Source organism: Croceimicrobium hydrocarbonivorans, from assembly GCF_014524565.1.
Lineage (GTDB): Bacteria > Bacteroidota > Bacteroidia > Flavobacteriales > Schleiferiaceae > Croceimicrobium > Croceimicrobium hydrocarbonivorans.
The window spans coordinates 748,655-863,997 of sequence record NZ_CP060139.1 but is presented as its reverse complement, the minus strand read 5'-3'; the positions used below and the strand labels follow the sequence as shown (position 1 = coordinate 863,997).

At 43.8% G+C, this 115,343-nt stretch carries 110 protein-coding genes and 1 tRNA gene (2 of these 111 running past the window's edge); 54 read left to right on the top strand and 57 right to left on the bottom strand.

Features of this window, described 5'->3' with window-relative positions; translation table 11 throughout:
• Window positions 1-911, top strand: the 3' portion of a protein-coding gene (locus H4K34_RS03970) for a LytTR family transcriptional regulator (protein ID WP_210759537.1). The gene continues 835 nt to the left of window position 1, outside the view; the window shows 911 of its 1,746 coding nt (coding positions 836-1,746); its start codon lies beyond the left edge, outside the window; its stop codon occupies window positions 909-911.
• 186 nt (window positions 912-1,097) lie between these two features.
• On the opposite strand, the gene fbp is transcribed toward H4K34_RS03970, so the two are convergent.
• A complete protein-coding gene (gene fbp, locus H4K34_RS03965) occupies window positions 1,098-2,108 on the bottom strand; it encodes a class 1 fructose-bisphosphatase (protein ID WP_210759536.1) in 1,011 nt (336 codons plus the stop codon).
• Window positions 2,109-2,153: 45 nt separating this feature from the next.
• Window positions 2,154-2,660 carry a hypothetical protein gene (locus H4K34_RS03960; RefSeq protein WP_210759535.1) on the bottom strand — a complete coding sequence of 169 codons (507 nt, stop codon included), beginning with the start codon at window positions 2,658-2,660 and terminating at the stop codon, window positions 2,154-2,156.
• Between the two features lie 24 nt (window positions 2,661-2,684).
• On the opposite strand from H4K34_RS03960, the gene lysA reads away from it, so the two are divergent.
• The 6 genes from lysA to H4K34_RS03930 all read left to right on the top strand — a co-directional run bounded on the left by lysA (window position 2,685) and on the right by H4K34_RS03930 (window position 11,302).
• Entirely contained in the window at window positions 2,685-3,929 is a 1,245-nt protein-coding gene (lysA, locus tag H4K34_RS03955; RefSeq protein WP_210759534.1) for a diaminopimelate decarboxylase, read from the top strand.
• Window positions 3,914-4,378 carry a GNAT family N-acetyltransferase gene (locus H4K34_RS03950; protein WP_210759533.1) on the top strand — a complete coding sequence of 155 codons (465 nt, stop codon included), beginning with the start codon at window positions 3,914-3,916 and terminating at the stop codon, window positions 4,376-4,378. The genes lysA and H4K34_RS03950 overlap by 16 nt, the downstream gene beginning before the upstream one ends.
• Window positions 4,375-5,592: a BaiN/RdsA family NAD(P)/FAD-dependent oxidoreductase gene (locus tag H4K34_RS03945; RefSeq protein WP_210759532.1), complete on the top strand. Its 1,218-nt coding sequence runs from the start codon at window positions 4,375-4,377 to the stop codon at window positions 5,590-5,592. Before H4K34_RS03950 ends, H4K34_RS03945 begins: the two co-directional genes overlap by 4 nt.
• A gap of 89 nt (window positions 5,593-5,681) precedes the next feature.
• Window positions 5,682-6,938 (top strand): aspartate kinase, encoded by a 1,257-nt coding sequence (locus H4K34_RS03940; RefSeq protein ID WP_210759531.1) that lies wholly within the window; start codon window positions 5,682-5,684, stop codon window positions 6,936-6,938.
• 4 nt (window positions 6,939-6,942) lie between these two features.
• Entirely contained in the window at window positions 6,943-8,640 is a 1,698-nt protein-coding gene (locus tag H4K34_RS03935; RefSeq protein WP_210759530.1) for a lysophospholipid acyltransferase family protein, read from the top strand.
• Between the two features lie 31 nt (window positions 8,641-8,671).
• The gene (locus H4K34_RS03930) at window positions 8,672-11,302 is read left to right on the top strand and encodes a PAS domain-containing sensor histidine kinase (protein ID WP_210759529.1); all 2,631 of its coding nucleotides are present in this window, start codon (window positions 8,672-8,674) and stop codon (window positions 11,300-11,302) included.
• Here the strand turns inward: H4K34_RS03930 and H4K34_RS03925 are convergent.
• From H4K34_RS03925 to H4K34_RS03910, 4 genes are all read right to left on the bottom strand, one after another.
• Entirely contained in the window at window positions 11,299-12,201 is a 903-nt protein-coding gene (locus tag H4K34_RS03925; protein WP_210759528.1) for a histone deacetylase family protein, read from the bottom strand. The genes H4K34_RS03930 and H4K34_RS03925 overlap by 4 nt on opposite strands.
• Window positions 12,202-12,208: 7 nt before the next feature.
• The gene (gene pheT / locus H4K34_RS03920) at window positions 12,209-14,632 is read right to left on the bottom strand and encodes a phenylalanine--tRNA ligase subunit beta (RefSeq protein ID WP_210759527.1); all 2,424 of its coding nucleotides are present in this window, start codon (window positions 14,630-14,632) and stop codon (window positions 12,209-12,211) included.
• A 79-nt stretch (window positions 14,633-14,711) separates the two neighbouring features.
• Complete coding sequence (locus H4K34_RS03915; protein ID WP_210759526.1) at window positions 14,712-15,254, bottom strand: thioredoxin family protein; 543 nt, start codon at window positions 15,252-15,254, stop codon at window positions 14,712-14,714.
• Window positions 15,251-15,766: a UpxY family transcription antiterminator gene (locus H4K34_RS03910; RefSeq protein WP_210759525.1), complete on the bottom strand. Its 516-nt coding sequence runs from the start codon at window positions 15,764-15,766 to the stop codon at window positions 15,251-15,253. Before H4K34_RS03910 ends, H4K34_RS03915 begins: the two co-directional genes overlap by 4 nt.
• An 87-nt stretch (window positions 15,767-15,853) precedes the next feature.
• Between H4K34_RS03910 and H4K34_RS03905 the strand changes: the two genes are divergently transcribed.
• Window positions 15,854-16,483 (top strand): LysE family translocator, encoded by a 630-nt coding sequence (locus H4K34_RS03905; RefSeq protein WP_210759524.1) that lies wholly within the window; start codon window positions 15,854-15,856, stop codon window positions 16,481-16,483.
• Here H4K34_RS03905 and H4K34_RS03900 read toward each other — a convergent pair whose 3' ends face one another.
• Window positions 16,484-17,146, bottom strand: coding sequence for a hypothetical protein (locus tag H4K34_RS03900; protein WP_210759523.1), 663 nt, complete (start codon window positions 17,144-17,146; stop codon window positions 16,484-16,486).
• A gap of 12 nt (window positions 17,147-17,158) precedes the next feature.
• The gene (locus H4K34_RS03895) at window positions 17,159-18,037 is read right to left on the bottom strand and encodes a pirin family protein (RefSeq protein WP_210759522.1); all 879 of its coding nucleotides are present in this window, start codon (window positions 18,035-18,037) and stop codon (window positions 17,159-17,161) included.
• Window positions 18,038-18,104: 67 nt separating this feature from the next.
• On the opposite strand from H4K34_RS03895, the gene H4K34_RS03890 reads away from it, so the two are divergent.
• On the top strand, window positions 18,105-18,581 hold the full coding sequence (locus H4K34_RS03890; RefSeq protein WP_210759521.1) for a DUF6702 family protein: 477 nt from the start codon (window positions 18,105-18,107) through the stop codon (window positions 18,579-18,581).
• 1 nt (window position 18,582) lies between these two features.
• Window positions 18,583-19,158, top strand: a complete 576-nt coding sequence (locus H4K34_RS03885; RefSeq protein WP_210759520.1) for a HupE/UreJ family protein — start codon at window positions 18,583-18,585, stop codon at window positions 19,156-19,158.
• Here the strand turns inward: H4K34_RS03885 and H4K34_RS03880 are convergent.
• Window positions 19,155-20,387, bottom strand: coding sequence for a DUF1015 domain-containing protein (locus H4K34_RS03880; protein ID WP_210759519.1), 1,233 nt, complete (start codon window positions 20,385-20,387; stop codon window positions 19,155-19,157). The genes H4K34_RS03885 and H4K34_RS03880 overlap by 4 nt on opposite strands.
• Before the next feature lie 58 nt (window positions 20,388-20,445).
• On the opposite strand from H4K34_RS03880, the gene H4K34_RS03875 reads away from it, so the two are divergent.
• The 9 genes from H4K34_RS03875 (at window position 20,446) to H4K34_RS03835 (ending at window position 28,193) form a co-directional block, all read left to right on the top strand.
• Complete coding sequence (locus H4K34_RS03875; protein WP_210759518.1) at window positions 20,446-21,087, top strand: O-methyltransferase; 642 nt, start codon at window positions 20,446-20,448, stop codon at window positions 21,085-21,087.
• Entirely contained in the window at window positions 21,084-22,361 is a 1,278-nt protein-coding gene (locus H4K34_RS03870) for a sialidase family protein (RefSeq protein WP_210759517.1), read from the top strand. Before H4K34_RS03875 ends, H4K34_RS03870 begins: the two co-directional genes overlap by 4 nt.
• A gap of 50 nt (window positions 22,362-22,411) precedes the next feature.
• Window positions 22,412-23,140: a dipeptidase PepE gene (gene pepE, locus H4K34_RS03865; RefSeq protein WP_210759516.1), complete on the top strand. Its 729-nt coding sequence runs from the start codon at window positions 22,412-22,414 to the stop codon at window positions 23,138-23,140.
• Between the two features lies 1 nt (window position 23,141).
• Complete coding sequence (locus tag H4K34_RS03860) at window positions 23,142-23,837, top strand: DNA alkylation repair protein (RefSeq protein ID WP_210759515.1); 696 nt, start codon at window positions 23,142-23,144, stop codon at window positions 23,835-23,837.
• An 89-nt stretch (window positions 23,838-23,926) separates the two neighbouring features.
• On the top strand, window positions 23,927-24,607 hold the full coding sequence (gene elbB / locus H4K34_RS03855; RefSeq protein ID WP_210759514.1) for an isoprenoid biosynthesis glyoxalase ElbB: 681 nt from the start codon (window positions 23,927-23,929) through the stop codon (window positions 24,605-24,607).
• A gap of 93 nt (window positions 24,608-24,700) precedes the next feature.
• Window positions 24,701-26,218, top strand: coding sequence for a 2,3-bisphosphoglycerate-independent phosphoglycerate mutase (gene gpmI, locus H4K34_RS03850; protein ID WP_210759513.1), 1,518 nt, complete (start codon window positions 24,701-24,703; stop codon window positions 26,216-26,218).
• Window positions 26,215-26,634: a BT0820 family HAD-type phosphatase gene (locus H4K34_RS03845; protein WP_210759512.1), complete on the top strand. Its 420-nt coding sequence runs from the start codon at window positions 26,215-26,217 to the stop codon at window positions 26,632-26,634. Before gpmI ends, H4K34_RS03845 begins: the two co-directional genes overlap by 4 nt.
• A gap of 6 nt (window positions 26,635-26,640) precedes the next feature.
• Complete coding sequence (gene map / locus H4K34_RS03840) at window positions 26,641-27,426, top strand: type I methionyl aminopeptidase (RefSeq protein ID WP_210759511.1); 786 nt, start codon at window positions 26,641-26,643, stop codon at window positions 27,424-27,426.
• Window positions 27,423-28,193, top strand: coding sequence for a class I SAM-dependent methyltransferase (locus tag H4K34_RS03835; protein ID WP_210759510.1), 771 nt, complete (start codon window positions 27,423-27,425; stop codon window positions 28,191-28,193). Before map ends, H4K34_RS03835 begins: the two co-directional genes overlap by 4 nt.
• A gap of 21 nt (window positions 28,194-28,214) precedes the next feature.
• Here H4K34_RS03835 and H4K34_RS03830 read toward each other — a convergent pair whose 3' ends face one another.
• The 13 genes from H4K34_RS03830 to H4K34_RS03770 form a co-directional block, all read right to left on the bottom strand.
• On the bottom strand, window positions 28,215-28,586 hold the full coding sequence (locus H4K34_RS03830; protein ID WP_210759509.1) for a hypothetical protein: 372 nt from the start codon (window positions 28,584-28,586) through the stop codon (window positions 28,215-28,217).
• Window positions 28,587-28,645: 59 nt separating this feature from the next.
• Entirely contained in the window at window positions 28,646-29,020 is a 375-nt protein-coding gene (locus H4K34_RS03825) for a VOC family protein (protein WP_210759508.1), read from the bottom strand.
• Window positions 29,021-29,174: 154 nt separating this feature from the next.
• Window positions 29,175-30,299, bottom strand: coding sequence for a TolB family protein (locus H4K34_RS03820; RefSeq protein ID WP_210759507.1), 1,125 nt, complete (start codon window positions 30,297-30,299; stop codon window positions 29,175-29,177).
• Window positions 30,296-30,544 (bottom strand): membrane protein insertion efficiency factor YidD, encoded by a 249-nt coding sequence (gene yidD / locus H4K34_RS03815; RefSeq protein WP_407644579.1) that lies wholly within the window; start codon window positions 30,542-30,544, stop codon window positions 30,296-30,298. Before yidD ends, H4K34_RS03820 begins: the two co-directional genes overlap by 4 nt.
• Window positions 30,545-30,548: 4 nt before the next feature.
• Window positions 30,549-32,036: a cysteine--tRNA ligase gene (gene cysS / locus H4K34_RS03810; protein ID WP_210759506.1), complete on the bottom strand. Its 1,488-nt coding sequence runs from the start codon at window positions 32,034-32,036 to the stop codon at window positions 30,549-30,551.
• Between the two features lie 11 nt (window positions 32,037-32,047).
• Complete coding sequence (gene folE / locus H4K34_RS03805; protein WP_210759505.1) at window positions 32,048-32,734, bottom strand: GTP cyclohydrolase I FolE; 687 nt, start codon at window positions 32,732-32,734, stop codon at window positions 32,048-32,050.
• Between the two features lie 219 nt (window positions 32,735-32,953).
• A complete protein-coding gene (locus H4K34_RS03800; protein ID WP_210759504.1) occupies window positions 32,954-33,598 on the bottom strand; it encodes a hypothetical protein in 645 nt (214 codons plus the stop codon).
• A 15-nt stretch (window positions 33,599-33,613) separates the two neighbouring features.
• Window positions 33,614-34,834, bottom strand: coding sequence for a PQQ-like beta-propeller repeat protein (locus tag H4K34_RS03795; RefSeq protein ID WP_210759503.1), 1,221 nt, complete (start codon window positions 34,832-34,834; stop codon window positions 33,614-33,616).
• On the bottom strand, window positions 34,831-36,363 hold the full coding sequence (locus H4K34_RS03790) for a hypothetical protein (protein ID WP_210759502.1): 1,533 nt from the start codon (window positions 36,361-36,363) through the stop codon (window positions 34,831-34,833). Before H4K34_RS03790 ends, H4K34_RS03795 begins: the two co-directional genes overlap by 4 nt.
• Before the next feature lie 3 nt (window positions 36,364-36,366).
• Window positions 36,367-37,422 (bottom strand): T9SS type A sorting domain-containing protein, encoded by a 1,056-nt coding sequence (locus tag H4K34_RS03785; RefSeq protein WP_210759501.1) that lies wholly within the window; start codon window positions 37,420-37,422, stop codon window positions 36,367-36,369.
• 200 nt (window positions 37,423-37,622) lie between these two features.
• Window positions 37,623-40,838, bottom strand: a complete 3,216-nt coding sequence (locus tag H4K34_RS03780; protein WP_210759500.1) for a WD40/YVTN/BNR-like repeat-containing protein — start codon at window positions 40,836-40,838, stop codon at window positions 37,623-37,625.
• A 140-nt stretch (window positions 40,839-40,978) separates the two neighbouring features.
• The gene (locus H4K34_RS03775) at window positions 40,979-42,511 is read right to left on the bottom strand and encodes a hypothetical protein (protein ID WP_210759499.1); all 1,533 of its coding nucleotides are present in this window, start codon (window positions 42,509-42,511) and stop codon (window positions 40,979-40,981) included.
• 32 nt (window positions 42,512-42,543) lie between these two features.
• The gene (locus H4K34_RS03770; RefSeq protein ID WP_210759498.1) at window positions 42,544-43,983 is read right to left on the bottom strand and encodes a hypothetical protein; all 1,440 of its coding nucleotides are present in this window, start codon (window positions 43,981-43,983) and stop codon (window positions 42,544-42,546) included.
• An 80-nt stretch (window positions 43,984-44,063) separates the two neighbouring features.
• Between H4K34_RS03770 and proS the strand changes: the two genes are divergently transcribed.
• From proS to H4K34_RS03750, 4 genes are all read left to right on the top strand, one after another.
• Window positions 44,064-45,536, top strand: coding sequence for a proline--tRNA ligase (proS, locus tag H4K34_RS03765; RefSeq protein ID WP_210759497.1), 1,473 nt, complete (start codon window positions 44,064-44,066; stop codon window positions 45,534-45,536).
• A gap of 132 nt (window positions 45,537-45,668) precedes the next feature.
• A tRNA-Glu gene (locus H4K34_RS03760) sits at window positions 45,669-45,740 on the top strand.
• 13 nt (window positions 45,741-45,753) lie between these two features.
• A complete protein-coding gene (rpsT, locus tag H4K34_RS03755; RefSeq protein ID WP_210759496.1) occupies window positions 45,754-46,005 on the top strand; it encodes a 30S ribosomal protein S20 in 252 nt (83 codons plus the stop codon).
• 69 nt (window positions 46,006-46,074) lie between these two features.
• On the top strand, window positions 46,075-46,737 hold the full coding sequence (locus tag H4K34_RS03750; RefSeq protein WP_210759495.1) for a YggS family pyridoxal phosphate-dependent enzyme: 663 nt from the start codon (window positions 46,075-46,077) through the stop codon (window positions 46,735-46,737).
• Here the strand turns inward: H4K34_RS03750 and H4K34_RS03745 are convergent.
• Genes H4K34_RS03745 through H4K34_RS03730 form a run of 4 tightly spaced genes read right to left on the bottom strand, consistent with a single transcriptional unit; the run spans window position 46,734 to window position 50,954 of the window.
• The gene (locus tag H4K34_RS03745) at window positions 46,734-47,411 is read right to left on the bottom strand and encodes a porin family protein (RefSeq protein ID WP_210759494.1); all 678 of its coding nucleotides are present in this window, start codon (window positions 47,409-47,411) and stop codon (window positions 46,734-46,736) included. The genes H4K34_RS03750 and H4K34_RS03745 overlap by 4 nt on opposite strands.
• On the bottom strand, window positions 47,411-48,145 hold the full coding sequence (locus H4K34_RS03740; RefSeq protein WP_210759493.1) for an LVIVD repeat-containing protein: 735 nt from the start codon (window positions 48,143-48,145) through the stop codon (window positions 47,411-47,413). Before H4K34_RS03740 ends, H4K34_RS03745 begins: the two co-directional genes overlap by 1 nt.
• Window positions 48,142-48,642: an LVIVD repeat-containing protein gene (locus tag H4K34_RS03735; protein WP_210759492.1), complete on the bottom strand. Its 501-nt coding sequence runs from the start codon at window positions 48,640-48,642 to the stop codon at window positions 48,142-48,144. Before H4K34_RS03735 ends, H4K34_RS03740 begins: the two co-directional genes overlap by 4 nt.
• Window positions 48,643-48,692: 50 nt before the next feature.
• On the bottom strand, window positions 48,693-50,954 hold the full coding sequence (locus H4K34_RS03730) for a DUF5686 family protein (protein ID WP_210759491.1): 2,262 nt from the start codon (window positions 50,952-50,954) through the stop codon (window positions 48,693-48,695).
• A gap of 48 nt (window positions 50,955-51,002) precedes the next feature.
• Here H4K34_RS03730 and H4K34_RS03725 point away from each other — a divergent pair, with 48 nt between their 5' ends.
• A complete protein-coding gene (locus H4K34_RS03725) occupies window positions 51,003-52,268 on the top strand; it encodes an exonuclease domain-containing protein (RefSeq protein WP_210759490.1) in 1,266 nt (421 codons plus the stop codon).
• 2 nt (window positions 52,269-52,270) lie between these two features.
• On the opposite strand, the gene H4K34_RS03720 is transcribed toward H4K34_RS03725, so the two are convergent.
• The 3 genes from H4K34_RS03720 to H4K34_RS03710 are packed head-to-tail and all read right to left on the bottom strand — an operon-like array spanning window position 52,271 to window position 54,772.
• The gene (locus tag H4K34_RS03720) at window positions 52,271-52,879 is read right to left on the bottom strand and encodes an outer membrane beta-barrel protein (RefSeq protein WP_210759489.1); all 609 of its coding nucleotides are present in this window, start codon (window positions 52,877-52,879) and stop codon (window positions 52,271-52,273) included.
• Window positions 52,876-53,829, bottom strand: a complete 954-nt coding sequence (locus tag H4K34_RS03715) for a phosphoribosylaminoimidazolesuccinocarboxamide synthase (RefSeq protein ID WP_210759488.1) — start codon at window positions 53,827-53,829, stop codon at window positions 52,876-52,878. Before H4K34_RS03715 ends, H4K34_RS03720 begins: the two co-directional genes overlap by 4 nt.
• Window positions 53,807-54,772, bottom strand: a complete 966-nt coding sequence (locus H4K34_RS03710) for a PhoH family protein (protein WP_210759487.1) — start codon at window positions 54,770-54,772, stop codon at window positions 53,807-53,809. The genes H4K34_RS03715 and H4K34_RS03710 overlap by 23 nt, the downstream gene beginning before the upstream one ends.
• A 101-nt stretch (window positions 54,773-54,873) precedes the next feature.
• Here H4K34_RS03710 and H4K34_RS03705 point away from each other — a divergent pair, with 101 nt between their 5' ends.
• From H4K34_RS03705 to H4K34_RS03650, 12 genes are all read left to right on the top strand, one after another.
• Window positions 54,874-55,671 (top strand): SAM hydrolase/SAM-dependent halogenase family protein, encoded by a 798-nt coding sequence (locus H4K34_RS03705; RefSeq protein ID WP_210759486.1) that lies wholly within the window; start codon window positions 54,874-54,876, stop codon window positions 55,669-55,671.
• Entirely contained in the window at window positions 55,668-55,964 is a 297-nt protein-coding gene (locus H4K34_RS03700) for a putative quinol monooxygenase (RefSeq protein ID WP_210759485.1), read from the top strand. The genes H4K34_RS03705 and H4K34_RS03700 overlap by 4 nt, the downstream gene beginning before the upstream one ends.
• Window positions 55,961-56,692, top strand: coding sequence for a gliding motility-associated ABC transporter permease subunit GldF (gene gldF / locus H4K34_RS03695; RefSeq protein WP_210759484.1), 732 nt, complete (start codon window positions 55,961-55,963; stop codon window positions 56,690-56,692). The genes H4K34_RS03700 and gldF overlap by 4 nt, the downstream gene beginning before the upstream one ends.
• Window positions 56,692-58,401: a gliding motility-associated ABC transporter substrate-binding protein GldG gene (gldG, locus tag H4K34_RS03690; RefSeq protein ID WP_210759483.1), complete on the top strand. Its 1,710-nt coding sequence runs from the start codon at window positions 56,692-56,694 to the stop codon at window positions 58,399-58,401. The genes gldF and gldG overlap by 1 nt, the downstream gene beginning before the upstream one ends.
• 1 nt (window position 58,402) lies before the next feature.
• A complete protein-coding gene (locus H4K34_RS03685) occupies window positions 58,403-59,416 on the top strand; it encodes a DUF4340 domain-containing protein (RefSeq protein WP_210759482.1) in 1,014 nt (337 codons plus the stop codon).
• An 85-nt stretch (window positions 59,417-59,501) separates the two neighbouring features.
• Window positions 59,502-60,623, top strand: a complete 1,122-nt coding sequence (gene dnaN / locus H4K34_RS03680) for a DNA polymerase III subunit beta (protein ID WP_210759481.1) — start codon at window positions 59,502-59,504, stop codon at window positions 60,621-60,623.
• Window positions 60,624-60,633: 10 nt separating this feature from the next.
• Window positions 60,634-61,293: a metallophosphoesterase family protein gene (locus H4K34_RS03675; RefSeq protein WP_210759480.1), complete on the top strand. Its 660-nt coding sequence runs from the start codon at window positions 60,634-60,636 to the stop codon at window positions 61,291-61,293.
• A gap of 32 nt (window positions 61,294-61,325) precedes the next feature.
• The gene (locus H4K34_RS03670; RefSeq protein WP_210759479.1) at window positions 61,326-61,886 is read left to right on the top strand and encodes a hypothetical protein; all 561 of its coding nucleotides are present in this window, start codon (window positions 61,326-61,328) and stop codon (window positions 61,884-61,886) included.
• 95 nt (window positions 61,887-61,981) lie between these two features.
• Window positions 61,982-63,619 (top strand): L-glutamate gamma-semialdehyde dehydrogenase, encoded by a 1,638-nt coding sequence (pruA, locus tag H4K34_RS03665; RefSeq protein WP_210759478.1) that lies wholly within the window; start codon window positions 61,982-61,984, stop codon window positions 63,617-63,619.
• A 228-nt stretch (window positions 63,620-63,847) separates the two neighbouring features.
• On the top strand, window positions 63,848-64,210 hold the full coding sequence (locus tag H4K34_RS03660) for a toxin-antitoxin system YwqK family antitoxin (RefSeq protein ID WP_210759477.1): 363 nt from the start codon (window positions 63,848-63,850) through the stop codon (window positions 64,208-64,210).
• A gap of 109 nt (window positions 64,211-64,319) precedes the next feature.
• Window positions 64,320-65,084, top strand: coding sequence for a YaaA family protein (locus H4K34_RS03655; RefSeq protein WP_210759476.1), 765 nt, complete (start codon window positions 64,320-64,322; stop codon window positions 65,082-65,084).
• Window positions 65,081-65,761 carry an outer membrane beta-barrel protein gene (locus H4K34_RS03650; protein WP_210759475.1) on the top strand — a complete coding sequence of 227 codons (681 nt, stop codon included), beginning with the start codon at window positions 65,081-65,083 and terminating at the stop codon, window positions 65,759-65,761. Before H4K34_RS03655 ends, H4K34_RS03650 begins: the two co-directional genes overlap by 4 nt.
• Here the strand turns inward: H4K34_RS03650 and H4K34_RS03645 are convergent.
• On the bottom strand, window positions 65,758-67,251 hold the full coding sequence (locus H4K34_RS03645; RefSeq protein ID WP_210759474.1) for a hypothetical protein: 1,494 nt from the start codon (window positions 67,249-67,251) through the stop codon (window positions 65,758-65,760). The two genes, H4K34_RS03650 and H4K34_RS03645, sit on opposite strands and share 4 nt — an antisense overlap.
• A gap of 169 nt (window positions 67,252-67,420) precedes the next feature.
• Here H4K34_RS03645 and H4K34_RS03640 point away from each other — a divergent pair, with 169 nt between their 5' ends.
• The 5 genes from H4K34_RS03640 to cmk all read left to right on the top strand — a co-directional run bounded on the left by H4K34_RS03640 (window position 67,421) and on the right by cmk (window position 73,320).
• A complete protein-coding gene (locus tag H4K34_RS03640; RefSeq protein ID WP_210759473.1) occupies window positions 67,421-67,675 on the top strand; it encodes a type B 50S ribosomal protein L31 in 255 nt (84 codons plus the stop codon).
• Between the two features lie 93 nt (window positions 67,676-67,768).
• Window positions 67,769-68,944, top strand: coding sequence for a GlmU family protein (locus tag H4K34_RS03635; protein ID WP_210759472.1), 1,176 nt, complete (start codon window positions 67,769-67,771; stop codon window positions 68,942-68,944).
• A gap of 68 nt (window positions 68,945-69,012) precedes the next feature.
• Window positions 69,013-71,505 (top strand): endopeptidase La, encoded by a 2,493-nt coding sequence (gene lon / locus H4K34_RS03630; RefSeq protein ID WP_210759471.1) that lies wholly within the window; start codon window positions 69,013-69,015, stop codon window positions 71,503-71,505.
• Between the two features lie 101 nt (window positions 71,506-71,606).
• A complete protein-coding gene (porQ, locus tag H4K34_RS03625; RefSeq protein WP_210759470.1) occupies window positions 71,607-72,647 on the top strand; it encodes a type IX secretion system protein PorQ in 1,041 nt (346 codons plus the stop codon).
• Window positions 72,634-73,320 carry a (d)CMP kinase gene (gene cmk, locus H4K34_RS03620; RefSeq protein WP_210759469.1) on the top strand — a complete coding sequence of 229 codons (687 nt, stop codon included), beginning with the start codon at window positions 72,634-72,636 and terminating at the stop codon, window positions 73,318-73,320. Before porQ ends, cmk begins: the two co-directional genes overlap by 14 nt.
• Here cmk and H4K34_RS03615 read toward each other — a convergent pair.
• From H4K34_RS03615 to rsfS, 6 genes are read right to left on the bottom strand one after another with little or no spacing between them, the layout of a single operon-like run.
• Window positions 73,317-73,598 (bottom strand): acyl-CoA-binding protein, encoded by a 282-nt coding sequence (locus tag H4K34_RS03615; RefSeq protein ID WP_210759468.1) that lies wholly within the window; start codon window positions 73,596-73,598, stop codon window positions 73,317-73,319. The genes cmk and H4K34_RS03615 overlap by 4 nt on opposite strands.
• An 8-nt stretch (window positions 73,599-73,606) precedes the next feature.
• Window positions 73,607-74,266 carry a phosphatidylserine decarboxylase family protein gene (locus tag H4K34_RS03610; protein WP_210759467.1) on the bottom strand — a complete coding sequence of 220 codons (660 nt, stop codon included), beginning with the start codon at window positions 74,264-74,266 and terminating at the stop codon, window positions 73,607-73,609.
• Complete coding sequence (locus tag H4K34_RS03605; protein WP_210759466.1) at window positions 74,263-75,078, bottom strand: phosphatidate cytidylyltransferase; 816 nt, start codon at window positions 75,076-75,078, stop codon at window positions 74,263-74,265. The genes H4K34_RS03610 and H4K34_RS03605 overlap by 4 nt, the downstream gene beginning before the upstream one ends.
• Window positions 75,079-75,723, bottom strand: a complete 645-nt coding sequence (locus H4K34_RS03600; RefSeq protein ID WP_210759465.1) for an LUD domain-containing protein — start codon at window positions 75,721-75,723, stop codon at window positions 75,079-75,081.
• 7 nt (window positions 75,724-75,730) lie between these two features.
• Window positions 75,731-77,833 carry an ATP-dependent zinc metalloprotease FtsH gene (gene ftsH, locus H4K34_RS03595; protein WP_210759464.1) on the bottom strand — a complete coding sequence of 701 codons (2,103 nt, stop codon included), beginning with the start codon at window positions 77,831-77,833 and terminating at the stop codon, window positions 75,731-75,733.
• Window positions 77,834-77,847: 14 nt separating this feature from the next.
• Window positions 77,848-78,213, bottom strand: a complete 366-nt coding sequence (gene rsfS / locus H4K34_RS03590) for a ribosome silencing factor (protein ID WP_246452192.1) — start codon at window positions 78,211-78,213, stop codon at window positions 77,848-77,850.
• Window positions 78,214-78,287: 74 nt separating this feature from the next.
• On the opposite strand from rsfS, the gene H4K34_RS03585 reads away from it, so the two are divergent.
• Complete coding sequence (locus H4K34_RS03585; protein WP_210759462.1) at window positions 78,288-79,031, top strand: biotin--[acetyl-CoA-carboxylase] ligase; 744 nt, start codon at window positions 78,288-78,290, stop codon at window positions 79,029-79,031.
• On the opposite strand, the gene H4K34_RS03580 is transcribed toward H4K34_RS03585, so the two are convergent.
• Both H4K34_RS03580 and pyrE read right to left on the bottom strand, forming a co-directional pair.
• Window positions 79,032-79,418: an SRPBCC family protein gene (locus H4K34_RS03580; protein ID WP_210759461.1), complete on the bottom strand. Its 387-nt coding sequence runs from the start codon at window positions 79,416-79,418 to the stop codon at window positions 79,032-79,034. It abuts the gene before it with no gap.
• A gap of 4 nt (window positions 79,419-79,422) precedes the next feature.
• Window positions 79,423-80,064, bottom strand: a complete 642-nt coding sequence (pyrE, locus tag H4K34_RS03575; RefSeq protein ID WP_210759460.1) for an orotate phosphoribosyltransferase — start codon at window positions 80,062-80,064, stop codon at window positions 79,423-79,425.
• 7 nt (window positions 80,065-80,071) lie between these two features.
• On the opposite strand from pyrE, the gene H4K34_RS03570 reads away from it, so the two are divergent.
• Complete coding sequence (locus H4K34_RS03570; protein WP_210759459.1) at window positions 80,072-80,671, top strand: NUDIX hydrolase; 600 nt, start codon at window positions 80,072-80,074, stop codon at window positions 80,669-80,671.
• On the opposite strand, the gene coaD is transcribed toward H4K34_RS03570, so the two are convergent.
• From coaD to dinB, 5 genes are read right to left on the bottom strand one after another with little or no spacing between them, the layout of a single operon-like run.
• Window positions 80,668-81,129, bottom strand: coding sequence for a pantetheine-phosphate adenylyltransferase (gene coaD, locus H4K34_RS03565; protein ID WP_210759458.1), 462 nt, complete (start codon window positions 81,127-81,129; stop codon window positions 80,668-80,670). The two genes, H4K34_RS03570 and coaD, sit on opposite strands and share 4 nt — an antisense overlap.
• Before the next feature lie 5 nt (window positions 81,130-81,134).
• Complete coding sequence (locus H4K34_RS03560; RefSeq protein ID WP_210759457.1) at window positions 81,135-82,109, bottom strand: D-alanine--D-alanine ligase; 975 nt, start codon at window positions 82,107-82,109, stop codon at window positions 81,135-81,137.
• Entirely contained in the window at window positions 82,106-82,561 is a 456-nt protein-coding gene (locus H4K34_RS03555) for a hypothetical protein (RefSeq protein WP_210759456.1), read from the bottom strand. The genes H4K34_RS03560 and H4K34_RS03555 overlap by 4 nt, the downstream gene beginning before the upstream one ends.
• Window positions 82,561-83,400: a DUF4197 domain-containing protein gene (locus H4K34_RS03550; protein WP_210759455.1), complete on the bottom strand. Its 840-nt coding sequence runs from the start codon at window positions 83,398-83,400 to the stop codon at window positions 82,561-82,563. The genes H4K34_RS03555 and H4K34_RS03550 overlap by 1 nt, the downstream gene beginning before the upstream one ends.
• A 20-nt stretch (window positions 83,401-83,420) precedes the next feature.
• The gene (gene dinB, locus H4K34_RS03545) at window positions 83,421-84,506 is read right to left on the bottom strand and encodes a DNA polymerase IV (RefSeq protein WP_281384720.1); all 1,086 of its coding nucleotides are present in this window, start codon (window positions 84,504-84,506) and stop codon (window positions 83,421-83,423) included.
• 49 nt (window positions 84,507-84,555) lie between these two features.
• On the opposite strand from dinB, the gene H4K34_RS03540 reads away from it, so the two are divergent.
• Together H4K34_RS03540 and H4K34_RS03535 are read left to right on the top strand one after the other, a co-directional pair.
• A complete protein-coding gene (locus tag H4K34_RS03540; protein WP_210759454.1) occupies window positions 84,556-87,801 on the top strand; it encodes a GEVED domain-containing protein in 3,246 nt (1,081 codons plus the stop codon).
• 26 nt (window positions 87,802-87,827) lie between these two features.
• A complete protein-coding gene (locus H4K34_RS03535) occupies window positions 87,828-88,214 on the top strand; it encodes a hypothetical protein (RefSeq protein WP_210759453.1) in 387 nt (128 codons plus the stop codon).
• Here H4K34_RS03535 and H4K34_RS03530 read toward each other — a convergent pair.
• The 10 genes from H4K34_RS03530 to hemA form a co-directional block, all read right to left on the bottom strand.
• Window positions 88,211-88,897, bottom strand: coding sequence for a uracil-DNA glycosylase family protein (locus tag H4K34_RS03530; protein WP_210759452.1), 687 nt, complete (start codon window positions 88,895-88,897; stop codon window positions 88,211-88,213). The genes H4K34_RS03535 and H4K34_RS03530 overlap by 4 nt on opposite strands.
• Before the next feature lie 5 nt (window positions 88,898-88,902).
• Complete coding sequence (locus tag H4K34_RS03525; protein WP_210759451.1) at window positions 88,903-90,684, bottom strand: choice-of-anchor I family protein; 1,782 nt, start codon at window positions 90,682-90,684, stop codon at window positions 88,903-88,905.
• 192 nt (window positions 90,685-90,876) lie between these two features.
• A complete protein-coding gene (gene hemL, locus H4K34_RS03520; RefSeq protein ID WP_210759450.1) occupies window positions 90,877-92,163 on the bottom strand; it encodes a glutamate-1-semialdehyde 2,1-aminomutase in 1,287 nt (428 codons plus the stop codon).
• A gap of 49 nt (window positions 92,164-92,212) precedes the next feature.
• Window positions 92,213-92,599: a GxxExxY protein gene (locus tag H4K34_RS03515; protein WP_210759449.1), complete on the bottom strand. Its 387-nt coding sequence runs from the start codon at window positions 92,597-92,599 to the stop codon at window positions 92,213-92,215.
• Between the two features lie 77 nt (window positions 92,600-92,676).
• Complete coding sequence (gene hemB / locus H4K34_RS03510; RefSeq protein ID WP_210760529.1) at window positions 92,677-93,672, bottom strand: porphobilinogen synthase; 996 nt, start codon at window positions 93,670-93,672, stop codon at window positions 92,677-92,679.
• On the bottom strand, window positions 93,669-94,586 hold the full coding sequence (gene hemF / locus H4K34_RS03505) for an oxygen-dependent coproporphyrinogen oxidase (RefSeq protein WP_210759448.1): 918 nt from the start codon (window positions 94,584-94,586) through the stop codon (window positions 93,669-93,671). The genes hemB and hemF overlap by 4 nt, the downstream gene beginning before the upstream one ends.
• Window positions 94,579-95,607 carry a uroporphyrinogen decarboxylase gene (gene hemE / locus H4K34_RS03500; RefSeq protein ID WP_210759447.1) on the bottom strand — a complete coding sequence of 343 codons (1,029 nt, stop codon included), beginning with the start codon at window positions 95,605-95,607 and terminating at the stop codon, window positions 94,579-94,581. The genes hemF and hemE overlap by 8 nt, the downstream gene beginning before the upstream one ends.
• Window positions 95,604-96,338 carry a uroporphyrinogen-III synthase gene (locus H4K34_RS03495; RefSeq protein ID WP_210759446.1) on the bottom strand — a complete coding sequence of 245 codons (735 nt, stop codon included), beginning with the start codon at window positions 96,336-96,338 and terminating at the stop codon, window positions 95,604-95,606. Before H4K34_RS03495 ends, hemE begins: the two co-directional genes overlap by 4 nt.
• A complete protein-coding gene (gene hemC, locus H4K34_RS03490; RefSeq protein WP_210759445.1) occupies window positions 96,331-97,239 on the bottom strand; it encodes a hydroxymethylbilane synthase in 909 nt (302 codons plus the stop codon). Before hemC ends, H4K34_RS03495 begins: the two co-directional genes overlap by 8 nt.
• Before the next feature lie 5 nt (window positions 97,240-97,244).
• On the bottom strand, window positions 97,245-98,483 hold the full coding sequence (gene hemA / locus H4K34_RS03485; RefSeq protein ID WP_210759444.1) for a glutamyl-tRNA reductase: 1,239 nt from the start codon (window positions 98,481-98,483) through the stop codon (window positions 97,245-97,247).
• 200 nt (window positions 98,484-98,683) lie between these two features.
• On the opposite strand from hemA, the gene H4K34_RS03480 reads away from it, so the two are divergent.
• The 4 genes from H4K34_RS03480 to typA are packed head-to-tail and all read left to right on the top strand — an operon-like array spanning window position 98,684 to window position 103,236.
• A complete protein-coding gene (locus tag H4K34_RS03480) occupies window positions 98,684-99,589 on the top strand; it encodes a helix-turn-helix transcriptional regulator (protein ID WP_210759443.1) in 906 nt (301 codons plus the stop codon).
• 6 nt (window positions 99,590-99,595) lie between these two features.
• Window positions 99,596-100,636 (top strand): ferrochelatase, encoded by a 1,041-nt coding sequence (gene hemH, locus H4K34_RS03475; protein WP_210759442.1) that lies wholly within the window; start codon window positions 99,596-99,598, stop codon window positions 100,634-100,636.
• A gap of 27 nt (window positions 100,637-100,663) precedes the next feature.
• Window positions 100,664-101,377 carry a T9SS type A sorting domain-containing protein gene (locus H4K34_RS03470; RefSeq protein ID WP_210759441.1) on the top strand — a complete coding sequence of 238 codons (714 nt, stop codon included), beginning with the start codon at window positions 100,664-100,666 and terminating at the stop codon, window positions 101,375-101,377.
• Window positions 101,378-101,433: 56 nt separating this feature from the next.
• Window positions 101,434-103,236 (top strand): translational GTPase TypA, encoded by a 1,803-nt coding sequence (gene typA, locus H4K34_RS03465; RefSeq protein WP_210759440.1) that lies wholly within the window; start codon window positions 101,434-101,436, stop codon window positions 103,234-103,236.
• A 237-nt stretch (window positions 103,237-103,473) separates the two neighbouring features.
• On the opposite strand, the gene H4K34_RS03460 is transcribed toward typA, so the two are convergent.
• Both H4K34_RS03460 and H4K34_RS03455 read right to left on the bottom strand, forming a co-directional pair.
• Complete coding sequence (locus H4K34_RS03460) at window positions 103,474-103,818, bottom strand: DUF1801 domain-containing protein (RefSeq protein WP_210759439.1); 345 nt, start codon at window positions 103,816-103,818, stop codon at window positions 103,474-103,476.
• Window positions 103,815-106,154 carry a T9SS type A sorting domain-containing protein gene (locus H4K34_RS03455; RefSeq protein ID WP_210759438.1) on the bottom strand — a complete coding sequence of 780 codons (2,340 nt, stop codon included), beginning with the start codon at window positions 106,152-106,154 and terminating at the stop codon, window positions 103,815-103,817. Before H4K34_RS03455 ends, H4K34_RS03460 begins: the two co-directional genes overlap by 4 nt.
• 184 nt (window positions 106,155-106,338) lie before the next feature.
• On the opposite strand from H4K34_RS03455, the gene H4K34_RS03450 reads away from it, so the two are divergent.
• The 5 genes from H4K34_RS03450 to H4K34_RS03430 all read left to right on the top strand — a co-directional run bounded on the left by H4K34_RS03450 (window position 106,339) and on the right by H4K34_RS03430 (window position 113,583).
• On the top strand, window positions 106,339-107,454 hold the full coding sequence (locus tag H4K34_RS03450; RefSeq protein ID WP_210759437.1) for a DUF2911 domain-containing protein: 1,116 nt from the start codon (window positions 106,339-106,341) through the stop codon (window positions 107,452-107,454).
• Between the two features lie 111 nt (window positions 107,455-107,565).
• Window positions 107,566-108,114 carry a YceI family protein gene (locus H4K34_RS03445; RefSeq protein WP_210759436.1) on the top strand — a complete coding sequence of 183 codons (549 nt, stop codon included), beginning with the start codon at window positions 107,566-107,568 and terminating at the stop codon, window positions 108,112-108,114.
• Window positions 108,115-108,232: 118 nt separating this feature from the next.
• Window positions 108,233-109,780, top strand: a complete 1,548-nt coding sequence (locus H4K34_RS03440; protein ID WP_210759435.1) for a hypothetical protein — start codon at window positions 108,233-108,235, stop codon at window positions 109,778-109,780.
• Between the two features lie 82 nt (window positions 109,781-109,862).
• The gene (locus H4K34_RS03435; protein WP_210759434.1) at window positions 109,863-111,425 is read left to right on the top strand and encodes a hypothetical protein; all 1,563 of its coding nucleotides are present in this window, start codon (window positions 109,863-109,865) and stop codon (window positions 111,423-111,425) included.
• A gap of 28 nt (window positions 111,426-111,453) precedes the next feature.
• Window positions 111,454-113,583, top strand: a complete 2,130-nt coding sequence (locus H4K34_RS03430; protein ID WP_210759433.1) for a Tex family protein — start codon at window positions 111,454-111,456, stop codon at window positions 113,581-113,583.
• Here the strand turns inward: H4K34_RS03430 and H4K34_RS03425 are convergent.
• Window positions 113,558-114,817 carry an MFS transporter gene (locus H4K34_RS03425; RefSeq protein ID WP_210759432.1) on the bottom strand — a complete coding sequence of 420 codons (1,260 nt, stop codon included), beginning with the start codon at window positions 114,815-114,817 and terminating at the stop codon, window positions 113,558-113,560. The genes H4K34_RS03430 and H4K34_RS03425 overlap by 26 nt on opposite strands.
• On the bottom strand, window positions 114,814-115,343 hold the final stretch of the coding sequence (locus H4K34_RS03420; protein ID WP_210759431.1) for a GDSL-type esterase/lipase family protein. The gene runs 1,720 nt beyond the window's last position; 530 of the gene's 2,250 nt are visible here — the last part of the coding sequence; its start codon lies beyond the right edge, outside the window; it ends in the stop codon at window positions 114,814-114,816. The genes H4K34_RS03425 and H4K34_RS03420 overlap by 4 nt, the downstream gene beginning before the upstream one ends.

The following is a 115,343-nucleotide window of genomic DNA, read 5'->3' as shown; positions in this document are numbered from 1 at the left end:
CACAGGTTTATTTAGATAGTGCCTATAGCTTAATGCCGCCACGAGGGAGAGGCCGCGGTCGGACTTTGGAAAATTTATGGATGCTTAGTTTAAGCATGGCCAATAATAAAGGTGATTATGAGGCTGGTGCCCCTTATTTCGATTCCATTCGGCAAAGTCCCAATCAAAACTACTTTTTAAATGATCCTGAATATTTGGAAGCCTTTGCCCATCATTTTGAGTTGAAAGGCGAGGCCGATTCGGCATTGAAGTATTTGCGTTTAAGTAAACAGAAACAGGCTGAGCTGGGCCAAAAGCGAGATGCCGCTAAAATAAAACAGGCAAGTAATGAAATTGAGATGGCTGCTTTAAGAGGGCAGCAAGAGGAAAAGGTACGTTCCTATAAAATGGCCCTGATGGTTGTTTTAGTTTTCCTGGCCTTAGGGAGTCTTATCTTTTGGCTCAGTCGTAAAAAGGCCAAAAGAATTACTTCGGAGCGAGAAGCGGAAGAGGCCGAAGCAGCGCGCTTAAGTGCCGAAGCTCTTAGCAATATCACGAAGCTTGAAAGCGCAAAATTTAGTTTAATTGACGAACATCAGGCCCCCGAGCCGGAATTGCCCAGTCAATTGCGATTGAAATCAAAAGCGGTAATCAATATTGAGGATTTGATCTACCTCGAGTCGGATGGGCACTATGTGAACTTGTTTTTAAAGAATCGTAAAAACCCGGAAGTGGAGCGCAGTACCCTTAAAGCAATGGAAGAGCAATTGAGTGGCCATGACTTTATTCGTATCCATCGGAGTTATTTAGTGCAAGCTTCTTTCTTGAAAGCAGTTTATGCCACCAAGGTTCTCCTCGAGGATGGAAAGGAACTGCCTGTCTCCAGAACTTATAAGGAGGACCTTAAAAAGCGATTTGAGGGAGAGGCTTAAGCTGTATTTCGTGCCGGAATTTCGGTTATTAATGCCAGACATTTGAGGAATAGCGGGGGATAGGCGACTTTAGCCAACGGTTATCAAACCATTTTCCTTCCCCCTCAACCAAAAAGCGGCTCTCATCGGAGGCCGCTTTTTTTATGGGAATATTTCGGGGCTTGTTCTAAGCCTGAAATGAAAAAATTAGTCTTGATACTCACGCAAAAAGGCTTCTGCTTGATCTACCATTTCAGAGCTTCCACAGAAGAAGGGAACGCGCTCGTGTAATTCGGTAGGGAGGATATCCATAATTCGAGTATGGCCGTCGCTGGCTTTTCCACCCGCTTGTTCAATCAAGAAGGCCATCGGATTGCACTCATATAATAAGCGCAGTTTTCCTTTTGGGGCTTTGGTTCCCTTGGGGTAGATATAAATCCCGCCTTTTAAAAGGTTGCGATGGAAGTCAGCTACCAAGGAGCCAATATAACGAGAGGTGAGAGGGCGATTGGTCGCAGGGTCTAATTCCTGGCACCACTTAATGTACTTTTTTACCCCCTCGGGCATATGTACATAGTTCCCTTCATTGATGGAGTAAATCTTGCCGTTTTCCTTCACTCGCATATTAGGATGCGAAAGGAAGAAGCTACCAATTCCCGGGTCGTAGGTAAAGCCATGCACTCCATTTCCGGTAGTGTATACCAACATGGTAGAGGTGCCGTAAACCAAATATCCTGCTGCCACTTGTTTATGACCAGGTTGTAAAAAGTCTTCCAAGGTCACGGGAGTACCAGGCTCACTCACCCGGCGGAATATGCTAAAGATGGTACCAACCGATACGTTAACATCAATATTGCTGCTACCATCCAGAGGATCGATCAATACTACATAGCGTGCATTGGAATGAATTTCATCGTTAAACACAATGTGTTCTTCCATTTCTTCACTAGCCAAACCACAAATTTCGCCCCTCTTGCGCAGGGTGCTGATAAACATGTCATTGGCTAAAACATCAAGTTTTTGCTGGGCTTCACCTTGAACGTTCTCCACACCAGCGGCACCAATAATATTGGCTAAACCGGCCTTATTGATTTCTTGATTAACCATTTTACCGGCGAGGCGAATGGAGCTAAGCAAAGCACTGAGTTCTCCCTTGGCATAAGGGAAGTCTTTTTGGTTTTGGATGATGAACTCACCCAGAGTAATATGTCTTTCCATGGATTGAGAGGTATGCAGCAAATTTAGCGGGACCGTCTAAAATATTCAGTCTTTCAGCTTTTTAATTTGCTTTAAATAAGCCTTCAGTTTTTCCGCTTGGCGGCTTGAAACCAAAACCTTGCTTTGATCTTTAAACTCTATTAAAAGCCCCTGCTTGCCACCGGCATTGTAGAGATCTCCATATTGGGGATGCTTTCTTTTTCCTACGCTGGCCAATGGCATATTGATGATTTTCACTTTGGAAACTTCCGACCAATTTCTTTCCATTCGGCCCAAAGCTCCAAACTGAATCATCAATGTTTTGGTGTCGATGTTAAGGATCAATTGGGTTCTTGCCATCACAACGGTGATAAAGGCAATGAATAATGTCCCGGCAATTAAAGCCCAGGAGGGCATAGGATTTTCGCCTACCGGAATGCCAAAGATTAATTGCGAAACCGTAGCGAAAGTGAAAAAGAGTAAGAGGGCAATTAGGATAATCCAAAGGAGCCAATTACGGATCATTTGAATTTCAGTATAGTCCTTCATGGAATTGGATGGATGGTCATTCATACCTTTGCGGCAATAATAATTATAATGTTACAACTTAAGAACGATCACTACGAGATTGGCGGACTGGATGTACGCCAGATCTGCGAAGATTTTGGAAGCCCGCTTTACATATACGATACGGCCAAGATGGAGGCCCAATATAAACGTTTGCAAAAGGCTTTTAAAGGATCGAAGCTTAAGATTAACTACGCATGTAAAGCGCTAAGCAATATTAATGTGCTTCGCTTCTTCCAGCAATTGGGAGCCGGTTTGGATACTGTTTCTATTCAAGAAGTGGAATTAGGCCTTAGAGCAGGCTTTGCCGCCGAAGAAATCATCTACACTCCCAATGGAGTTTCTATGGCCGAAATTGAAAAGGCCGTGGCCCATGGTGTACGTATCAATATCGATAACCTCAGCATCCTGGAGCAGTTTGGCGCTAAATACGGTAATAGCTATCCCGTATGTATCCGGATGAATCCCCATATTATGGCTGGTGGTCATAGCAAGATTTCCGTAGGGCATATCGACTCCAAATTCGGAATTAGTATTCATCAACGTCGCCATCTAGAGCGCTTGGTGCAAAGCCTGAACCTCAATGTAGAAGGTGTGCACATGCATACCGGAAGCGATATTCTGGATGTAGATACCTTTTTGGTAGGAGCCCAATTATTATTTGATGTAGCTCGCGATTTCCCCGATTTGAAATACCTAGACTTTGGTAGCGGTTTTAAGGTGCCTTATAAGGCAGATGACATTGCCACAAATGTTGAGGAGTTGGGGCAAAAAATGACTGGTATGTTCAAGGAGTTCTGCGCGGAATATGGAAGAGAACTTGAAATTGAATTCGAACCTGGTAAATTCCTGGTGTCTGAATCCGGAACTTTTTGCTGTCAGGTAAATGGCTTAAAGCAAACCACAGCCACCGTTTTTGCTCAGGTAGATACAGGTATGAATCACTTGATTCGTCCTATGTTTTACGATGCCTACCATCATATAGAGAATATTAGCAATCCCAAGGCTGATCCGCGAGTTTATACCGTTGTTGGCTATATCTGCGAAACCGACACCTTCGCCAATGATCGCCAGATCGCTGAGGTACGTCAGGGTGATATTTTAGCCTTCCGCAATGCCGGAGCCTATTGCTTTACCATGGCCAATAATTACAACAGTCGCTATAAACCAGCCGAGGTATTGGTGCATAAAGGCAAGGCGCATTTGATTACTCGTCGTCAGAATTTAGAGGACCTCCTGCATAACCAAGTGGAAATGGAATGGCCACAGAAGTAGAAATTATTCGAGGCTGTGCAGAGGATATCTCTGATTTACTGCGCCTGATCAAGGCTTTGGCCGATTTCGAGAAGGCGCCGCAGGAAGTGATTACCACCGAGGCGGAGCTTTTGGAAGACTGGGAAATGGGCCGTTTCGAGTACTTAGTGCTAAAGCATGCTCAGGACGGTATTATCGGCATTTCATTGTTTTATCCTCGCTATTCGACTTGGAAAGGAGCCTGTTATTACCTTGAAGATTTAATCGTTGAACCTGAACATCGCGGTAAAGGCTACGGCAAAATGCTACTAGAAGCTACCGCCGATTATGCGAAAGAAGCTGGTGCAAAGCGATTGGATTGGCAGGTACTGGATTGGAATGAATCCGCCGTGCGCTTTTATGAGAAAATGGGCGCAGGCATTGAAACCGAATGGTGGAATTGCAAGTGGTGGCTCAATAAACAGGAGTGAAAAAGCGAATTGCAGTAATTGGTGGGGGAGCGGCCGGTTTCTTTGCGGCTATTCATGCTGCCAGCCCCGATACTGAAGTAGTCCTTTTTGAGAAATCCAATAAACTACTTTCCAAGGTTCGGGTAAGTGGTGGTGGACGTTGCAATGTGCTACACCACTGTCCCTACACTTCAGAATTGGTGAAGGCCTATCCCCGTGGGGGGCGCTCCTTGAAAAAGGCCTTTGGTCGTTTTGGATATCCAGAGGCCCGCGCATGGTTTGAGGAACAGGGCCTGGAATTAAAGGTGGAGGCTGATGGTCGGGTTTTTCCCAAAAGCGACTCTAGTGAATCGGTAATTCAGGTATTGGAAAAGGCGGCACAAAAAGCCGGGGTGCGTATCCAAATGCAAAAGGATTTAATCCAGCTCGAGACCAAAGAAGGTGGCTATCGATTAGAGTTTCGTGATCGTTCCACATATGATTGTGAGGCGGTAATTCTCGCTCTGGGCGGACAGCCTAAGGAAAGTGGCTATGCTTTTTTAAAGAGCTTTGATTTGAATTGGGTTCAGCCTTGTCCTTCCTTATTCACCTTTAATGTACCACAGTCACCACTCAAAGATTTGATGGGCCTGTCGGTGCCTAACGCCTGGGTGCAAATTCCCGCTACCAAGTGGAAAGAACAAGGACCTTTATTAATTACTCATTGGGGATTTTCGGGGCCAGCAGTATTAAAGCTGAGTGCTTGGTATGCCCCGGATTTGAAGGAGCGCAATTATCAGTTTCCCATTTTAATTAATTGGCTGGGACTTTCGGAAGAAGAAGCGAGAACGCAATTGCAGGAATATTTTTTCGCCCATCCCGCCAAGGGAGTAGCAAACAGCAGGGCCTTTGATATGCCATCCCGTTTGTGGAAGGCCATTTTGCATTTGGCCGAGGTGCCGGAGGGTAAATCCAATCGAGATTTGTCGAAAAAGGAGTTTAATCGTTTGCTTGAGAATTTGCTACGCAGTCCTTTCGGCGTAAGCGGAAAAACCACCTTTAAGGAAGAGTTTGTTACTGCCGGAGGCCTCGACCTACGAGACTTGGATATGCAGACTTATGAAGTGAAGAAGTACCCAGGCCTCTATGCGATTGGCGAATTTGTGAATGTGGACGCCATTACCGGGGGTTATAATTTCCAGCATGCCTGGACCAGTGCTTATCTAGCGGGGAGCAAAGCCTCCAAATTGGATTGATCCTTTAAAATCTTAAAGCCGTTCCTGGACGGTATTTTGTGGAATATCGGCAAAGCCTAATTAGTATTTTTGCCGCTTAATAATTTAACATGCGAATCTTTAAATTCGGTGGAGCCAGTGTGAAAGACGCGGCAGGAGTGCAGCGCGTGGCATCCATCGTTCAACACTTTACAGCAGATGATATCCTTATTGTGGTTTCGGCCATGGGGAAAACTACCAATGCCCTTGAGGATTTGGTGAAATCTTTCTTGAATGGAAAGAAGGAGGACTGCAGTAAACAGTTGAAGGATTTGAAGAATTCGCATCAGCAGATTATTGATGAGCTTTTCCCTCAATCCAATGAGCGCCTGACTAATGAGGTAGGTGAACTATTCCTTCAGTTAGAAACCATTGTAGAGTCGCCAGCAGTGGGAAGCTTCAATCAGGTTTATGATCAGATCGTTGGTTTTGGAGAGTTGATATCCACCAAAATTGTATCAGCTTATTTAAATTTTGAAGGTTTTGAAAACCGTTGGTTGGATGCTCGAAAATTGATCCGTACCGATCAAAATTATCGTGCCGCCCGAGTAAACTGGAATTTAACCCGTCGTTTGGTTCTGGATAATGTGAAGAGCGGTAATTCCTATATCACTCAGGGTTTTATTGGCTCGGATGATAATTTCAATCCAACTACCTTAGGTCGTGAGGGATCCGATTATACCGCATCGGTAATTGCCTATGTTTTGCAAGCCGAGGAAGTGACTATCTGGAAAGATGTGCCCGGAGTTTTGAATGGAGACCCCAAGGTATTTCAGGGCACGGAATTATTGAAGAAGATCAGTTTCCGGGAAGCGATCGAATTAGCTTTTTATGGAGCATCGGTAATTCACCCTAAGACTATTCAGCCCCTGCAGGAACGCGGCGTGCCATTGCGTGTACGTTCATTTAGTGATCTGGACCAGGAGGGAACTACCATTTCGGAGGGAGTTAACTTGGAGCCCTTCTTACCATGTTTTATCCGCAAGAGCAATCAGCAATTAATCAGCTTGGCAACCCGAGATCTGGCTTTCATTGCGGAAGATCACCTTTCCAAAATTTATAAATTATTTCATGAGTATGGCTTGCGCGTGAATTTATCTCAGCATGCCGCTACCAGTTCATCCTTCTGTGTAAACGATGATCCTATTGCAACACCCGCTCTTTTGGAGCAACTTAAGCAGAGTTTCGATGTGTCGGTAATTGGTGATTTGGAGCTTTATACTGTTAGACATTATGATAACAGTGCGGTAGCAGACATTCAAAGCAGAGGACGTAAATTGCTCGAGCAAGTAAGTACCGACACTTATCAAATTGTAATCAGAATCTGATCGCATGGCCCGACTTGGTTCCGGAGAAATGTTTCGCACGGTAAAACTCCCTAAAATTGGCAGGGAGGCTTTACTCAAGACCCTATTACACCTGGCAAAGGTGAAGAGTGTGGAGGAGTTGTTTTCTGGAACGGATAGCCGGGAGGAAAATCTTTTTGTGGATGATGTTATTCGCGAATTAGATCTCAGCTTTCAATATTTTGAAGAAGAATTAAAACGCATTCCAACTTCTGGCCCGGTGGTATTGATTTGTAATCATCCCCTGGCCGGAATTGATGCACTTTTACTTATAAAATTAGTTGCGTCTATTCGTCCTGATCTACGAATAGTGGGCTCTGATCTTTGGCAGCGATTAAAGCCAATTGCCCATTATTGGGATTTAGATGAAAGTGGGGTGAGCTCTGGCGCTAGCTTAAGTGAATCCCTAAAAGAAGGAAAGGCCCTGGCAATTTTCCCGGCAGGCTCTGTGAGTACCAATTATCGTATTTCAAAACGTCAATTGGAAGATGGAGAATGGGATGTGAATATGATTCGTGAAATCGCTGATGCTCAGGTGCCGGTAACCCCAGTTTTCTTTAAAGCGAATCAAACATTTTTATACCACCTTTTACAGCGATTAGGACCCATCTTTCAGGATTTAAAGGTGCCTTCGGAATTGCGTAGCTACCGATCACGACCGGTAACCATTCGAATTGGACGTACCATTTATCCCAAGGAATTGGCCCTGTACCCGCGAGAGCATCAGCTTACAGCCTTATTGCGCCAAAGAGTGTATCTCCTTAGCAATGCATTGCATCCGGAGTTTAAGCTTTTTAGTCCTAAAAGACCTGCGGAGCCTAAACCAATAGCCGATCCGGTAGATGCAGATTTGATCCAGGAAGAATATGAGTTTTTGCTGGAGAAGGAGGCCTTGATTGAAGAAAAACGGAGCTATCAGGTATTTCTGTGCAAAGCAGCCCAGGTGCCTAATATGATTCGTGAGATTGGTCGCTTACGTGAAATTACCTTTCGGGCCATTGGTGAGGGCTCAAACCTGGCTTTAGATCTGGATACCTTTGACTATCACTACCATCATTTGGTGCTTTGGGATAAGGAAGAAATGCGAATAGTGGGCGCTTACCGACTGGCGATTGGTACTGAGGTCTACCCTAAATATGGCTTTAATGGTTTTTACCTAAGCACCCTTTTCAAGTTTAAGAAGCGTATTCAACCTATGTTAGGGCGTTCTTTGGAAATGGGAAGAGCCTTTATTATTCCGGCCCATCAGCAAAAGCCTTTACCTCTGTTTGTGATGTGGAATGGCATCAGGGAGGTAATGCGACGACATGAAGAACTGGAATTTATAGTGGGATGCGCTAGTATCAGCAATAGCTTTTCCATCTTTAGTCGCAATCTAATGGTGGCTTTCTTATTAAAGAATTTTGGCGATGCCAGTTTAGCCCAAGAGATTAGGCCCCGAAAGCCTTTTAAACTAAAATTAAAGGCAGAAGCTAGGGATATGGTTATGAATTCCAGTCCTGAGGATTTAGTGCAATTCGATCGTAGAATTGATGAAATAGAGCCCGGTGATCTGCGTATACCTCCTTTGATTAAAAAGTATTTACAGCAAAATGCATTGATTGTTTGCTTTAATGTAGATCCGCTATTTAATAATTCTTTAGATGGATTTATGTATATCCATCGTCAGAATCTTGAACTTTAATTACCTTAGAGCGGCTTAAAATTTAGCATCAATGGCTGCTCCCCGGTCTTCGGCATTTCAAGAAATATCTTCCGATAATCAATTACTTATTGCCTTGGAGCAGGAAGCTCCCTTTGGCTATTGGATTTGCCATGTTCCCAGTGGTGAAGTCTTTGTGAATAATGCCCTGGCGGTTTCTATTGGTATTGATCGCCATGCTTCTGAAGATTTTAAAGCTCATACACTAGGGGCAAAACAATTTAATTATTGCCTGGAGATATACCATAAAGGAGAGTCGAATCACTTCCAATTAAACTACGCTTCCAATAAAGACTTTCTAAACTTTGAAGTAGAACAAAGGCTCTTGGAAAACTATCCGGATTATTTCGTGGCATTGCATTTATATGCTCCGCAAAATCCATGGCATGATGATCAACTCTATTATCCTTATTTAATTAAAATAGATCGGGAAGGAAGATATCTCTTCCATAATACTCTGTATGTCGAACATTTTTTTGCCGAAAAAGCTTCTCGAATTGGGGAAAACTCCATGGCCGATGTAGCTGAACAAAGCAGAGAAATCGGTCGGGAAACGGCCCATTATTGCCTCGAGCATCCGGGATTAATTTGTAATGTACGGATCGAGAAAAAGAATCCGCGTGGAGCAGGATTTGTAAGTACGCATTGGCAGTTTATTTCCTTTCCGGATTGTTATGGAGATGTAGATGTGATCTATGCCCGAGGCTTTGATATCTCTGCTTTGCAAGCAGCAGAAGAACAGCTGGATGCCCGACAAAGGGAACTGAATTTCTTTTTCGAAAATCAGATGATCGGAGTATTTTTCATGATGCTGCCAGAACCTCAGGAGTGGAATGAGGATACTGATAAGGATGCAGTGGTAAAATATGCCTTTGAGAATCAGGTGATCACCCGCTGTAATAAAATGATCCTCGATCAATATGGCTTTCAGAGCGAAGATGAATTCTTAAATCTTAGTCCGCGAGATTTCTTTTTGCATGATATAGAATCCGGACTTAATGTGTGGAAAAACTTTTTCGAGAAAGGTCATTTACACAATTTAACCGAGGAACGGCGAACCGATGGAAGCCTGATTAAAATTGAAGGTGATTATCTGCTTTTACGCGATGATAAAAATCGAATTGTAGGTCATTTAGGCTTACAGCAAGATGTTACAGACAGGGAAGCCGAAAGAGCAAAGTCCAGGGCCCATCGCGAACAATTGGAAAAACTAACGGAAAGCATTCCGGGAGTAGTTTTTCAGGTAGATTATGAGCCTAACAAAAATTTGTCGCTAAGCTTTTTAAGCAAGGCTTTTGAAGAGGTGAACTTTGGGATTCAACGGCAAAACTTGGTCGATGACCCTAGTAGTATAATGCAAGTAATTAGTCCCAAGGATTACTCTACCCTTTTGGGATCTGTGGTTTATTCGGCACGTAATTTTAAGGATTTAGATACCGAATTTCGAATTGAGAATAAGTTGGGAGAGGAGCGCTGGTTTCGCATTCGGGTGCGTCCGGAATCGAAGTCAGCTGAACGCAGCTCCTGGTATGGTATCCTCACCGCCATTGATGATCAAAAGGCCTTTGAGAAAGAACAGCATAAATTAGCTTTAATCGCCAGGAATACCTCCGACTTAATTATGATAATCAGTCCGGAGGGGAAGGTAGATTGGCTGAACACCGCCTGTATGGAATTTTTCGGCTGGAAGCCGGATTTCGCGCTCAATAAAGAACCAGAGCAGCTTTTCAAAAGTCAGGAGAATCGCAAGCAAAAGGAAGATCTACTCATTGCCATTTATGCCCAGCGCAGCATTGAACTGAAGGTTTTACTGGATGCCGAAGAAGGAGCACGTTGGCTACATGTTCGCAATAAACCGATTTGGAATGCCAATGGTGAATTCCTCTATAGCCTTTTAGTAATGCAGGATATTCATGAGGAGGAAGTGAAGAACAAGGAAATGGAAGCCTTGCTCAACATTACTTCTGAACAGAATAAACGCCTGCAGAGCTTTACCTATATCGTTTCCCATAATATTCGCTCTCATTCTGCTAATCTTCAAGGCTTAATAGAAGCGGTGGATTTGGCAAAAAGTGAAGATGAAAAGCAAGAACTATGGGATTATTTGCGCAAGGTTAGTGATGGCTTAGAGTCTACCATTAAGCATTTGAATGAGATCATAGCCATCAATCAAAGCTTAAATCGTAGCAAGGCTAATTTGCGACTCAGTGATGAAGTACAGCGGATTCTGGATATTCTTGGGGCTGAATTAAAGGCTCTAAATGCTAAGGTAGAACTCGACTTTAATACAGAAGCGGAAGTGTACTCCGTAAGAGCTTATTTGGAAAGTATCTTGCTCAATTTATTAAGCAATACCCTGCGTTATCGCCATCCAGATCGAGAACCTCGTGTACATATACGACTCGGTGAAAATCGTGAATTCCATATTCTGGAAGTTCAAGATAATGGGTTGGGAATAGATTTGAAGCGCTATAAAGATCGTCTCTTTCAATTGTATCAAACCTTTCATCAACATCCGAAGGCTCGGGGTTTAGGTTTGTACATTATGAAGAATCAAGTGGAAGCCATGGGTGGTAAGGTGGAGTTGAAGAGTATCGTTAATCAGGGAACCACCTTTAAGATTTACCTTCCTAAGGAGATTTAGAAATACATGGTCTGCGCCAAGCGATAGGTATTGGCATGGGCTTCCACAATATCGGCCAGTCGTTCGCTATAGCCCCCACCCATACTGCAAACTACTGGAATCTGCCTCTTTTGAGCTTCTTCAAAAACAAAGCGGTCCCTCTCTTTACAACCTGCTATGCTCATGCCCAGGCGTCCTAATTTATCCGTGGCCAAAACATCCACTCCCGATTGGTAGAAAATGAAATCGGCATTTAGGCGATCCAAGAGTCTTGGAAGTTCTTCTCTAAGTCGACTTAGATATTCCAGATCATTGGTGTCATCTGCCAGGGCAATATCCAGATCACTCTTTTCCTTATGTAGAGGGTAGTTTTTTTCGCCATGCATCGAAAAGGTGAATACCCGATTTTCGCCAGCCATTATTTCGGCCGTTCCATTTCCCTGATGTACATCCAGATCTACAACCAGTATTTGTTGAGCAAGATTATGATCCAGTAGATAATGCGCCGCAACGCCAATGTCATTTAGCAGGCAAAATCCTTCACCACGATTGGTATAGGCATGATGGGTGCCTCCGGCGATATTGAGGGAAACACCATATTCCAGTGCATGAAAACAGCAGTCAATGGTACCTTGAGCAATGCGCCTTTCCCTTTCTACCAATTGAGCAGATAGTGGAAAGCCGGTGCGACGTTCTTCGGCGCGACTTAATTTTAAGTCCTTAAGTTTTTGCCAGTATTCCGGGCAATGGGTACGTAAAATCTGTTCCTCCTTAAGGAGCTCAGGTCGAAAGAAATTGTCTTCCGTACAAGTACCTTCATAGAGTAATTGCTCCGGCAACAGACTGTACTTTGCCATCGGGAAACGATGTCCCTCGGGCAAAGGATGATGGTAAATAGGATCGAAGGCGATCTTCAGCATGCCGCTTCTAACGCAGGCTGGCTCCGAATTGTTTCTCTAGGCTGGCCAGAATCTTAGACATGATTTGCTCTACTGCTTTATCATTAAGGGTCTTTTCCTCATGAGCCAGGGTGAAACTTAAGGCGTAGGATTTCTTTCCTTCCGGTAAGTTTTTGCCTTCGTACACATCAAAGAGGTTCACTGCCTTTAGGAGCTTGCCACCTGCTTTGGCTGCTGCTTGCGCTAAGTCACCGTATTTCACGTTGCTGTCCACCAATAAAGCTAAGTCGCGACGTACTTCTGGGAACTTAGGCAGGTCGCTCATTACAATGCTGTTTTTACGAGCAGCATCCACTAAAGCTTCCCAATTTAGTTCGGCATAGAAAACGGCGGTTTTCAGATCAAAGCTTTTAAGTAGGCCAGGGTTTACCTTACCAATTTCGGCTAAAACCTTTTTGCCACGATGCCATTTTAATCCTTCACTAAAGATGGCGGCATCCGAAGCTGATTCTTGATAGCCACTTAATCCGATGCGTTCAAAAAGCAATAGAACCGCATTTTTCAATTGGTAAAAGTCGCTGGCTTGGGAACCTTGCTTCCAGTTTTCATCTTCGGCTAAACCGGTTAACCACAGGGCTAGGTCTTCGCGTTCTTCAAAACCAGCTTCCTTTTTACGGTAGCAACGACCAAATTCAAAAAACTTAAGATTTGCTCTTTGGCGTTTACTATTGTATTCAACCGCTTCCAATCCACCGAATAGCATAGATTGGCGCATTACGGCCAAATCCTGACTCAGTGGGTTGAGCATTGCCACACTCGCTTCGGGCTCAAAGCCGTACTTCTCGTAATAAGAAGCTTTGGTGAGTGAGTTGTTCATCATTTCATGATAGCCCAGGCTACTTAATAAGCTGCTGATCATATCTCTTTCACGAGCATCATCATCGGCACTTTTTTGAGCTACTGAAATACGCATGGGACCATCGTAGGGTACTGCATTGAAACCATAGATACGCAGTACTTCTTCTACTACATCGGCTTCACGTTCTACATCACGACGGTAAGCTGGTACTTCGAGGTGCCAGTTTTTACCGGACTCCGCCTTGATGCGGATATCCAAGGAAGCTAAAATATCGCGAACCATTTCGGTGGGGATGGCCTCACCAATCAGGCTATTCATGCGATCTAAATTTAAAGTGAGCTCCTGATTTTGAATCTTCACCGGATGCTCATCGGCAATAGCCATAGCAACTTCGCCACCCGCAATTTCCTGAATTAAGGTTACCGCTCGTTTTAAGGCGTATTCGGTCATTTCTGGATCCACACCTCGCTCATAGCGGAAAGAGGAATCGGTATTCAGAGCATGACGCTTAGCACTTTTCCGAATGTGTACCGGATCGAAATAAGCTACTTCCAGAAATACATTTTCAGTGCTGCTGCTTACGCCTGAGTTCTGACCACCGTAAACACCGGCTAAAACCAAGGGGCGTTCGGCATCCCAGATCATTAAATCCTGATCGCTTAATTCCAATTCACTACCATCGAGGGTGATGAATTTATCGCCGGCCACAGCATTTTTAATGATGATTTCCTTTCCAGCAATTTTATCGGCATCAAAGGCATGCATTGGGTGGCCGGTCTCGTGTAGAACATAGTTACCTATATCCACAATGTTGTTTACCGGCTTTAAGCCAATGGCTCTTAAGCGGTTTTGTAACCAGGCTGGTGACTCTTCCACTTTTACTCCTTGGATGGAGATACCCATATAGCGATAACAAGCTTCTTCATTTTCGATACGCACCGAAACGGGCATATCATTGCGTTCGGTTTTAAAGGCCGAAACGGAAGGAAGCTTTAATTCGGGTTTCCCCTGATTAAATCGCAGTAAAGCAGCACGCAGATCACGAGCTACTCCGTAATGACTCATGGCGTCGGTACGGTTGGGGGTAAGTCCTATTTCAATTACATAGTCGGACTCTATTTCGAAATACTCTGCCGCAGGGCTACCCACTTTGGCGGCAGGGTCTAAGATCATAATACCATCGTGGCTCTCGCCTAATCCCAGCTCATCTTCGGCGCAAATCATGCCTTCCGAAACCTGGCCACGTAGTTTGCTTTTCTTAATGGTGAAGGAGCCGTCCTCAGTATAAATTTCGGTACCAACCGTAGCCACGGGAACTTTTTGTCCGGCAGCCACATTAGGGGCGCCACATACAATTTGTACCGGCTCATCGGCACCAATATTTACCTCTGTAACTTTAAGTTTATCGGCATCTGGATGGGGTACGCAGCTTAGTACTTCTCCAATTACAACTCCGCGCAAGCCACCTTTAATGGTGTCGATTTGCTCCAAACCTTCAACTTCTAATCCGGTGTCGGTTAAATATTCCGCTGCTTTTTCTGGACTGAGGTCGGTGTTCAAATACTCCTTAAGCCAATTGTATGAGATCTTCATGCTGAGATTTTGAAAAGCGCAAAGTTAAGGTAATTGCCGCGCTCTTACCTAGCTTTCCCAGCCTGAAATCTTGAGCTTTCTATTTGAGAGAATAGACCAATTCGTAGTTCATTTTGTACTGGTCGAAAGGCTGTTCTTTATAATGATTTCCAGCTAAATAGGTGATAACCTGCTCAAATGATTTCGGGTCCATATATCCGGGTACCGGTTGGATTACATTGAGTTCCTCATCCAAATACACGATCGTGGGATAGGAAAGACGACCATTGGCCAAGGTGGCGGCCAGTTCATTATAGCCTCTACGGCCTTGAGCCACATATTTAAAAGTATGCCCCTTAAAATAGATGGAGTCCTTGCTTTCAGCATTGAACTTCACGGCATAGTAATTTGCATTTACATACTCTACAATGCCTGGGTGTTGAAAGGTGGCCTTATCCATCTTATGGCACCAAGTACACCAACTGGTATATAGGTCAACAAACACTTTGCGCGGTTCCTTTGCCTGGGCTTCCTCCAACTCTTCTATGGTGAGCCAATTAATTTTAGGCGATTCCTCAGCATTTTGGGCCCAGCTGTTCAGGGCTAGACTAAGGATGAACAGAGTACTAAATAGCTTTTTCATTTTTCAATATTTTCAACTTGACTTTTGGGGACTTCGGCATATAAAGCCATTCCCAGTTTTTCAATTTCGAGCACCACCCGATGCTTGTTTTGGCGAACTACCGTTCCGTATTCATCTTCCAGTTCGCCGTGTTTAATGCGTAGTTTTTGTCCCGCTTCAAAATCAATTTGTTCTATGCTAACTCCTTGGTAAGCTTGCAAAAACTCTTGGATAGCTTCAATTTCTTCGGCCCGAATTTCTGCCGCTTTTCCCAACCAGGTTACCTGAGCAACCACTCCTGGGGTGTTCAAGATTTCAAATTTATCCTTAAGCTCAAATTGAACAAAGACATAACTTTTAAAGAACGGTTCTTCGATCTTCTTCTTGCGATCGCTCCATTGCTTAATTACAGTCTGGGTGGGGGCATAAACCTGACAACCTTTTGCTTTAAGTCGCTCGGCAACTTTTTTTTCGGCGCGGGGCTTGGTGTAAAGAGCGAACCAATTAATTGGGGTGCTTGGGGTTTTGGACATCACACAGGTTTATTCGGCTGGTGCTAATTTACAAATCCCAGCGAGCCAATCTTCATAGAATCCCTAAAGCAGTATATCTTGCTGACCGTGAACTGGGAATTATATTTCACCTTTTTAAGTGCTGCCATAGCCCTCACTTTTATGCCGGGGCCAGATAATATTTTTGTCTTGACCGAAAGCCTGAGTCGGGGTTCTCGCAGGGGCATAAGTCTATCGGCCGGATTAGCCTCCGGGGTATTGGTACATACGCTACTGGCGGCGAGTGGCTTGGCTTTATTGCTTTTGGAGTTTCCACAGATTTCCGTGGCCTTACGATTGGCTGGAACCCTGTATTTAGTGTACTTGGCCTATGGTGCCTGGAGGGAAGAACCGCAAGCCATTCATCTGGAAAAGTCTAAAGGAACTTCGCTTATTCCCGGATTTTGGTCTTCTTGGGCCAAGGGCTTTTTAATGAATGTTCTCAACCCCAAGGTGACTTTATTCTTCCTGGCACTTTTACCTCAATTTGTGGATTCTGATGCTCCTTGGCCGGCTTTTCAGCAAATGAGTTTTATGGGCCTAAGCTTTATGCTGCAGGCTTTTTTAATCTTCAGCCTGATGGCCATTTTAGCGGGACAGTTTAAGCGCTATTTAGCCAAAGCGGCTTTCGGTCATTTTATGAAGTGGCTGCAAGTTGTGGTCCTTCTTCTTATCGCCTTAGGCCTTTGGTTTCTCTGATCAGTCTTCAATAAAATAACTGATTTGCAATCCGGCGCCCCAGCCAGAAATGCTTTCCCAATTAGTGCCGCTGTTTAAATTATAAGCGAAATAAACTCCCAGTCGAGTGGTCTCCCAAACAAAGGTGGGGGCTATTTGAGCTTGGAAAATACTGAGTTCCCCCAAAGAATAGCGGTCAAAATCATTGATATCGGTATTATTCTGAGCGGCATCCAAACTCAAGGAATAGGCATTGATTGGAAGTTTTATGCTCAAGCTGCTTTCCAGGTCAAAATCGAAACCGCTGCTTTCTGCTAAGCGAAAAGCATAGATTGGGGTGAAGTTGAAATAGATGCGACGCGTACTTTGAGGACGGTAAATTTGGGTGTCGCCATTGCCATCCACATAATCGCTGCCGGTATAGCTAAAGGCCATGCGCGAAATTCCAAGTTTTAATCCCCATTGCTGATTTCGACCCGCATTTTGCCGAAAGGCTGCTCCGGCTCCCGCTTCAAAGGCAATGCCCGTCCAGGCTTTGATGCCTTGATAATCATATTTGCTACCAAAGGCGTTCTGCACGCTGAAGCTGCCGCCAAACATTTCCAGGCTAAAGCCATCTTTATTTTGAGCCCAGCTATTTAGGCTAATCAGGCTTAAGAGCAGAAGAGATAATTTCATTTTCATAAACAGGTAGGATTAAGAGATTTCAGGGAGAGGAACATAACTGCTGTCGCCATCAACTTTAGGCCAATCGTGCTGTTGCCATTTTTCTTTGGCCTCTTCAATTAATTGGGTTTCGCTCGAAACAAAATTCCAATAAATGTTGCGAGATTCAGGGAAGGCTTCACCACCGAAGAATAATATATGGCTATTTGCAGCAATCTTCAATTTGCATGCATTTTCATCTTTTGAAACTAAAAGATTACCTGCTTCCACCTCTTGGTCGCAAGCCCATACTTTACCTTCTACCACGCAAATTCCAATTTCACCCTTTAGCTGACCTTGCAGGTCGATTTCGGAATCTGTTTCACAGTTTAACTCCAGCATAAAAAGCGGGGAGTGCACTGGGACTGGTGATTTGCGACCAAAGGCTTCGCCAGCGACTAATTTCCATTGATTAGGGCCATCTTGCCACTGGGGTAAATCATCACTATCGAAATGATGAAAAGAGGGTTCTACTTTTTCTAGATCCTTAGGCAAAGCCACCCATATTTGATAGCCATGCACCGTGAAGATATTTCCATTGCGCAAATGTGCTGGGGTTCTTTCGGTGTGGCTTACCCCGGATCCGGCTACCATCCAGTTTACGGAGCCCGGGCGAATTATTTGCTGAGTCCCCAAGCTGTCGCGATGTTCTACCTCGCCCTCCAATAAAAAGGTTAAAGTTGCCAATCCAATATGGGGATGCTGATCCACATCCATATAATGATTAGGTCCTAATTGGGTGGGGCCCATATGGTCAATGAAGATAAATGGGCCTACCATTCGTTTCTTGCGAAAAGGTAAAAGTCTGCCAACCAGGAAGTCGCCAATATCACGACTCCTTTCAGGAATAATTAGGTCTGTATTCGACATTCGATATTTGGGTATTATAGCTAGCGCTCCTGAGGAGATTTGCTACTTTGGCGTTCAATTTACTAAGATGCCTCAGTTAATTTTAGTTCTAATTAGTCTTTGTCTGCCGCGCCATGATTTTCATGTGAGTATTGCTCAAGTGGAGTATAAGGATCAAGAAATGCAATGCACCCTTCGGCTTTTTCGGGAAGACCTGGAAAATCACCTCGAAAAGGATCTTGCCTATTCTTTGAAATTGGGTGAGGCCGATGAGCATCCCAGTGCGGATAGCTTGGTGGCGGCTTATATTTCACAAGAATTTAATCTGAAGATTGGCCCTAAGTCCTTAAAACAGAACTACCTTGGAAAAGAAGTTGAGGTGGAAATGATTTATTTGTACTTTTTCTACCCTTGCCCTGAAAAGCCAGCAGAATTGGTAGTTCGCAATAGCGTCTTTTTTGATAGCTTTGATGATCAGAGCAATATTGTGAATGTTCGAATTGGAGATGAACTTCGATCGGCCTACCTCACTTCTGCGGAATCTGAAAAGAAATTAGTCTTTTAGTATGCAAACATTTTCGACTTATCTGCGCCTGGGTTATGAGCATATCATGAGTATTCAGGCTATGGACCACATCTTGTTTGTAGTGGTGCTAATGGCAGTGTATCAAAGTCGAAATTGGTTACGAGTAGTAGCCGCTGTAACCTTCTTTACAATCGGGCATTCCCTGACCCTTAGCTTGGGGGCCTTGGATGTGATTAAGATTGATAAAGGAATCATCGAATTTCTGATTCCATTAACCATTCTGCTTACGGCCCTTTATAATTTAACCAAGTCCGGACAAAATCAGAATAATAAATCCAAAGTCTGGATTGCCGGGGTCTTTGGCTTAATTCACGGATTGGGCTTTTCCAATTACTACGATATGCTAGTAATGGGCGATAGCAATTACTGGCAAGCTCTATTACCCTTTAATCTGGGTATTGAATTGGCGCAGCTCTTATTAGTGGCTATTACACTTTTGCTAATGGGAGTTTATAGCTTTATGCTCAATCGGAAAATTCGCGATTGGAACCTTTTTGTGTCGGGTGCTGGCTTTGGTTTAGCCTTAATTATGTGCCTGGAAAACTGGCCTTTTTAATCCTCGTTAATCGGATAAATTACCAAACCACTTCTCAGTTTAGGTTCGATATAGGTGCTTTTAGGAGGCATAATTTTACCTTCATCACTTACCTGTTTAATCTGCTCGATGCTTACAGGGAATAAGCTAAAGGCCAGGTGGTAAGCTCCTTTGTCTACCGCCTTCTTCAAATAATCCAAACCATAGGTGCCGGGAACAAAATCGACCCGATCATCCGATTTCAGATCTTTAATGTGGAATACCGGATCCAGAATGCTGCGACTTAATATCTCCGCATCCAAGTGACCCACCGCATCATTGGGGTCGAAGCTGCCAATCTTGGGGTTCAGTTTAAACCACTCCCCATCCATGTACATTCCAATTTCATGGATTTTTTGAGGGTGGAAGGTTTCCTGATGCTTGGGTTCGATATTAAAACCATGTTCCAATTCGGCCAGGACCTGAGCTTTGGTCTTGCCACTATCATTAATGACCAGGCGGTTGAAGTCGTAAATTTTCATTTGCTCTTCCCCAATCAGGAAGGCCATGAAATATTGATGTGCCCCTACTGTTTTGCCTTTTTCCTGCATGCGCTTTGCCAAACGAGCAGAACTGGCACTACGATGATGACCATCTGCAATATAAAGGCAGTTTTGACGCTCAAACGCGGCCGTAATTAGTTCCAGATCTTTGGAGTCTGTTATGGGCCAAAGGCGATGAAAAACCCGATCAGTAGAGGTGAATTCATATTCGGCCCTGGTTTCGATATAGCGCGCGAAGAGGCGGTTTAGTTCAAAATCATCATGATAGATGAGCAATACTGGTTCAGCATTAAAGCCGGTTTCTTCCAGGTAATCGGTAAACATTTCCTCACGGGCACTGAGGGTGTTTTCATGTTTTTTGATGCGCCCTTCTAAATAATCTTCAACGCTTACAGCTGCAATCAGGCCAATGTATTCATTGCCATCCTTAACCTGGCTGTATAAATAATAGGAGGCCTGCTCATCCTTAAGGAAAATCTCCTCCTCACACCAAAGCTCAAAACCTTCACGAACCATGTCGTACTTGGCTTTTCCTGGGGCCAATGCACGTCCAGCTTTCGGATTTATGACATGCATAAAACTGAAAGGGTTATTATTCAGTTTATCGTCCAGTTCCTCTTCTGTATAAGTCAGGTAGGAACGGGTAGCAACTAAATAAGCCTTATCCCGCGGTGGGCGATAAGCGCGAAAAGGTTTGAGGGTGATCATGGAGGCGAAATTAGGGAATCGCCGCACTTAATAGCTACTTTTGATGCAATTCTGATTTATGCATTTTCTCGATCCCAAACTAGAAGACTACCTCAGTGCGCATCACGATGCAGAGCCTGAGCTCTTAGCCCAATTAAATCGCGAAACCCATTTGAAAATCCTGCAGCCACGCATGCTTAGTGGGGCTTTGCAAGGACGGTATTTAGCGATGATATCGAAATTGGCCCGACCGAAATACATTTTGGAAATAGGTACTTATACGGGCTATTCAGCCTTATGCCTGGCCGAAGGTCTGCAGGAAGGAGGGGAGCTGCATACCCTTGAGATCAATGATGAACTGGAGACTATGTGTAAGAAGTATTTCACTGAGGCTGGCAAGGCCGAGCAAATTCACTTACATATTGGTGATGCTCTGGATACACTCCAAAACCTGAAACGAGATTGGGATTTGATCTTTATTGATGCGGATAAACCTCGCTATTTAGATTATTACAAGCTCCTAATTCCGAGCTTGAAGTCCGGGGCCTTTATCCTGGCAGACAATGTGTTGTGGAGTGGGAAGGTGATTGAGGATTTACAGCCCAATGATGAAAGTACCCTCGCCTTATTGGAATTCAATACCTTCGTGCAAGAGGATGATCGGGTAGAAAATCTGCTTTTACCCCTGCGCGATGGACTCATGTGTATTCGTGTAAAATGAAGAAAGTAATTCTTAGTTCATTGATAGGTCTTTGTGGCTTATCCCTCTCAGCTCAAAATGTCTTAATCGGCGAAGGAAGCTTGCTTCGAGGTCGGGGTTATTGTGAGCCTAGTATTTCCATTAATCCTCGAAACCCAGATAATATTGTCGCCGGAGCAGTGCTTGATGCGGTATTTTACAGTACCGATGGTGGTGAAACTTGGACTGGAGATACCATGGTTTCTTCCTTTGGCGTATGGGGGGATCCGGTTTTAATTACGGATACGGCTGGTCATCATTATTATTTGCATTTGTCGGATCCTACCGGTGAGAACTGGTCTAGCGAAGAGATTCTGGATCGGATAGTTATTCAGAAAAGTACTGATGGTGGTCAAACCTGGTCTAATGGAAGCTTTACCGGAATGGCGCATCCCAAAGATCAGGATAAGCATTGGGCGGTAGTTGATACTAATACAAATGCGATATACATTACCTGGACTCAGTTTGATAATTATGGCAGCGAAGATCCCAAGGATGAGAGCAATATTTTATTCTCCAAATCTTTGGATGGCGGAGAAACCTGGTCAGAAGCAATTCAAGTAAATACCATTCCCGGGAACTGTTTGGATAATGACAGTACCACCGAAGGAGCCGTGCCCGCCGTTGGGCCAGATGGTACCATCTATGTAACCTGGGGTAATCGTGGGAATTTATATTTCTCCAAGAGCAGCGATGCGGGAGAAAGCTGGACCGAGGATCGGGTAATTGCTCAGCAATCCGGAGGTTGGGATATTGATGTGCCAGGCGTGCAAAGGGCCAATGGAATGCCGGTTACTATTTGCGATACCACTGGAAGCCTATATGTAAACTGGGTGGATGATCGCGAAGGCAATTACGATGTTTGGGTAATGCGCTCCGACGATCGTGGCGATACTTGGACGGATGCTATTCGGGTAAATGATGATACCGGATCAGCAGATCAATTTTTCACCTGGATGTGCGTAGATCCTGTAAGCAATATTCTGTATGCTGTTTTTTATGATCGTCGTGATTTGGAAGGCAATCATACCCACGTGTATTTAGCCCGCAGCACCGATCAAGGTGAGACCTGGATCAATCTGCAAATCAGTGAAGATTCCTTCCGCACTAATCCTTTGGCCTTCTTCGGAGATTACAATCATATTTCTGCCTATGGGGGTAGAGTTCGCCCGATTTGGACTCGGATCGAGGGTCTGAAAATGGGCGTGTGGACTACACTTTGGGAGGAGTCTAAGTATCAGGCGGAAAAGGATTAAGGACCTTTTTTCTAGGTATGAAATGATACCTTTGCCGCAAAGTACCTAGCATGAAAGCCTATCACTCCGATTCTTCCAAAGTTTTAATGATCTCTACCAGTAAAATACATGGCTCAGATTACATGGAATATCTGCTGGATGAGGTGGAGGGATTTTTGGGAGAGGCCAAGGAATTGTTATTCATTCCTTATGCTCGTCCCGGAGGAATCAGCTTTGATGAATATACCAAGTATCCCACCAAGGCTTTAGCCGCAAAGGGGATTGAGGTTAAGGGTATTCATGAGTTTGCGGATCCCAAAGAAGCCATTGCGAAAGCCCAAGCCATTTTTGTGGGCGGTGGTAATACATTCCTCCTTACTAAAACTCTATATGAATTAGAGCTTATCGAAGCCTTAAGAGCAGCGGTGGTTAAAGGGATTCCTTATATGGGAAGTAGCGCCGGAAGTAATTTAACAGGACTTAGCATTGGTACCACGAATGATATGCCGATCGTATATCCACCTAGCTTTGAAGCCCTGGCTTTAGTGCCCTTTAATATCAATCCACATTATTTAGATCCGGATCCGAACTCTAAACATCAGGGGGAAACCCGAGCCACTCGGATCAATGAGTTTCATTTTCAGAACTCTCAAGCAGTAATTGGCCTCCGTGAAGGATCTTGGTTGCGTTTGGAGAAAGGTAAGCTAGAGCTGAAGGGACCTCATTCGGCGGTCTTGTTTGAAGCGCAAAAGGAAATGCGCGAAATTCCGCAAGGTGATGTAAGCTTCTTATTAGGCTAAGATGGATGTTCTTCATTTTATTGAAGGTCTCCAAGATTTAAGCGATGAAGGATATCGCATTAAGTTAGCCGGATTCGGGATTCCAAATGAGCATGCACTGGGAGTGCGTATGCCTGATATTCGGGAATACATCAAGCCATTTAAAGGAAATGCTGAATTGGCCTTGGAACTCTTTGAAACGGACTACCATGAAGCGAAACTAGCCGCTGGACTAATCTTTCCTGCCAAGGAATTAAGCCGAGAGCAGGCTGATCGATTTATGGAAGACCTCTATAGCTGGGATCTGGTGGATCAATTTTGTGGATCATTATTTCAAAAGACAAGCTTTGCCCGCGAGCTACCTTGGTTGTGGGCTCCATTGCCGGGCGAGTTTCAAAGGAGAGCAGGACTGGTAATGATCGCCTCTATCAGCATGCATCATAAAAAAATGCCTGATTCGGACTTGCTCGAATATCTTCCTTTGGTGAAAGAGTTTATTGAAGATGATCGAAATTTTGTGCGAAAGGCAAACTCTTGGGTACTCAGAACATTAGGAAAGCGCAGTTTGTGGCTCAATGCCCAAATTCAGGATTACATTCAAAAGGAATGGCAATTGGGGGATTCTAAATATAAATTTTGGGCGGCCAAAGACGCCATTAAAGAATTGCAGGATCCCATAATACTGGCTCGCTTAGCAAAGAAGAGCTTGTCTAAATAGCCGTTATTAACAGCCTCTTATTTACTCTTTTGTTCCTGATGGTTTGAGAGGACTTAGCAATTCTCTAATTTGCTGTCCAAACAGAAACTATGAAGATAGGCGTACTCTTGCATGGCTCTGGAGTTTACGATGGAACTGAAATACATGAAGCAGTTCTTAGTCTCCTGGCCATAGCCGAAGCAGGGCATGAATACCAATGTATTGCCCCAAATGTAAAGCAACATCATGTGGTCAATCATCTCGATGGTTCCGAAATGGACCAAGAACGAAATGTATTGATTGAGTCGGCTCGAATTGCCAGAGGGGAAGTAATGGATCTGGCTGACTTTGATCCTTCTGAGATAGATGCCTTATTTATGCCCGGTGGCTTTGGTACAGCTAAAAATCTCACTAAATGGGCTTTTGAAGGCCCGGAGGGAAGTATCCTACCAGAGGTCAAAGCCTTAGTGCTCAATATGATTGAAAACCAGAAGCCAATCGCGGCTTTGTGTATGAGTCCTACTACCCTAGCCAAGGCCTTGGAGGGCACACATTATCATGCTCATCTCAGTGTGGGAAGCACTGTAGAGGCTTCTCCCTATGATATAGCGGCCATTTCCGGTGGCATGGAAAGCATTGGAGTGGAGGCGCAGTCAAAAACAGTAGACGAAGTAAGTGTAGATACTGAGCTTAAAATTGTTTGTGCGCCATGCTATATGATGGAAGCCAGTATCCTCGAAGTTCGTGCGAATATCCAGCAAGCCCTGGCGGCTCTTATAGAACTGGCTTAATTGAGCGCTTAGCCTTTGCCTTTCAGGGATTAATCCTTTAGATCGAAGGTCTTTCGAAAGGCAATGTCTAATTTTGCAGCTTAAAATTGAATCATGAGCAATTCGCCAAAAGCGGCACTGATCATTTTAGATGGTTGGGGCATCGCTAAGAATCTTGAGGTATCCGCCATTGATAAGGCTCAAACTCCTTTTGTGGACTCACTTTACCATCAATATCCGAACACGCGTTTGCAGGCTTCCGGCTTGGCCGTTGGTTTACCAGATGGGCAAATGGGAAATAGTGAAGTTGGCCACATGAACCTGGGAGCCGGCCGCGTGGTGTATCAAGATTTGGTGAAAATTAATATGGCTGTTGAAGATGGCAGTTTAGCTAAGGAGCCCGTATTGGTGGAAGCTTTGGACTATGCTCTGAACCAGAAGAAAAAAGTGCATTTCATCGGTTTACTTTCAGATGGAGGGGTGCACTCCCATATCCAACATCTTAAAGGTTTGATAACCGCTGCGGCCGATCGCGGTTTGCAAGACATTTTTGTTCACACCTTTACAGATGGACGCGATACTGATCCGAAGGGAGGATTGGGCTATATGGCCGATTTGGAGCAGCATTTAGCCAAACATGGTGGGGCTGTGGCCTCAGTGGTTGGTCGTTATTTTGCCATGGACCGTGATAAAAGATGGGAGCGGGTGCGTAAGGCTTATGACCTTATGGTGAAAGGTGAAGGAGAATCTTTTGCCTCAGCTAAGGCCTGCTTGGAAAGCAATTATGAGCGTGGAATTACCGATGAGTTTATTGAGCCTGGAATCATCAATAGCAATGGCTTAATTGCTGAGGATGATGTGGTGATTTGCTTCAACTTCCGAACGGATCGCGGTCGACAAATTACCATGGCTTTAAATCAGCAAGATTTTCCGGAGCAGGAGATGAAAAAGCTGAATCTCTATTATGTGACCATGACCCGCTATGATGATACCTTCAAAGGGGTAAAGGTGATTTATGAAAAAGATAATTTAAGCGATACACTAGGTGAGGTGATTAGCAAAGCTGGGAAGACTCAGGTACGTATTGCTGAAACCGAAAAATATCCACACGTTACCTTCTTCTTTTCCGGAGGACGGGAAGCCGAATACGAAGGTGAGCACCGTTTGCTTATTTCATCGCCCAAGGTGGCAACCTATGACCTGCAGCCAGAGATGAGTGCCTTTGAGGTACGTGATGCGATCATTGAAGATATTGAAAGTAAGAGCCCTGATTTTATCTGCCTAAACTTTGCAAACCCCGATATGGTGGGGCATACCGGAGTGATGGAGGCGGCTATTAAGGCTTGTGAAACAGTAGATCAATGTGCTCAAGCGGTGGTTGAAGCCGGACTAAAGAAAGGCTATCGTTTCATCATATTGGCCGACCATGGTAATGCCGATTGCATGCGTAACGAAGATGGAAGTCCAAATACAGCGCATACCACACAGCCGGTACCATGCTTCCTGATTGGGAATGATGTAGAAAAGATTAAATTGCACGAAGGTGTTTTAGGCGATGTAGCGCCAACCCTTTTGGAACTGTTGAATATTGAGAAGCCGCAAGCAATGAGCGGTAAATCCTTAATTGTATGATTACTGACGAATCGAAGATTTTAGCCATCGATTTTGATGGGACTATTGTAGATGATGCATATCCGGCCATTGGGAAGGCCAAACCCTTTGCATTTGAAACTTTAAAGATGCTACAGAAAGATGGGCATCGCCTTATTTTATGGACCTATCGATATGGTCGCAAGCTTCAGGAAGCGGTGGACTTTTGCAAAGAAAATGGGGTAGAGTTTTACGCCGTAAACAAGAGTTATCCCGAAGAGGCCTACGATGAGAAGGAGGCTAGTCGTAAGATTCATGCAGATTTGTTTGTGGATGATCGCAATTTGCAAGGATTCCCTGGATGGGGGGTGGTTTATCAAATTATTAGCGGGAATGAGGAGGAACCAGCTAATAACCGTCCACGTAAGAACTCCAAGAAAAGATTTTTCAGATTTTAGATATTAATGATTCATTTAAGAACTCCGGCCGAAATTGAAAAACTGCGTGCAGCAGCTTTAGTGGTAAGTCGAACCTTAGGAATGCTGGCCAAAGAAGTAGGGCCTGGTGTTAAACCTTCAGACCTCGATCGTAAGGCCGAAGAATATATTTTATCTCAAGGCGCCAAGCCCGGTTTTAAAGGGCTTTATGGTTGCCCGAGTACGCTGTTAATTTCCAAAAATGAAACCGTGGTTCATGGTTTACCAACCGATATTCCTTTGGAAGATGGAGATGTGGTAAGCATAGATTGTGGAGCATTGTTAGATGGATATTATGGCGATCATGCCTACACCTTTGAGGTAGGGGATGTGGCTCCTGATATCAAGAAGCTCTTAGATGTTACTCGCGAAAGCTTGTATTTGGGAATTGATGAATTTAGACCCGGCCGCAGAGTTGGGGATATTGGATTTGCTATTCAAAAGCATGCCGAAGACCACGGATTTGGGGTGGTTCGCGATTTAGTAGGACATGGTATCGGAACGAAGCTTCATGAAGATCCCCAAGTGCCAAACTTTGGCAAGCGCGGGAGGGGCAAGGCCCTGAAGAATGGAATGGTTCTGGCTATTGAGCCGATGATCACCATGGGTACTTTTCGCGTAAAGCAATTGCCCGACGGTTGGACCATTAATACCGTAGATGGCAAGCCAGCAGCTCACTTCGAGCATGATGTGGCTTTGGTGGATGGAGAGCCCCAAATTTTATCGACTTTTGATTACATCTATGAGGTGCTGGGCATAAACCCTGAACTATGATTAAATCGCTTTTTAAGTTCGCCCTGAACACAATTCCGCGACCGATGCTAATCCGTTTGAGCTATGCGGCCGCTCCGATCTTAGCTCTGTTTTATAAGGGCGATCGCTTTGAAGACCCTATCGATGGTCGCAAGTATCGCAAGCTTTTACCTTATGGTTATAAAGGTCGTCAGCGAGAAAATGCCTTGGCTCCAGCTTCATTGTCATTGGAACGCCATCGTTTACTTTGGTTGTACTTACAGCGCGAAAGCAAGTTTTTTGATTCCAAGCAAAGCATGTTGCATGTTGCGCCAGAACAGTGTTTCTATGGTCGCTTTCGCAAGATGAAGAACCTGGATTACCTAACGGCTGATTTAGATTCTCCTATCGCAGATGTGAAGATGGATATTCATGATATCCAATATGAGGATAATCATTTTGATGTGATTTTCTGTAACCATGTTTTAGAGCATGTAACCGATGATCGTCAATGTATGCGCGAGCTTTGTCGGGTATTGAAGCCTGGTGGCTTGGCGATCATGCAAGTGCCTTTCAAAGCAGGTCAGGAAGTGACGGATGAAGATCCTACAATTACCGATCCTGAGGAAAGAATCCGTCGTTTTGGTCAATATGATCACGTACGTCAATATGGAGCCGATTATCCTAAGCGATTAGCTGAGGAAGGTTTTAAGGTGGAGGCCTATAAAGTTCGTGAAGCCTTTAGTCCGGAAGAAATTAAGCGCTTTGCCCTTATGGACGGGGAGGTACTTTACGTTTGTTCGAAGTAAATTCGTCCAAACTTTTCTACTTTATTTCTTGAAATGCTGGAAGCGTGTATTTCGACTACTGGTGGGCTTTGATCTGAATTTGCGGAGGGAAAGCCAAACTAGAATGAGGCCTACTATTCCTGCTTGATAGTAATCGAAGAAAACCATCACCATCAGAGCTAGTAGGCCAAAGAGCACCAGCATGGGGAAGAAAACCCTCTGCTTAGGAGCTTGGGGTGGATTTTTCCGAATATCCGATAAATAGAGGTGATCTGATTTCCGGATAATCTCAGAACATTCTAATTCACTTAGGCCTTGTTCGCTTAGGAATCTTTTTAAACCTTGACTTTCAGAACCTTCATGACGCTTTTGTAAGCAGGCTTCTATTAATTGATTTTTCTTAATAGGGTCCATTTCAACTTATCTGGGTTTAAAGATAAGCTTATGATTTAGGGGAACGGCTGGCTAAGGTCTTAGTTGATTGGTTCCCAAAGCTCAATGCTATGACCTTCTGGATCGAGTAGATGCACGAATTTACCGTAATCATATGTGGCAATTTCGTCGATTAATTCTACCCCATCTTTCTTGAGTTCCGCCACCAGGGCTTCCAGATCGTCCACTCTGAAGTTGATCATGAAATCTTTCTGAGAGGGTTTAAAGTAATCGGTAGTTTCAGGGAAGGGACTCCATAGGGTATAGCCGTTTTCAGCTTCACTATCATCTTTCCAGTCGAATTTAACTCCGTATGGATCGGTACTGAAGCCTAAATGTTTCTGATACCAAGCCTTTAAACTTTCGGGATCTTTACTTTTAAAGAAGATGCCGCCAATGCCAGTTACTTTTTTCATAAGGGAAATATTAGGTTGAATAGTGAATTAAGGAGGTTAAAGGTAGTTTTTCAGAGAATCACTGTACTATTAAAAGTGCTATTTGAATTTTGCTAAAAAAAAAACACCCCCGTGAAATTCAAGGAGGTGTTTAGATAAATAGGTTTGGGGATTTTTATTCCACCCAATCGGCTATAAACAGATTGGTATTTCGGGTACCACCATTATTGCGGTTCGAGGAGAAGATCAATTTGCTTCCATCAGGGCTGAACATTGGGAAAGCATCAAATTGTTCGTCAAAAGTGATTTGCTCTAAGCCACTTCCATCCACATTAACCATGAAAAGGTTAAAGGGAAAGCCTCGCTTGGTTTTGTGATTGGAACTGAAAATAATTTTTTCACCGCTGGGGTGGAAGAAAGGCGCCCAATTGGCATTTCCTAATTTGGTTACTTGCTGTAAATCACTTCCATCCACATTACAAACATAGAGCTCCATATTAGAAGGTTTTACCAATCCGCGATCTAATAGGCCTTTGTATTCTGCTTCGGCCTCTTCACCTTGTGGGCGAGATGCACGGAAAACCAATTTTGTTCCATCTGGTGAGAAAAAGGCACCGCCATCATAGCCTAAGCCGCTGGTTACTTGCTTTTTATCAGAGCCATCTAATTTCATGGTCCATAGTTCTAAGTCGCCAGTACGAGTAGATGTAAAAACAATGCGATCACCTTTGGGGCTCACAGTAGGTTCGGCATCGTAGCCTGGAGAGCTAGTTAAGGTATCTAGGATATTGCCTTTTAAATCCGCCACGAAGATGTCGTAATCGGCATAAATGGGCCATACATAACCTTCTTCATGACCGGGTTCTGGAGGACAGGCCTCAGCACCTAAGTGGGTTGAAGCATAAACAATAGTGCTGTCTCCTGGCAGGAAATACGAGCAAGTAGTTCGGCCCATTCCGGTGCTAATCATTGGTGGACGTTTGCTCATCAAATCATCACCCTCAATATTGAAGTAAAAGATTTGGTCGCAGTTTATATCCCAATCTTTAAAATTGCTTTGGAAAACAGCCATTTTTCCATCAAAACTGAAATAGGCTTCAGCATTGTCACCACCATCCGTGAGTTGGCGGATGTTTGCTAAATGACCTTCTCCTTCATAAAGAAGGGTAGTGGTACTGTCTTTAGTTTGAGTGCTGTCGCTTTCATGATCATGGTCATGTTCGGTAGGGGTAGTAGGACCCTGACAAGCACTGAGGATTATGCCGCTCAAAAAGGCACTAGTCCAGATTTTTACTTTCATTCTTTTTTTTCTTTCTGGGGAACCGGGTCGTAGCCCGAAGTGCCCCAAGGGTGACATTTTGCTATTCTTTTTATTCCCAGCCAGCTACCTTTAATTGGCCCCCAAATTCGAATTGCTTGAACGGCATATTCTGAACAAGTGGGAGTATGGCGGCAGGCGCCGGGAGTAAGCGGCGAAATTAGGTATTGATAGATTCGTACCAAAAGGATAAATGGCAAGCTGATTATCTTTTTGATAAAATCGATCACATTAAGATTTAAGGCTAAAGGTACTACCGTCTTTTCCGTCCTTCACTTCAATTCCAACTGATGCCAATTGGTCTCGAATGGTATCGCTTAAGCTGAAATTACGGTCGGCACGGGCTTGAGTGCGGAGGTCTAATAAAATTTGCACTACTTCATCGAGCTTGTCGCCAGAACCTTGATTGCTATGGGTGATGTCTTCTAAACCTAGCACATCAAAAACAAAGATGCTAAAGGTGTTTTTGAGTAATGCCAGATCATCTGCGCTCAAGCCACTATTTTCTTCCCCACGACTATTAATGAAGCGAGCTGCTTCAAATAATTGGGAAATTAGAATGGGCGAGTTGAAGTCATCATTCATAGCAGCATAACAAGACTCTCGCCATGCTTTAACCTTGAAGTCAGATCCTTCACCCGGACTGAGCTTTTGTAAATTATTCCAGGCTCCCATTAATCGGAAATAGCCCTTTTCAGCCGCTTCCAATGCATCGCTGCTAAAGTCGAGTTGCGATCCATAATGAGCCTGCATCATAAAGAAGCGGGCTACAGTAGGATGAAAGCCTTTCTCCAATTTATCGGTATCGCCACTGAACAGCTCGCTCGGACTCAAAGTGTTTCCGGTGCTTTTGCTCATTTTTTGCCCATTAAGGGTGAGCATATTGCCGTGCATCCAGTAGCGTGGTCCTTTATGGCCGGTGCTGGCTTGGTTCTGAGCAATCTCACACTCGTGGTGTGGGAATTTTAAATCCATACCACCACCATGAATGTCGAATTCTTCGCCCAGGTATTTAGTGCTCATTACGGAACATTCTAAATGCCAACCAGGGAAACCGGCACTCCAGGGAGAGTTCCAGCGCATGATATGGCTGGGGCTGGCTTTTTTCCAAATGGCAAAATCCAACGGACTATCTTTTTCGCTTTGAGCATCGAGTTCACGAGTGCCGCTGATTAATTCTTCAATCTTGCGACCACTGAGTTCTCCGTAGTTATTGCTTTCATTGTACTTAGCCACATTGAAGTAAACGGATCCGTTTTTTTCATAGGCTAAACCAGCATCAATGATTTTTTGAATCATATCGATTTGTTCAACGATATGACCGGTAGCAGTTGGCTCAATGGATGGAGGAATATTGTTGAATTGCTCCAAAACCTTATGGAAATTCAGCGTGTAGTTCTGAACTATTTCCATGGGTTCTAATTGCTCTAGTCGAGCACGCTGACTGATTTTGTCTTCACCTTCATCCGCATCATTTTCGAGGTGGCCGGCATCGGTGATGTTTCGAACATAGCGCACCTTATAGCCCAAATGACTTAGGTAACGGTAGACCATATCGAAGGAAATAAAGGTGCGGCAATTCCCTAAGTGAACTTCGCTATACACAGTGGGTCCACAAACGTAGAGACCCAGGTGAGGTGCATTTAGGGCATTGAACTTTTCCTTTTTTCGACTTATGGAATTGTAGAGGTATAAGTCGTTTTCCTCGTATAAGGCCATGATCTTAAATTTTAGGCTCCGAAATGTGTGTCTAAATTAATGTAGTCGAGGAAGTCACGTTTTTTCTCTTCCTCTTTAAAAGCACCACCAAATTCAGCGGTAACGGTACTGCTTTCAATATCGCGTATCCCACGTGAATTAACACAAAGGTGTTTAGCGTCAATTACACAGGCAACATCATCTGTTCCCAGTGCTTCTTGAAGGGCAGCAACAATTTGCTTGGTCATCCGCTCCTGCACTTGTGGACGTTTGGCGTAATAATCTACGATGCGGTTCATCTTACTGAGGCCAATTACACGGCCTTTGGAGATATAAGCCACATGGGCTCGTCCAACAATCGGAAGGAAATGATGCTCGCAAGTAGAATAAACAACAATGTTCTTTTCCACCAGCATTTCACCGTATTGATACTTATTTTCAAAGGTGCTGGCGCTGGGCTTTCGATCTGGATGCAGTCCTCCAAAGATTTCCTGAACAAACATTTTCGCCACCCTTTTAGGAGTTCCTTTAAGACTATCATCTTGAAGATCAAGTCCCAGGGTGTCCATGATTTTTTCAAAATGCTCTTGGATCACCTGAATTTTAGTAGCATCATCCATCTCAAAGGCATTGGCTTTAAGTGGAGTTTCAATATTGCTGTTTGAAATATGTAAATCCCCTTCTTCGTCGTGGGAATTTATTGGGTTATCAGTGTTCACCGTCAATGAATTAGAATGCGGCAGGCGCAATGAATTGAGCCGGCAAAGGTAATATAAAATAAGGGTGTAAACGGACACTGATACAAAGGATGATAAGGGGAAACTATAACCACTTGATTAAATTATGGTGTTTTAGTCTTATATAAGATTATACACCTATATGGGTTGAAAAGAATTGGCGTCAATCAAGCCTGAAGAAATAGCAAATCTGACTCTTGATTAGAAAAACAGGTAACTGTAATACAGTCCATAACTATAGTAAGTATAAGGCTCAGTATAAGATTCGATTATCCAAGGCAAGGTGAAGCTAATCCCGATTTCATAACCACTTTTGGCTTTACTGCTATGGGCCAAACCTAATTCAAATAGGTTTCCTATGCTTAGCAATTCCTCGATACTCGAACTGTAATCTGTTACATTATTTAATGTGACATAAGAGTCGAGGAAAGCTATACCTAAAGAGGCTCCAAGGTTTGCAGAGCAGCTTAAAGTCCAGTTTTTGTTTAAAGGAATTAAGGTGCAGAGCCCTGCGTAAACAGAAGGAGTGAAAAAGTTGCCTGTTGCAGATATTGAATAGTTACTGGTGCTCCAAAACAAGTCTATTGTACCAGCTTCCTCCATGGAAATATTCCCAGCATCTAAGGAGAATTGAATGTTAAAACCGGTATTAGCATTGTTAAAGGGGGCAAATGCGCTAATGGATATCCCTCCATATGTGAACTGATTAGTGACATCCGGAAACTTGGGGCTGTAGGAGGAAAGTGGCCTGAAGCTAAGTCTATGATGCGAGGAGTCCAAGAGTTGCCCTTTGGCACTTTGAAATAAAAGAGGACTAAGCAAAAGCGAAAGGAATAAGGTTTTCATTTGGTCAGGTTTAGGTTAATCTAAATTGGGGACTTTGACGCAGAAGGCTTCGCGACCATTGTGAAAATACATAACAGGGCGTATAGGGTCGAATACGATTCTGCTTCGAATGGTTTTAAACTGATGGCTTAAATCTTCGTTGTAGAGTACTTCTCCGATTTCTGGATCAAAAACTACAAATTGGTAACCGCCAGTGAAAAATAGTTTGCCATTGTAAACGCTAAATCGATCTTCGAAACCCCAGGTAACATCTTGGCGGATGTATCTAAGTGCTCCATTAGATTGGTTTACGGCAATAATTTCATCACTATCTCCTTTAAATACAACAGCATCTGAAGTGAGATGGAGGTCTCCAGCAAAAAAGCCAAAATCCAAGGTTGGTTTTACAATTTCTCTTGCATCCCGAATCCAAATCATATCCCCAGAGTTTAAGTTCATACAGAAAACATGATTCTTTACTAAGCCAAATACTCTCTGATCTTTGACTTTAAGAGGGATGATCCCAGAATTTATTTCCATATCCATATTCCTCCAGAGTAAGGTATCCGCTGTTAAATTGTAAGCGAATATGTCGGTTCGATCCGCAGAACCAGTGTAACTGCGATTTTTCCATACTACCACTTCATCGCCGTTAGCCAATTCACCAAATCCCATAGAGTCAAAACTTGGATCAAAACGATCAGTGCGTTTAAATGCGTAAATAGTATTCCATTCAAGGTGGTCGGTGGGGGATCTAAGTATAGCAGCACCTTTATTTCCATCGTAGTCAATGGCGGTGTATAAATAGCCCTTGTTGGTGTAAATGTGAGGGCCATTCCCTGAAACCTTAGCTTGCCATTGTGTATTATGATTCTCAAGGTTTACACAATCAATTGAATGATGTGTGCTCAGAAAAAGAAATTGGCCATCATTTGCACTTGTTTCTCCAACATATAAGTCGTTCCCATCTAAATAATCTGACCAGTAATTTTCAAGGCTACCATTTGAGGTGTCAAGAAAGAGGATAGGTGCAGATTGGTTATATAGAAAATATTCCGTTCCGAAAACGACAGTGTTTTCATAGAGTATTGGGTTAATCGCGATAGTGAAGTCTATACTTGGGTTTGGAACAATTGATTTTCGCCATTTAATTTCCAAATTAGCTTTAAAGGAAGGGCTGGATCTGATTTGCTTGTCTTTATGACAACTCAATAAAACAGCAATTAGCAGTATAATTAGGGGTCTAAATCGGATCATTTTTTATCAAGTTTAAATTTATCTCCATAGTCACCATTGAATAGAAGCTTTAACATTTTCTTGGTTTCTCCACAATTTCTTTCCTGCATATGATTAGTGTTTTCCATTAGGAAAGAATTAAATCGATTCGGATACCCAATTTGCGAGGAAACTGGAACTACCCCGTCATTAGGTTCTTCAATCACCGTATGTACGATTTTAGGATTTGCCTGGCAATTGACGGCCAATGAGTCATTGCAATCACCAGGATTTTGAACATGCTGATAGGTGAACTGATAACCATCTGTTCCTCCAAGATTTACCAAGCATTCACAATGGTAACCATCGATATAAGTAGTGTCTTTCCGAGCGCCAATGAATCGCTTCCAATTGAGATTTGCGTAGGCTAACCAATCATGGGCATCTCGATAGATTTCCGCTTTCTCCTTTTCATCTTTACTATGCCAAGTGATTTGATACCATAATTGATTTGATCTTGAATTATGGCTTGACCATTTTGCGTGATAGCTCGATATTTTATGATTTACAAATATTGGGAGCTCATCATCTTCATTTAGTCCAAAAGGATCTGTCGAAAGAGGATTGCCCGCAATGGACGAGTCTTTGGTATAGGTCATACTATGGATAGTTCGCCATAGCACGGGTTCCTGCTCTACACCATAAAAAGTGACTACTTTCATGGTGTCTAAATAAGCCATACTATCCAGTTTCGCTAGGTTACTTGCTCCTACAGCATAGTCAGCACCAACCGGTTTCCTTATGGCATTGATTAATATTGGCAGGGCCATTTTGTTGAGCCCATTGCAGGTGAGATTGGAGAAGGATACTACGGCATCATTACTAATAATTAGATCCAGCCACCAACGCGTACCTACGAATGTTTGAATTTCGCCCCTTGATATTTTTTTGCAGCCATCATCAATCCAGGTTTGGACAAGCCCTCCTGTCTGAGTGGAATTAATGATTTGGGCTCCTCCGTGCGGACTGCCAAATGTTGCTATGGCTCCAAATTGCCAATGGTAATTTGAGGAATCTATTAGATTCATGTAGCGAATAGCGCGAGCAACTATGCCACCTTGACTATGGGCGATAACAAAATTGTTTCGAACATCAAGGGTATCGCGCCGGGGGATTGAAACTCGCCAGGTTTCCATCAAACCATTATTTACATGGCCGCCTAATTGAAAGATATTTAAGTTTTCACTTCCCTCATAACTAAGGGCGTAACCCTCTACATTTCGTTCTGGGTAATTGGGAATAGGATTGCCTGTTTGGTTTTCTGTGGATGCTTGAATGCGATTCCAAGAATGTTCATTGCCTGCTAAGCCATGAATCCAGAAGACTAGTTTCCTGCCCACTAAACTGCTGTCCGAATTGAGAAGTGTCGATCCGCCAATTAGACCACCAGAGCTTCCTCCTTCTGGATCAGTATCAATAACTCGTAAGGAATCGGTTGAGATAACTTCGATCTGAGCAAAAATCGAAGAGGCTAGAAATAGATTGAGAAGCGAAGAATAAAGCAATTTCATGACTTAGATTTTGGTTAGGGTTTCAGTGAAAATGCCTTCCTGGGTATAGACTAAGAGGATTAGTACGCCAGAGGGATAAGTAGATCCATCCAAATGAATAATGTTCTGATCAACCGAGGGATTTGAATAGCTGAATAGAATATTTCCAAAATGGTCCCGAATCTGGATCAGACTTACCTGAGCTTCTGGAAGGCCACGTAGTATTATTTCAAATTCTGAAACTACCGGGTTCGGATAGACTTGTAAATAAGCTTTATCAGTATACTTTTCGATCTTATCATAAAGGTCCTCAATCACATGGTTGCGAAAGGTCCTTTGATTAATCAGGCTTATTGGATGATCTAAATCCAAACGCTGCCTGCTTTCCTTCTCCCAAATCGGGACATAACCGTATGGAGAAAGTAGCGTGTAAGCAGTAGTGACTTCATATTGAGTGTTTTCGATCCGATAGCGATTTTGTATCGTTTTTGTTTCAGGTTCAATCCGAACTTCTGATTCCCCCAGGATTAAAGTGAAGGCATTATCCTCGTGATTAAGCATCGTAGCCCCTTGGTCTAGTGCTTCCTGCACAAAATCATCTCTTTTGGTTGGAAAGAACATCATAATGGGTTGAAAGCCATCTGACTGAATCTGATTGACTTGATCCTGCATGTCGAGATTCTCAATTGGATTATTAGGGAAGTAGTAAACTTCATTTCCCAAAGAATCGAAACCATAACTACCAGCTGGAGTAAGAAGCTGTCGATAGGGTTTTGAAAGCCAGTTCTCTATGGAACTATTCCGAACATTTTGGATTTCATAATAAGGCTCGTTGGAGGAATTTATTCCGGAGCTTATTTTTTGAATATCCCATAGAGGTTTCAACAATTCCTTTTCTAATGGATCTAAATCATTAATAGAGGTGCCACCCGGTATGGTAGCGTATTGATGGCTTTCGAGATCATAGCGATAGCGGGCTGATGTGCTGTCATTAAAGTAATTGCCAGAATTTTGTGCAGAAAGCGAAAGCGAAGCCAGGAATATTCCTAGGCTTCGCATCAGAATTAATCGATAGGTCATCGGTTTTGTTTGGTTAAGGTTGGTTTTGATGACCTCAATTTTGCTTTATCCCATAGAAATGTTTGTGCAGGTTTTGCCTGTGGAAAGCGATTGGAAAGGCAAGTTTTGCAAATTCAATTGGTAACCAACAGATTGCCAGTGCTTAATAAATAAAAAAGCCACCCTAAAAAAGGTGGCTTTCTTTACAATAAAATAGGCTTTTAGTCCATTTCGCCATCTAGATAGGGCGCGCCACTGTTTAAAAGTATGCTGTAGAAATTCTTCAATTCCTTTTCAATGCGTTTGATTTCAGTCTCCAAGGGCAAGCGCTCTTGATTAAGGATTCGCAAGTTTTTACGTTGCTCTCCAGTAGGAGCTGAACTGGTAGCATAGGAATTCCAAACGGCTGAGCTTAAGCGTTGCATTAATCCCGGAGCTGTTTCAAAATTGTATTTCTCCCGAATTTGATCTCCGCCTAATTTCACCGTCAATACATCAAGGTCCTGTTCGATCTTTTGTAAATCATTCAGGATAGTTAAGGGCGCTCCTGGCGTGTTTCGTGCTAAAGCCTTCAATTCTTTAGTGCGTTTTTCCAGTTTGCTGTGCAATTGATTTAAAGCAACAATTTCTCTTCGAATAGTTTCCAGGCTATCCTGAAATTCATGGAGCTTATTATAGTCTGAAGCTTTGAAGGTATTGTTATTGAGCCATTCGATTTGGAAGCTCTGCTTTACATTCAAAGGTCTTAGTGTTCCATTTTCTGAGATAAATACCTCCACCTGATAGGTTCCGGGAGCCGCTAAATTTGCGGATCCTGCTGAGGTGAAAGGCTCGCCCCTTGAATTGGCATAAGCACGATTTCCTAAAGTGCCATCCCAATAGTATCGATTGATACCTTTGGAAGGACGGCTGGTGAATCGACGAATTTCTTTATCCTCATTATCCATTATTACAAATAATAGATAAGTGGATTCTTCATCGTTTTCTGCCTTTAACCGTTCCAGGCTTGGGTATACAATGTCCTTACCTTCCTTATTGGCTTTCGATTCAATGTCCTTTCGCTTAGCTTTTAATCCTTTCTTCAAATCTTTGATATAGAGATTGAAGCAAACTTCCCTCTTTGGATTTGGAGCTGTATAATAGCTGGCACCCATAAATCCTTTCTGGCCATAGCCCAGCGGACTGGCTTCGAAAAACAGCTTCGTTGTTTTAGTAGGGAAGAGGTGTGCTTCGTTTTGAAGATTGCTTTCACTTAATTCTCTCAAAGCACTGTAATCATCCAAGATGTAAAATCCTCGTCCGAAGCTTGCCAATACCAAATCGTTTTCCCGACGTTGAATATCCAAGTCACGGATTGCGATGGTAGGTAATCCAGCACTTAGAGCGCGCCAGCTTTTACCGCCATTAATGCTAAACTGTACGCCAAACTCAGTTCCGATAAAAAGCAAGTCCTTGTTAATATGATCCTGGCGCATTGCGTATACAGAACCTCGCTCTGGTAAATTAGCATTGATTTTAGTCCAAGTAGCGCCTTTGTCGGTACTCTTTAATACATAAGGTTTAAAATCGCCATTCTTATGATTGTTGAAGAGAGCATAAACGGTGTTCTCATCAAATAAATCTGCTAATACCTGATTGACATAAGTGTTCTTAGGAACGCCTGGAAATTCGCTAATCTTTCGCCAGTTTTTACCTCCATCTTCGCTCACCTGAATTAAGCCATCATCAGTTCCTATGTAGAGTAGCCCTTCCTTGAGAGGCGATTCATCCAAAGCCACAATATTGCCATATACGGAGGTGGATTTATCATAGGCAATTGCATCAACTGATTGTACTTTGCCCATTACTTTTAAGCTGTGTCGATCAATTTGCTGACTTAAATCGGGTGAAATTACCGTCCAATTATCACCGCGATCATCACTACGGAAAACTTTATTGGCGGCGAAATACAGGCGTTTGTGATTGTGTGGGCTGATTAATAGAGGCGCATCCCAATTCCAGCGGTAGGCCTTTTCGCCTTTATTCGGGCTAGGTTTAATTCCTACTGATTCGCCACTGCGACGATCATAGCGAACTAACCAACCATATTGTGCCTGGGCATAAACAATATCTGGGTTCTTGGGGTCAATCTGACTTTCGAATCCATCGCCGGTATTGGTAACATACCAATCGGAATTTACTACTCCTCTTGAGTTTATGGTTTGTGAAGGTCCACCCAAACTAAAATTATCCTGGGTGCCACCGTATACATTATAAAATGGTTCGGCATTATCTACCGCAACCCGGTAAAATTGGGTAACTGGTAAATTGGGTTTGAAATGCCAATTTTGACCGCTATCCCAAGTTTCATATAATCCGCCGTCACAACCGGCAATCATTTGCTTTGTGTCCTTAGGGTTGATCCAAAGACAATGATTATCCACATGTTTGTTGTTTTCAGGAACAGGATTCCAGCTTTGGCCTCCGTCGCGACTAACATGCATATAGGTATCCATGGAATATACTACTTCAGGATTCTTTGGATCCACCACCAATTCTACATAGTAGTTTCCGCTGGTATTGTAGTCATTTACCTTTCGGAAGGAAGCTCCACGGTCATCACTACGATAGAATCCATGTTCTTCCACCATGGCATAAAGTAAATCTGGATTGTGCTTACTCAGGCCCAAGCTAATTCGACCTTTTTCCGATGGCAATCCTTTCTTTAATTCTTTCCAGCTTTTACCGCCATCAGTACTCTTGTAGATGCCACTTTCCGGTCCACCGCTTACGTAGGTCCAAACATGGCGACGACGTTGATGGGCGGCTGCATAGAGCACCATGGGATTATTTGGGTCGAAGTGTACCTCATTAAAGCCGGTGTTTTCTGAAACCTCAAGTACCTTCTCCCAACTTGCACCTCCATCGGTAGTGCGGTAAATACCTCGATCACCACCGGCGCTCCATAAAGGGCCATAGGCTGCCACAAAAACTTTATTAGGGTCATCAGGATGAATGGCAATCATGCCAATATGCTCCGAATTTTCAAGACCTACCTTTTTCCAGGAGCTTCCTCCGTCGGTGCTTTTATACAAGCCATCTCCATAAGGCACAGATCGTTGGTTGTTGTTTTCGCCACTACCCACCCAAACAATATTGGGGTTCTTAGGGTCAATGGCCACGCATCCAATCGAGTAGGAGCTTTGTGAATCAAATACCGGGCTGTAGGTAGTACCGTGATTGCTGGTTTTCCAAAGACCTCCGCTGGCTACACCAACATAATATTCACTGCTGTTTTTAGGGTTTACAGCTATATCTGCAATACGCCCAGAAGTTAGGGCAGGGCCTATATTTCGAAAACTGAGTCCACCTAAGGAAACCTTGTCTACCAATGAATCCTGAGCTTGAAGCCCAAATGCCAATAAGGTGCTGAGCAGGAGGTGTTTATTTCGGAGCATACTCTTAATTTTTGTTTGCTTTAAAGAGAGGCCCGAATTTAAGACAATTTCAAGGATGCTCATATTTCAAAGCATCGATGCTTCTTTACCTTTTCCAAGCGAGCTTAGAAACAAAAAAGCCGGCATTAGCCGGCTTAATTTTAAAACTTGAGGGTAACCCCTGCGACTATATTGTTGGAGACTTCAGTCATGTCCAAATCCTGAAGCACTTCAAAACTTTGATTGCTCTGATCAATACCGCGGTAAAGGGCATAAGTGCGATCACGGCTGCTATTAATCCAAGCAAGGTCAAAACTCCAAGGACCACTTTTATAGCCTAATCCACAGCTTAAGGATTGCATGGCCCCAACAGTGTTATCTTGATAATCATCACCGTATATAGATTCATCATAACGGTAACCACCGCGAAGGAAAATCTTTTTGATTCGCACCTCCGCTCCAGCGGAAATGGTTTGACGACCATTGCGATAGAGTTGATCGATACCAGGCTGATAATCTGTTTGCAGCAAGCTTTCGCTGATATTAAAGCTGTTGTTATTGGTGTACAATTGGGTATTACCTTGATTTTGGTAGTAATAGTCTACACTTAAGATGAGGAACTTTCCGATAACACTTGCCACACCAGCACGGTAAATGGCAGGAGTTCTGAGTCGATAGGCATATTGTCCTGTTTCCAGAATATCACTTTGAGTAGCGGTACCAACTCCGGAATAAGGCTCCTGGTTGAAATTTGCCTCTACATCAGATTCATAGAATTGATTAACCGTATACCAGCTAGGGCTTTGATAGGATGCACCAATCCTTAATTCAGGGATGGGGCGGTAAATAAAGCCAAACTTCATATTGAAACCATTCGCATAAATATCATTTAAGCGACGGTAGGTGTACTGATTAGCACTGTAGGGAGGATTTGCGGTATTGAGATTGTATTCGGTGATAAACTCTTCCCGGCGGAAACTCAAGGTAGGGAAGGCAAAGGATAAGCCATAATAGACTTTTCCACCTTGGTCCAATCCCATCACAATATTGGTCTCATTAAAAGAACCATCCTGATTAAAGGTATAACGCAGGGTGCTGTTTGCGATAATATTACCGTTACCATCATCTTGTCCGTAGGCATATCCATCAGGGTCGATGGTGTCATTGGTAGAAACCAGGAGGTAAGCTTGCCAAGCGGCATAAGCATCCCAGCTGATATTATCTACATGCTGTCCAGCTGAACTTTCGGCCCAATACTGACCTAAAGTGTAAGTGTTGTTTAGTCCATCCAGATTGAAGCTGCGATCAAAATCAGCAAGCTTAGTGGTGCTAAAGGCTAATGAAAAGCGATTGGCGTCATCTGGATTGAGGATAAGGTTCAGACCTACGTTTTCGAAGTTGAGGTCGAAATTATTTTCAGAACCATTTTGCCCATAGAAATTGGAATAATTTCCATTGCGATTATTGAATCCTAGCGTGAAACCTAGGTCGCTGTAACGATTTACTGCCGCTGAAGCAGGGTTGATGCTATAAGCACTAAAATCGTTGCCGAGGGCTGTAAAAGCACCCCCCATTGCAGTATAGCGAGGGGTGCCGTGTAAATTTCTCAGTTGAAAGAGTTCTATGTCATCTGCTGTTTGAGCACTAAGTAATCCAGAGCAGAGACCCAGAATCAAGAGACTTAGCTTTTTCATGATATTCAATGTTTTCGTTTTTATCAATTTGACTAACGTCCGCGGCCAGAGCGGCTAGAGCTTGAAGAGCGACTTGAGCCGGATGAACGGCTGCTACCACTACTGCTGCGTGAGGAGCCAGATGATGATCTACCTGCAGAGCCTGAACTACGTGAAGAACCGGAAGAACGATTGTAGCTGGAGTTACTGCGACTAGAGCTGGAAGGCGTATAACTACGACTGCTACTGTTACTGCGGCTATTGCTTGAAGGGGTATAGCTGCGGTTATTGCTGTTAGTTCTGGAGCTGCCAGATTGATAGTTATTTGATGAATTGCTATTATTCTGTCTTTGGAAAGTCTGAGTTCTCTGACTACGACTTTGGTAATTGCTATTCGAACGACTGGTGTTTCCTGAACTTTGAGTACGGCTGCTGCCTTCACTTTGGTTGCTACGAGTTACAGTGCTAGTTCGGGTTGTACTACGACCTTGATTGCTGTAGTTAGAACCACGGGTACTGGTATTAGTTCTGGTGCTGGTCCGAGTAGTGCTGGCACTTGAGCTTCTGCCGCTAGGAGTAGCGGTGTAACCATTACTACGACTTACATTACTAGTGTATCTGCTGGTGCGTACGGGGTTGCTGCTAGAAGCGGTGCTTCTTCCGGTAGTACTTACACGAGATGTAGTGCTGGCCGAACGAGTATTGATGTTATTGGTACTAAAACGACTGCTGCGAACTTCGGAGCGGTTTACCCGGCCAGAAGTAGTTGCATTGGTTTTACCACGAGTGGTTCTGCCGGTAGTGGCATAAGCGGTTCTGCGACTGGTTACACCACTTCTTGATGCAACATTGTAAGATCCGGCGCGGCCATAGCTTCCGCGAGGTCCAGTATAAAGACGGTTGCGTCCGTAAGAATCATAGGCTCCATTGTAGTAGCCATTATAATATCCATTGTTGTAACCGGCCCAGTAGGAATTATATCCATACCATCCACCGCCGTAGTAACCAGGTCCCCATCCGGCGTTCCATCCCCATCTGGATCTCCATCCCCAAGAGCTGTATCCCCACCGGAATCCCCAGGAAGGTCCCCAGGCACTGCAATAGTATGGGTCAAAGAAAGGATCGTAATAGTAGTTGTTAAAAGCCCAGTTATTCCATCCGTAACCATTCCAGTAATAGTTGTTATTCCATCCTGGATTGCGGTAAGAAGGAGAATAGTAGTTATTGATAACGGTAGTGCCATTGCCAGCTAAAGACTGGTTAGTGCTTGAATTATCATTAGGATCATAATAATCCAATTCTTCGGCTGATTTAGAATCGGGATCAACATCCTCCAGGCTGAAGTCATTTTGCTGGCTAGCTGGAGTGTTTTCTGCGTAGCCTGGCTCGGAGTACAGACCGTCGTCGTAATAGTTATTTACGGTTTGAGTTTTGGAGCCGCAAGCACTCAATGCGAAGACGCTTGCAAAGGCGTAGGTAACTAGCTTTTTCATGACTTTCATTTTAGGGATTCGTTAAATACTTAGTTTTGCCGTATAGGAATAAAACAAACTCCATACCATTTACAAAATTCATGGCTCAGAAGTTAACGAAAAGATCGGAAGACTATTCTAAATGGTACAATGAACTGGTGGTTCGTGCGGATCTCGCAGAGAACAGCGCCGTTCGTGGTTCCATGGTGATAAAGCCCTACGGCTATGCGATTTGGGAAAAAATGCAAGCCGAACTCGACCGCATGTTTAAAGAAACCGGACACGAAAATGCGTATTTCCCGCTTTTCATTCCGAAGTCCTTTTTCTCTCGCGAGGCGAGCCACGTTGAAGGCTTTGCTAAAGAATGTGCTGTGGTTACGCATTATCGTTTAAAGAATGATGATGAAGGTAAAGGTGTGGTGGTTGACCCTGATGCTCGTTTAGAGGAAGAACTTATTGTTCGCCCTACTTCCGAGACTATTATCTGGGATACCTATAAAAACTGGATTCAAAGTTACCGAGATTTACCTTTAAAGATAAATCAGTGGGCAAATGTTGTGCGCTGGGAAATGCGTACTCGATTATTCCTGCGTACGGCTGAGTTCCTATGGCAAGAAGGTCATACTGCTCACGCAAGTCGTGAAGAAGCGATTGAAGAAGCGGAAACCATGTTAGGTATCTACTCCGAATTCGCGGAAAATTTCATGGCGATTCCTGTAATCAAAGGTTTGAAAACGGAAAGCGAACGTTTTGCGGGTGCGGAAGAAACCTATTGTATCGAGGCAATGATGCAAGATGGTAAAGCACTGCAAGCTGGTACCAGCCACTTCTTAGGGCAGAATTTTGCTAAAGCCTTTGATGTGAAATATGCATCCAAAGAAGGTAAAGAGGAATATGTTTGGGCTACCTCCTGGGGGGTAAGTACTCGCTTGATGGGAGCCTTGGTAATGACCCATTCCGATGACCAAGGATTGGTCTTGCCTCCAAACTTAGCCCCTTATCAAGTGGTGATTGTTCCTATCTACAAAGGACAGGAGCAATTAGATCAAATCTCCGAAAAGGTAAATGAGATCCAAAGCCGATTGAGAGCAAAAGGGATACGGGTAAAATTTGATAACCGCGATACCCATAAGCCCGGTTGGAAATTTGCAGAATACGAATTGAAAGGAGTGCCTTTACGCATCGCTATGGGGCCTCGTGATATGGAGAACAATACCGTGGAGCTGGCGCGTCGTGATACCCTCAGTAAAGAAGTGGTGTCTGTAGATGGCTTAGAGGACCAAGTAGCTGCCTTATTGGAGGAAATTCAAAGCAACCTCTTAAACAAGGCCAAGGACTTCCGCGAAAGCCACAGCTATACTTCGGATGATTGGGAAGATTTTAAAGCCAAGATCGAAGCCGGTGGTTTCGTATGGGCCCATTGGGATGGAAGCTCAGAAACCGAAGAGAAAATTAAGGCCGAAACCAAGGCTACCATCCGCTGTATTCCATTGGATCAGCAGGCAGAAGAGGGTAAATGTGTGTATACCGGTGCTCCTAGCAAAGGCAGAGTGATTTTCGCGAAGGCTTACTGATAAAATAATTGAACTGGATTTCAGCTATTTGAGAAAAAATGCAGAAAAAAGGTCAAAAATTTCTAGCAGACCCTTTGCGGAATTCTAAAATGCACTTACATTTGCACTCCCAAAATTAAACGGGACACCCAAGGCCCCTTCGTCTATCGGTTAGGACGCCAGGTTTTCATCCTGGAAAGAGGAGTTCGATTCTCCTAGGGGCTGCAATTAAAAAGTTATGGCAAATCACAAGTCCGCATTAAAAAGAATTCGCGCTAATGAAAAAAAGCGTGTGTTGAATCGCTACCAGCATAAAACTGCTCGTAATGCTGTTCGTGCCTTACGTGAAGAAACCGATAAGGGTGCTGCTGCAAAACGTCTTCCAGAAGTAATTGCTATGGTAGATAAATTAGCGAAGAAAAACATCATTCATGATAAGAAAGCTTCTAACTTGAAGTCTAGCTTAACTTTATACGTGAACGGCTTGTAGTTACAAGTTCACAAAATTTAAAGCCCTTCAGCCTTGAGTTGAAGGGCTTTTTTTATTTAAAATTGCCCCATGTCGATAGCAGAGAATTTAGTTCAAATCAAAGCCGGATTGGCGGCAGATGTTCAATTAGTAGCGGTTTCTAAAACCAAACCAAACTCAGCCATCCAGGAGGCCTATGAGGCCGGTCAGCGCGTTTTTGGAGAGAATCGTATCCAGGAGATGAGCGATAAGGCTGAAGCTCTTCCTAAGGACATTGAGTGGCATATGATTGGCCATGTTCAGGACAATAAGATCAAGTATATGGCTCCCTTTGTTTCCATGGTCCATGGTATGGATAAGGAGAAGCGCATTAAAACCTTAAATAAGGAAGCTTCCAAAGTAGATCGCCGCATTGATTGCCTGGTGCAAATTCACATCGCAGAGGAAGACAGCAAATTTGGTTTCGATTATGATGAGGCCAAAGCATTGTTCAGTAAAGACCTCGAAAGTCTTTATCCAAATGTTCGTATTTGTGGCTTGATGGGGATGGCGACATTCACCGATAATGAGGACCAGGTACGAAAAGAGTTCCGTGGCCTAAGCCAATTTTTTCATCAGCTTAAGCAGGAACTCTTTGAGAAGGACTATTTTAAAGTGCTCAGTATGGGAATGAGCGGAGATTATAAAATCGCAATGGAAGAGGGTTCTACCATGGTGCGTATTGGCTCCAGTATTTTCGGAGCGCGGAATTAATAAGGATCAGTTAAACCTATTACCAGTCCCATTACCGGGCGAATGCTGCTATTGTATTCATAGCCCGGCCCGAAGTAATCCAAGCTGAAATCTTCACCCTTATATTCAATAGCTTTAAGATCAGAAGCATTGTTTATGAACTCGTAGCTCAGGCCGAAATAGATTTCGAAATACAAGCTTTTGAAGTTGTTCTGCCAGCCCGCCATTATCTCATAACCCAGGCTAATGGGTTGATCGCTATAGCTTACATCCCGATATTCTAAATAGGTATTGCCATTGTTTTGATAAGGGTCCCAAACCGTGGCTTCGAATTCCAATTCAGAAATTCCGAAGCGAACTCCGTGGCGAAAGGTGAACATATCATATTCATCCAAAGGCATAAAAATCTTATGATAGATACCTCCTTTAAAGGCCCAATTGCTACGTTGGTATAGATCATAGTCGGAGAAGGACTGATACTGCGGACTGGCCAAGCGAATACCAATATGATTTCGAGGGGCCACTTCAATACTGGCATCCAGCGTTAATGAAGGTATAACTATATCCGTAACCACCAGGCCAATCTGCCATTCGGGGATTGGGATATCTTTCTGGTCTTTGCCAGACCCATCATTCTTTGCCATTATGGGATAGCCAAACGATAAGGTTAAAAGGATAGCAGTGAGTCGTTTCATTAGAGTCGGCTTAAAAGGTTAAGCTTGCCTTTGTGGTAGCGATATTGACTTAAACCATCCTCAGCCACTGCAATAATTAAATTGCCGTAGGGGATAAGGTCAATAGCCTTGAAGTCTTCATCAACATCGATCAATTTTATCGCATTGGGATCTGCAACATTGAGCACCTTCAATCCCTCATCACAAACCATAAGCGTATCGCCATAAAGGCCAAGGCCACGAGGACTAACCATTGGGAAGCTGCTTACCAATTGAGGATTGCTTAAATCGCGGATATCTACAATATCCAATTGATTTACCCCGCGCCAACAGAAGTTATTAGTTTGATCAGATCGTAAGGTAACATAGGCATAGTCCTCATTGGCTACCACCGGATCGCAGGAAACAATATGTTGATAGGTGCTTAATCGTTGAATGCTGGGAGCGCTGCTCACATCATAAATAAACATCCCAGAAGTAGAGCCAATAAAAATGGTGTTACTATCACGGGTAAAGATTGTTTCAACGGTGGTAAACAATTCTTGCTTACTCAGGTAGATGGCATTGGCATTATTGGAAATGTCAAAGACATTGAGGCTCTGGTTATGCACTGCATAGAGATGGTCTCCGGCAATGGTAAATCGAGCTAAGCTTCCACCTTGACCAGCGCCTCCACCATTAGAAGTGTCGCTACTGGAGTCGGATTGACATGACCATAAGAATGCGATGGCCAGAATACTGATATACTTTTTCATTTCTCTTTCCATTTTACGATTATGGTATTCTCAGGTCTTTCAGAGAGATCACTACTGTAGTAGCCATCCGGAGCGGGAAGCTCAGGGAACACCTCGCGGTTTCGATCTACCACTTGTACATTTTGTCCGTCGTAGGCGATTACAATCAGGTCCACCGCATTATCCGCGTAGATATAGTCATTCTTAATAGCGATATCAATATTACCGGGGATAGTGATGAAGCCAATATTTACCGGGTTTGCAGGATCTGCATTATTAATGATATGCACGCCTTCATAAACCTCATTTATAAAAAGCAGGTCATTGTAGCGGTAGATTTTGCCAAAGTTTTTAATGGCTTGCGGGTCCACTAATTTCACGGAGCTCTCAAGTGAACTGCGCTCCATTAAGATGGGTTTGTAGTTTGATTCCGGATACCCATAATCTCCCCAAGGGTCAGTTAAGCAACTGCTCAAGAATAGCAGAGACAGGGCGGCAATCATTGCCTTGTACTTCATAGTCTTGTTTTCCCTAAAGATGGCTCCTGAGCCAAAAGGGTTGGAACAAGCTAGCGTCGATTTTTTTGATAATAGTCGTAACGGAAGTCGAAGCCCACGCGCAGTGAGGGTCTTAGGCGATTGAAGTTATCTAGACCTCCGGCCAATTCTACCCGAAGGACCTTGAAAATATTATCAAAGCCAAAGAAGACTTCAATAAAGGCTTTCTCATTTAAGAGATGCAAGGAATTGAATCCGGCCAGGCTATGGATTTTATAGCGGCGCAAGAAGTTATTATTGGAGAGTAAGGCTCCATCAAAATTGTGCTCGTAGTGGAGTTCAAAGTAAGCGTCGGTTGTACTGTAGCTGTAATAGGGTAGGGTGCTGAATTGTTTGATGCGCGCCGATCGACTGGTGCTGGGTTGCAAAAAGAAAATTTGCACTCCATCAAAATGTCGGTAATCAATAAAGGGAACATTGCGATTGCGCAGAAAATGACCACCACTAACGTCGAATTGCGATAAGCCAATATTCCCCCATCTAAATTGATGTTGAACACCTAGGCTTTGAAAGATGAAATCGGTTTCTGCCGCAAAGGTGGGGACCCCAATTTTAAGGTCGTAATAGATTTTTGGTGAGCGCACTTTTAAGCTGCGTCTTCCTTTTAAAACATCCTGAAAGCGTTGATTATAGCGGCGCTCATATCGGTCGCCAAATTGAAAGCTTAAACTCAAATCGAAGCGCATGGAATTATGAGCCTTGAAACCTCCCGGGTTGATATTTGGGGCGAATCCCTGATTATTGCTCACATAGTCAGCATCCGCATCCACCAAGCTAAAATTGCTGCGATTAAAGAGGGGATAGCGCCATGCGTATTCGGTGTCTAATCCCATGGTAAGGCCACTTAATGATTCACTCTGGTACTTAAGCTTGAAGTAGTCTTTACCATAAAGACTAATATAATTTCGGGCTAGCACCAAGTTGTAAATAGTGCTTAAAACCGGCAAAATGGGTTCTTCTTCATTAAACTGTCGGTAGTCGGAGCCCGCCTCCAAGCTTAATTGGATAGGATTGCTCAAATCTCCCTGCCAGCTTAATTCGGCCATGGGTTTAACCCTTTGGTCTGCGGTACCCGTACGTGCTTGTAATCGCAGGCTGATTTCGTGATCCGAATTCGCATAACCAATGCGGCTTTGTCCTTTCCAATACAAACCTTCAACCGGATTAAAGCCCAAGCCTTTGTATAGCGGGGGTAAGTCCCAGAAGAAGTTCCCATTACGACGGGTATAGCCCCTAAAGATATTCTTGTAAAAGCGATAAGGTCCCGGGTCTAGTCGACTGCGCCCAAAGCTGCGGAATTGCTGTTTTCGACTAGGTGAAATTTGCAGGGAATCCAGATACTTACTCAATTGCGGACTTCGTTTCCAGCTTTGCCAATAGCTGCTATCGGTATTGAATTCGCTGGATTTTAAATCAAAAACCAAATCATCGAACTCGCTTTTTTGCCAGATTTCCCGATAGCGAAATTGTTCATAATCCAGGCGAACCTGATAGTATCCACGAAAGTGAAATAAGTTAAGATAGATTTCTATTTGTTGATTTTCGGCTCGATAGACCCCCTTCTCCCATTTGAAGTTTTGTACCACCGCAATGCTATCCAATAATTCCAATTGGTTATTAGCCGAAATATTGAATTGGGCATGCAGAGGTAGGCCAGAGGCTAAGTGCAGATCAATAAATCCGGTCATAGCCGGGAACTTCTCTTTACGAGGAGCGAAGGCAATGCGGGCGACCTGCTGTTCATGGTTTAGGCTTGTAAGCTCAAAAAGGTAGATGCCTGCACCTTCCTCGCTTAAGGGGCTCACAAATCCACGGTCGAAAGCTTCATTGAGGTAAATCCTTTTCTGAAGGAGGTTAAAATCGTAAGCAGGTAATTGCTGCCAATTAGGAATAGGAACCTTTCCGGCTTCACGTTTTATCAATACATCCTGAAAATAATGTTGCGGTCCTCCATAGCGGGCATCAATTAATGCCTCACTGTAATATGCCAGCCCGGTATCCTTTTGAGCAGGTATTAAAACTCCCGAAACAGGCCATATCTCGAAAGGAACTTCCTGAACATGAGCCTTACATCTTTCTTTAAATCTACTTTTGTAGCTGTAATATTTTTTAAGATTTTGAGGCCTGAGGGTACGCGCTTTATGAAGAATGCTATCCAGTGGAATATCTTGCGCTTCCAGCGGAGCAGAAAAAAACAGAATTGTCGCTAAGAGAGCGATAGAGCCGATATGCCGCCGAAAGTGGATTTCCATTCGCACACAAAGTAAATACATAAGCTTTGCTCGTGCCGCAATTTTTTGAATAATAAATATCTTCGCCTTATGTATTGTGTTGTGGACATTGAATCCAGTGGAGGTCCTTTTGGAAAGGAGTCAATGATTGAGATTGCAGCATTCCGCTACGATGGTGAGGAAATTGTCGATCAATTGATCAGTCTCGTTCATCCACATCGTAAGGTGCAGCCCTACGTTCAGAAGATTACCGGGATTACCGATAAGATGCTTTTGCGTGCTCCGCGATTCCATGAAATTGCCAAGCGTTTAATTGATATCACTCAAGATGCCGTAATTGTAGGGCATAATGTGGAGTTCGATTATCGTATGATCCGTCAGGAATTTGATCGCTTAGGTTATCAATTTGAAAGATCTACTCTTGATACTATTTCCCTAGCCGAGTCTTTAATCCCTGGATTGAAAAGTTATGGACTGGATTCCCTATGTGAGGAATTGGGTTTAACGCGTCCCGCCAAGCATCGCGCTGAGCATGATGCCCGCGCTACCTTGGAATTATTTGAGATTCTTCGTGATAAAGACCAAAGCAAAGGGATCAATTCCTTTGAGCAAAGCATTTTGGAAGGGGATTACCACAAGGATAAGATTCGTGACCTTTTACGATCTGTAAAACACAATCGTGGTATTTATTATTTACATGATCGCCACGGTAAGTTAATTTACCTCGGTGCTTCGGATAATATTAAAGCCGCTATCAATCGTTTGTTTATAGGAGATAGCGAGCGTATAGTTGCTTTAAAGGATCAAACCCATAGCTTAAAAGTGGAGCCAACCGGCAATTGGCTTATTGCCCGAATCAAGAAACAGGAGGAATTGAATTTATCGCATCCTCCCTTTAATCGTATTCAAGCTAGCAATTTACAAGTAGGGATATTTGTAGATAAACGCCAAAATCCACCCGCCTTAAGTGTTAATGATTTGGCCAAGACTGGTAAGAAAAAGCCGGTATTAAAGGCTTCTAATCTTCAGGCGGCTAACCGTGCTTTGCGGATGTATCAAAGAGGTTTGAAAGGTCGCAATGGTAAAGATCCCTTGCCTTTTTTAATGGATATGCCAGAGAAAGCCTTGGTTCAGGCCAAAGGACGCCAAAGTGCAGAACGTTCCGTTTTTGTGATTGAAGAAGGCCAATTAAAGGGCTATCTCTTTTACAAATTGAACGATAAGCTAAAAAGTTGGGAAAGGGTGCATCATCTGATGACGCCCATCAGCAATGAGCCCAGCTATATGGAGTTCCTTAAATTAGGAATTTTATCGGGCGAATTTACCTTAATGTCCCTTCCGGCGGAAGCCGAATAAATCTAGAAAAGTTCGAAACCTAAGCAGACCAGAATTTGACTGGTGCGAAGGTCTACCTGATATTCAGTTTGATCTACAATCAAATTGGAAGCCCAAGGTGAGAAGGCACCTTCATAGCGCACATCAATCAGTAATTTTTTGATTTCGAAACCGAGGCCTAATTGATAGCCGAAGGTTCCTGATTTAAGATCAGAATCGATATTACCACTTAAATCGCTGATATTGGCACTGTAAACAGGTCCAGCCATTAATCGCAAGGGGCCAAATTGTTTGCCAATTAAAAGGGGGATGTCTACCCGGCTCATATCCAATTCCAAACTGCGTTTTGCAGTGGTACCAGACTGTTGGGCATTCACGCTTTGACTTACTTGAGAGAAGATAACTTCGGGTTGAATAAAAAGGACCGGTGTTTTAATTTTAAAGTAAATCCCGGCATGGTAGCTTAGCTCGCGCTCTGCATCTTCAATATCCTCAATGGCCTGTTGGGCACTGTTGAAATCACTGATTCCTGCTTTGGCTAAACCTACTCCGGCTCTTAAACCGAAATCCAATTGGGCTTGTAAGCTGCCTAAGCTAAAGGTGAGAACGAGGGCTAAAATCCACTTTTTCATGCTAGTTGTTTTAGATGCTTTACTATGTTTTCTTCCATCCTTTGCATAGGATCGGAACTGTTGTCAGCATTAAATTCCTGTCCGGTAATTTTTTCGAAAAGCTCAGCATAGCGCTCCGAAACTTCCTGAACAAAGGCCTCAGTCATTTCGGGTACAGTTTGTCCTTCTTTACCTTGGAAGCCATTGGCCATTAACCATTCTCGAACGAATTCTTTACTCAATTGTCTTTGAGCCTCTCCTTTGCTTAAACGCTCTTCGTAACCTTTGGCATAGAAGTAACGAGAGGAGTCAGGGGTGTGAATTTCGTCGATCAAAATGATTTCACCGTCTGCATTCTTGCCGAATTCGTATTTGGTGTCAACAAGAATTAAACCTCTTTCACGAGCCATTTCTTGTCCACGTTGAAATAAGGCACGGGTATATTTTTCCAATTGGAGGTAATCGCTTTCCGAAACAATTCCTTGTGCTAAAATCGCTTCACGACTAATATCCTCATCATGTAAACCTTGATCTGCCTTAGTGGTAGGAGTGATAATCGCTTCGGCGAAAGCCTGATTCTCCACCATGCCTTCAGCTAAAGCTACACCACATAATTCCCGACCCCCACTTTTATAAGTTCGCCAGGCATGCCCGGTTAAATAACCGCGAATTACCATTTCTACTTTGAATGGTTCTGCTTTTTGGCCAATAGTCACCATTGGATCGGCCATTACGGTTTTCCAGTTGGGAACGATATCTGAAGTGGCATCTAAAAAGAAATTGGCAATCTGATTTAATACCTGTCCTTTTCCAGGAATGCCCTTCGGAAGAACCACATCGAAAGCAGAAATACGATCCGAAGCCACCATCACCAAGAGGTTGTTGCTTAGGCTATAAACGTCCCGAACTTTTCCCTGATAAAAAGAAGTTTGACCGGGGAACTGAAAATTAGTCTTTGTGATTGCTTTCATCTTTTTCCTGCTTGTCGTAAGCGCGAATTATGTTTTTAACTAATTGGTGACGAATTACGTCGTTTTCTTCAAGGTAAATGGTGTCGATGCCTTCGATGTTCTGAAGGATGCGCAGGGCTTCCTTTAAGCCTGAAATTTGTTTACGAGGCAAGTCTATCTGGCTGGCATCTCCGGTTACGATAAACTTAGCCGACGCCCCCATACGGGTAAGAAACATCTTCATTTGGGCATGCGTGGTGTTCTGGGCTTCATCGAGAATTACAAAGGCCCGATCCAAGGTTCGCCCACGCATAAAGGCCAAAGGTGCAATTTGGATGGTTCCGCTCTCCAAATAATAAGCGAGCTTTTCTGGCGGAATCATATCGCGCAAAGCATCGTATAAAGGCTGTAAATAGGGATCGAGCTTTTCTTTAAGGTCGCCCGGTAAAAATCCCAGGTTCTCGCCAGCCTCCACCGCAGGGCGGGTAAGGATAATGCGTTTTACCTCTTTGTTTTTTAAGGCGCGAACCGCCAAGGCCACCGCTGTATAGGTTTTACCAGTTCCGGCAGGGCCCACCGCAAAAATCACATCATTATGATTAATGGATTTTATCATGCGGCGCTGGTTCAGGGTACGCGCTTTAATGGGCTGTCCATTGGTGCCGTACAATATGATGTCGGTATTAGGAGCATCTTTAGCGTCCAAAACCATTTCGTCTTTCAGAATGCGATCCACCTGATTTACGCTTAAGGAATTAAAGCGGTGTAAGTAGTTTACAATCTCTTCTACCTTTTCCTCGAATTTCAAAATTTGGCTTTCTTCGCCATTCACTTTGATTTGCTCACCACGAGCGGTGATTTTCAATTCGGGGAAATAACTTTTAATAAGATTGAGATACTTATTGTTAGCCCCATAAATTTCTAATGGGTCTACTGAGGCCACGCTTAGTGTTTTTTCACTCAAATTACTAGTGATTCTTTGATTAAAGCTTGCGCTTGTTTTAAATACTTTTGCTTTACAAAATAACAACAAAAAGGCCGATTGCCTCCTATCGGATAAAGTCTATGGCATTGATAACATTAAGCTCTGATTACGGATTTAAAGATCCCTACCGCGCCATGGTGCATGGGGTCTTGGCGACCTTAGCCCCGGAGCTTAAAGTTTTGGATTTAAGCCATTCCCTAGGCCCCGGTAATTTAATTGAGGCAGCCTTTGTAATCGGGCAGGCATACAGCGCCTTTCCCCCGGCTACGGTGCACCTCATTTTATGTGGAGAATTGGCGGGCGATGGTAGGTGGTTAGCCATGGAGCTTGATGGGCAATACTTTATCGCGGCAGATAATGGGGTGCTGAGCCTTTTGCAAGGCGCGCGTAGAGCTAAAGCCATACATCGAGTAGAAATAGGGGAGCAGGCGGGAACCATGTTTCCGGGGCGAGATTTCTTATCCAAGGCAGCCGTGCATTTAGCACAAGGTGGCGCCCTAAGTTTATTGGGCAAAGCTGTGGATCGCATTAAAAGCCTGAGCATGCCCAAGCCTAATTTGGATGGCGGTCGCAGGCGAATTCAAGGTCATGTTATTTATGTAGATAATTACGGAAACCTTATTACTAATCTAAAGGCCCAGGATTTAAGCGAAGCTTTGCATGCTCGCAGTCTGGAAGTACATTTGCCCCGTAATCGCTCTCTATCGCGCATAGCTTGGTCCTATCAGGATAATCCTCAAGATGGGGTTCTGGCCCTGATTAATTCTTTAGGTTTGCTGGAAATTGCTTATCGCGATGCGCGCAGCCAGGAGGTGAACGGCGCAAGTAGCCTCTTAGGCCTGGGTATAATGAGTGAAATCAGTATCAGTTACGAATGATTGTACGGATAGTAAAAATGACCTTCCGCGAAGAAGCGGTTCCTGATTTTTTGGAAAACTTTCATCAGCATAAAGCACAAATCCGGTCCTTTCCGGGATGTGAAAGACTCTTACTCCTAAACGATGTGAATCAAAGCAACGTTTACTTCACCTACAGTTGGTGGCAAGGAGAAGAGGATTTGGAAGCCTATCGACATTCGGATCTCTTTAAAGGGGTTTGGGCTTTTACCAAGCAGCTCTTTGCAGATAAGCCACAAGCCTGGAGTACTCAAGAAATTGAAGCCCTGCGATGATAGCATTGATTCAGAAAGAAATACGATCCTTCTTCGGAAGTATAATTGGTTACCTGGTAATCCTGGTATACCTATTAATTAATGGAGTCTTCCTCTGGCTCTTCCCTGGTAACTTTAATATCCTAGATGGTGGTTATGCCTCTTTGGGGAATTTATTTACCATTTCACCCTGGGTATTTTTGTTCTTGATTCCAGCCCTGAGCATGCGGCTTTTCGCCGATGAAAAAAAGGCGGGGACCCTCGAGATTTTACTTACCAAGCCCTTATCGGATTTACAGATTATCCTCGCTAAATATGTGGCGGGATTATTCCTTTTGCTCTTGGCTCTATTACCAACTTTACTCTACTATTATTCGGTTTACCAATTAGGCAACCCAGCCGGTAATTTAGATAGTGGCGGAACTTTTGGATCCTATATTGGCTTACTCTTTTTAGGAGGGGCCTTTTTGAGTATTGGCTTATTCGCTTCATCCTTAACTGATAATCAGATTGTAGCCTTCTTGTTGGCTATGTTCCTCTGCTTTTTCGTCTTTTATGGATTTGATCAAATAGCAGGCTTCGACCTCTTTGGCAGTGCAGATTTAATAATCCTGAAATTGGGAATTAATGAGCACTATGTTTCCATGAGTCGTGGGGTTCTGGATAGCCGAGATCTCCTCTATTTTGTAAGCGTGATAGCCCTCTTTATTGGGGCAACTCGAGTGGTAATTCAAAGTCGGAAATGGTAATGAAGAAAAGAAGAGATATAGTCCGCTTCCTTTTATTCATCGGGATCGTTTTCCTCGTGAACTTTATTGGCAGCCTTAAATTTTTCCGCCTCGATTTAACCGCCGAAAAGCGCTACAGCCTATCCGACGCTACCATTCAATTATTGGAAAGCTTTGACGATGTAATGCTGGTTAAGGTGTACCTGGATGGTGATTTCCCAGCCGGCTTCCAACGCTTGCAATTGGAGACCCGTCAAATGTTGGATGAGTTCCGGGCCTATAATCCCAATTTGCAATACAGCTTTATTGATCCTACTGAAAACGCGAGTGAGGAAGAAACCAATGATGTATTCCAACAACTGCAGTTTAAGGGCTTAAAACCCTATCAGTTATCGATGAACAAGGATGGGGGCTCATCGGTGAAAACCATATTCCCTGGCGCCTTATTGAACTATGGTGAATCGGAAGCTCCGGCCTTATTACTTCAGGATCAATTAGGAGCATCTCCCGAATCGCAGATCAATAGTAGCATTGAAAATTTGGAGTTTAGCCTAGCCAATACCATTCGGGCCTTAACACAATCGGATAAGCCCTTGGTGGGATTCCTGCAGGGGCATGATGAATTAGGACCCCGTGAGGTAGCCGACTTTGCTCGGGAGTTGAGCAATAACTATCAGGTTAACCTCTTTAATATTCGCGAGTTTAAGAGTGATTCTACCAATGAAGATATTAGCATTGCCGGTCAGCAGCGACGTTTAAATCGCTTCGATGCCATGGTGATTGCGAAGCCCCGTAAAGCCTTCAATGATCTGGATAAATATTTGCTCGACCAATATGTAATGAATGGTGGTCGTACCATCTGGTTATTGGATGGGATTGAAGCATCTATGGACAGCTTGAGCGAGAAATCGCAGTTTATGAGTTTGCCACTTTTCGATCGTTTGCAGTTGAATGATCTGCTCTTTAAATATGGTGTTCGGGTAAATACGGATATAGTAGGAGATATGGTGGCTGCGGGGGTGAATGATCAACGTCAGATCCGCCCCTGGATTTACTTCCCAATGGTAATGCCGCAGAGTAAGCATCCTATAGCCAAGGACCTCAATGCCATTTGGTTGCAGTTTGCCTCAAGTTTGGATACGGTAATTGCCGAAGGAGTAAAGAAGACCATTCTTTTACGTTCCTCACCCTATAGTGTGCGCAGAGCCAGCCCGGCCATTGTTAGTCTGGCCGATTTATATCAACCACCTCCCCGTGAGCGTTTCCGTGAAAGTGGTATTCCTTTGGCTATTTTATTAGAAGGAAAGTTTCAATCGCTGTATCAAAATCGGGTTCGTCCCAAAGAAGGAGGGGAGCCCTTAAAGCTCAAGGCTGAAAGCGTGGGAAACCAAATGCTGGTAGTTGGGGATGGCGATATTATCCGCAATCAGATGAATGTGGTGAATAGCGATATGCCAAAAGGGGCGCCTCTGCCATTGGGCTACGATCAATATACCGGTACCCAATATGGGAATAAAGATTTTCTGGTGAATGCGATCGACTATATGTTGGATGATAGCGGATTGATCGATATCCGTTCACGGGAATTAAAGATTCGTTTGTTGGATTTAAATCGGGTTAAGAAGCAACGCCTTAGCTGGCAATTGGTCAATACCCTGATTCCTTCCCTGTCGATCATTTTACTGGGAATCCTTAATTATTACTGGCGTCGACGTAAATATTTGAAATAGAATGAAAAAGAATCTACTCTACCTTATTGTATTTATTGTACTTCTGGCTGTAGCCGGATATCTCTTAAGTGAAGATAAGGGCAATAGTAGTTTGGAGGGCCCCCAGAATTACGACTTTGCAATTAAGGATACGGCTGCTATCACCAAGATTGTACTCAGTGATAAAACGCCGAATAAATCTACGATCCAGCGTACCAGTGAGGGCTGGATTTTAGATAATGAGTATCCGGTACGTCGTGATGCCATTGAAGTATTAATGGAAACCTTGTATCGAATGGAGTTGAAAAATTTCGTTCCACAACGCATGGTTCCGGAAGTTGAAAAGCATATCGCTGTATATGGTAAGCGCGTAGAGATTTACAAAGGCGATCAATTAGCGAAGGTTATTTATGTAGGCCTCCAAACCTCCAATGATATGGCTACTTATATGAAGCTGGAGGATGGTGATTTACCTTATGCAGTGCATATCCCCGGCTTCAATGGCTTTTTAAATACCCGCTTTATCACCGAACCTTATTTGTGGCGGGCTCGAAATGCCGTACGCATAAATGCCGCTAATATTAAAGAGGTAGAAATGATTTATCCGGATTCCCTAGAGGCTAGTTTTAAAATTCGGGTGTTCTCGCCGGATAGTATCTACATGGTTTCGCTGGAAAATCAGGAAGTGGATCGTAAATTCTCCACCTTGAAAGGGAAATTGTATCTAGCAGCTTGCGCACAGCTAAAATATGAGGGAGAGATTATTCCTTCCGATCCCATTTTTGCTCGACGTGACTCCCTCTTGGCCTCTACGCCAGTGTTTAGGCTAACCGTTACCAGCACCAATGGAAAAGTGAATAAGGTAAGTGGATATAAGATTAAGGCGGCCCCCGAAACCATTGATTACGATGATCCTAGGTCTTTTTATGACCCCGATCGCCTACACGGTTTTATCAATGATAATCGAATGATCCTTTTACAATACTATGGTCTGCGTAATGTTCTTAAGAGCAAAGAAGAACTGGAGCAGGATTAAAGGGATTACTAAAAATTTTTCAGCCATGGATTAGAGGCCATTAAGTGGCTATATTTGTGGCTTAAAATTTTACAAAAGCGGATTTATGAAATTCATCGTATCCAGCGGAGCGCTTTTAAAACAACTGCAAATTGTGGGTGGAGTGCTCAATAACAACAATACACTCCCCATCCTCGATAACTTCTTATTGCAGCTCGAAGGTTCTCAATTGAGTATCTCGGCTTCTGATTTGGAATCTACCATTAAGTCTACCTTGGAAGTTCAAGGAGATGAAGACGGTGTTGCAGCAGTGCCAGCTCGTTTATTGCTGGATGGTTTGAAAGCCTTACCAGAGCAGCCGGTAACTTTTACCACCGACGAGTCTAGTATGACAGTTGAGATCTCTTCTGACTACGGTCGTTATAGCTTGGCCTTTGTAGAAGGAGATGAATTTCCACAGCTTCCTGAAATGGAGGATGTGAGTACTACTACTATTCCTTCCGAAATTTTGGCAACGGCCATTAATAAGACTCTCTTTGCTGCGGGTAACGATGATTTACGTCCGGTGATGTCGGGAGTATTCTTCCAGTTTAGCTCTGAGAATCTAACTTTCGTAGCCACTGATGCCCATAAATTAGTGCGTTACCGTCGTACTGATATTCAAGCTGATCATACAGCTGAGTTTATCATGCCACGTAAACCGCTTACCATTTTAAAATCTACTTTGGCCAGTGTTGGTGATGAGGTGAAAATCCACTACAACGAAACCAATGCTCGCTTTGAGTTTGAAAACATCGTTTTAAGCAGCCGCTTAATTGATGGTAAATACCCTAACTACGAGGCGGTAATTCCTAAGGAAAACCCCAATGTATTGGAGATTGAGCGTAGTAAGTTCTTAAGCTCAGCCAAAAGGGTAGCCATTTTCTCTAATAAAACTACCCATCAAGTACGCCTTAAAATGGCCGGAAGCGAGCTTCAGATCATGGCGGAAGATGTGGATTTTTCAAATAAGGCCCACGAGCGCTTAAGCTGTAACTATCAAGGTGAGGACATGGAAATTGGTTTCAATTCTCGTTTCCTTACAGAGATGCTTACCAATCTTGAGTCGGATAATATTCACCTCGAAATGTCGGCTCCTAACCGTGCCGGTATTATCCTTCCGGCAGATGCTTTGGAAGATGGAGAGAATATTCTGATGCTGGTGATGCCAGTGATGCTGAATTCCTAAAATTTCATCCATGGGAGTGCTCATCCTTGGTGATGTGCATGGTTGTTACCACACTTTAAAAGCCTTAATCCGGGAGCGCTGGCAACCGGAGGAGGATAACTTGGTGCTGGTGGGAGATCTTATTAATAAAGGTCCTCATTCGGTTAAGGCTTTTAAATACTGGCTTAAATTAAAAGCCCTGCATCCCCAAAAGGTGATCTTGATTCGCGGTAACCATGAGCAATGGTTTTTAGAGAACTACCGCCATAATGCTCGAACTCGCAGTTTTCAAAATCTATGTACGGCATTTGTGGAGGCTGGATTAAGTCCGCGTGAGGTGGCTCGTGAAATCAGTCGATTACCCCTGCATTGGGAGTCGGAGCAATTGTTTGTGAGTCATGCCGGATTATCAGAAACAGCTTTAGATCCCTTTGATCCATCCGACCTAAATGGATTATTGAAAAATCGCAAGACCTTAAAACGATTAGCAAAGTTGCAGGTGATAGGGCATAATATCATTAGTGCGGGCAAGCCCATGTTTAAGCCTAATGAGAATGCCTGGTATATCGATACCGGAGCTTGGTGCAATCAATTTTTAAGTGCGCTCTATTTTAGTGAAGGCTCTTCCATTCCTAAGGTGTATCAAATGGCCCGCAAGCCTAAAGATGAGCTGCCTGTTTCAGTTAAATGAAATAAATTCGGGCTCTCATTTAAAAATCAACCATGTATAAAAAACAAATTTGGCTAGCCTTTATAGCCATGATGCTTTGCGGAAGCTTTGCAAAAGCTCAATTCAAAACCGGCGAAATGCTGGGTTCAGCAGGATTTGGAATTGGAGCCCAAGTAACGGGAACTTCCTTAATTCCTCCGGTAAGTATAATGGGCGAGTACGCTATTACCGAAAATATATTAGGCGGTATTTATGCTGGATATACCAGCGCCAGAGTGGAGGACCCTGCTTGGGGGCTGATCTGGAATAATAACCTGGTAATCCTCGGAGTACGCGGTTCCTATAATTTGGAGTTGACGGATAATTTTGATGTTTATGGAGGGGCTTTTTTCGGCTACACTTTTACTTCATCCAGAATTATAGAAGGTACCCTGCCTGTATTTGGAAATATCACTGCATTTGGAGTTAATGAAAGCCGTTTGGCCGGATTTGTTGGCGGTCGTTATCTCTTTGATAATAAGTTTGGTGTCTTTGGAGAGATCGGCTATGGGATCAGTTTTGTAAATGTTGGATTGACTATCAATTTAGGTCGACATGAGCTGCCATTCATGTAAATAGCAGCGAGCGCTTTAGGTGACCCTTCTCTTTTTTTAGCCCAAGCATAAGGTGTACCTTTGGGAACCTTTTTTAACCTCTTAAAAACAGTAAAATGGAAAAAGGCTTTTATCACGTGCCTCAGGCCATCAACGAGCCGATTCAAGGATATGCCCCCGGCTCTGCTGAGCGTGCAGAAGTACAAGCAGCTTACGATAAAATGTGGAATGAAACCCTTAATATCCCTATGGTTATTAATGGTAAGCGTATCGAAACCGGCAAAACCATGCGGGTTTTACCTCCACATGATCATCAACATAATGTAGGTTCTTTTCATTTCGGAGAAGCTAAGCATGTGCACGAAGCTATTCAGGCTTCCTTGGATGCTAAAGAAGCTTGGGAAAATATGTCTTGGGCCAATCGCTCCGCCATTTTCTTAAAAGCCGCTGATTTGGTAGCCGGTCCTTACCGCGCCCGAATTAATGCTGCTACCATGATTCAGCAGTCGAAAACCATTTTCCAGGCCGAGATTGATTCCGCTTGTGAGTTGGCAGACTTCCTGCGTTTCAATGTGCAGTATGCGACTGAGATTTATGCAGAGCAACCTTATACCCACTCACATTCGGGATTATGGAACCGTGTGGATTACCGTCCATTGGAGGGATTCACCTTCGCCATTACTCCGTTCAACTTTACCGCAATTGCCGGTAATTTGCCTACCAGCATGGCGATGATGGGGAATACTGTAGTTTGGAAACCCTCTTTAAGTCAGCTTTATTCCGCTCATCTCTTAATGGAGATATTTGAGGAAGCAGGTATTCCTCCTGGAGTGATTAATATGATTATTACCGATCCTCAGGAAACGGCTGATATCGTATTTGGCCATCCTGATTTTGCCGGATTGCATTATACTGGATCTACTACCGTATTCCAGAACATTTGGAAAACTATCGGGAATAATATCACTAAGTACCGCACCTATCCTCGTATCGTTGGGGAAACCGGTGGTAAGGACTTTGTGATGGTGCACCGCACCGCTAAAGTTCAGCAGGTAGTTACTGCTTTGATTCGTGGTGCTTTTGAATTCCAAGGGCAAAAATGTAGTGCCGCTTCACGGGCCTATATTCCTTCTAATCTTTGGCAAGCGGTTAAAACAGGCTTGGTGAATACCATGGCTGAACTTAATATGGGGAGTCCTCGTGATTTTGAAAACTTCATTACTGCGGTTATTCATGAGGGAGCCTTTGATAAGTTGGCCAAGTATATCGATCAGGCGAAAGCTGATTCTAACGCTGAAATTATAGCCGGTGGTAATTACGATAAATCGAAAGGTTATTTCATTGAGCCTACGGTTATCGTAGCTAGTGATCCGAAGTATGTTACTATGGAAGAGGAGTTATTCGGACCGGTACTTACAATTTATGTATACCCGGAAGATCAGTACGAGGAAACCCTGAAATTGGTTGACGAAACTTCTCCCTATGCCCTTACCGGTGCTTTATTCTCAGAAGATCGCTATGCTCTGGAAGTAGGAGAGCGTGCTCTGAGAAATGCGGCAGGTAACTTCTATATTAATGATAAGCCTACAGGAGCCGTAGTAGGACAGCAACCTTTTGGTGGTGCTCGAGCTTCTGGTACTAATGATAAGGCAGGTTCTAAGCAAAACTTATATCGTTGGGTAAGCCCTCGATTGATTAAGGAAACCTTGCTTACACCTGAGCACTATGGCTATCCTTTCCTGGCAAAGGACTAGTTTAGTCTTATATAGAATTAAAAAGGTCGGCTTTTATGCCGGCCTTTTTTTGTTTTAGGACCTCTTGCCGGCCTTGGTTAACATTAAATTTACCTGAGCTTAACAATTTAAGTGACTGAAAATCAGCTGCAAATGACTATTTGCGATGTTTTATGTTAACCCAATGTTAACTCAGTGTAAATATATTTTGTATCTTTGTAGGGTTGAAACCTTAAAAAAACTGTAGTCATGAAAAAGTTAATCGGAATTTTGGTGATAGGCTTTATGATGGCGGCTACAGCATATGCTCAGAGCCCCACTTACGAGCGCGTTGGAAAGCAAGTCAAAGTAACAAAGTACTTTGATGGGACTGATATAGTGAAAGAAGTGGGCTTCTTTAAAGATGGTAAATCACATGGTCAATGGACCGAATATACACGTGATGGACAAGTTCGGATTGAAGCTACTTATGTAGATGGCAAGAAAGAAGGCGTTTGGTTTGTGTGGTCTCAAGATCGCAATACATTGTATGAGGTGAATTACCTTGATAACCGAGTAAGCAATATTCGCTCTTGGTCAGTAGACGAGCGTAACTTGCATGTAGAACGCTAAGAATAAAGACAAAACACAAGAAGGCGTGATGTTTAAACATCACGCCTTTTTTTGTGCCATTCCCACTGAAATCACCAAGCAAATATTTTTGCCGAATTATATTTGAGCCATGAAAACATTGCTTTCTCCCGCCAAGACCTTAGACTTTAATTCTGAGCAGAAAATTGGCTCCGGTGTGGAACCCTATTTTCCGGATGCCTCCCAAAAAGTTGGGAATAAAATGGCCAAACTCAGCGTTCCTAAATTGATGGCTCTGCAAAAAATCAGCAAAGACCTGGCAAAAGTGAATCGTCAAAGGAATTTGGATTGGACGATTGAAAGTAATGCGCAAGCTCGTCAGGCGGTACTAGCCTTTAAAGGTGATGTGTACTTGGGATTGGAAGCCTGGAATTGGTCGGAACCTGATATGGATTTTGCCCGGGAAGTCCTCTGGATTTTGTCAGGCTGGTACGGCATATTGCGGCCTGATACCCTAATTCAACCTTACCGATTAGAAATGGGGACGGCATTACCCATCGGGCGTAAGCCAAATTTATACGCCCATTGGGAGCCTGTGTTGAAAGATTTTTTTGCGCAGAATTTAGCGGAGGATGAAACCATTGTAAATCTGGCCAGTAAGGAGTATGCTCAGGTAGTTAAACAATTGGAACTGAAGAACCCCATGATTGATGTAGACTTCCTCGATTATTCGAAAGGAGAGTATAAAGTGTTATCCTTTTTTGCGAAAAAAGCTAGGGGCTTAATGGCAAATTTTATCGTGCAACATCGCATCAGTGATTGGCGAGACCTAAAAGATTTTAACTTAGCGGGATACTATTTCGACGCCAGCCGCTCTGAGCCACAAAAACTGGTGTTTTTAAGAGATCAAAAATGAAGAACTGCATTCGATTCGGAATTCTCTGCTTAGCCCTCGGTTTAAGCTTTAACTCCAATGCTCAAACCAAGCGTACCAAATACTATGAATTTGGTGGTGGATTGGGAACCATGAATATGAGCAATGAAATTGCGAATTCCTCCAATGTAAATGCGGTTCTGGCTGAAATGGCTCCTTCCATTTCAGTGTTTGCTAAGTACCATGTGAATGATTGGTTCGGAATTGGCTTTGATGTAAATTATGCCAACCTTAAGGCTGCTGATCAAAACCATAATAACTTCAATCGTGGTTTATCCGTTCGCACCAGCTTATTAAATAGCAATGCCTTTACTGAGATTCACTTCATCCGCTTTGGCAAATACCACTTGGAAGATAAGTGGACGGTTTTTATTAAAGGTGGAGTAGGGGTTACCGGTTGGAATCCTGAGCTTAGTTTTAATAAGTTAATTCCCGAGGATATTGATGTGGAAACCAATGCCTATTCGGGCTTTAGTTATTTCTATGGCTTAGGAGCCAAGTATCGTTTGGCTTATCAAAGTATCCTCACTTTTGAGCTGCGTTTTTCCAATAGCGGTGGTGATACCATGGATGGTTTCTTGGAAACCAAGGAAGGCGTAATCAGCACCAATGATACCTATTGGGGCATGCTCTTTTCGTATTCCTACGCTATTTTCTAGTACTGTCTTTCGAAGGCACCCAGATCGGGTAGGCCATTGAAATTTCGAATTTCACCCAGAATATCAGTGGGAACCACAAAACCATCATTGGTATTGCCTTGGTCAATTAATTGCGACAGGCTGTCTAACTGGTATATGTTTTCCTGGCGGTTCACAAAATCACTTACCAGGTTAACATAAACGGAATTAAAGCCAGGATCATTAATGGAGAAGCCTCGATCTTCAGGATCATTATCCAGCTTCAGCATTACATCATTAAAGCTGAAATTAAAAAGCGCAGCTTCATCTTGAGCTAAAGTAAGCTCTTGTTCATTGTTCCCGTCAATCACACAATTCCCGAAATAGGCATTACCTAAATCACGCACTACCCGGCGAATCGCTCCCGTTTCATCTTGATATTCCAGGAAATTAGTAAGCTGCACACAGGCTTCTTGTCGGGTAGATTGATTCCAGAAATTCGCAAAGGTGCAATGGCGGAATTCATAATTCCCTCCAAAGGCATAAAAGCCATACAAACCTTGATTGGCGATCACCAAATTTTGAGCATCAACACTGCTATATCCAGCATAAAATGCTGTTCGCGAAGAATTTAAAATATAGGAATTGCGGATGATAAGCTGATCAGAATAAACAGCACTATCGGTTCGTAGACCATTTACCGCGTTCTTGAGTACCAGATTATTAATATTGGCTTTTCCGCCTTGACCGATGTAAAGACCTCCCAATGCGCCACCCCATTGGCCGGGAACATCTTCGTAGAAAGGCTCGAGTCGATCACTGCTAAAGGTTACTGAATCGCCCTGGCCAGGCTGACTGCCGGGGGCAACTATCAATTGACCTTCATTAAATACCCAAAGGCCGCTGTTATTGTGGAAGTGAACATCGAGTCCCGGGTCCATAGTAAGGGTGCAGCCACTGTCCACAACGGCATATCCATACACCACATGAGGTAAGCTCGCGTCCCAGCTTTCATTGCAATTAATAACCGAATAGGGGATCACTACCGCGCCCGGTCCACTGCCAATCACGATAAAACGATTGGGGAAATGGAATATGGCTTGCTTTGCCAGGGTGACCAGCTCAACCGATTGAGAGAGTCCTTTTAACTCAAAGAGAATTTGATCTTCAACCACAATGTCTGGTTGATTTTGAACTTCACCGGCATTGACTTCGACAAAAATGTAAATACTGTCTTCTGGTAAAATTTCCACATTATCCAGCTGATTAGTGGCTGTGCCATTAATGTTTAAGCGATAGGGGCTGGCCGGATCTGCCAGGCGAATGCGGGGAATGGAAATAGATTCCTTGCTGTCATTATACACCTTCAGTTCGTAGGTGCTGGAGCCGATGGTCTCAAAAACCGTATCTAAATAAACGGTGTCGGTAGAAAAACGCAGCTCGGTAGATGCAGTGACAATCGCGTCTTCCTTGCGACAGGAGGCGAAGAATATCAAGACTAAACCTAAGAAGAGTAAAATTTTCTTTAGCATGTGCTAGTAACGATTCGAAGGCTTCAAAAGTACTTCCTATCTTTGAAATCGCTTGAGGGACTGATCTTCAATTTTTTCCAAATAAAAGGCTTGTTCACTTCTTGAACTTTAACTAGCTTTGCAGTCCTTTTTTGGCTTGGGCAAAATCCTAACCACTATAAAATTAGTTATGCAAAAAGAAATTCATCCCGAAAACTACCGTCCTTGTGTATTTAAGGACATGGGTACCGAAGATTACTTTATTACCCGCTCTTGTGCAGATACCCGCGATACTATCGAAGTAGATGGTGTTGAGTATCCATTAATCAAAATGGAAATTTCTGCGGCTTCTCACCCATTCTACACTGGTAAAGTGAAATTGGTTGATACCGCTGGACGTGTGGATAAATTCCGCAACCGTTACGCCAACCGCAACAAGAAATAAGATTTTTCTTAATCATATTTTAAACCCCTTTTCCGCTTGGAGAAGGGGTTTTTTTGTGGACCTCAATTATCTTGCAGCTCTAATTTTCCAACCATGAATATCATCTTCTTCGACGATAGCCAACGCGATCATTTATTACCCCTCACTTTTACTCGTCCCACTGCAAAACTGCGTTGTGGAATATTGACCTTAGAAGAAAAGTGGTTAAAGCGTTTGGATGAGTCGAATACTTATTCTTACCTCACCGAAGATTATTTGAGTACCAAGTTTCCCTTGCGGGAGGAAGGTGAGGATCTATTTATTAATCCTGCCGTTTGCCCAGATGCAGATTTGGTGGAAGCAGTATTAGCTCTCGAAGAAAATGAAAGTCTAATGCAAGGGGATATTCTCATCGCTACTCGTACCCGTGAAGCCTTGATGGAGGAAGCTGAGCAAGACACTGAGGTATTGGATTATGAAGGCAGCTTCAACTATATCTCCCGTCCTTATCACCTATTTTCCAATAATGCAGCGGAATTAGAAAAGGACTTTGCATTGATTACAGCCGGTCGTCAATCTGCCCCTATTTCGAAAACCAATACCTTAATTGGTGAACGGATTTTTTTAGAAGAAGGAGCCAAGGTGGAAGCAGCAGTTTTAAATAGTACCAGCGGTCCAATCTATTTGGGGAAAGATTCCGAAATAATGGAAGGCTCGGTAATTCGCGGTGGACTGGCCCTCTGTGAGCACGCTACTTTGAAATTGGCGACTAAGATTTACGGTGCAACTACGGTTGGCCCACATAGTAAAGTTGGAGGCGAGGTAAATAACTCGGTGATCATCGGATATTCAAACAAGGGTCATGATGGCTTTTTGGGGAATTCCGTTTTAGGAGAGTGGTGTAATATTGGTGCCGACAGCAATAATTCGAACCTCAAGAATAATTACGAGGAGGTGAAAATTTGGGATTATGTGGCCGGTAGATTCGCGCCCACAGGCTTGCAGTTTTGCGGCCTTATCATGGGTGATCATTCTAAATGTGGTATCAATACCATGTTTAATACCGGTACCGTGGTGGGCGTTAGTGCCAATATCTATGGTGGTGGATTCCCTCGTAATTTTATTCCTTCTTACAGCTGGGGTGGTTCCGGTGGTTTTATGGAATACCGCTTTGATAAAGCCATGAAAACCGCTGCCCTAGTAATGGAGCGTCGATCGATAGAATTAGATTCGGTGGAGCGTGACATTTTGCAGGTAGTTTTTGACAAAACGGCTACTTCCCGCGGCTAATCTTCCTTTGGCATAAGGATTGACTTTTTAGATGTTGCCTCCATCGAGGCGATCAAATTTGCTATTGAATGAGTTTTACCGACTTTAAAGATATTGACCAGTTTCATTTTGGTGTGATGCGCGAAGAAGGGGAGTATATCCCTTTGATGAGCAAAGAAGACGAAGAGTCTCTTAAGAATCAAGATTTACCAGAGGAACTGCCCATTTTACCCCTTCGAAATACCGTTCTTTTTCCAGGGGTGGTAATCCCAATTACTGCCGGCCGCGATAAATCGATTAGCCTCCTAAATCAGGTAAGTAAAAATCAGGGCCTCTTAGGGGTAGTAAGCCAGAAGAATGGCGATACTGAGGAGCCAGGAACCGAAGATTTGTACCGGGTAGGAACGGTGGCTAAAGTTATTCGCCAGTTCAAATTACCCAATGGACATACCGCGGTTATTTTACAAGGCTTAAGACGATTTGTCATAGAAGACTTTAATCGCACGGAGCCTCATATTTACGCTCGGGTGCACAAGTCTGATGAGCGCATGCCGGCCCCGGATGATGGTCAGTTTAAATTGATGATGGAGTCCATTAAAGATGTGGCACTTGATATCATTGATAAGTCTCAAGAAATCCCGAATGAGGCAGCTCTAACCATTCGCAGTATCGATAGCGATACCTTCTTACTCAATTTCGTGAGTAATAATATGAATGCGGAAGTGGATAAGAAGCAACACCTTTTGGAAGTTGATGACCTTGGGGATCGCGCCACGGAAGTGCTGAAATTGCTGAATCTGGAAGCTCAGATGCTGGAAATGAAGAACGAGATTCAGGACAAGGTTCGTTTGGATTTTGATAAGCAACAAAGGGAGTATTTCCTGCAACAGCAATTGCGTCAGATTCAGGAAGAATTAGGCGGTAGCAGCACTGAGACGGAAATTGAAGAAATGCGAGCTAAAGGCCGCAAGAAAGATTGGCCTGAAAAAATTAAGGAGCTTTTCGAAAAAGAACTTGGCAAGCTTCAAAGGGTAAATCCTCAGGTACCTGAATTCAGTATTCAGCGGAACTATTTGGAGTTTATGCTGGATCTTCCCTGGAATGAAACTTCCAAGGATAACTTCAACCTCAAACGTGCAGAGCGCATCCTAAACCGAGATCATTATGGTTTGGAAAAGGTAAAAGAGCGCTTACTAGAATACCTAGCCGTATTGAAATTGAAGGGCGATATGAAAGCGCCTATCCTTTGTTTATATGGACCTCCCGGAGTGGGTAAAACCAGCTTAGGTAAAAGTGTAGCGGAGGCTTTAGGCCGATCTTATATCCGCATGTCTTTAGGTGGTTTAGGTGATGAGGCGGAAATTCGAGGTCACCGTAAAACCTATATCGGCGCCATGCCCGGGCGTTTGATGCAAAATATTAAGAAAGCTGAAGCCAGTAATCCGGTATTTGTGCTGGATGAGATTGATAAGCTTTCTAGCGGAAGGGGTCATGGTGATCCAGCTTCTGCCATGTTAGAGGTTTTAGATCCTGAGCAAAATAGCAGCTTTTACGATAATTACCTGGAGGTAGGATATGATCTGAGCAAGGTCCTCTTTATCGCCACAGCCAATAATTTAGGCGCCATTCACCCAGCCTTAAGGGACCGGATGGAGATCATTGAAATTAACGGCTACACTGTAGAGGAGAAAGTACAAATTGCCGCTAAACACCTTCTGCCTAAGCAGCTTAAAGAGCATGGTTTAGATAAGACGCATTTGAGCTTGAGCAAAAAAGTTCTTGAGTATGTAATTGAACACTATACCCGTGAATCGGGGGTGCGTGGTTTAGATAAGGTGATTGCTAAAATGGTTCGATATGCAGCCAAGAGCATCGCCATGGAGCAAGAGTACCACATTAAACCAGCCCTTAAAGATGTGCCCGAGATATTAGGCTCAGAGCGTTTTTCCAAGGATCGCTATGAAGATCGATCGATTGCCGGATTGGTTACAGGCTTAGCCTGGACTCCCGTTGGCGGTGATATTCTTTATATCGAATCCTCCATTGCCAGAGGTCGTGGAAGATTGAGTATTACCGGTAATCTGGGGGATGTGATGAAAGAATCGGCCTCTATTGCGATGGCTTATTTAAAAGCGCATTCCGATGAATTTGGGGTAGATTATCGACTCTTTGATCAATACGATGTGCATATCCACTTCCCGGAAGGTGCCGTTCCAAAAGATGGACCTTCGGCGGGGATTAGCATCCTAACTTCATTGGCCTCACTCTTTTCTCAAAGGGAAGTGAAACCTCGATTGGCCATGACTGGTGAAATTACCCTTCGTGGGGAAGTGTTACCGGTTGGCGGAATTAAAGAGAAAATCCTCGCTGCAAAACGGGCGGATATCAAGGAGATCATTTTGTCCAAGCGCAATGAGAAGGATATCAAAGAAATTCGTGAAGACTATCTGGAAGGATTAACTTTCCACTATGTTGAGCGAATGATGGAAGTAATAGACATTGCCCTTTCGGATAAATTGGTGGAGAACGCTAAAAATCTGAAAGCGGAAAACAAGGCTATTGGTTTTGGAACCAAGTCTTAAGCATTTTAATATAGATTGGAACCCGGAGCTTAGCTTCGGGTTTTTTTATTGCAGCAAATAAAGCTCCGCCATCGACGTTCTTTTCATAACTTTCGCCCTTTATGAGAAAACTGTTCATATTCCTCTGCCTGGTACCCCTTTTTGCCCAAGCTCAGTTGGGAGGCCGTACTACTTATCAGTTTTTAAATAATATCGCCTCTGCCAGAGTTGCTGGTCAGGGGAGTAATGCCATCGCCAATACGGTGGAGGATCTCAACTTTGCCCTCTATAATCCATCCCTCTTACGCAAGGAGATGAGTGGTCAGATCACCAGTTCCTTTGTTGATTATGTAGCAGATATTCGTTTTGCAGATATTGCCTATGCTCAGAATTTTGATAGTGTAGGTACATTTTTTCTGCAATTACAGTATTTCGATTATGGCGAATTCGATCGCGCCAATGTAATTGGGATTCGCCAAGGAACCTTCACTGGTAACGATATGGCGGTGAATATTGGATATTCCTATCGCTTGGATTCTACCTGGTCATTTGGGGCTACCATGAAGGTGATTAACTCTGTGTATGATACTTGGAGTTCTTGGGGTTTGGCTTGGGATGCCGGGGTAACCTACCAAATTCCAAAACGTAGAATTGCCGTGGCTTTGGTGATGAAAAATGCCGGTTTTCAGCTAAATCCCTATGCCGACGTAAAAGAGGACTTACCCTTCGAATTGCAATTAGGTTTTTCCAATCGTTTTGAACATATGCCCTTGCGCTGGCAGATTACCCTGGAGCATTTAGAATCTTTTGATTTACGCTATACCGATCCTACTGCATTTACGGTAAATCAATTTACTGGGGAGGTGGAAGAGAATTTCCCATCGATTTGGAATAACCTCTTACGCCATGTGGTGATTGGGGCAGAATTTGCTCCTTCAGAATCTTTTAACCTCCAATTTGGATATAGTTTCCGTCGTCGACAAGAACTGAATTTGGATAGCCGCAGAACGGTAGCCGGATTTTCAGTTGGGGGCGGGATCCGAATCTCCAAATTCTATCTGCATTACAGTCGTAATATGTACCACATCGCTGGTGGTGCCAATCAACTTACCCTCCGAACTAGTTTAGACGAGTTCCGAAAAAAGAAAAATGAAGGGGATTAGAATTGCAGTAGACGGTTATTCGTCTACCGGTAAAAGTACCATGGCCCGTCAATTGGCCGCAGCCTTAAATTTTCGCTATATCGATACCGGAGCCATGTACCGAGCCGTAACATATTGGGCATTGGAGCAGGGCTATTTCCAATCTGGAAGCTTGGATAAGGCAAAGCTTATTACCTCATTATCGCGATTGAATCTGGATTTCCAATTCAGCGAAAGCGAAGGCAAGCCGGTGATCCATGTAAATGGAAGGGCAGTTGAAAGGGAAATTCGCGGAGCAGAAGTAGCTTCCAAGGTGAGTATAGTGGCTCAGATTTCAGAGGTTCGTCGCTTTTTGGTAAAGCAACAGCAAGCTATTGCTGAGGCAGGATCTGTAGTGATGGATGGTCGGGATATTGCATCGGTGGTAATGCCAGATGCGGAGTTAAAGATCTTTATGACGGCCGATCCTAAGGTAAGAGCTCAAAGGCGCTTTGCTGAACTGCAGAGCAAAGGCATGGAAATGACTTTAGAGGAAGTAGCTAAAAACCTGGAAGAGCGGGATTATCTGGATACGCATCGAGAAGATTCGCCTCTTATCCAAACCGAAGATGCCTTGGTTTTAGACAATACAAACCTCGGCATGGAGGAGCAATTGAATCTGGCCCTGGGCTGGGCTAAAGAACGACAGGCCTAAGCCTTTGGTTTTTTAAGTCGAGCTTCTAGTTCAATAATGGTTTGGATGTAGCGCTTCTTGGCTTCTTCCATGGGCATGCCTTCCAATCGACGCCAAGCATCGAATTTAAAGGTTTGCACCACATTACTGGATTCAGTTGGTCGATCTCCTTGCACATCTCCTACAGTAGCCTGTTTGTAAAAAGCATATGCTATTAGCATATCGTCTGCAGCCTGAGGCGGCATATCATTGCCAATTTTCACATACTTCTCAAATTCTATGTCCAGATCGCTGTGCATGACTATCATCACTTTAATTCAGCTAAAATTTGTTCTCCGCCGCGGGCTTTATCACCAACTTTAACTAAAATGTTGGCATCCAATGGCAGAACGATATCTACCCTTGATCCAAAGCGAATAAAACCACAGTCGGCCCCTTGAATGGCCTTGGAACCCACTTTGGCATAATTAATAATTCGTCGGGCTACCGCTCCGGCAATTTGTTTGTGCATTACCTCAACACCGGAAGGGTTTTCTACCACCACTGCTGTACGCTCATTTAAGGTACTGGATTTTGGGTGCCAAGCCACCAAATAGGCTCCGGCATGGTATTGAGAGTATTTAACCGTTCCTGGAACCGGATAGCGATTCACATGAACGTTTAAGGGCGACATGAAAATGCTGATCTGCAGCATTTTCTTTTTGAAGTATTCAGGTTCTTCGATTTCCTCGATGGCTACAATCTTTCCATCGGCAGGAGCAATAACAATATCATCACCTTGAGGAGGAAAGCGCTTCGGATTGCGGAAGAATTGCAGTACCAGGATATATACCACCAGGCTTAAAAAGAGTACGCTATTTTCCAACCACTCCATATCACTTAACCAGATCACCAAAAAGTTGATCAGACCTAAAATGACCAGAGTTTGGAGGAGGATTCGAAATCCTTCGTGGTGGATGCGTATCATAGTTTGTTGGTGGCTATTAAATTCAAAAATAAGAAGGTCACGGGCATGGCAAAGAGCAAACTGTCAATTCGATCTAAAATTCCTCCATGGCCAGGCATCATTTTTCCGCTGTCTTTCAGATTATGCTTGCGTTTCAGCGCTGATTCAAAAAGATCACCAAAGGTAGCACTCAATACCACCAGAAAGGACAAGCTGAGCCAATGCCAAAGTTTTAGGAATTCTACACCGGAATAGTTCCAAAGTAGCGCCGCTGCCAAAGCTGAAAAGAGGGAGCCACCAATGAAACCTTCCCAGGTTTTATTGGGAGAGATACGCGGCATTAATTTATGAGAGCCTAAATATTTACCCACCAAATAGGCAAAGGAGTCGAAGCACCAAATCATAATGAATACGCCGGCCAACACCCAGCTATGCTCCCCAAGGAAGGCCAAGCTCAAAAGGGCAGGTACTATATAGAAAAGGCCAAATACATTACGGAACAAGCTATCCAGAGCCTTTTGAGAGTTCTCTACAAAAATGTTTTGCAAGACCATCATCAGAATCAAAACCAAGCTTATTAAGGCCATGGCTGCTTTGGAAATAGCACTTATTTCGGGGCTGAAATAAGCTAGGCTCATTAAGAGGATAAGGACCGAGAAAACGGAATGTCCACGCTTATGGGCTTCCGGTTTAAAATTGTGCCATTCGATTAAGGCGAGGCTACCCAGAATACCTGCTAATAAAAAGGAACCTTGAGGAATGTAGAAGGTACTCATCAAAATGAGCAGAACGTAGACAATCCCACTTAAGCTTCGGGTAATAAGGTTGTTCATTTAAAGCTGATCTTCCAGGAGTAGCAGGTAAATCTCCTTATTACAAATTTTCCCCTGGTCGTTTTCTTCCAGGTTCTCGACCTTTTTGGGTCCTTTTATCGTAGTAATCTGTGAGGGTAAATTGTTCTTATAACGAACTCTAATGCCTGCCAGGGCAGAACGAAGATTATCTGTGATCTGACTGGTACGTCCGATGGTAATAAAGGTTTCGGGCAGGTCTTCTAATTTCTTGCCGTGAAGCTGATTGGCTGAGATCATTATCCCACCATTAAAGCTCACTAAATATTCGCAAGAGGTGCAAAAAGCATCGCTATTGGTCCAGTCATTCTCATGAACATTAACCTCTGCTTTGCGCAGGATGGATATCAAATTGGGGTCGGTGCAATAGACCTGACCCAATCCGGATTCATCCATTATCTGACGTAAAAAATGAAAGGCTTCCCCTTCATCTTCACAATAAAGAAACTTACCGCCCGAAGCGGTAAATTTCTTTACAAATCCTAAATCTGTGGGATCCGACTCTTCGGCGGAGAATTCAATAACAGGCTTGTCCAGCTCTTCAGTCTGGGAATTTTCTGTTGGTCTTCCGGATAAGATATCCATGAAACGACCGAGCAAGCCTTTTTTTGATTTTTGCTCCGCCATATAATTTTTAAGCCGGGAGATCAGTACTTTCCGCTTCTTCGGTAGAAGCTTCAGGGTCTTTGTTTAATTCTTCTTCAGGATGGTTTTCTTCATGCAGCACTTCATCTCTGCTCTTCCATCTCCGTTTGCCAAAGATCTCCTCTAAATTTTCCTTAAAAATAACTTCTTTTTCGAGTAACAATTCAGCTAACTCGATAAGTTTTTCCTGATTGTCTGTTAATAGCTCTTTTGCTCTTAAATATTGATTTTCAATAATCTTACTGATTTCTTCATCAATAATTTGAGCAGTACGCTCGCTATAAGGCTTGGTGAATCCCATTTCATTACCATTCTGAGAATCGTAATACGTGATGTTTCCAAGCTTGGCATTCAATCCGTAAATGGTAACCATCGCTCTAGCTTGCTTGGTTACTTTCTCCAAATCGCTAAGAGCACCAGTAGAGATTTTTCCGAAAATGATTTCTTCAGCGGCTCTTCCTCCAAGGGCTGCACACATCTCATCCAAAATCTGATCGGTATTGGTAAGCTGTCTTTCTTCTGGTAAATACCAAGCTGCGCCTAAGGAGCGACCACGGGGAACAATGGTAACCTTTACCAGAGGATGGGCATGTTCCAATAACCAACTTACGGTAGCGTGACCTGCTTCATGATGGGCGATGATCTTTTTCTCTTCATGAGAAATGATTTTGCTTTTCTTCTCCAAGCCACCAATGATACGGTCAACCGCATCCAGGAAGTCTTGCTGATCAATCGCTTTTTTGTCTTTACGAGCGGCGATAAGGGCGGCTTCATTACAAACATTGGCAATATCAGCGCCGCTAAACCCTGGAGTTTGACGGGCCAAGAAATCAGAATCCACTTTGGGAGCTAATTTCAAAGGAGCCAGGTGTACCTTAAAGATTTCTTTGCGCTCGTTCAATTCGGGAAGATCCACGAAAATCTGACGATCAAAGCGACCGGCTCTTAATAGGGCTTTATCCAAAATATCAGCACGGTTGGTAGCGGCTAAAACAATAACATGTTCATTGGTGCCGAAACCGTCCATCTCAGTTAAAAGCTGGTTAAGGGTATTTTCTCTTTCGTCGTTTCCGCCCGAAAGGGCATTTTTACCACGGGCTCTACCAATGGCATCAATCTCATCAATGAAAATGATGGAAGGAGATTTTTCCTTGGCTTGCTTAAAGAGGTCACGAACCCGAGAAGCTCCAACACCCACAAACATCTCCACGAAGTCGGATCCTGAAAGGGAGAAGAAAGGAACCTTAGCTTCGCCTGCAACCGCTTTGGCTAATAAGGTTTTACCAGTTCCAGGAGGGCCTACTAATAAAGCACCTTTGGGGATTTTACCTCCTAAGGAAGTATAACGATCGGGATCTTTCAAGAAGCTTACAATTTCTTGTACCTCTTCTTTGGCGCCTTCCAAACCAGCCACATTTTTAAAGGTGATCTTAACATTGGTGTTTTGATCAAAGAGCTGAGCTTTGGATTTACCGATGTTGAAGATTTGCGCTCCGGGGCCACCGCCACCACCGCTCATACGGCGCATAATGAAGATCCAGATTCCGATTAAGAGAATAAAGGGAATTAGATAGGATAAGGTACCACCGAAATAGTCTTTCACTTCCTCGAAATGAGGAGTGATACGTTTGCCTTTTAGTTCAGGATGCTGCTCATAGAAGTAGCTCATATTTTCTTTGTAAGCCTCATAAGGCATCTCAAAGCTAAAATGAGGACCATCTACACCAGGACCCATAGGGTTGTCCTTCAGGCCTTTGTATTCTTCCAGGCCAGAATCCAGTGCATCCTTAGTTAGGTATACCTGAACAATCTTTTCATTGATGATTTTCACCTTATTCACATCACCGCGTTCGATCATGGCGGTGAAATCATCAAAATTGATTTGCTTTTGATCGCTTCCTACAGAGTGTAAGAGTTGCAGGGCGATTAGGAAAAGGGCGATAATAGCATAGATCCAATAAATATTGAACCGGCGACGAGGATCCCCACCGGGGCCGCCTTTATTATTGCCATTGGGTTTTTCTCCGGAATTACGCGAGAACTGTTCTTTCAGTTTCCGCAGTTGTTCCTTGTTATCTTTTTCGTTTTCCATTTCTGTCTTAAGTCTTATTTCTTCGCTTCAAAATGATGAAGCTCAGCATCACCCCAGAGGCTCTCTAAATCATAAAATTTGCGAGTCTCGGGCTGGAAGATATGAACTACTGTGTCAACGTAATCCATTAATACCCACTCCGCGTTTTCTAATCCTTCAACATGCCAGGGTTTATCCTTCAGATTCTCGCGCACTCTTTTTTCAACCGAATTACTGATTGCTTTGACTTGAGTATTTGAGTTTCCTTCTCCAATAACGAAAAAGGAGCAGATAGAGTTTTCAATATTTCGAAGATCGAGAATGGTAATGTTGGATGCTTTCAGATCATCCATTCCTTCTACAATTTCGTCAACCAGATTCGAAAAGTTCGTTTGCGACATTAAATCCATTTAATTTGAAGGGCAAAATTAAGCATTGTCGTTAAGGTGCCTTAGCTATTATCGAAATTAGCCTTATGAATACAGAATTGGTGGGCAGAGATTATAAAATTCTCCCTGAAGTGACTAGCACCAATACCGCAGTCAAAGAACTAAATCAAGAGCAAGAGCTACCTGAGGGTTTTTGCCTCCTTAGCGATTACCAAACTTCGGGCCGGGGACAATATGGCAAGCAATGGGATTCTGAGCCCGGTCAAAACTTGTTAATGAGCCTGTTGCTACGTCCGGTTTTTCTGTCAGCCTCCGAATCTTATCGCTTAACTATGTCAGTTTGTCTTGCCTTGCATGATCTGGGATTGGAGCTTGGCTTTGATTCTTATATCAAATGGCCAAATGATTGGTTCTATGGAGAACAGAAAATAGCTGGAGTCTTAGCCGAATCTTCACTGCGGGGATCCCGGATGGAAAACTGCATTGTGGGAATTGGCATTAATGTGCGACAAAAGAAGTTTCCACATCCTCTGGCCACCAGCCTCAGTACGATTATCGGGCAAGAATTAGAGGTTCAGGATGTATTTGAAAAATTGGCTGTTCACCTGGATAATCGCTATCAGCAATTGCGATTTGGGCAATACCAAGGTCAGCATCGCGAATTTGAATCCATTCTCTATGGCAGAGATCAATGGGTTCCGGTGCTTCGCGATGGCCAAAAATTACACTTGCGTTGTGAAGGAGTAAATCCCGGAGGCGAGCTAAAGGTTAGCTGGCAAGATGGTCGCCAGGAAACCTTACAGCATCAAAGTGTTCGCTTCGTCTTTTAACTAAAGCTCAGCGGTACTGGCACTTAAATCTTCGATGAAACGAGTTAATGGACGCTCCACCATCATTTTCATCATCGGATTAAAATTGCCTTCAAAAAGATATTTCACCTTGGCGCCAGCTTCGTTTTCTTCGAGGATGGTACTTAGAGTAAAGTCTAATTTAGAGCTTGCTGCTTTAAATTTCAGTAATCCTGGAGGATTAACCTCATCGATCAACAAACGAACGTCTGGCATACCTTTTAAACCAAAAACAAAGGTTTCGGCATCCGATTCGAAACGCTCTACCGAAGCAGGCATTACTAATTTCATATTCTTTAAATCCGACATCAGTTCGAAAAATTCTGCGGGACTTTTCGAAATCTGAACTTCTTTAGATTCTATTCTCATGGTATTATGCTTGCCAAGAGCTGGGATCTTCACGCCAGCTGATGAGGGTTTCAAATGTTTCTTTATCGAGGTCGCCACTTTGTTGCAGGGCTTCCAAAAGGTGCGGGTAGTCGCTTAAGGTGTGTAAAGCTAATTGGGCCTTATCAAAGTTCTCTTCCGCCAAACGGAAGGCATAGGTAAACAAGGCCAACATACCCATTACTTCTGCTCCAGACTCGCGTAACACATCCACCACTTTTAAGCTACTGCCGCCGGTAGAAATTAAATCCTCAACTACCACCACTTTGGAATTGGCCGGTAATTCTCCTTCAATTTGATTTTGACGGCCGTGCTTTTTAGGCTCCGGGCGAACATATACGAAGGGAAGTCCTAATTCATCTGCCACTAAGGCGCCCATGGCGATTGCACCGGTTGCCACACCGGCAATTACCTCGGCATCGGGATACAATTTCTTAAGAGCATCCGCCAAAGCGGTCTTTAAGAAATTCCGTAAGTCGGGATAACTCAGGGTGATACGATTATCACAATAGATAGGAGATTTCCATCCACTAGCCCAGGTAAAAGGGGCTTTGGGTTGCAGTTTAATTGCCTTAATTTGCATGAGCTTTTCGGCCGTCTCATGCGCGGTACGAGGGTCTAAAATCATGGCTCAAATGTATAAAGTTTTCATCAAGGATTCCCTTCTAATTATCGGTGATCAAAGCCGCGAAAAGGCAATCGACTACCTGGGAGAGGCCCAACTGATGAACCTGGTACGCACAAGGCTCGAAAGCCCCGCAGAACCAGTTTATGTCTTTGCTCGAAACCTAAAGGAGGTATGGGCTAGTTTTAAAAAGAATTTTAAAATTATTGAAGCTGCCGGAGGCGCGGTTTTAAACCCGGATCAAGATCTATTAATGATCTATCGTCTGGGGAAATGGGATTTACCCAAAGGTAAAATCGAGTTTGGAGAGCCCAAAGAATTAGCGGCTTTACGCGAAGTTGAAGAAGAAACAGGGGTGCCACGTCCGGAGATCACCGGCATTTTACCCACCACCTATCATATTTATCCTCTAGATGATCGATTGATCTTGAAGCGCACCTATTGGTTTGCTATGCGCATTGCCAAGGGCTTCGATTTCTTAGTACCCCAATTGGAAGAGGATATTTTGGATGCCAGCTGGTGTGATCCCCAACAAATTTTAGAAAACCGTAAAAACACCTACGGTAATATAGGCTTGGTGCTGGATGCTTTACAGGAAGATATTTCCTAATTAGGAACTCTTACCGCTGCTGGAACAAATTGGCTGTAATCGCCCTGATTACGAATTACATCCCTTACAATGCTGCTGCTAATCGATGACAATCCGCTGGCCGTTAAAAGGAAAACTGTATCCAGGTCATTCTTTAATTTTCGATTGGTTTGGGCGATTGCCTTTTCGAATTCAAAGTCAGCTGGATTGCGCAGTCCCCTCAGAATAAATTGCGCGCCAACTTCGGTACAATAGCGAGTTGTTAAACCGCTGTATTGTCCCACTTCAATTTTGGACTCATCCTTAAAGGTGTCTTTTATCCAAGCGATACGCTGTTCTTCAGGGAACATATAAGCCTTATTGGCATTTCGGCCAACCGCCACAATAATCTTGTCAAATAGAGGAAGGGCTCGTTTTACGATATCCACATGCCCAAGGGTGATGGGATCAAAAGAACCGGGGAATACTGCAATCTTCATAAATCCTAAGATAGGGTTTTTTCTACGCAGGCGCGGAAGAGCTCTGGCAAGGAAATACCCGCATATAAGGCTTGCTTCGGTAATAGGCTTTCTGCACTAAAACCAGGAACGGTATTTACTTCGATAAGTACGGGCTCATTGTTGGCATCTAGGATATAGTCTACCCGCGACAAACCTTTTAATTCTAAAAGTCGGTAGGCCGCCTCTGATTGTCGCATTACTTTTTCGTAGACCTCCGCCGGAATTTGAGCGGGAGTGGTTTCTTCAGACTGTCCGCTGTATTTAGATTCGTAATCAAAGAATTCACCAGCAGGTTTAATATGAGTTACCGCCAGGGCTTGAGCTTCACCGGAATGATCGCTAACACCGCAGGCCAATTCTAGTCCTGGTACCATGGCTTCAATTAAAACCTTAGTGTCGATGGATTTAGCTTTGGCAATGGCCGGACCTAATTCTGCGGCCGTTTTTACCTTGCTTACGCCGATGGAGGAACCACTACGGCAGGGCTTTACAAAGCAGGGGAGTCCCAGTCTGTCAATAATTTCAGCTTCGCTAATATTGGGTTCGGCGTGCAAAAAAACGCTCTTCGCCACCTTAAAGCCATAGCGATCGAGGAGAATATTACATTCCGCCTTATTAAAAGTTAGGGCACTGGCAAACTGTCCTGAGCTGGTATAGGCTAATCCCAACATATCAAAATAGCCAGCTAATGGTCCATCTTCACCAGGGTGACCATGAATGGCATTAAAAACAGCATCAAAGCTCACGCGGCGATCCTGAAGCATAAAGCTGAAATCATCCGTGATTATTGGATAGCGATTTCCCTCATCATCCAAAGCTTCCCATTGGTTTTTCTTCAGTTCAACGCGGAATAACTCAAAACCTTGATTTTGCAGATTTTGGTATACCACATTACCGGAGGCCATCGAAACATCGTATTCGCCCGAGTAGCCACCCATCAATACGCCAATGGTTTTCATTCGCTTTGCTCTTCTGTTTTACTAACTTGAATTAGCCTCTCCTGTAATTTAGGATCAGCCTGAATTGTTAATACAAGGTGCTGATAAAAGTCGTCGCTCCAGCCCAAGGCACTTAATTCTTTTTGCAGATTTTCCTTCAATCTTTCTTTTAAGGTGGCCCGATAGGTCATGAGCTCATTAAAGCGCTCCGCAAAATTAGAATCGAGGTCGGGGCGAAGTGCCTCCCAGGATCCCCGCTCTTTTAGAGCTGCCATGGTTTGCCCCATTTGCTCATCGCTTATTTGCAATTCGGCTTGCATGCGATGGGCATAGTCTGCCGCTTCTCTGCGTGCCTCATTAATGGCTTTGCTGAGCGCCAAATAATTCTGAAGATCTTTATCTGAATAGGCTTCGCTATTCTGAGCTTGAGCCCAAAAAGGAAGTACAAAAAGTAGTAGAAGGAAATTTCGCATTAGTCGAGCAATCCAAATACCAGAGAAAGAAGGTCATTTACGCGCGCTTTAGGATCGGTGCGGATGGCAGTTTCCTCTTCACCCATTTTGTCATAAAGTCCATCCAAAGCTTTATTGGTAGTATAGTCTGAAAGGTCTTCGACTAAGATGGGATTCAAATTAGTGAGGCTGCCTACATTGCCAAATCCAGGAATGCCGATCGCTAGCAAATCATTGTAATCGCTTACCAAATCTTCATAGGATTGAGCTACACTCACATTACCCACTTTGATGGACTTCAAGGTGCTGTCCACTTTTGGCTCATAGGCCATATATAAATCTGGTCCGGTACTGCTGCGGAGATAAGCCGTAGCTGCAGTATCGCTTCCGCTTAGTAAAATGGTACTGGCATCGATAATACTCATACCGGTTATGGCATCTGCAAAAATGGGCTTGGCAGTATTAGCAGCACTTTCAGCCGCACGGTTAATACCTTCTACCACCGCATCTTCCTGGCCTTTAATTCCGGGAATGGTAATTCCTAATACAGTTGTGCCATTGTAGAGGTCGGCTCCACTAATAGTGGTTAAACCTAAATTGATGCTTTTGGATTGCAAAGCCGTAATGGCCGCTTGAGTAGCCAGAGGAAGATCCAGTTTTACTTCGGGGTCGCCAAAATAGCCGTCGAACTTTGAGAGCTTGGTAATGGAGGTGTCGGAACTTACGTTCAAGGCCATCTTTAAACCATCGATCATTTGTGAGGTAGAAACATTACCACTTAATACGTCTGTGATGGTGTCTTTTTCGCAAGCAATGAAAAGCAATGGGCTAAAGGCGAAAATCCAAAGTAATTTCTTCATGAGGGAATCTTTATGCAAATCTAAAAATCGAGCGTTAGTTGTTGCGCTTTAGTCTCAAAATCACTGCCAAAATTCGAAAGACTTAATCCGAGCAAGCGAATGGCTTCCCCACGATATTGTTTTTGAAGCAGTTCCATGGACTCTTTAAATAGTAAGGCTCGGGAATTGCTAGCCTGCTCCAAACTCTTACTGCGCGTGAGGGTTTCGAAGTTCTGACTCTTCAGTTTTAAACTTATCGTACGTCCTTTAAGACCCGATTCTTCAATGCGTTGATACCAAATTTCGAAGATAGACTTCAGCGCATCTTCTACTTCTTGGCTACTTTTTAAATCATGATCAAAAGTGCGTTCAGCGCCTAAAGATTTGCGAGCACGGGAGGGCTTTACCTCCGATTTTTGCAATCCGCGAACAATGTTAAAATAGTGTTCGCCTGCCTTGCCAAATTCCTGTTTTAGCAGGGCAATGTCCCAGGCTTTTAAGTCTTTGCCATTGTGAATTCCCAACCTTTTCATTTTCTCGGCAGTTTTGGCACCTACGCCAAAAAACTTCTGAATGGGTAGTTCCTCCAAAAATGAAATTACCTCATCGGGCATAATGGTTTTTTGCCCGTTTGGCTTATTGATGTCGGAGGCCACTTTGGCCAAGAATTTATTGATGGAAATACCAGCCGAAGCATTGAGCTCCGTTTCTGCCTTGATCTCTTCACGGATTTTCCGGGCAATTTTGCTGGCACTGCTAATACCGGCCTTATTCTGACTTACATCGAGATAGGCCTCATCCAGCGAAAGCGGTTCAACTAAATCAGTATAGCGATGGAATATGCTTCGAATCTGTTGCGAAACGGCGCGGTATTTTTTGAAATCAGGTTTCAGGAAAATAATATCTGGACAACGTCGCCAGGCAATGGCGGAGGGCATGGCAGATCGAACTCCATATTTACGGGCTTCATAACTGGCCGCCGCTACCACACCTCTTTCTTTTGAACCTCCAACGGCAATAGGCTTTCCGCGCAATTCCGGACGATCTCTCTGTTCAACAGAGGCATAAAAAGCATCCATATCTACATGGATAATCTTTTTGATATAGTCTTCAGGAATGGGATTCACGAGGAGAGAAAAAATATGCTCTAAATTAGCAGGAATTCACACAGATACTATGCCTATTTCTATTCGATTATTTTTTGTTTCGGCTTTGGGCTTATTCTTGTCTCCACTCTCTGCGCAAGAATACAAAGCCATGATGAATGACCCCCAATATTCGATTGCGGAAGTCAAAGCAGCGGCCAATGCTTGGTTTGCTGAACACGGAACCGAGGAAGGTTCTGGCTACAAAGGTTTTCAGCGCTGGCTCTGGGCCAATGAATACAAGTATAATGAGGAGGGTAAGCGCAGTGATGTCGATCCTTACTTCGTGTCTAAAGAATGGGCGCGCATTCAATCCACTATGGAGAAAACCAGTTCTGCTGGATGGGTGGATATGGGACCTTATTCCATTGACAGTATTACCGGGCATTATTCACCAGGCCTCGGCAGGGTAGAGTGTTTTTATTTCGATCCTTCGGATCCAGACTTTTTGTATCTGGGTTCCCGAAGCGGCGGTTTTTGGAAAAGCACCAATGGTGGACAGAATTGGGCCCGTAGCAGTACCGAGTTTTTACCGGCAACTGGTGTTAATACCATGGCGGTAAATCCCAATCATCGGGATTCGGTTTTGATTAACCTCCGCAATGCGCGCAATGGTACCAGTCATGGTATTTACCGCTCGGTAGATGGTGGCCAAACCTGGACGCAAACTCCATTTAATCCCAGCAATATCGCTTGGACCGGTCTAGGGAAAAATGGCCAGGTTTATCAATTACTTTACCATCCGGATATCCCCAATAGGGTGTATGTAGGTACCAATAATGGACTTTATATTTCAAATGACGACTTGCAAAGCTGGACTCAGGTTTTAAGCAATACCGATATCACGCATATTAAGTTTCATCCTACCGACACGGCTACAATCTATGTTTATGATGATTATTACTGGGGTAATAATGGGGATGTGATTTTAGTATCTCATGATGGCGGACAGACTTTTAGCGCCTCTGCTACCTTGAGTGGTAATAATGGCGCGAATGTCGAAATCGCGGTAAGCCCAGCATGTCCGGATTGTTTGTATGCAGCTTCAGGTAATGGGGTGTGGAAGAGTACCGATGAAGGACTGAACTTCAGCTTTATGACCAATCCTTCGGGAACCTGTGATGGTTTCGCGGTAAGCGATCAGGATACATCGATAATGATTTATGGGATGTTGGATATTTTCCGGAGTACTGATGGCGGGCAAAACTTCAATCAGATTACCTGGTGGTCCATAAACAATAGCCGCCCTTTTAATAGTTCCATTTATGTGCATGCCGATTTACGGGAGATTGAAGCCCATAATGGTGAATTCTATATCGGGACGGATGGCTTTTTAGCTAAGAGTAGCAGTCAGGGTTTAAGTTGGCAGAGGCTATCCTCGGGCACGGGGATTCGTGAGAATTACTCTATAGGAATTGCTCAGAACGAGCCCTATACTACCATTGCTGGCTCTCAGGATAATGGAACCAGTATCTACCGCAAAGAAGGCTGGGTAGAGTTTTATGGTGCGGATGGAATGGAAGGTTTGGTGCATCCTTTAAACCATGATTGGATGATGGGCAGTGTGCAGTACGGAACGCGCCGCCTCACTTTTGATGGCGGTAAAAGCCAAATCGGAGCCACTCCCAATGGACAGTCCGGTGCTTGGGAAGCCCCTCTGGATCGCAATAGCCTGGATCATTTTACCCTTTACCATTTTGGCGACCAGGTTTATGAAAGCAATGATTTTGGTCAAAACTGGAATACTCTGGGTAGCCCTTTGTTTACGGGAGAAATTGATCGCGCTGCCGTAGCGCCTAATAATGGTCAAATCCTGGCTGTTGCACGCAGTGATGATTTTGAAATTTCTACCGATGGTGGGCAAACCTTCCGTCGCAAGAGCACCGGCTTACCTAATTCAACCATTACGGATATCACTTTTGCGCCTCATTCAGATTCCATAATTGTAGTGACTTATGGTAGCTATCAAAATGATGGTCAGAAAGTCTTTATTAGTTATGATCAGGGGAATAGCTGGTCTAATATCACCGGTAATCTGGGAGATATGCCTATTCGTTCGGTGGTGATTGACCATAGTCCGGATCACAATATTTATCTGGGTGCCGAAATAGGCGTTTATGTAAAAGCCTTGCAAGCCAATAACTGGTTCTTGTACAATGCAGATTTACCTAATGTTACGGTTACTGATTTGGAAATCATGTATGGAGCCAACCTCTTGCGAGCTGCCACCTGGGGAAGAGGAATGTGGCAAATTAGCTTGAAGGATCGATTGAGTTATCCACGTATTTTGAATGTAGATTTAGACTCACGTCCCAGCTTTTTAGTTCCAACCGATGCAATGGCGCAACATGTTCATGCGGTGGTGGGCTATGCCTCTTTGCCAGATACTGTATATGTGCAATGGTCGGCAGGTTCTATCGCATTGGATAGTGTGAGGGGCTTGGTACGAGTGCAGGATAGTACTTATAAAAGCCTGGAGCCTATTCCGGCTTATCCACTGGGTACCGATATGTATTTTAAAGTAATTGCAGTAGGTACTCAAAATGATACCAGCAGTACTTATCGTTTCCATTATCGAGTGCAGGATACCGGTTTCTGTAAATCCGGTAATGCCGGAGCCTTCCCACCCAGTTATATTGAGGAAGTGATTGTGTCCAATCTGCAGAACAATAGTGGCAGAACCGGTTACAGCAATTTCACACAGTACCAGGCCAGCCTCAATACCAATCAAAGTTATACCATGTCGGTAAAGGTTAATTCCTTTATTCCTGAGGATAGTGTATATGCCTGGATTGATTATAATAATGATACGGTCTTTACCGAGGATGAGCGGATTCAGATGTCGGCAATAGATCCACAAGACTATTCCTATGGCACGATAAACTTGGGGCAATTTAGTTCCACGGATACGGTTCGGATGCGGATTCGAATTCAGGATGGAGGTTTATATCCAGACCCTTGTAATTACTTTAATGGAGAAGCGGAAGATTATTCGGTAATCCTGGTAGGTAATGGCTTGAGCCAAGAAGAATGGAATGGCCCCATTCCTTATCTCTATCCCAATCCCAGTAAAGGATTATTATACATAGCTAACTTAGAAGGAACTAATTTTGAAAGCTATCGTATTCTCAACACGGCGGGGCAGATTTTGCAATCGGGAAATTTGGGGAATTATAAAGAACCTATCTCCCTACAGAATTTAAAAGCCGGTTCTTACTATTTAGAATTAAGCAATGAGGAAGGCCGTCATTGGCATGCCTCCTTTATCAAAGAATAATAATGCGAAAAATCACATTTCTTTTGATGCTGCTTGTCCTTGTGGCCTGCGGATCAAAGCAAAAACAGCTTGACCTGGATTTGAGTTTTCAGGAATATTATTTCGATCGACAGATGGGAGGAACCCAAGCAGCGGGCATTAATGAAAGCTATTATTTCAGAGTTTCGAATCCCAAAATAATCCTGGATCAACTGAAAGTGAGAGATCAGGTTTTGGAGCTGGAGCTGAAGGAAGATGGCCTGTTTTGGGCCACAACTAAAATGCTGTCCAAAGACGATTACATCTTTAGTGATTACAATAAAGTTGAATTGTTTGGTCACCTGAAAGGAGGCAATACAGAAATGCACTGGGGACTGGATTCGGTTCCTTTGCGGGAGCAGATTTTTATGCCATCTGCACCACCCCAGAATTAGGGTTTAAGAACCGCTAAAAATTTGCTCAGGTATTCGTCTAATTGTTTCCTCTTATACTGCATCACATAGCGTGGATGCTCCAGAGGGATGAGTTCTTCGAATATCTGGGCTTCTTTATTTAGGGCTTTTAGGTATTTAAAATTTTTCCCGGTGCCCCAAACTACCGCCTTGGCGGGTGATCCGCAGAGTTCAGCTTGAATGCGCAATTGCTCGATCATGAAGCCTTTTACTGCCTGATATAAATCTTCCTGATCGTAATAGTTCCAATTAATCCAATTGCCCTTTTCATTGAAATGGAGAAATCCTAAAGGACAGGCGGCACCGATAAACCAATCGCCAAAAAAGGCTTGAGCGCCACCATAAGATTCTACCACTTTATAAACGAACTCAGAGGAAGTTTCCCGAGTTTCAATTTCAGTTTCAATCTGGCAATGTTCTCGCAGGGCTGGAGTGTCAGTAAATGGAATTCCGGTTTGCCCTGCACCCAATCGACCAGGGTTGATGCCCAAGATTAGACCTCGGGGATTATTATCCGAATAAAACTGAGCATAATATTCCTTGAGGAGACGCTCTACTTCCGGATTTTCTTCCTGATAGGGATTCATCACTCTAACCTTTTCGGGCAAGAGTTTTTCATCAAGATGAAGCTTATGGTAAAACTCTAGGATCTGGTCCTTAAGCATGCTTATTAGTTTTTCAAGATGCGCAATCCACTGCCATCTGTGGTGCGTAGGATGTAATAACCTTTGGGATAGCTGCTTAAATCGAGGCTGTTGTTTTTATAATGTCCATAGAATTTACCTTCGGTATTGTAAAGGTCATATTCTACTTCCTGGCTCAATTTAATAATACTCTGCCCTGGATTAGGATAGGCTTTTAAGGTCTCAGCACTTAGCTCTTTAATGCCGATGTCTGACCCTAATTGATAAACGCTTACGGTGCCACTAATTTCATTGGAAACAATAAGCAGAGGATAGCCACTTGGGCTTTGAGTTTCGCTTACAAAGCTGAGGTATTCCGGACCCAAGTCACCAGCATCAGGATCGGAGGCTGCTTTGCTGAAATCACGATCTAAGATATAGGAGTCAAAAGTCGGTTGAGTAGGATCATCAATATTGTAAATCATAATACCGCCCATCCGCTCTAAAGCGATAAAGGCGTAATGACTGCCATTATAGGATCCGGTGCAAATGGCTTCGGGCTCTGGGCCTTTGTCGTCGCTGCGACTTTTAAAACTGCTGTTGTCGTCGTTATCTGAATTGAAATTCTGAGCATGCAATGCAGCCAGAGTTTGTTCGAACTCATCACCACTATCCCAAACCAAATTGCCAGCGGTATTCCAAACACTAAAGCTTCGAGCCCCAAAGGTGAAGAGGGAATCGTGGATAAACACATTGTTGTAATTCCCCAAGGTGGTGGTCACTTTCAATCGACCTAAAACCGAATCGCGTTGTAAATAGCTGGGATTATTGAAGGTGATGGGGCTGAGGTTTACATTGTTGATGCGTTCTTCCTCGCTATAGGCAGAATAATCTCGGCTGTCGCCTTCATTAGCGCTTAAAATATAGTCGCCATTGGCATCGCTGTAATAGCTTATGGCATCCGGTTGATACATGCCAAAGAGGTTGAAGTAATTTTCAAACTTGATGCCGCTGCTTTGATCGGAAGCATCCAATTTATAGCTGGGGTTATTCCAGCTTTTGTAGCCTAGGCCTACCACGGTGTCCAGAGTGGCGGTATAGATATCAATAATCGCCAAAGCATTGTTTTCTTGCAGGCTCACATAGGCTTTGGTACCAGCAGGATTAATACAGATGTACTCGGGTTCCACATCCTGCGAAAAGCTGGAAAGGCCGTTGTTGCCGTAGATATTAATTAAAGGGTCGTATGCGGTAGTATCATAGCGCGTAAAGCCTACAGTTTGCACATTAGCCTGACTTAAACTGCTAACCGTTCCTCCACTAATGTCGATAATGGAAACAGAACCAGCCGGATCGATGGTATAATCGTCTGTAGGTTCTCCTTCATTGGCGACCAAAATATGTTGCAGGGAGGGACTAAAGGTGATCATGTCTGGCATGGGGCCAACGATCAATTGATTGAGGTAGGTGCCATTGGTGTCGAAGAATACCACTTTACCGTCACTCTGAGGGAAGTTGTTTTGAATGGCTACGGCCAAGGTGTTGCCCTGCACCGCTAGTGAGTTTACCGTACCACCGTAATTACTAAGATCGATGCTGCCAATTTTTCCAGGTTTGGAAAGATCACCCAAACGAATAATGTCAACTTGAGAACTTCCTGAATTGGTGGAAAACAATCGTTTAGATAAGGGTTCATAGGCATGTACCTCGGCTCCGCCATTATCGAATTGCCCACTCTGGTAGGTGTAGATTTTAAAGATGGGAAGGTTTTGAGCTTGAAGCCCGAAGCCTACAAGAATCAGGCTTAACAGAGTAACAAATTGGCGCATGGCAAAATTTTTACCAAAGAACGGAATTATTGCGCAATGCCAGGACCTTGAACAAGCAGGGATATTGGCTGTTTAGTTAACGCAGCCTGCCAATCAGAAAGAGAATATTCAAGAAGCTAAGGAGGGCTGTTTGAGACAGCCTATGTTGGTTGATGAGGACCGGAGCCCCGCTTAACACGGGGCTCTGGCATTTTAGAGTAACTCTAAACTTTTCTGAGCAGCCTCAAGGCTTTGCTCAATATCTTGATCACTTAAAGCGGCATTCAAGAACCAGCTTTCATAAGCGCTGGGCGGAAGGTAAACTCCATTTTGAAGCATGCCGTGAAAGAACTTTTTGAAGTAGTCATTATCTCCGCTTTTGGCACTCTCAAAATCACGGATGGCTTGATCGCTAAAGTGCAAGCTAATCATAGATCCCTTGCGGTTGATCTGATAAGGCAGGCCTTTGGCTTTTAATAGCGGATGCAAGCCTTCTTCAATACTTGCACATTTACTTTCCAAATCTTGATAAACCTCGGGATGCTCTTTTAAATATTTTAGCAAGGTATAACCAGCGGTCATGGCAATAGGGTTGCCGGAAAGGGTTCCAGCCTGGTATACTGGACCATTAGGCGCCACATATTCCATAATATCTTCTCTACCACCATAAGCGCCTACGGGCAAACCGGCACCAATCACCTTTCCGTAGGTCACCAGATCAGCTTCAATTCCCAAGGCTTCTTGGGCGCCACCAAATCCCATGCGGAATCCAGTCATTACCTCATCAAAAATGAGGAGGATGTTTTCTTGAGTGCAGAGTTCGCGGAGGCCTTCGATAAATCCAGCTTCAGGCAGAATACAACCCATATTACCGGGAATAGGCTCCAGAATAATCGCGGCTATTTCATTGGGATTGGCTTGCACTAATGCTTTTACGCCTTCTAAATCGTTGTATTCGGCTAGGAGGGTGTCCTGTGCTGTTCCCGGGGTTACACCCGGACTACTAGGATGACCTAAGGTTACCGCTCCACTTCCGGCTTTAATGAGGAAACTGTCGCCATGACCATGGTAATTACCAGCGAATTTGATGAACTTGTTTTTACCGGTAAAGCCACGGGCTAAGCGAATAGCACTCATGGTTGCTTCGGTTCCGGAGTTCACCATGCGGATACGTTCAACATTGGGAATACTCTCCACAATCAAACGTGCTAATTCAATTTCCATCTCAGTTGGCGCTCCGAAGGAGGTAGAGCGCTCAGCTGCCTTTTGCACAGCTTCAATCACCGGTGCCCAGGCATGCCCCATGATCATCGGGCCCCAAGAGGCGATGTAGTCGATATAGCGATTGCCATCGGCATCATAGAGGTAGGCTCCCTTGGCGTGATCCATAAAGATTGGATCGCCACCCACGGATTTAAATGCCCGCACGGGAGAATTCACTCCGCCAGGGATATAGCGAGATGCTTCTTGGAAAAGGGATTTGCTTTGGGAGGTATTCATATTTTGTGTTTAACCGCAGAGGTGCAAAGAAGCAAAGTTTCGCAGAGGCTTAAAAGCCCAAAACCATCCTTTTTATACCCTTCTGCATTTGTTCTACATTAAAGTTTAAGATAAGACCCAACTTGCAATGGGTTAGCTTTAAGTACGTTAATAATTGCGTTTCATGGACAGGTAGCAATGCTTCTATAGATTTCAATTCGAGAACCAGTTCTTTCTCTATCAGAATATCAATTAAAAATGTTTTGCCAACTGCATGACCTTTATAATTGATTTCTACTGGTTTCTGCCTTTCAAATCGAATGGACCTTAAGCTTAGCTCATTGCAAAGGCAATGTTCGTAAACCGACTCTAAAAGTCCCGGGCCTAAATTTCGATGTACCTCTATGGCTGCTCCAATAACTTTCCTACTTAGCTGATTTAATTCTTTTTTGTCCATTTTTCTATTCTTTGCGCAGCTTTGCTTCTTTGCCTCTTTGCGGTAAAGAAAGAATAGATAATCTTAGGAGTTAGGAATTAAGCATTTCTCAAATACTTCAAGATATCCCTCACGAAGTAAGTCGCGATGAGGTCTGCGCCGGCACGTTTAATAGCCGTTAAGCTTTCCACCATGGCTTCTTCTTCATTGAGCCAGCCATTGGCAGCAGCGGCTTTAATCATGGCGTATTCACCACTAACATGATAGGCGCTAACCGGTACGGTGCTGATTTCTTTGGTTTGGCGAATGATATCCAAATAGGCCATGGCGGGTTTCACCATTACCATGTCGGCGCCTTCCAGTAAATCCAGTTCTACCTCGCGCTTGGCCTCAATGGCATTGGCGGGGTTCATCTGGTAGGTCTTTTTATCGCGGGGCACATTCTCCATATCTACCGGAGCGGAGTCCAGGGCATCACGGAAAGGACCATAAAAACAAGAGGCGTATTTAGCGCTGTAGCTCATGATACCCACATTCTGAAATCCGCTGGTATCAAGGGCAATGCGCATCGCTTCAATCCGGCCATCCATCATGTCGCTGGGGGCTACAAAATCGGCACCAGCCTGGGCATGGCTAACTGCCATTTCAGCCAGGGCACCAACAGATTCATCATTGAGGATTTCTCCATCCTCCACAATACCGTCATGACCGAGGCTGGAATAAGGATCCAGGGCTACATCAGTCATAAGAAGCATATCAGGCGCAGTTTCCTTAATCATGCGAATGGCTTGTTGCATCAGTCCATCCGGGTTAACCGCTTCTTCACCTTCATTATCTTTCAGGTGATCAGGTACCTTAACAAAAAGGAGCAGGGCAGTGCATCCTAAGGCCTGGAGGTCGAGAACTTCCTGTTGAAGTAGGTCCAGGCTGTAGCGGAAATAGCCGGGCATAGAGCTGATTTCACTCTTAATGCCTTCACCTTCCACTGCAAATAGGGGAGCAATAAAGTCCGATGGATGTAAATGCGTTTCCTGGGCAATGCCGCGAATGGCAGCCGATTGACGCAATCTTCGAGGTCTTTGTAACATGCTTATGATTTGATCCAGTCGATTGGCTCTCGGAGCACAGCCACTAATTGGGCCTCCGGACTTCCCGACTGAGGTTCTACATTATAATCCCAGCGAACTCTGGGAGGTAAGCTCATTAAAATACTTTCGGTACGGCCATTGGTGCGCAATCCAAATAAGGTTCCGCGGTCGTGCACCAAATTGAATTCTACATAGCGTCCTCTGCGAAGTTCTTGCCAATAGCGTTGCTCATCGGTCCAGGGACTGGCTTTGTGTTTTTCAACAATTGGCAGATAGGAAGGTAAGAAGCTACGTCCCACATCAGTGGTAAAGGCAAACCAATCTTCCAGGCTGCGTTCCTGATCCGCTTTCAGATAGTCGAAGAAAGTACCACCAATACCGCGGCCTTCTTGACGATGATGATTGCGGAAATATTCATCACAGGCCTTTTTAAAGCGAGGGTAGAGCTCTGCTCCATGCGGGTCGGCTGCGTTTTTTTGAACCTTGTGAAAATGCTGAGCATCTTCTTCATCCAGATAATAAGGAGTTAGGTCGCTACCACCGCCAAACCAGGCGTCGATGGCTTCCCCTTTATCATCATACATCTCAAAAAAGCGGAAGTTGGCGTGGGTTGTTGGCACCAAGGGGCTTTCAGGATGAATCACCAATGAAATACCGCAGGCAAAAAATTGAGCACCTTCAGTTTTCATGTTTTTCTTCAGGCCTTCGGGCATCTCACCATGAACGATGGAGGTACTTACGCCAGCTTTTTCGAAAACCTTACCATTACTCAAAACCCGCGATCTTCCGCCACCACCACCAGGGCGTTCCCAGTGATCTTCAACAAAACGGGCCTTGCCATCACTTTCTTCCAGAGCTGCGCAAATTTCATCCTGCAGAGCATGGATAAAGCTTACGAAGCGATCCTTGAGATTAGCCATAATTTTTTACTGCATTTATAAAGGCCTTGGCGTGATCTACCGGGATATTAGGTAGAATACCATGACCTAAATTGGCAATGTATTTATAGGTACCAAACTCATCAATCATCTGCTTGGTGAGTCTTTCAATTTCGGGAATAGGAGAGAGGAGTCGGGCCGGATCAAAATTACCTTGTAAGGTGGTGTGGAAGCTGGTGAACTCACGTGCCATTTGAGGGCTAATCGTCCAATCAACTCCCAAAGCACTTACGGGCATTTGACTCATTTCTTCCAAAGCAAACCAACATCCCTTGGCAAAGGCAATTACCGGAGTATGCTCATGCAGGGCCTCAGTAATCTGTTGAATGTAGGGTAGGGAGAAGGTACGATAGTCTTCGGGCGATAATAAGCCACCCCAGCTATCGAAAACTTGAATGGCATGTACCCCTCTTTCTTGCTTATGACGAAGGTAAGCGATGGTTACGTCGGTAATTTTTTGCAGGAGTTTATGGGCTGCTTCAGGATGGGCGAAGCAAAATTCCTTGGCCTTATCAAAGGTCTTACTTCCTTGGCCTTCCACCATATAGCAAAGGATCGTCCAGGGAGAACCGGCAAAACCGATTAAAGGAACTTCATTTTCCAAAGCCTCTAAAGTGAGGTCGATGGCCGAATAAACGTAATGCAAGCGATCCTTCACGTCGATTTCGGGCAAGGCATCAACTTGCTCAGGAGTGCGAATAGGCTGGGGCAGATATGGACCTTTGCCGGGTACCATTTGCACCTCAACATCTAAGGCCTGAGGAATTACTAAAATATCGCTGAATAAAATAGCAGCATCCGGACCTACCTGATGAATAGGCATTACCGTAATTTCGGTAGCCAGCTCAGGGTTTTCGGCTCTTTCGAAGAAGCTGTATTTCTCTTTAAGTTTCATGAAGTCTGGCAGGTAGCGGCCAGCTTGACGCATCATCCAAACGGGTGGTCTTTCGACTTTTTCGCCTCTAAGGGCTTTGAGGAAAAGGTCGTTTTTAGGTGTTGTCATGAATTGGAATTGGGCCTTGCGGCGAAATGTTCTATGATTCGTTGGATCACCCCTTTCAGGGTAGGTTCTTTAGCGCAAATTCGAGGGTTTTCGCAACGCATTCGTACTGCTTCGGCGGTAGTGGCGCCAATGCAAAATGCGGGAACCCCGGCAGGTAAACGGTTTTTCTTAAAGAAGCTATAAGCGGCAGTCGGACTCAGGAATATCACTCCATTAAAGTCTGTACTATCTACTTCCTCATGCACCAAATCAGTATGGTAAACGATCTCCTTATGAACCCTCACATTTTTACTTTCGAGGTACTCAGGTAAATCATCCAAGGCCTTATCACCACAGAAAAAATCTACTGATTTTACATCTGAATTTCGGGCAATGATTTGAGCTAAGATTAAGGCGTTTTCGGCGCGAACATTAGATTTAATTCCCAAGTCGGCCAGCATTTCAGTAGCGCGAATGCCCACGGTAAAAGTCTTCTTGGCCGGAATTTGCATTTGATTTTCCGAGGCTAATAGTGCCTTTAGGCTACGTACCGCATTTTTACTGGTAAATACCCGGGCGGAGCTGTCGGAATTTAATAGTCGAGAACGAAAGCTACTGGCATCGAAGGACTGTTCAACCTTAATGAAATCCAGGGACTGTAATTCCAGCCCGGCCGACTCCAATTGGTTTTGTAAGTCTTCGGGAATTCTACGAGTAGAGAATATTAGAGGGCGCTTCGTTTCGCTAATCATGCTTGATTTTTTCCAAAATCGCTGCGGCTCCACGTTTTAATGCCTCTTGAGCCATACTGATTCCCAGTTCGGAAGCCGCGCTCAAAGGTACTGCATTTTCGAGTCTTACCTTTTCTTTACCGTCTAAACTAAATACTCCAGCTTGCAGTCGAATTTGGTTTTCTTCGATTTCGGCGTAAGCCCCAACCGGAGCCGAGCATCCACCTTCTACGGTACGAAGGAAATCACGCTCCACTTTAGCTCGTAAAGCAGTGTTTGCATGATTGATTTCGTGCAGTATTTCTTGAAATTCACCTTTAGATTCTAAACAAGTGATGCCAACAATACCCTGGGCGGGAGCCGGAATCATCCAGTCTAAAATTTCATAGTGTTCTGGTAATAAGTTGAGTCGCTCTAATCCTGCCTTGGCGAAGATGGCGCCATGCCAATCATTATCGGCAAGCTTTTGTAAGCGAGTTTGCACATTGCCACGCAAACCGGGGTTGTCATGCTCAGGATAGCGGGCTTTCCATTGGGCGATCCGACGGATGCTACCGGTGGCAACCTTTCCCGCAGCGTGATCTAAGAAATCTAAATTGCCTTTATGAACCAGGATATCTTCTACGGGACCGCGCTCTAAAACAGCAGCCATTACAATGCCTTCCGGCGCTTGAGTAGGATAGTCTTTTAAGGAATGAACCGCGATATCTGCTTTATCCTGATATAGGGCTTCATCTAAAATTTTAGTGAATACTCCGGTGCTTCCAAACTGACTGAGGGGCGTACTAAGGTCTAAGTCACCAGCAGATTTAACTTCTACTAATTCGGTTTTATAACCTTTGGCTTCCAAGGCGCGGGCCACGGTGGCAGCTTGCCAAACGGCCAGAGCAGAATCTCTGGTGCCGATTCTCAATGTTTTCATGGGGCTCAGAGCTCAAAAATATGGTGAATGGTGCGCAAATCATTATTGAGATTGCTGCCATTCTTTAACTGACGGGCAAATTGCCCGGTAATGCGATTTAGCATTTGGGAAGCGAAATATTCTGCTTGCTCCAAAGAGAGTTCCGGAAATTTCTTTTGAAGGCTTTTCAATTCCTTTTCCTTCCAATCGTCCATTTTGGAGCGCAGCGCATTTAAGGTTGGGGCTACGCGACGACTTTCCAGCCATTCGTAAAATTCCTCAATCTTCTCATCTATAATTTGTTCCGCCATTGGGATTTGCGACTGGCGATTGCGAATGCTCTCCTCGGCGATTTCCGAAAGATGATCAACATCAATTACCCGGAAATTGGAATCTTGGTAAACAGATGACTCGATATTACGAGGCATGCTTAAGTCTAATAATAAACGGGGCTTTTGCGCGCTGAAATCCTTAAGATGCACGGTAGGAGCCGAAGCACCAGTAGCAACAATGGCGATGTCTGCACGATTTAAAGCATCTTGTAAATGCTCAAGGTCTGCATGTTTCAATCCGAATCGATCGGCCAGGCGAACCGCTTTTTCTTCGGTTCGGTTGATTAAGGTAATATCTTCAACCCCGGTTTGGTTGACCAAATTTTCGCAGGTGGTACGTCCCATTTTCCCCATGCCATAAAGAAGCACTGATGGTTTGGGATTTACCTTTAAATATTCTTTCACTTGCAGTACGGCGGCGAAGGCAACAGAGGCGGCACCGGTACTTAATTGAGTTTCGTTCTTTACGCGCTTGCTACATTGAACACCGATATTTACGAGGCGATCAAGAAAGGCATTATGAGCGCTTTGCTCTTTGGAGCGTTGGTAGGCTTTTTTCACCTGACCAATAATTTCGAAATCTCCTAAGATTTTTGATTCTAAACCGGAACCCACCCGATACAGGTGTTCAATGGCCTCACGATTTTGCTTGATGTTTTGATAAGGTTCGAAATCCTGCTTGCTATTGCCGCTGTGCTTGCAAAACAGAGCAATAAGATCTCTGGGGCAATTAGCAAAGCCATATAATTCTGTGCGATTGCAAGTAGAGAGAACCAGGATTCCATCCCCACCAGCACTTTGGTAATCGTGAATCAGATGCTGTGCTTGCTCCTCACTAAGGGAGAACTTTTCCCGGGTAGAAACATCCGCCTTCTGATGGTCAATTCCTATCAAAAAGAAATTGGCAAAACGACTTACTTCGAACTCTTTCATATTGTGTTGGCAAAAATATCCCAATCGGCACCACATAAATTACCTTGATAAGTAGGAAAAATAACCCGATAGGTTGAGTGGTGCTTATTTAGAATCATTCTCGGTAATTTTCAGCATTTCCTTGATAGGATTGCGCTTGCAAGGATAAATTAAACGTACAAATAGGGCCAATGATTTTTATCATGTCCTAATTTTGCCCCATGGAATTGAATTTTGAAATACTCGGTCCGGAAATAAATACCCGAAAAAGTCGGGTAAAACATACGGCTTTAGGTCCTGATATGGCGATGATTAAGGTGGAACACTCAGAAGATGAGGCCTTAAAGATGCGCCGCGAGATTGATCAAAGCTTAATTCAAATCTACTTTGCCTATGAAGGTGGAGCAGAATTCGCTTTTCACGGAGGTTCCTATAAATTGAAACTGGAAGCTGAAAAGAATTTACTTTTCTATAATCCCCTTCAGGCTTTGCCGATGGAAATTACCGTGGAGCCGAAAAGTAAATTACTCTTCCTCTATGTTACGGTAGAACGCCTGCATCGCATGTTTGTAGAAGCCAGTGAAGAATTGGCTTTCATTAATCCTGATAATGTAAACAAGAAATTTTACTCCGACGGTAAATTGGAGCCTTCCACCATGGTGGCTTTGAGCCAGATGTTTCAGGTGCCTGTGCATGGACCAGCGCAGCGCATTTTTGAAGAGTCTAAGGTTTTTGAAATCCTGGCTTGGTATTTCAATCGCCGGGAAGGCACCGATGTAGAGGCCTGTCCTTTTTTGGAGAATGAAGATAATGTGCAAAAGATCCGCCTGGCCAAGAAAATTCTGATTGAAAGAATGACTGATCCGCCCACTATTCCTGAGTTGGCATTGGAAGTGGGGTTAAATGAATATCGATTAAAAGAAGGATTCAAGAACATTTATGCCACTACGGTATTTAAATACCTTAATGATTATCGTTTGGATGTGGCTCGCCAGGTTTTAGACGAAGGAAAAGTGAAGGTAAATGAAGTGGCATACCATATTGGCTATACCAATCCCAGTCATTTTATCGCGGCCTTCCGCAAGAAATTCGGGGTAACCCCCAAGAAATATTTAATGAATCGCTGATTGTAGATGAAGCAAGCTTTATTGATCGTAAATCTGGGTTCGCCCGATTCTTATGCTGTGGCGGATGTGCGTCGCTATTTAGGTGAATTTTTAATGGATGAAAGGGTAGTGGATTTCTCTAAATGGTTCCGCACCTTCCTCGTTAAGGGAATAATCCTGAATACCCGTCCACCTAAATCAGCGGAAGCTTATAAAGGAATATGGTGGGAAGAAGGTTCACCTTTAATGGTGCTGTCGGAAAGATTAAAGGAACAGGTTCAGGCCCATAGTGATATGCCAGTTGGCTTGGGGATGCGATATGGTAATCCTTCCATTCATTCGGCCATCCAAAAATTGAAGGAAGCTCATCCGGATTTGGAGACCCTGCATTTAATACCTCTTTATCCGCATTATGCGATGAGCAGTTATGAAACGGTAGTGGTAAAGGCTCGCGAAGTAGTGGAAGCTCATTTCCCGGATTTGGAGCTTTTGGTGAAGGGACCTTTTTATGATGATGAGCGCTACCTGAATATTTTGGCCAATTCTATTAAGGCCGCTTTACCTGAGGATTATGATTATTTGCTCTTTAGTTACCATGGAGTACCCGAGCGACAAATTCGTCATTCTGATGTAAGCAAAGCACATTGCCTTCGTCTGGATAATTGTTGTGCCAAGGATAGTCCCGCACAGGCATTTTGTTATCGTCATCAAACTTTGGCAACCACCGAGATGGTGGCGCGTCAATTAGACCTGAAAGCCGGAACCTATAGTACCAGTTTTCAAAGTCGCCTGGGCCCGATTAAATGGTTAGATCCTTATACCGATAAAACCATTGCCGAATTGGCGCAGAAAGGAGTAAAGAAATTGGCGGTGGTTTGCCCGGCCTTTGTTTCGGATTGCTTGGAAACGATTGAGGAAATTGGTGTTGAGGCACGCGAAATTTTCATGGAAAATGGGGGCGAAGACTTTACTTTGATTCCCTGTTTAAATGATCAAAGTGACTGGGCCAAACTTTTGGCAGATTTTGGCACGGAATTGTATGCAAAGAAGATAGAGACTACTGCCTAAATTTTTATACATTTAAGCAATTGCAGCATGAAACACTTATACCTAGCATTCATCTTAGTTTTTAGCTTGAGCTTATCCGCTCAGGTATCCAATCATGCGGTGCGCGATTGCATGGGTAATTCCAATTCTATCTACCAGGCATTGGGTACCGGCAAAGCTTTAATTGTTACTTCCAATGGTTTTGATTGCAGCATCTGCGTAAGCAAAGCCGGAAGTTGGGGCAATTGGGCCACTGCCAACAAGGCTTCTGTAAATGTTTGGGGAGCAATGACCCTCACCTATAGCAATGCTATTCCAACTTGCAGTCAGGCGCTTAACTGGGTAAACAGCCATGGCTGGTCCGATATTTACACTTTTATCGATTCATCCGAATATTTCTTCGAAGCTGGCACACCTCGTTATTTGGTTTACAGTCCGGTGGATAGCTCTCTGATTTACACCGGCGGAAGCGAGTCGCAAGCAAGAAATGCGGCTTTAAATGCTGCTGCTTCGGTAACGATAAAGGAGAATAGTTTGGAAACTATGCAGTATTTCTATCAGAATGGACTGTTAAGCTTCCGTAAAGTACCGGCTGGAAATACCCTGGTTGAGATCTATAATTTGGCCGGTAAAAAAGAGCGCACCTTCACGCTGCGTAAGGATCGCAGAGATTATCCCCTAAGTGATTTACCCAAGGGAATTTACCTCATGAGAATGACCAATGAGCAATCTGCGATAACTCGTAAAATTGTCGTTTCCTAATTAGGTATTTATACCGTTTCAATAGCGTAGCTTTGCCGGCTTATTAGAAGCCCCATATGAAGCTGCGAAACATTGCAATTATCGCCCACGTTGACCACGGTAAAACTACCCTGGTAGACAAGATGTTACTATCCTGTAAGATCTTCGAAGATCACGAAAGTCCGGGAGAACTTATCATGGATAATAATGACCTCGAAAAGGAGAGGGGCATTACCATTCTCGCCAAAAACGTATCTGTTCAGTATGGCGATTACAAAATTAATATCCTCGATACCCCAGGTCACAGCGATTTCGGTGGTGAAGTAGAGCGTGTATTAAACATGGCTGATGGTGTGGTTTTATTGGTAGATGCCTTTGAAGGGCCGATGCCACAAACCCGCTTTGTATTAGCCAAGGCCTTAGAATTAGGTCTGAAACCTATTGTTGTTATTAATAAGGTGGATAAGCCAAACTGTACTCCAGACGAAGTACATGAAATGGTATTCGACTTGATGTTTAGCCTCGAAGCTACTGAAGACCAATTGGACTTCCCAGCTATTTATGGTAGTGCCAAACAAGGTTGGATGAGTGAAGATTGGAACAAGCCTACCGATAATATTAATGCCCTTTTAGATGCCATCGTTGAGCATATTCCTGCTCCGGTAGAGCGTGAGGGGACTCCACAAATGCTGATTACCAGCTTAGACTATTCCGCTTATATCGGTCGTATCGCCATTGGTCGTGTACACCGCGGAACCTTAAAACCGAATACCCCTGTAACCCTAGTAAAACGAGATGGCCAAAAGGTGAAATCTCGGGTAAAGGAGCTTTTTGTTTTTGAAGGATTTGAAAAGCGCAAGGTAGAGTCCGTTTCCAGTGGGGAGATTTGTGCTATTACCGGTATTGAAGGTTTTGATATTGGCGATACCATCGCTGATGCCGAGAACCCAGAGGCAATGCCTACCATTCGTATTGATGAGCCTACCATGAGTATGTTCTTCACCATTAACGATTCACCTTTCTTTGGTAAGGAAGGTAAGTTTGTAACTTCTCGTCACGTAAAGGATCGTTTGGATAAGGAATTGGAGAAGAACCTGGCTTTGCGGGTTGAAGAAACTGATTCTGCTGATTCTTTCCGCGTTTATGGTCGTGGTGTATTACACCTTTCGGTATTAATCGAAACCATGCGTCGTGAAGGTTACGAATTACAGATTGGTCAGCCACAGGTTATCTTCCGTCAGATTGATGGTGTGAAGTGTGAGCCGATGGAAGAGTTGAATATCGACCTTCCAGAATCAATCCACGGTAAAGCGATTGAGGCGGTAACCCTTCGTAAAGGAGAGTTAACTCAGATGGTTCCTAAAGGGGATCGTATGCACTTGGATTTCTTAATTCCTTCTCGTGGTATTATCGGATTGCGTAACTATTTGATGACGGCCACTGCTGGTGAAGCGGTAATGTCGCATCGCTATATTGAGTACCAACCTTATAAAGGAGAAATTCCTGGTCGCCAGAATGGTTCTTTGATCGCTTTGGAAACCGGAAAAGCCATCCCTTATTCACTGAACAACTTGCAGGATCGCGGTCGTTTCTTCATTCCACCTAATGCCGAAGTATACGAAGGTCAGGTAGTGGGAGAAAACAACCGTCCTGGTGATTTAACAGTGAATATTACTAAGACTAAAAAGCTTAGCAATATGCGTTCGGCTGGAGCCGATGATAAAATGCGTATTGCTCCTCATATTGAATTCTCATTAGAAGAAGCCCTCGAATACATTCAGGGTGATGAATATGTGGAAGTAACACCTCAGAGCATTCGTTTGCGTAAAATTTTGCTTCGCGAAGCAGAACGTCGCAGAGGTGAAAAGATCAATTTTTAAGCAAAGAAAAAGCCGCGGGGACGCGGCTTTTTCATTCCAAAAAAACACCAAAAAAAGCATCCGCCTATGCGGATACGGAAAAACAAAACAAGCTCTCTAATCAGAAGCTCAGGCTCGAACTTCTGGTTTAGGGCCCCCTTCAGTCATGAACTGAAATTTTGTTAAGAACTACTCTAATGACAATTCAAATGTAGAAGAGTCAGTAAGGAGTAAAAATGATATTTATCAGTTTGAAGATCAGGATTTGGCGTCTAAAGCCAGAGCCGCATCCAGAATTTGATCAATCGCTTCCAAGGGGATGGTCTCCAAATCCCGAAGCACAATACTGGAAATTTGCCTTCGACCTCGAGCCTCTAGTAAACCGGTAGGATCTTCAAATTGATTCGCCCGGGTAAAGGATAAATCCAGACTTTGATCCTTATTGGGCTTTAGGTAGCAAATCCATTTCTTACCATAGTACATGGGGATGCCATAGGCGATCTTGGGTTTTAAACCTGCTCGCTTTAAATGATCATGTAAAAAAGCAAGGAGCTCCTGTTGAGCTCCTTTATGCTTTAGAATAAAATTTTCGACAGGGTTCACAAAGCTTGGATTAGAACTTTGGCTTCAGCGCCGTTCTCAAATTTAAAAAGATAGATGCCTTGCGGCCAGTTTTTGCAATTCATTTCTTGGATAGCTTGATTACTGCGGTAAATGCGTTGCCCTTGTAAGTTGAAGACCTCCAGATTCATGGGCTTATCCCATCTCACCAATCCACGGCTGGGATTAGGGTAGATATAAAAGGGTTGAGCTTTTTCAAGTTCCGAAATGCTAATGTCTGGAATCAAATCATGAGCATACAAACCAGTGCCGGTGCCTACCAATAATTCATCGTAGAAAAGCACATTTATTTCTGTGCCCACAGGATAAGCATAGCCTAAACTCCAGCCCAAGCTACCATCGCTACTATTTATATAAATGCTTTCATCCATGGCAATAAAAACATAGCCATCGCCATCAGTAATGGCAGTTGCTTCGCCACTCGCTGAGGGTCCTGCAAAATTGGACCAGGCTCCACTTGCCAAATCTTTAATGAATACATTGTTAACCGGTAATAGCCCTGGATCGCGGTTAAGTACAAATAGGCTATCACCGCTGTTATTCAATTCCAGGTCCACCGTATGGTCGGTGGCTCCGAAGCTACCATCAGCACTTAGGCTAAAACCACTGCTACCTAATTCGGCACGATAAACACCATAATGACCGGCAGTAAGGGGATCGGCACTTAAACCAATATAGGCCACTAATTTCCCGGCTTCGCGACTAATCACAATGTCCGTAATATCAGCATCCTGACCAGGGCTGGAAGCAAGTATTAGCAATTGTTGCCAGTTATTGCCGCCATCTAAACTATAGAAGCAGCCTCCTTTGTCGCCAAAGTCAATGCTGAAACCAGCCATTACAATATCTGCGCTATCCGGTGCCACAGCAATGGCAGTACAATGGGTATTAATACGGTTGAAATTCAGGGGAGGATCTTCGGGACTAAAAACACGACTCCAGCCATCGTTGCTGGGGCTAATTTGTTGACCGCCATTCTGACTGCGATATATTCTTTGATTACCGGCATAAATGGTGTCTGGCTGACTGGCACTCATGGCAATTGCGGTATAAGGTGCACCGTCGAAATTGGGGAAGCTTGGCCCACTCCATCTTGGGCTACTAGTATTGTAATTCTCTACTTTACGTATACCAGATTTAGAGGCTACCCATCCGGTAGCAAAATCGGTGGTCATATCTATATCATTCACTTGAACTGCAGTAAGACCTTCATTCCAACCAAAGATGCTATCACCTCTTTCAGTAGAATAGCCGAATCCAATATTGGTAGAGTGATAAACCACAGCCGGGTTTAGAGGGTCTTGTTTGGTGAAGCCATCATTAGCACGGTTGAGGTTTTCTATATAGGCATGACCAGGGTTTATCCAAGTGCCAATGCTGCTGATATCTTTTTCTACGGCATTACCGATGTAGAGACTCTGCTGACCTGAATAATCTGTTACCAGAATATTGGAGCCCACTACTCCGCCAACTGGGCCAGGGGTGTTGATAGGAACATCATACCAGTTGAAGCCCATATCCGTACTCCAAGCCAAATGTCGATCTCTAATCGTAGGATTAGCTAAGGGAGGTTGCCCAGCTAAATACCAGGACCCTAAATGATCAAAGCCAAAGGTTCTCCATTCGATATTAGTGACACTAAATCCCATGGTGCCAACAGAAACCAGGGAAGTACTGCTGCTTAAAGAATGAAAAGCACTGGACAGAAAAAATAAAGTTGGACTGGGACCTGCTTCGAAAATGTAGAGATATTGGTTTATAGGGTGGATTAGCAATTGTGGGGGCTCGGTATAGTTTTTCATTAAAGTTTTGCTGCCCGCTTTGCTGTAAATACCGGTGCTATTGATTGGGCCAAAATCTAAAACATCAAAACCACCGGCCATAGGATTGTTCTTCACCAAGGCCATAGTATCACCTTGAATGATAAATTCCTTTACCATACTATCAACCTGGCTGGCGACAGTTGCGCCAAAACTGCTGCGATACACTTTGCCTTGGGATAAGAAGTAAATGCTGTTGCTGGCCTGATGGATTTCAACATTCATTATAGAAGCTCCAAAGCCGTCATCTGCATCAGCAGAGGGAATTACCTGCCAATCTAGATTTGTTATTTGGCCATTGCGATTGGCTTTAGCATAAAAGAGTGAATTGGGGCTCTGAGTACTACAAACGAGATAAATGGAATCGGGACTAAAGGCCCAACTTTCAAAATCGCCTACCTGTCCGCCGTAAACCCCTTCTGCTACTGGGGCACTTAAACTTTGTGCCCAAAGGGCTGAGCCTGTGAGGAGCAGGCCTATTAATAATCTTATTTTCATGGTTCTTTAATTGGGGGTAAATAAAATATGGGAGCTACATAATCGAAATTTGTATTTAAAAATAGGGGATTTTGTCGGCCAATGGAATTATTTCATCGATTGAGCACAATATCTAGCGCTAGAATTCAGAACTTTAGAGCCCGATTAAGAACCTTTTTACTGCTACTTGTGCAAAATTGATACTATGCGCACGAGTATTTTCGGGAGTCTCTTACTCCTATTTCTTTCGGCTTCCCTCCAAGCCCAATTTCACAATTTAGCCTTACCCACAGCCAGTCCTGAGGTAAGCGAAGAGCAAAGTTTAGGCATCACTAAGATTGCTTTGCATTACCACAGTCCTATGGCCCGTGGCCGAAAGGTTTGGGAAGATGGCCGCACCATTCCTCAAAAAGGGGAGCCAATCGCCTGGCGAGCTGGAGCTAATATGAATACCACCATTAGCTTTAGCACCGATGTTTATATTGAAGGCCAGGCCCTGGCAGCGGGAACTTATGGTTTGCATATTATTCCCGACGGACATCAGCATCGGGTTCTCTTTGCCCATGCCAATCAATTATGGGGTAGTTATTATTTGGATTTGGAAAAGGATCTAAGTTTGGACGTAAGCGTTCAAGACACAACCTGTGCTTATAGTGAAAAACTGGATTATGAATTCGATCACATCAACGATAGTACATTGGTTTTAGGCCTGGAATGGGCCGACCGTCGTATCCCCATCGAGATTAAGGTGGATTTGGTGAAAACGGTTATGACCTCCTTACGCAGTGAGTTGCGCGGAGAGGATACCTATCGCTGGGAAGCCTGGAATGATGCCGCACAGTTTTGCTATGATCATCAACAACATTTAGAAGAGGGGCTGAGTTGGGTAGATCATTCCATTAATGGCGGATATGGAGGCTTTGGCGCTAATCCGAATCTATACAATTACAGCACTAAGCTTTATATACTTGGAGCTTTGAATCGTGTCAAGGATCAAAAGGCACTTCTAAAAGAGGCCTTGAAGCTAAGTGGTGATCGCAATGCTAAATTGACTTTTGCCTCAGCTTTATTGCGCAATGGCCTTTATGCCGAAGCCGCTCAATACTTGGATGCAGCGCAAAAGGAATTAAGCGATGATTGGGTACTGAAGCTCGATCGGGGCGTGGCCTATTACCACACTGGCAATTCTAAAAAGGCTTTAAAGCTGATGAAGGAACTGGAAAAAGAAGCTCCGGATTTCTTTCAGAATCGCCTAAAGCAGGTAATTGCGGAAATGGAAGCAGGTAGTTACCAATATCCCAAGGCTCCACATAGGTCTTAAGCTCATCGAAATCCACTGTGGTGGATTTCTTTTTATTTATATTAATGTTTAAACATTAATTGTATATTTGCCTTATCAAAGTTTAAACATTAACACAAAAAATCAAAGCATATGTCAACTCAAAAATGGTCCCTCGATCCTGCTCACACTAATATTCATTTCAAGGCCAAGCACTTGATGATTACCACCGTAACCGGTTCTTTCGGTTCCTTCGATGGAAGTGTAGAAACAGAAGGTGAAGATTTCAGTACCGGAAAATTCAGCTTTAGCGCGGATGTCGCTTCTATTAGTACGGGTAGCGAAGAGCGCGACGGTCACTTAAAAAGCGATGACTTCTTTAATGCTGAGCAATTTCCAAAATTGACTTTTGTAGGTAAGGAAGTGAAAAATGTAGATGGCGATGAATTTGAATTACATGGCGAAATGACCATTCGCGATGTAACGAAACCCATCGTATTAAATATTGAAGTAGGTGGAGTTGCCAAAGATCCCTGGGGCAATTTAAAAGCCGGTTTTTCTTTCAAAGGAAAGCTCAACCGCAAAGACTTTGGCTTGAAATTTCACGTTGTGAATGAAGCTGGAAATCTTTTGGTTTCAGATGAAATCAAAATGGAGGGCGAAGTGCAATTAGCTGCGGTAGAAACTGCAGTGGAAGCCTAAGCCCGTTTTTTCTCTCAATTGGTTGTTGAAAGCCCTGATCTGATGATCGGGGTTTTTTTATGCGGGATGTTTTGGTAGAGCGGAGGGAGAGCAGGTATCTTCGCTGTAAATGTTCACCGTGAAAAACCTGATTCTATTCTCGCTAAGCCTCAGTCTGCTATCCCCCAATCTTTTGATTGCCCAGGAGTTGATTGAGACGGATCAATTAGAAATCCATCTGGGGCCTTTGCATAAGCGAAAATCGGTAACCAATGGCATTGGCCTCTTTTTAGCTGCCTCGGAGTACAATTTGGCAATCCGAGATTACTATAGCTCTATTTTTCACAATCAAGGTTTCCGCTATGCCATAGAGGTTTTTGATAAGGACTATAATCTGTTGCAGTCTTCCGAAGATTACTTCACCACAAAAGACCTGGAAGGTGATGAGGAGATTGCCATTGCCCATTACGAAAATGCTTTGGCGGTTTTAAGTCAATCCCGAGATAAGCGGAGCCATAGCGATGCTGTTTTCATTCAAAAGATCGATCCCAAAACCCTAGAGCCTAATGAGGAGTTCGTGAAACTTGTGCAAATTGAAGATGCACAATTCGAGGACTTAGGGCATGGAGTTTTTAAATATAGAAATACCAGCAATGGAGCATACCGTGCTTTGATTTATGCCTATCCCAAAGGCTTTGTGAGCAAACAGGTTAAAGTTTTTCTATTTGACAGCAATTGGGACTTGGTTTATGAAAAAGTGCAGGTATTTCCTTTTCGTGCAGATTTAACCGATCTGCTTCAATGGAATATCAATCAGGAAGGAGTCATTCACTTTCTCTACAAGGAATACGACCGAAAGCGAGAAGAGAATTTTCAGGGGAAACCCAATTATAGTTTGCAATTAGTGACTTTGGAAAACGATAGTTCAGAGGCCAGGATTCAAGAGCTGGAGTTCGATACCTATTTTTTAAGTCATACCAAAATGAAGCTGGCCTCAAACGGAGATGTGTATATCGCGGCCACTGCTACGGATGAAATATCAAATGCACCATTGCGGATGTTTTGCAGCAGAATTAGACCATCAAAAGACAGCATACTCTATGCTAGCTATGGTGAAATTCCTTTGGATTCCATTGCAAAAGATTTGACTGTAGGAGTGAGCGAAGTTCCGGGCTATGATTCTCCTGAGATTGAGATTGGGCCTGATGGATCCGTATTCGTTTTATCGGAACGAAAGACCAGAATAAAGTTGACTAAAGATGTTCAACGCCCACATATGAGGTACGATGAGATTTCCTATGAGCATAGGTATTATGGGATCATTGTAAGTCATTTTGATCCCAGCGGGAATTCTGATTGGTCGGATTTCATTTTTAAGAAGCAAGAAACCTCGGGTGATGCGGTCCGCTATTCTTCTTTTTACTCAACCGTTTACAATGGAAAGCTGCATGTTTTCTTTGCAGGACCAGATCGCCATACTAAGATCATTCCCGGTAGACCAATGTGGTACCTGAGTAATGTGAGCTATACTGCGCAAGGCCAAAGGAATTGGGAGATCATGTATAATGCTAAGGAAAAGAAGCGGGTGCCAAAGTTTATCTATGGTGTAACAAAGGGATCCGGGCATATTGTATTCCCAGCTGATTACAGAAGTCGTTCGGCTTACATAGAACTTAGAATTAAGTAGGAAATCAAGCGCTATAGAGTATTCAATTCCTCGGCACAAAAGAAGAGAGCTTAATTTCGCCAGATTCTCAAAATTGCATTTTATGAAAAACCTGTATTTGCTGCTCATTTGTTTGTTCTTAGCCTTAGGGCTTAAAGGTCAGGATAGTATCTCTACCGAAAGTCTTAAAATTGAAATGGCGCCAGTCTTTAAGGTAAAGCGTCATACCGACTTTTTAGATTTTTGGGGCCGAAATTCTGAAAAGCATTATGCAATTAGAGTTCGTAATAAGCCTAAATTCAATTTTACAGGCACACAGTATAGCATTGAAGAATACGACCGAAGTTTCAATTTACTAAGAGAAACTAAGGATCCATTTAACAGTGGTGATTTTGGTGGAAGCTGGCTTTATCCCCGACGCTTTTTGGCTTTGGGAATTACAGATTCCGATATCTATTTATTTACCCGAGGCGAAGGGTCTAAGCCTAAAACTCACTCGGTGTACCGCCAAAAAATTGACCCTTTTAGCCTGGGGATAAGTAAAAAGGTTTGTGAGGAGTTTATCAGCATTCAGGATGATAATTTTGAGGAGCATAGCAATGGAGATTTTGTTTTCCGTAGTTCGGAGGATGAAAGCAAAAATGTATTTGTGTATTTCTATCCTAAGAGTTTCACTAGCTATCAGTTCAAAATCTTTGTCTTCGATCGAAACTGGAATCCGCTTTATACTCGCCTGGAGACCTTGCCTTTACTTTCCGATTTAGTAGTAGTAAAGAGTGTTAAGCTAAGCAATGATGGTCAGGTTCATATTCTTCTAAAGTCCTACAAAAAGAAAAAAGAGGAATATATGAAGGGGCAGCCCAACTATAGCTTAAAGCTGCTAACTTGTAAAGATGGAGAATCAGAGCCTCTGGTTCAAAATGTACAACCTAAAGATTACCTCCTCCATAATCTGAGAATGGAAATGGCGCCCAATGGCGATTTAGTCATTGCGGCCACAGCAGTAGATATGCTTTCAGATGCGCCCCTTAAAATGTTTTGTTCACGATTGAGGCCTGCGGATTCCAGCATAGTTTATACTTCATATGGGAAGCTTCCTATGAATGCCATTAAAAAAGACCTTGAACAAGGAGTGGAGAATGTGCCTGGTTTTGCTGAACCTCAAATTTGTTTTGCGGATGATGGATCTGTCTTTTGTTTAACCGACAGACAAACGGTAATTCGTAGAGTGAAGAAAGACCACAATGGAAATGAGATGTTCGGAGAATATGAGTATCGCTATAAGTACTTTGGGATAATTGTATCCCATTTTGATTCTACTGGACTTGATGACTGGTCTAAGTTTGTTTTTAAAAAACAAGAGACTCAATCAGATCGAGCCTTGCATTCTTCATTCTTTGCAATGGCGAATCATAATGCCGTACATGTTTTTTATGCGGCCTTTGATGATAGTAGAGGCCTTACCTTAAGATGGCCTTTATGCTTAATTACGCATCAAGAGTTTAAGGTTGATGGAGCCGAAAGGAGCCAAGTAATTTTTGATGTAAATGATTGGGATCGCAGACCCATTTTTCAGGATGCTGTAAGAATGGACCGTGATCAAGTTGTGCTTCCAGTCGATTGGCGCAAGAGAGCGGGATTGATCAGCATTAGCATCAAGGATTAAGCTCTTCTAAATTTAAATACTATTTAGTTTGAACTACAATACTTTCATCGTTCAAAAGCTCAGACTTACTGAGAAGCAAGTAGCCAACACCTTAGCCCTCCTCTCCGAAGGAGCTACCATCCCATTTATTGCTCGTTACCGTAAGGAGCGCACAGGGAGTTTGGATGAGGTGCAAATCCAAGAAATAAAGGAGCAGCAAGCCTATTTCGAAAAGGTGGCGGCCCGGAAAGCCAGCATTCTCGAATCCATAAAGGAGCAGGGAAAATTAAGTGCAGAACTCGAAGCTCAGATTGAAGCTTGCTGGGATTTAAATGAGCTCGAAGATTTATATCTGCCCTACAAACAAAAGCGTAAAACCCGGGCTTCAGTAGCCAGGGAAAAAGGCTTGGAGCCCTTGGCGGGAATGATCATGAAGCAGGATGCTCGCGACCCCGAATCCTTGGCTCTGAGTTTTGTGAAAGGGGAGGTACAGGATATTGATGAGGCCTTATCAGGCGCGCGAGATATAATGGCGGAATGGATGAACGAAAGGCTTTCTGCCCGAAATACCCTGCGTCGCATTTTTGAAAGAGAGGCCCAAATTCAAGCTAAGCTGATTAAAGGGAAGGAAGCGGAAGCGGAGAAATACCGCGACTATTTCGACTTTTCGGAAGCCTTGCGTCGTATTCCGGCTCATCGGCTTTTAGCTATTCGCAGGGCCGAGAATGAAAAGCTTTTACGGGTGAGTATTGCTCCCGAAGAAGAGCGAGCATTGGATAGCCTCGCTCGCATATTTGTAAAAGGTCGTAATGCTTGCAGCGAACAAGTGGAATTGGCTTTGAAAGACAGCTATAAACGCCTGATGAAACCTTCCATCGAAACGGAATTTGCCCAAGCTTCTAAGTTGAAAGCGGATACGGAGGCCATTGCTGTTTTTGCGGAAAACCTGCGACAGTTATTATTGAGTCCACCATTGGGCCCTAAGCGAATTCTGGCTATCGATCCAGGATTTAGAACCGGCTGTAAGGTGGTTTGCATTGATGAGCAGGGCAGCCTTCTGCATAATGACACCATTTACCCGCATCCGCCCCAGCGCGATACAGCTAAGGCCGCTGCTAAAATTGCTCATCTGGCCGAAGCCTATAAAATTGATGCCATCGCCATTGGCAATGGTACCGCTGGTCGGGAAACCGAAGAGTTTGTAAGTAAGAAGGTGCGCTTTAAATATCCAGTGCAAGCCTTTGTGGTGAATGAAGCAGGAGCCTCGATTTATTCGGCATCATCTATTGCTCGAGCGGAATTTCCCAATTACGATGTTACCGTTCGAGGTGCTGTGAGTATCGGTCGACGATTGATGGACCCTCTGGCGGAATTGGTGAAAATCGACCCTAAAAGCATTGGGGTAGGGCAATACCAACACGATGTAGATCAAAATCAATTGAAAGCGGCTTTGGATCGGGTGGTGGAGCAGGTAGTAAATGCTGTTGGGGTAAACCTCAATACTGCCAGTAAGCACTTGTTGGAATACGTATCGGGCTTGGGCCCCAAACTAGCTGAAAATATTGTGGCTTATCGCGAAGAGCATGGAGCCTTTAAGTCCAGGGCAGCCTTATTAAAAGTGCCCAAATTAGGGCCAAAAGCCTATGAACAGGCAGCGGGCTTTTTACGAATCCCGGAAGCGGAGAATCCCCTGGATAATTCTGGCGTGCACCCGGAGTCTTATGTGATCGTGAAGCAAATAGCGAAGGATCTTAAAAAACCGATTCACGATTTAATCGGCCAAAAAGAAATATTGAAGGACCTTGACCTCAAACCTTATTGTACAGAGGAGGTAGGTCTCCCAACCTTGGAGGATATTAAAAGCGAACTCTCCAAAGTAGGAAGGGATCCTAGAGGGGCAGCCAAGATCTTTCAGTTTGATCCGCGCATCCGCAGCATATCCGATTTGCAGGAAGGGATGATATTGCCAGGCATCGTTAGCAATATCACCAATTTTGGCGCTTTTGTAGATGTAGGGGCCAAGCAAGTTGGATTGGTGCATGTTAGCGAGTTGGCAGATCGATTTATTCGAGATCCCAATGAGGTCGTGCGCTTACAAGAGCAGGTTCAGGTTAAAGTCCTTTCGGTGGATGTGCCACGTAAAAGAGTTCAGCTTAGCTTGAAGCAGGCTCAGTCCTAGCCACTTTGCGATATTCCCTTTTCCAGGCTTGAGAAAGGATGATTCCGAGGATCATAATTAAACCTAAACTTAGGAAGAGGTTTTGGTGTCCGATGGGCCCAGAGTTCGATTCAAGAATCCAGCCCATAAAAGGACTCATGAAAACATCCGGCAAATAGCCAAGCACGGAGAGAATTCCAATGGCCGTGCCACTGAGGCGACGGTCTATTTGGTTTTCGCGCATCAGAGAGAAATAAATACCACGTAAGGCATAAATGCCACTGAGGCTGGAGCCTAAAAAGATCAGTCCAAAAGCAGTCATTTCCTGGCCAGGAAACCAGGCCAGGGCCAGGGCGCCCAAAGCGCTGATCCCAAAGCTGAAACTCAGGATTTTTGCGGTGGAAATTCGATCCACCAGAAAGCCAGCGGTAATGGCGGTGATGGGGCGCAGGTAGAAAGTATAGCTGCTTAATAAAACGGCATCTTCTTCGGAGAGTCCCCAAACTTCATGACCAAAGAGGGAAACATCGTCGGTTATTTTATAACCACAATAGGCGCAAAAAAGAATCAGGGCTTGCAGCCATAAACGTTTCAGGCCTACCAATTTTTTTAATCCTTTCATGGAGTGATTCAAGTCCATTTGAACCTCTCTTTTCGGTAGGATAAACCAAACATAGATGGCAACCAGAATCAGGTAAAAGGAGGCGCTTTGCAATACATAGCGATAGGCAATATGCCGGCTTTCAATCACCTGACTGGATTCATCTTGAAAGTAGAAAGCAAAAAGCGCAACGGCCAGGCTCGACCAAATGGCAGCGCTTAGTCCACGACCTCCTTCAACCCAACCAAAGGCTTTGCCCACATTTTCGGGGTCCACCAAAATGCGGGTGCTTTTCATTAAAGCGGCCCAAAAGAGTAAGATAGTAGAGAAGCCCCAAAAGGTGTAGGCTATCAAAAGGGCAGTATAATTGGGCCACCAGCTTATTATAAATCCTCCCAAGGCGGTAAGGCCTAAGGCTATGGACATTAATTTTCGAGCGGAAAATAAATCCGCCAAAGGCCCTCCAAGGAAATAGGAAACCACTGCTACTAAGCCATAGAGGGAGAAGCAATAACCTAATTCCAGATTATCGATTTGATACACCTCTAATAAGGTGGTTCTAAAAACCCGAGGTGCCATAAAGGGCAGCAAGAAGATGGCCTCACCTGCCAGGATAAGTGCTAAGTACTGTGAAAATGTTTTTAGCCGATTCACTGAATCAGCAACTTGAGGATTTGCTCCTGACCCTCCTGTTCAATTCGTAAATAGTACAATCCTTTGGCAAGGGATGTTTTAATCCTGATATCTGTTTCAAAGCCTTGGCCTTCCGATAAAAGCTTACCATTAGTGTTCATCAGCTTCCAGCTAAAAGCTGCTTTACCAGGATTGGAAATATGGAACTGCCCCTGATTTGGATTGGGGTATAGGGTGAAGCCTAAGCTGCTAGCTTCTTCTAATCCGAACCAGGGTAAAAATTGCACCGCTAGAGTATCCGAATGCATGCATCCTAAGCTATCAATAGCGCTTAAAATAAATTGCTTAAGAGTGTTTTCATATCTATGGGCAGGGATAAATAGTGAATCTGCAGTGGAGCCATCGTTCCAAACGGGATTGCTAAATCCAGGAGGAAGATATAGGATTAGGTCAATTCCAGGGCTATGGTTGAAATCAAAACCTAAATCTAAAATGGCTGGACTAGGTTTCGGAATAATGGTATCTACCGTACTCTGACATTGCCCAT

Bases quoted from the DNA above. Each gene is read 5' to 3' on its own strand.
- H4K34_RS03780 (WP_210759500.1), bottom strand. From the start codon at position 40,838: ATGCTCCGAAATAAACACCTCCTGCTCAGCACCTTATTGGCATTTGGG.
- hemH (WP_210759442.1), top strand. From the start codon at position 99,596: ATGAAGCAAGCTTTATTGATCGTAAATCTGGGTTCGCCCGATTCTTAT.
- H4K34_RS03770 (WP_210759498.1), bottom strand. From the start codon at position 43,983: ATGAAAAAGCTAGTTACCTACGCCTTTGCAAGCGTCTTCGCATTGAGT.
- H4K34_RS03635 (WP_210759472.1), top strand. From the start codon at position 67,769: ATGAATATCATCTTCTTCGACGATAGCCAACGCGATCATTTATTACCC.
- H4K34_RS03790 (WP_210759502.1), bottom strand. From the start codon at position 36,363: ATGAAATTGCTTTATTCTTCGCTTCTCAATCTATTTCTAGCCTCTTCG.
- H4K34_RS03825 (WP_210759508.1), bottom strand. From the start codon at position 29,020: ATGAAAAAAGTAACTGGCATTGGCGGCATCTTCTTTAAAAGTAAAGAT.
- lysA (WP_210759534.1), top strand. From the start codon at position 2,685: ATGTTACAACTTAAGAACGATCACTACGAGATTGGCGGACTGGATGTA.
- H4K34_RS03435 (WP_210759434.1), top strand. From the start codon at position 109,863: ATGAAAAACCTGTATTTGCTGCTCATTTGTTTGTTCTTAGCCTTAGGG.
- H4K34_RS03940 (WP_210759531.1), top strand. From the start codon at position 5,682: ATGCGAATCTTTAAATTCGGTGGAGCCAGTGTGAAAGACGCGGCAGGA.
- H4K34_RS03685 (WP_210759482.1), top strand. From the start codon at position 58,403: ATGAAAAAGAATCTACTCTACCTTATTGTATTTATTGTACTTCTGGCT.
- H4K34_RS03570 (WP_210759459.1), top strand. From the start codon at position 80,072: ATGTATAAAGTTTTCATCAAGGATTCCCTTCTAATTATCGGTGATCAA.
- H4K34_RS03735 (WP_210759492.1), bottom strand. From the start codon at position 48,642: ATGAAGTACAAGGCAATGATTGCCGCCCTGTCTCTGCTATTCTTGAGC.
- pruA (WP_210759478.1), top strand. From the start codon at position 61,982: ATGGAAAAAGGCTTTTATCACGTGCCTCAGGCCATCAACGAGCCGATT.
- H4K34_RS03450 (WP_210759437.1), top strand. From the start codon at position 106,339: ATGCGCACGAGTATTTTCGGGAGTCTCTTACTCCTATTTCTTTCGGCT.
- hemE (WP_210759447.1), bottom strand. From the start codon at position 95,607: ATGACAACACCTAAAAACGACCTTTTCCTCAAAGCCCTTAGAGGCGAA.
- H4K34_RS03830 (WP_210759509.1), bottom strand. From the start codon at position 28,586: ATGGACCCTATTAAGAAAAATCAATTAATAGAAGCCTGCTTACAAAAG.
- H4K34_RS03725 (WP_210759490.1), top strand. From the start codon at position 51,003: ATGTATTGTGTTGTGGACATTGAATCCAGTGGAGGTCCTTTTGGAAAG.
- H4K34_RS03550 (WP_210759455.1), bottom strand. From the start codon at position 83,400: ATGAAGAAATTACTTTGGATTTTCGCCTTTAGCCCATTGCTTTTCATT.
- H4K34_RS03705 (WP_210759486.1), top strand. From the start codon at position 54,874: ATGGCATTGATAACATTAAGCTCTGATTACGGATTTAAAGATCCCTAC.
- hemL (WP_210759450.1), bottom strand. From the start codon at position 92,163: ATGAATACCTCCCAAAGCAAATCCCTTTTCCAAGAAGCATCTCGCTAT.
- rpsT (WP_210759496.1), top strand. From the start codon at position 45,754: ATGGCAAATCACAAGTCCGCATTAAAAAGAATTCGCGCTAATGAAAAA.
- H4K34_RS03750 (WP_210759495.1), top strand. From the start codon at position 46,075: ATGTCGATAGCAGAGAATTTAGTTCAAATCAAAGCCGGATTGGCGGCA.
- H4K34_RS03585 (WP_210759462.1), top strand. From the start codon at position 78,288: ATGAATACAGAATTGGTGGGCAGAGATTATAAAATTCTCCCTGAAGTG.
- H4K34_RS03835 (WP_210759510.1), top strand. From the start codon at position 27,423: ATGATTAAATCGCTTTTTAAGTTCGCCCTGAACACAATTCCGCGACCG.
- H4K34_RS03535 (WP_210759453.1), top strand. From the start codon at position 87,828: ATGCTGCTTGTCCTTGTGGCCTGCGGATCAAAGCAAAAACAGCTTGAC.
- H4K34_RS03800 (WP_210759504.1), bottom strand. From the start codon at position 33,598: ATGAAAACCTTATTCCTTTCGCTTTTGCTTAGTCCTCTTTTATTTCAA.
- elbB (WP_210759514.1), top strand. From the start codon at position 23,927: ATGAAGATAGGCGTACTCTTGCATGGCTCTGGAGTTTACGATGGAACT.
- H4K34_RS03660 (WP_210759477.1), top strand. From the start codon at position 63,848: ATGAAAAAGTTAATCGGAATTTTGGTGATAGGCTTTATGATGGCGGCT.
- H4K34_RS03895 (WP_210759522.1), bottom strand. From the start codon at position 18,037: ATGTCGAATACAGACCTAATTATTCCTGAAAGGAGTCGTGATATTGGC.
- H4K34_RS03870 (WP_210759517.1), top strand. From the start codon at position 21,084: ATGAAGAAAGTAATTCTTAGTTCATTGATAGGTCTTTGTGGCTTATCC.
- H4K34_RS03930 (WP_210759529.1), top strand. From the start codon at position 8,672: ATGGCTGCTCCCCGGTCTTCGGCATTTCAAGAAATATCTTCCGATAAT.
- H4K34_RS03480 (WP_210759443.1), top strand. From the start codon at position 98,684: ATGGAATTGAATTTTGAAATACTCGGTCCGGAAATAAATACCCGAAAA.
- H4K34_RS03540 (WP_210759454.1), top strand. From the start codon at position 84,556: ATGCCTATTTCTATTCGATTATTTTTTGTTTCGGCTTTGGGCTTATTC.
- pheT (WP_210759527.1), bottom strand. From the start codon at position 14,632: ATGAAGATCTCATACAATTGGCTTAAGGAGTATTTGAACACCGACCTC.
- H4K34_RS03880 (WP_210759519.1), bottom strand. From the start codon at position 20,387: ATGATCACCCTCAAACCTTTTCGCGCTTATCGCCCACCGCGGGATAAG.
- H4K34_RS03455 (WP_210759438.1), bottom strand. From the start codon at position 106,154: ATGAAAATAAGATTATTAATAGGCCTGCTCCTCACAGGCTCAGCCCTT.
- H4K34_RS03820 (WP_210759507.1), bottom strand. From the start codon at position 30,299: ATGAAAGTAAAAATCTGGACTAGTGCCTTTTTGAGCGGCATAATCCTC.
- cmk (WP_210759469.1), top strand. From the start codon at position 72,634: ATGAAGGGGATTAGAATTGCAGTAGACGGTTATTCGTCTACCGGTAAA.
- H4K34_RS03515 (WP_210759449.1), bottom strand. From the start codon at position 92,599: ATGGACAAAAAAGAATTAAATCAGCTAAGTAGGAAAGTTATTGGAGCA.
- H4K34_RS03580 (WP_210759461.1), bottom strand. From the start codon at position 79,418: ATGAGAATAGAATCTAAAGAAGTTCAGATTTCGAAAAGTCCCGCAGAA.
- H4K34_RS03900 (WP_210759523.1), bottom strand. From the start codon at position 17,146: ATGAAAATGAAATTATCTCTTCTGCTCTTAAGCCTGATTAGCCTAAAT.
- H4K34_RS03935 (WP_210759530.1), top strand. From the start codon at position 6,943: ATGGCCCGACTTGGTTCCGGAGAAATGTTTCGCACGGTAAAACTCCCT.
- H4K34_RS03495 (WP_210759446.1), bottom strand. From the start codon at position 96,338: ATGATTAGCGAAACGAAGCGCCCTCTAATATTCTCTACTCGTAGAATT.
- rsfS (WP_246452192.1), bottom strand. From the start codon at position 78,213: ATGTCGCAAACGAACTTTTCGAATCTGGTTGACGAAATTGTAGAAGGA.
- H4K34_RS03555 (WP_210759456.1), bottom strand. From the start codon at position 82,561: ATGCGAAATTTCCTTCTACTACTTTTTGTACTTCCTTTTTGGGCTCAA.
- H4K34_RS03445 (WP_210759436.1), top strand. From the start codon at position 107,566: ATGTCAACTCAAAAATGGTCCCTCGATCCTGCTCACACTAATATTCAT.
- H4K34_RS03775 (WP_210759499.1), bottom strand. From the start codon at position 42,511: ATGAAAAAGCTAAGTCTCTTGATTCTGGGTCTCTGCTCTGGATTACTT.
- H4K34_RS03740 (WP_210759493.1), bottom strand. From the start codon at position 48,145: ATGAAAAAGTATATCAGTATTCTGGCCATCGCATTCTTATGGTCATGT.
- H4K34_RS03875 (WP_210759518.1), top strand. From the start codon at position 20,446: ATGCATTTTCTCGATCCCAAACTAGAAGACTACCTCAGTGCGCATCAC.
- pyrE (WP_210759460.1), bottom strand. From the start codon at position 80,064: ATGATTTTAGACCCTCGTACCGCGCATGAGACGGCCGAAAAGCTCATG.
- cysS (WP_210759506.1), bottom strand. From the start codon at position 32,036: ATGGCCTTATACGAGGAAAACGACTTATACCTCTACAATTCCATAAGT.
- H4K34_RS03675 (WP_210759480.1), top strand. From the start codon at position 60,634: ATGGGAGTGCTCATCCTTGGTGATGTGCATGGTTGTTACCACACTTTA.
- H4K34_RS03715 (WP_210759488.1), bottom strand. From the start codon at position 53,829: ATGAAAGCAATCACAAAGACTAATTTTCAGTTCCCCGGTCAAACTTCT.
- H4K34_RS03860 (WP_210759515.1), top strand. From the start codon at position 23,142: ATGGATGTTCTTCATTTTATTGAAGGTCTCCAAGATTTAAGCGATGAA.
- H4K34_RS03655 (WP_210759476.1), top strand. From the start codon at position 64,320: ATGAAAACATTGCTTTCTCCCGCCAAGACCTTAGACTTTAATTCTGAG.
- coaD (WP_210759458.1), bottom strand. From the start codon at position 81,129: ATGAAGATTGCAGTATTCCCCGGTTCTTTTGATCCCATCACCCTTGGG.
- H4K34_RS03610 (WP_210759467.1), bottom strand. From the start codon at position 74,266: ATGATACGCATCCACCACGAAGGATTTCGAATCCTCCTCCAAACTCTG.
- H4K34_RS03700 (WP_210759485.1), top strand. From the start codon at position 55,668: ATGATTGTACGGATAGTAAAAATGACCTTCCGCGAAGAAGCGGTTCCT.
- H4K34_RS03640 (WP_210759473.1), top strand. From the start codon at position 67,421: ATGCAAAAAGAAATTCATCCCGAAAACTACCGTCCTTGTGTATTTAAG.
- H4K34_RS03525 (WP_210759451.1), bottom strand. From the start codon at position 90,684: ATGCGCCAATTTGTTACTCTGTTAAGCCTGATTCTTGTAGGCTTCGGG.
- H4K34_RS03650 (WP_210759475.1), top strand. From the start codon at position 65,081: ATGAAGAACTGCATTCGATTCGGAATTCTCTGCTTAGCCCTCGGTTTA.
- H4K34_RS03730 (WP_210759491.1), bottom strand. From the start codon at position 50,954: ATGTATTTACTTTGTGTGCGAATGGAAATCCACTTTCGGCGGCATATC.
- H4K34_RS03910 (WP_210759525.1), bottom strand. From the start codon at position 15,766: ATGTCCAAAACCCCAAGCACCCCAATTAATTGGTTCGCTCTTTACACC.
- H4K34_RS03720 (WP_210759489.1), bottom strand. From the start codon at position 52,879: ATGAAAAAGTGGATTTTAGCCCTCGTTCTCACCTTTAGCTTAGGCAGC.
- gpmI (WP_210759513.1), top strand. From the start codon at position 24,701: ATGAGCAATTCGCCAAAAGCGGCACTGATCATTTTAGATGGTTGGGGC.
- hemF (WP_210759448.1), bottom strand. From the start codon at position 94,586: ATGGCTAATCTCAAGGATCGCTTCGTAAGCTTTATCCATGCTCTGCAG.
- pepE (WP_210759516.1), top strand. From the start codon at position 22,412: ATGAAAGCCTATCACTCCGATTCTTCCAAAGTTTTAATGATCTCTACC.
- H4K34_RS03785 (WP_210759501.1), bottom strand. From the start codon at position 37,422: ATGACCTATCGATTAATTCTGATGCGAAGCCTAGGAATATTCCTGGCT.
- H4K34_RS03960 (WP_210759535.1), bottom strand. From the start codon at position 2,660: ATGAATGACCATCCATCCAATTCCATGAAGGACTATACTGAAATTCAA.
- H4K34_RS03950 (WP_210759533.1), top strand. From the start codon at position 3,914: ATGGCCACAGAAGTAGAAATTATTCGAGGCTGTGCAGAGGATATCTCT.
- H4K34_RS03925 (WP_210759528.1), bottom strand. From the start codon at position 12,201: ATGCTGAAGATCGCCTTCGATCCTATTTACCATCATCCTTTGCCCGAG.
- gldF (WP_210759484.1), top strand. From the start codon at position 55,961: ATGATAGCATTGATTCAGAAAGAAATACGATCCTTCTTCGGAAGTATA.
- hemC (WP_210759445.1), bottom strand. From the start codon at position 97,239: ATGAAAACATTGAGAATCGGCACCAGAGATTCTGCTCTGGCCGTTTGG.
- map (WP_210759511.1), top strand. From the start codon at position 26,641: ATGATTCATTTAAGAACTCCGGCCGAAATTGAAAAACTGCGTGCAGCA.
- H4K34_RS03470 (WP_210759441.1), top strand. From the start codon at position 100,664: ATGAAACACTTATACCTAGCATTCATCTTAGTTTTTAGCTTGAGCTTA.
- typA (WP_210759440.1), top strand. From the start codon at position 101,434: ATGAAGCTGCGAAACATTGCAATTATCGCCCACGTTGACCACGGTAAA.
- proS (WP_210759497.1), top strand. From the start codon at position 44,064: ATGGCTCAGAAGTTAACGAAAAGATCGGAAGACTATTCTAAATGGTAC.
- H4K34_RS03795 (WP_210759503.1), bottom strand. From the start codon at position 34,834: ATGATCCGATTTAGACCCCTAATTATACTGCTAATTGCTGTTTTATTG.
- hemA (WP_210759444.1), bottom strand. From the start codon at position 98,483: ATGAAAGAGTTCGAAGTAAGTCGTTTTGCCAATTTCTTTTTGATAGGA.
- H4K34_RS03600 (WP_210759465.1), bottom strand. From the start codon at position 75,723: ATGGCGGAGCAAAAATCAAAAAAAGGCTTGCTCGGTCGTTTCATGGAT.
- porQ (WP_210759470.1), top strand. From the start codon at position 71,607: ATGAGAAAACTGTTCATATTCCTCTGCCTGGTACCCCTTTTTGCCCAA.
- H4K34_RS03605 (WP_210759466.1), bottom strand. From the start codon at position 75,078: ATGAACAACCTTATTACCCGAAGCTTAAGTGGGATTGTCTACGTTCTG.
- dnaN (WP_210759481.1), top strand. From the start codon at position 59,502: ATGAAATTCATCGTATCCAGCGGAGCGCTTTTAAAACAACTGCAAATT.
- H4K34_RS03530 (WP_210759452.1), bottom strand. From the start codon at position 88,897: ATGCTTAAGGACCAGATCCTAGAGTTTTACCATAAGCTTCATCTTGAT.
- H4K34_RS03670 (WP_210759479.1), top strand. From the start codon at position 61,326: ATGTATAAAAAACAAATTTGGCTAGCCTTTATAGCCATGATGCTTTGC.
- H4K34_RS03560 (WP_210759457.1), bottom strand. From the start codon at position 82,109: ATGAAAACCATTGGCGTATTGATGGGTGGCTACTCGGGCGAATACGAT.
- H4K34_RS03845 (WP_210759512.1), top strand. From the start codon at position 26,215: ATGATTACTGACGAATCGAAGATTTTAGCCATCGATTTTGATGGGACT.
- lon (WP_210759471.1), top strand. From the start codon at position 69,013: ATGAGTTTTACCGACTTTAAAGATATTGACCAGTTTCATTTTGGTGTG.
- H4K34_RS03885 (WP_210759520.1), top strand. From the start codon at position 18,583: ATGCAAACATTTTCGACTTATCTGCGCCTGGGTTATGAGCATATCATG.
- gldG (WP_210759483.1), top strand. From the start codon at position 56,692: ATGAAGAAAAGAAGAGATATAGTCCGCTTCCTTTTATTCATCGGGATC.
- fbp (WP_210759536.1), bottom strand. From the start codon at position 2,108: ATGGAAAGACATATTACTCTGGGTGAGTTCATCATCCAAAACCAAAAA.
- H4K34_RS03615 (WP_210759468.1), bottom strand. From the start codon at position 73,598: ATGCACAGCGATCTGGACATAGAATTTGAGAAGTATGTGAAAATTGGC.
- H4K34_RS03915 (WP_210759526.1), bottom strand. From the start codon at position 15,254: ATGAAAAAGCTATTTAGTACTCTGTTCATCCTTAGTCTAGCCCTGAAC.
- H4K34_RS03645 (WP_210759474.1), bottom strand. From the start codon at position 67,251: ATGCTAAAGAAAATTTTACTCTTCTTAGGTTTAGTCTTGATATTCTTC.
- H4K34_RS03890 (WP_210759521.1), top strand. From the start codon at position 18,105: ATGCCTCAGTTAATTTTAGTTCTAATTAGTCTTTGTCTGCCGCGCCAT.
- H4K34_RS03745 (WP_210759494.1), bottom strand. From the start codon at position 47,411: ATGAAACGACTCACTGCTATCCTTTTAACCTTATCGTTTGGCTATCCC.
- ftsH (WP_210759464.1), bottom strand. From the start codon at position 77,833: ATGGAAAACGAAAAAGATAACAAGGAACAACTGCGGAAACTGAAAGAA.